Origin of the sequence: Blastomonas sp., assembly GCF_030373265.1 — a bacterium.
Classification (GTDB): domain Bacteria; phylum Pseudomonadota; class Alphaproteobacteria; order Sphingomonadales; family Sphingomonadaceae; genus Blastomonas.
Genome location: NZ_JAUCZC010000008.1, coordinates 1 through 113,361 on the forward strand (window position 1 = coordinate 1; position 113,361 = coordinate 113,361).

Genomic DNA, 113,361 nt, shown 5'->3' on the forward strand with positions numbered 1-113,361 from the left:
TAGTCAGGTTGCTCCCTGTTCAACGCAAATGTGACCAGGCCGACCCCATGAATGCTGCAAAGAGATTTGAGCCGGCTCATATCGTCGCTGCTCGTAGAATTTGGGATCACGATATAGCTCTTGTGCGAGAACAAACGGTAAGCAACTGCTTGGCCAAACGCCACAACCGGCTGGCTAGGAACCGCTTTGATCTCAGCGGTGACGATCTGCGGTTCAAACTTGAATATATCCTGCGCTCGGGGCTTCAGAACACCAATGACGTCCGGAGTACCCCATTTTCCGCCAAGGCTGCTGCCACCCAGCGCAGAAGCCACCGTGGCCTCATCGTTTTCCTCCAGCCACTCCGCAAAGCTCTGGTAGAAGTCCTGCTCCGTCAGCGTTTCAGCCGCTGGTGTGTCTGACCGGACGGGAGCAGAAATGACTTCAGCCTCGTGAACATTTGCAATCGCATTATCGGCCACCACATATTTTGCTAGCTGATATGTGCCGCGCGCGACCTTTACAATGTCGCTCGTTCGCGTTGTGAGCAAATTGTGAATGCCGCCATGCACACTGTTGTGGGGCGTATCAGGCGCCCGCGCTTCGACCGCGCGCAGCAGGTCAACCCATCGGATACCCTGGGGATGGTCAGCTAACACCTGTAATGCCTGCTCATGAATTTGCTGCCGGTTCAATTTCATTGACCGCCCCTCCAACCTTTCAAGTTTGAACGTCCGCGCTACATCGCTCTTGGCCGTAACAGCAGGTGAAGTCATAGGGTATCGAAGAATGCATAGGTGTCCCGAGACTGGTCCGTGCCTAGGCCGTGCCTAGGCCGTGCCGCCTAGCTGCAAGCTGCACATTCGCCCCATCTCGCTGATTTTTGTCCTCGCAGACTGGCTTTGATGTGGATCAAGCTATAGTCATTGTACCGAAGGACAAGATCCAATGATCAACAAGAAGCCTCTGAGCGAACGAGATATCTGCACAAAATTTATCACTCCAGCCCTTAAGAAGGCTGGCTGGGATGAAATGACGCAGATCAGGGAGGAGGTTAGCTTTACCAAGGGTCGCATCATAGTGCGCGGTAAGATGGTGCACCGTGGCAAGGCTAAGCGCGCTGACTATGTTCTTTACTACAAGCCCAACATTCCACTCGCGATCATCGAGGCGAAGGAAAATGGGCAGAGCATCGGGGCAGGCATTCAGCAAGCACTCGAGTACGCGGAAACCTTGGACATACCATTCGTCTTTGCCTCAAACGGCGATGGCTTCGTTTTCCATGATCGCACTGGCACGGGCGATGCTGTCGAAACCAACCTCAGCCTTGATGCCTTCCCGTCACCTGACGAACTATGGGGCAGATATGCTAAATGGAAGGGTCTGACACCCAGGGGCGAGGAGATCGTCCTCGAAGATTATTACGACGATGGTATTGGAAAACAGCCTCGTTATTATCAGGTCAACGCAGTCAATGCGGCCATGGAAGCCATAGCCAAGGGTCAAAACCGCGTACTGCTTGTCATGGCCACCGGCACTGGCAAGACCTACACGGCGTTCCAAATCATCTGGCGGTTGTGGAAGGGCGGGCACAAAAAACGTGTACTGTTCCTCGCTGATCGCAACATTCTGATCGATCAGACCATGGTCAACGATTTCCGCCCATTTGGCCCAGCCATGGCAAAACTGTCTGCCAACGCAAAAACCATTGAGCGGGCGGATGGTAGCAAGATCGACCTGACCCTCGCAATGGACAAAAAGCGGCGCGTCGATACCGCTTACGAGATTTATCTGGGGCTGTATCAGGCGATCACCGGCCCAGAAGAGCAAAAAAAACTGTTCAAGGAGTTCTCGCCCGGCTTTTTCGACCTGATCGTGATCGACGAATGCCACCGTGGCAGCGCCGCCGATGATAGCGCATGGCGCGAAATCCTTCAACATTTCACCGATGCAACGCAGATCGGGCTAACCGCCACGCCCAAGGAGACGACCTACGCCTCCAATATCGATTACTTCGGCAAGCCCGCTTACAGCTACACCCTGAAGCAAGGCATCCGCGATGGCTTCCTCGCGCCATACAAGGTCATCAAGGTTCACATCGACCGTGATGTTGAAGGGTATAGGCCTGAAAAGGGTCAGGTAGACCGCGACGGCATCGAGATTGAAGACCGTATCTACAATGCTAAGGATTTTGACCGGACCTTAGTGCTGGATGATCGAACCAGGCTCGTGGCCAAAAAGGTTACAGAATTCCTCAGGGCCAGCGGCGACCGATACCAGAAAACCATCGTGTTTTGCGTCGATCAGGAACACGCTGCTCGTATGCGGCAGGCGCTCATCAACGAGAATGCTGACCTGTTTGCCGAAAATTCCCGCTATGTCATGCGCATCACCGGCGATGATCCAGAAGGACAGGCGCAGCTTGGCAACTTCATTGATCCGGAAAGCCGCTACCCTGTGCTCGTCACCACTTCCCGGCTGCTATCGACCGGCGTTGACGCACAAACGTGTCGCCTGATCGTGCTCGACCGCGACGTAGGCTCGATGACTGAGTTCAAGCAGATTGTCGGGCGCGGCACACGGGTGCATGAGGACACTCGCAAGTATTTCTTCACGTTGATGGATTTTCGCGGGGCGACGAACCACTTTGCCGATCCCGATTTTGACGGCGAACCCGTCCAGATTTACGCACCTGGACCGGACGATCCAGTGATACCCCCCGATGGGGGGGACACTATCTCCGGCGCGGATGAAGATGACAATCAGACCAGCGAAAACGGTGAGGCCGGTGGAGATGCAGTTTTGATTGATGATGGCAACGACATCACCATCGCCGGGGACGCCGGTAAAAAAGGCAAAATCTATGTCGATGGAGTGCCAGTGGTCATCGTTGCCGAGCGGGTCGAATATCTGGACGAAAGCGGCAAACTTGTCACTGAAAGCCTGCGCGACTTTACCAAAAAGGCCTTACGCAAGCACTTCGCCAGCTTGGATGAATTCCTCAATCGTTGGAATTGTGCCGAACGCAAACAAGCCCTGATTGATGAATTGAGCGCCGAAGGGTTAGAACTGGCTGTGATTGCTGACGAGCTAGGCAAAGACCTAGACCCGTTCGACCTCATCTGCCACATCGCCTTTGACCGCAAGCCGCTGACCCGCCGCGAACGCGCGGACAATGTCCAAAAACGCGACGTTTTCGGCAAATATGGCGAGCAGGCCCGCGCCGTGCTCGATGCCCTGCTGACCAAGTATGCCGATGAAGGAATGCTCAATCTCGATGATACCAACGTGCTGCGTATTCCACCCTTGAATACGCTGGGCACCCCCGTACAGCTCATCATGGCCTTTGGCGGGAAGGCTGGCTTCGAAGATGCCGTCCATGCCTTGCAAAACGAACTATATCAGGAAGTTGCTTAATTCATGTCGGTCCGCACTCTCGTCAAATCCATTCAGGACATCATGCGCAAAGACAGCGGCGTCGATGGTGACGCCCAGCGCATTAGCCAGCTTTGCTGGCTGTTCTTCCTTAAAATCATAGACGATCAGGATCAGGAACTGGAACTGATGCGCGACGGCTATCAGTCGCCCGTGCCCGAGCAATTCCAGTGGCGTACATGGGCCGCCAACCCTGAAGGCCTGACCGGCGAGGCGCTGCTTGCCTTTGTCAATGAGGAGCTGTTCCCGGCGCTGAAAGACCTCAAGCCCACGGGCCTGCCCGGTGATCGCCGCCGCGTGGTGCGTGATGTCTTCGAGGATGCATACAGCTATATGAAATCCGGTCACCTGCTGCGGCAGGTGGTCAACAAGATCAACAACGTCGATTTCAATAACCTTTCCGAACGCCAGCACTTCGGCGACGTTTACGAGACGCTGCTCAACGACCTGCAATCCGCTGGCAACGCCGGGGAATACTATACTCCCCGTGCAGTCACCGCCTTCATGGTTGACCGTATCGACCCCAAGCCGGGCGAGATCATTTTTGATCCATCGTGCGGCACTGGCGGCTTCCTCACTTGCGCCATGAAGCATATGCGCGACCGCTATGTGAAGCGGCCCGAGGACGAGGTATTGATGCAGGCTTCATTCCGCGCCGTGGAGAAGAAGCCTCTCCCGCACATGCTCTGCGTCACCAACATGCTGCTGCATGGCGTGGAAGACCCCAGCTTCGTACGCCACGATAACACACTGGCCCGACCCTATATCTCTTGGGAGCAAAAGGACCGCGTTGATGTAATCCTCACTAATCCGCCGTTCGGCGGCAAGGAAGAGGACGGCATCGAAAGCAATTTCCCGCAGCATTTCCGCACCCGTGAAACGGCCGACCTGTTCCTGGCCCTGTTCATTCGCTTGCTTCGCAAGGGTGGTGTCGCGGCTATCGTGTTGCCGGATGGCAGCCTGTTTGGCGAAGGCGTGAAGACCCGACTGAAGGAGGCGCTGCTCGAGGAGTGCAACCTCCACACCATTGTTCGCCTGCCCAACTCCGTGTTCAAGCCCTACGCCTCCATCGGCACCAATCTGCTGTTTTTTGAAAAAGGCGAGCCGACCAAGGACATCTGGTTTTATGAACATCAGGTGCCGGACGGGCAAAAGGCCTATTCGATGACGAGACCCATCCGGCAGGAGCATTTCGCACCCTGCGTCCATTGGTGGGGCGGCGGCGAGCGCAAGGGGCGCGAGGAAGGGCCGCAGGCGTGGAAGGTCGGTATCGATCAGGTAAAGGCGCGCGGCTATAACCTCGACTTCAAGAACCCGCACAGCGTCGTTGCCGATCTTGGGGCGCCCTCCGAATTGCTGGCGGCGCTGGACATGGCGGAAGCAAAAACGGCGGACCTACGTGATAAACTGAAAGCCATTTTGGCCGAGGCGCTGGCGCGATGAACGCTGCGCTGTTGCTGGAACACTATGCGCGGATCGCGGATGCGCCCGATGCCATCGCCCGGATGCGGCGGTTCGTACTGGACCTCGCCGTGCGCGGAAAGTTGGTGGAACAGGATGCATCGGAAGAACCGGCATCGAAATTGCTCCAAGCATTTGAAAGCGAGCGGGCAATACGAGTTGCTCGTAAGGAAATGCGCAAACGTAAAGGGCTGGAACTCGGTAGTGAAATTCCGTTTGAGGTTCCTTCTAGTTGGCTGTGGTTGCCACTTGGTGAAACCGGTCACATTTTTTCTGGCAGCAGCATAAACGAAGTCACGCGCGAACGGTTTTCACGTGCAGAAGATGGCCGACCTTTTATCGCGACGAAGGATGTGGGCTATGGTTTCGACCAACTAGCTTACAGCAATGGGCTTCTCGTCCCCACGTCTGAGGAACGCTTTAAGACCGCGCGTCCAAATACGCCGCTAATCTGTGCTGAAGGTGGTAGCGCAGGTCGCAAAATTGGCCTGTGCGACAGGGAAATTTGCTTCGGCAATAAGCTGATCGCAAACGAGTTATGGGGCCAAATTGCACCTAGATACGTCTTGTGTGTCTACCTTAGCGGTTTCTTCTACGATCAATTCTGCTCTCGGATGACTGGAGTAATCGGCGGCATCTCCCTCAATCGGTTCCTTCAACTGCCTTTCCCTTTGCCACCGCACAACGAGCAACACCGCATTGTTACCAAAGTCGATGAGTTGATGGCGCTGTGCGATCAGCTTGAAGCGGCACGAGCTGCGCGCGAAGCGGCGCGTGACACGTTCACGCTGTCCACCCTTGCTCGGCTCAACACCCCCGACCCTGAAATGTTCGTGGCCGACGCTCGCTTCACGCTGGCCAACCTCGCCCCACTTACCACCCGCGCGGACCAGATTAAGCAACTTCGCCAAACCATCCTCAACCTTGCCGTTCTTGGCAAACTTGCCGAGCAAGATCCCGCTGACGAAATTGCAGATGTGCCACCACTTCGGCAGTTTTCCGCTGCCAGCAGTATTGACCCTGCCGTTTTCGAAAAGTTTAGCAAAACGATTTCGTTGCCGGGGGGATGGCAGGTCGCGCCGCTTGCACAGCTATCAGCATATATTGTCGATTGCCCCCACACGACGCCAAAATGGAAAGAACAGGGCGAAATCTGCATCCGGACGAACCAGCTTCGCCCCGGTGCTCTGGACTTGTCGGCTCCACGTTACGTCAGTCCGGAAGAGTATGTTGAACGCATCGAGAGGCTAGAACCACTCGTGGATGACATTCTCTATAGTCGGGAAGGAGGCATTCTGGGCATAGCGTGTCTTATACCGCCCGGGATCCGGCTGTGCCTCGGTCAACGCTTGATGCTTATTCGCGCGGGAGCTGAAACACGCCCGGACTTTCTCGAATTAGTCCTGAATTCACCCTTTATCACCTCAATAGCAAAAGCTTGCACAACGGGGGGTGCAGCTCCTCGGGTCAACATGTCGACAGTCCGCGCTTATCCGATCCCGCTGCCTCCGCTTGCTGAGCAGCACCGAATTGTCGTTAAAGTCTATGAATTGATGGCGGTGTGCGATGAGCTTGAAGCCGGCATCACAACTGGCGAACACACACGCTCTCGCTTGTTGGAAGCAATCTTGCGTCAATCGTTGAAAACTGACACGGACCGAGATGAAGGCCCATCGAATGCGTAAAGGAAGCACATTTTGAAGCACTCCGATTTCGTCGGCCGGGTAACCGTCGATATTGCCACTCGCATGGTGGGTGACCAAGAGGACATCTACATCGTGCAACCGGGGCGGCGGTACTGGCTATACGAACATTTCAGGCGGTCGAGGCATATTTTTCTTGAGTTTCCCGGCCTGGACCTCGAGTTTTCAAGCCCTGCGCCAGATGACCGAGTGCTTCGACAAATGGTTGTTCGCTCAGTGGCCATTTCAGACTGGCTCCAAGATGACAAGACCGGCCCTCAACCCGCTGATGATCTGAACGCCTACATAGGCAAGGACAAGCGCAAGCGTCTCGGTCGGTATGTGGGAGCGATCAAGCGGCTCTATTGGGATATGGAGCCCGGAACTATAATCGTTGTGCCGGGGCCAAACTACTATGACGAAGTGCTGATCGGCGAAATTGTCGGGAAGCCAAAAATGCTTCGAAACGAAGCTATTTATCCCGGCTATGCGACGCCTGCTCGAAAGATTGAATGGCTACGGTCCAAACCACGTGCCGCCTTTTCCCGAGACGTCCGAGAAAAGTTCGGCACCCCAAACCCCATCATGCAGCTTGACCGCAGTTTAAGGAAGGAAATCCTGCGAGCCGGATACGACCAGTACGCCTTTGAGAATGAGTTTACAGCTCGGCTGAATACCTCTGAAGATGAATTCTCAAGCCTCGATGATTACAACATCCAGACGTTTGTGAACTACGTTAGCGGTGTGTTGCTCGCGCTCGAGGGTGGCCAGACCACCGAGATAAGTTTCTTGGATGCGATCGATCGCCTACGCAGGGATCCGGACGCAGCGCCTGAGTTGAAGCTGAACATAAACTCAATCGGCTTTCAGCGGTTGATCGACCAAACCGTTAAACCTCTGGTCATTGCTGCATTGCTATCGGCAGCTTTATCTGCGAATGCGGGTGCGCAGCTGGCTCCTCCAACCATCGCCATCTCCAACACTGTGGCAGCAGGTGGGGACGAATGCACGATTATGGTGTCCGAGAAGGTCGAGGGTGCATTGAAGCTAATGAGACTTCAAGACTGGAAAATGGTATGCGAAGCTGCCCGAGACGCGCATAATGCGACCGGCCTTTCGACAACCATGCGTGCCGAGTAGGAGAGTTGATCGCTGTGTCTGCTACCGGTGCCAGTCCTGCAAGCCCCCGCCGCCACAGCATGAAGGCGAAGAATTGGTTTGCGCCAATAGTCTCAGCCGTGGGCGTGAGCGCCCTCGGTCTGATCGGGCAGTACTTCGTATTCTCTTATCAAACCCAGCAGACGCAGCGCTCCGCAATGGTGATGCAGTTCGTCGACGTGTCTCAACAATTCGATCGTAACGTTGCCGAATTCATGGGGCCATTTCTGGATGGAAAAGCCAGCGATGCGCAGCGGGAGGCGCTTCGAAAGAACATTCAGGATCAATTTTTGGCACTTGAACAATCAGAAGGCATTTTGCCAGCAGCCGAAGAAAGGCGCGCCAAGGCCTACAGGGACGCTCTGGTTGACGTAAATTTCCAGCTCGGTAGGAACGAACGAGCGCCCAAAGCTCGCGCGCTGGTGCAGGCAATCGCAAATGCACGTGAGGCAAATGTTTGCGTTACCTTTTTCATGAAGGACGAGGTTGGCTTGAGCGTGTCGGATGCCGATGCAGAGTATTGCAACAGTAGCCGTAAACCTCACCTCGAGCCGCTGTGATCAACACTAGCGGGGACATTAGATTAAGCTGCCAAGCAGGTCCGCTAGGCCGATTAACCTTATTGGCGAGCTAAATCGCCCACCTTCTGACCAAGTCAGCCAGTTTTGAGGTTACTGGCTAGCGCTCGAGGTAGAAAGGTACCTAGGCCGCACCTTTGCGATTTGACTGCCCTTATCTTGGCAATGGCGAAGAATTGCGGGGAGATGGTGGCCAAGGGTTGCAACGGCTGGCAACCAACGGCTCGGATGACGCAAAAGCTCAGCTTTATCCCAGGCTATTCGCTTCACCGTTGTCCCTCCCTCGATCAGAAATAGAACGTCGCCGACAATCCGGGGCCAAACTGATTTCGCTATTCCAGCTTGTGCGAGTAAGTGCTGCAATTCCTGATCCCCAGCAATGATGGCCCGGCTGATCTGGTTGCCCGTCCGCGTGAACTGGTCCAGCGCATAACCAGGGACGCCTTCAATGAGCTGGACGGCCACCATGGGGTCATCCTTCACGAGCTGTGTTCCGCCAGCTTGTGACCACGCTTGCCAGACCAACGGCAGCAGCAACGCCATCGGGTTTCTGGATACCCTCCATGCCTGCTTGCAGGTGGCGACCACATGGGAAAAGCTGCCCGCCTCAGCCATGACCTCGAAGACAGCTGCTGGGTCGGAATGCGGCTGGCCTTCTGCCAGCCCGCCCCCAACTGCCAAGGCGGCTATGCCGCGATCAACCAGTGGCAACGTGCTGTCCGCCATCGCCGCCGTCAGCGTGGACATGCTGGCGTCAAGTGCCCACTCCCGCACGGGCTCAAGCGCAGGGTCGTTGCTTGCTCGTAGCAGCAAATCACAGGCAGCCTGACAATGGTTGCTGTCGGCCATCTGCCGGACAAGCTCGGCCATCACCGACCAGTCCCCACCCATGCTGATACGCCATGACCTATCGCGCTGGGCTCCGACGATCTGCGCCAGCAAATCAACATTGGCAACGCCGACATCTTCAACGGCGATGATCACCAGATGACGCCAAATCGCCCGGGGGTCATGTCCATACAGATTGGCCAGGGCGCGTTGAGCAAGGGCCACTTCCCCGCGCCGGATGGCCTTTTGGAACGCACTTCGGGCAATCCACCGGTCACATGGGAGGGGGTCGGCTAGTGGGGTGGGATCACCTCTAATCCCGTCGGCAAGATCGAGCAGGAAATAGTCAAACAGGGCAGCATCGGGAAACATCATCGTGACCTCCATATCGGGAGGCCGCAGGACTTCTGCCCCGTCATTAACGATAGAGAGGTGGCACCCTCTGTGAAGTTAATTGCGCAACCTCAGCCGGTCTTTGTGCAATTAACTTCAGCATAGGTCAGTCAGTGGCCGTGACAAATCCAGTTCCATCCCATCTGGCCACCGCACGATCAGATGGCGGCTGGAGATCGTAATACAGGCTATCACCGATTTGCGGGTTCCAGCGATATTCTACACGGCGAAACCTGAGCCGGTTTACGACGGGAGCTAGCACCGTTTGGGTATCTTCGACATTAGCATTGCGAACGAACATACCACCAACGAGCTTTAATGTGGTCCCGCTAACAGTCACCCTGACATCTCGCCTGAACAGTTTTTCATCCAATGCCTCGGAATACCGCCGCCGCATTGCAGGAAGCAGACTGGCTTGCTTGCTGCCCAGCTCTTGCATCAGCTGGGATCGCAGCAGTTTCTGCTTCGGGCTCAGTTCTAGGTCTGCTCCATCCTCCACGTTTACAACCAACCCATCAATCTGGGTTAGAAGCTTTCCGAATGCTTCATCGTCGGCCGGCGGTGCATCTGGCAACGCGCCAACCTCGGGCAACCAATATGTCTCGATCCGCTCTGCATACGCTGACGCCGGATCTTGCATCACAGGCGGGGGCGGTGTCTTCGTGAGCGCCGCTGCCGCTTTGGATTGGTCGGGACTATTCGCCGGTGCCTTGCTCGCATCAATCGCTGTCAGCAGAGCATCGATCTCGCGATCTTTGTCGCGGCTAACACTAAATTTTGTCAGGGCCATCCGTGCAGCGGTCGCGTTACCTTTCGCCAAGTGAGCTTTGGCGTCCGTGATCGCAGCTTCTCGCAGCGCGGCTTGCTCGCTTGCCGACGGCTTGAAGGGCTCTGCTATCGCTAAAGATATCGGTATCAACAGCGCACCGAAGATCAGGGGCACGATGCTAGGACGAACAAGCGGATAGCGGACACGGAGCCGTCGCAAAACAGGAGGCAGAAGCAAAGCACCCCCGGCCATGTAAAGGGCTCCAGCTACCCGGTCGTTAAGCCAGCTTTGCGGGGATATTGCCCCAGCCAGCCCGAGCAAGATCACGCCCGCCGAGAAAATCCAGCAGAACAAAACCTTTAGATTGGCTCCCGTGGATTGGCCGTCTGATTGCCTGGGCGCGACACTCGTCGTCATACTTTTCTCCGCACTACACTTCATACTTCCGGCAAAAAGCGTAGCGGGATGACGGACTTCCGCAAGTAGAAGTCGGATGGAGACCGTTTTCGCAATTCTGGTTCGTGTTGTCGAGCGCCGCCCTCTCCTATGCCGGGTGCAGGAGCAGGTGATGGACCTTCGTAAGCGCGTCGGAATTTTGGTTGCCAGTCATCGGCGGACGCGTGGCCTTACCCAGCAGCGCCTTGCTGAGCTGACGGGCATGTCTCCCGACATGATCTCCCGCATCGAAACAGGCGGGACTGGATTACGCTTTCCCACAATCGAGAAGCTGGCAGAGGCACTGCAGGTGGATCCCGCGCAGCTGTTCATTGTCGATCCTGCCCCAGGCCGCGACATGCGGCGTCCGCTTGTCGAACTGACAGTGAGGCTTTCGGCTCTGTCGGACAGCGATCTGGCGTGGGTGGCCGATTTGCTGACGTCGGCGTTGAAGACGCGCCGATAGACGTGGCTGCGCCATCGCCGCCAGCTGCGCACCTACAAGCGGTCGGACCGCCTTTGCAGATAAGATGCAAGCTCGCTGCAGTTAACTTCACGGCTGGCTCAGCTCAGACGCGCGGCCAGCACAATCACACTGGCGTGAAGTTAACTGCACTTTTCGGGGATCGAGGCGCTGGCATTCGCTTCTTGTCGCCCTTCATAATTGTCCCCATTTTCGCTTCAAAACTGGCTTTTGCGTTTTGCGTCTAAGCAGCCACGCAAGATAGGCAGCATTAGACCTATTTTTTGGCAGATTTCCTAGCGTTTCAGGCAATCGCCATGATGAATTTAGACCATCATAGAGCATCGGTCGCCCCCTGGTTTTGTTTCATTGCTGCCGTTCGCAGGCCAAGGCGTTGAATTACCTTCTGCGCCGTCTGGGCTGTCCACTGCTGTCCCTCTCGGGTGCAGTAGTTTTTCATGTTCAGATGGGCTGCCACATCCTTCAAGGTTGCGTTGCCGCTGTCGATTGCCTCTTCGATGGTGCTGCGCATGCTTTCGGCAAAATTCTGTGCTTCCGCCCGGCGGCTGGCGGCCAGGACCTTCCCATTCTGGCCAAGAATGACCCCGCGCGCCTTTGCAGCGGCCAACGCTGCCTTGGTGCGGGCAGCTATCTGATCGCGTTCGTATTCCGCAAACACCGCGAGCATCTGGAGCATAACCTTCGTGGCAGCCGGATTGTCAGCAGCGACAAACTCAACGCCGCTGTCGATCAGCGACGACACGAAAGTGACGGATCGCGCCAGTCGATCCAGGCGAGCGATCAGCAGCACTGCCTTTTCTTTCCGGCACTGTGCAATTGATTGCAGCAAAATCGGTCTGGTGGCTGACCTGCCCGTCTCGACCTCCACGTGCTCTGCCAAGAGATAACCGCCGACATTTTCGACATATCGCCGCACCGCCTCCCGCTGGGCTTCGATCCCAAGGCCAAACGCGCCTTGGCGATCAGTGGATACTCGGAGGTACGAAACAAAGGATGTCATGGGCCGCTTCACGGATAAATGGTGGTTTGTCCGTGAAACGATATGACCTGACCGGCATCAACAAAGGGAAATCGGCTTTGCACTACCGAATTTACCCACCCCGTGCAGTTAACTGCATACTCGGCCAGCTGCAAACCGGCTATCCCTTGGCCCCCGCCAGTACTATCCAATCGCCTAGCCCGGTGTAGTTCAGGCCATCCTGCCATCGATCCCAACAATCCGGGTGGACAAGGTCGCCGGGGCAGGTGGAATAGGTTTTTCGAAAGTTGAGCCCGACGCCACCCGGCCATTTGTGCTGGGCTGTCCTCACGCCGCCGCCGAATGCCGCGAGGCAGAATGCAAGCCAGTCCTGCGGCTTCTGCTGGCTGGCAGCAAGACTTGCTGCGTAGGCCACATGTGTTCCGGCGAAAAGATTGCTTAGGTTCGCCAAGCTAGACAGCGCTGGCCTCTTCGATGGCGTCTTGTTGGTCCATTTTTTGGTCGTTTCCACACGGGTTACCGGACAACCGGCGTATGGTGGTTCGAGCAAAAGCTGCTTAAAATAGTCTCGGCGTTCATACAGTTTGAGGCGGAATGGGCCGGTCGTTTTTGTAGAGAGCGATTTGGGGGGCTCTTTCAGGAGCTTACGTTTTTCGTAAAGATACAAGCTTTCCGGCTCCCCGTGGTCTCCGACGTAGACCAATCGTTTGCCGGGCTTCTTGATACGGGAGATAACATCAATCGGTCGGATGCCGACAAGATCAATTGCGGCATCAACACGAGATACCCGAAAATCTGGCAGGACCTTCTCGAAAACAAGAGGTAGGGCTTCTTCGACTGCTGCAGTTAACTGCACGAGACCGTGCGGAGAGGCCTTACTCACCGAAAACTCCAACCGAACAGTCCATATCCCATAATCTTGGCCTGGCCTTCTCGTTAGGGTCAGATGGGCGCGATGCAGTGGCTCTACCGAATTGTACGCTATCCAAAAATCAGCCTTCGCGTGCTCCCCTGCGACAACATACGGCTTGGGGACAAGGAGCGTCTCCTTTTTGGTGACTTCGATGAATTCCTGCAGCTGTTTATCCACCCCCTTGTAGATCTTTTTTGCTCCTCCCCCCGTCGAAGATGGATTTGCCAGATGCTCATTTCTGACTTCTGCGATCAGAGCTATCGTGTCAGGAAACGGTACTGTCACCAGGATAGTACGGTCTCCGTACTCCATACTCTGGGCTATCAGATCACTCGGTGGGTATGGCTCAGGCTTCTCCGGGGGGCTTGTTAGAGAGTGAACTTTCGGCCCTGAGGAAATTGATACGGCCATAGACACCAGCTGGGGTTCTGCGTGGCTTGCCAGTCATCTGATCCGCCGCTTTCGAAACGGTGCACGGACAAGAGCTTCCATGTCAACCCCGACCGTTTGTCAGCTCGATCATTCGCACGGGATTGGCATCGTTACCAATGGACCTTTTTGTTCCATGGCCCTCCCAGCAGGTGGAGGAGATCGAACCCATAATCTAGCTTTTCAAGGGTTTTCAGTTTTCTGGTCAGCGGCTGATCACCGCCATACTGTCCAGTCATGGTATCGGGCGCGTGGCCAACCAGGGCACCGATGTCTTCGTTCGTCGCTCCGTTGGTCCGCAAACACGCCACGACGGTATGTCGCCACACATGGGTAGACCGGCCAGGCAGCCAAAGATCGAACTTCTTGGTGTAGTGCGACCAGAACTTCGTCATCCCGTCGCTGATCTTGCCACGCGTTCCAAGCCGGAACTCCCGGAAGAGGCGATCCTTGGGGTACCGGCTACCACGCAGAGTTACAAATTCTTGGAGCCCGAGCTGCAACAGGACTGGATGCAACGGCAAATCGCGAACCGATGCATTGTTCTTGGTTTGCTTGGTATCCTTACCGCTGCCGTCTTCCCGGCGCACCTTCAAGTGGGGCACCGGATGGTCAAACATGAAATCGGTCGGCAATAGCTGAGATAGCTCGCCAGCCCGAAGGCCAGTCAGCGGCATGATCACTCCTGCCCACCAACGCCCCTCGCGCCGGATGCAAGAGCCGGGTGTGGCCAGCCGGTGGTTGGAAAGATATCCCGCATACAGCGGCGTCTTGAACAGACGCTGCAACTCGTCCGGCGAATAAGGTTTAGGGGTGCTCGGTTGCTCTCCCTTTTTCGGTTTGAGAATGAGCCCTTCGGCCGGGTTGGTCTTAACCTCGTCGAACTCCGAGTGCGCCCAATTGAAGAAGGCGCTAACTGATCGCCAATACTTGGTTGATGTGGCCGATTTGATCTGTCGGTCAGTGATCGAAGTCAGCCTTTCGCTGAATGGCCTTCCTTGGCCCCGCAGCGCCCTATCCATCCGGCATATATCATCCCGAAACTTTCGGGCGTCCGCTCTGGTGACCGAGTTGATGTCTTGATCATGCCCCAGAACTTCCAGCATCCATTGGAGAACGCGCCCGACCTCATCAACGTGGGAGAGCCCAAGCTGCCGCTGGTGCATATGCCGCGTGTACTCTCTTACCAAATCAGCCAGTGATGGACCGGCGGTTTCAGATTGATTTTGAGGGCTGGCTGCAACCGATGATGTCGGCTGCTGGGATTGCGAGAATAACAGATCATCGCCGCTGAATGGGGCGGTCGGCTTAAGCAGAAGATGTTTTAGCAACTGCAGCTTTTCCCGCTCGGCACGTGCCGCCAGCTTGAGTGCATATCCCTTTAGCTCGGCTGGCAGCTCAGCGAATGTCGATCCAAGCTCCTCCGAAAGAAGGCCAGCTTCGTTGTGAACGAGTGGATCGAACTCATTGCTGACCAGCTGAAAATCTAGTTGCCTTATACGGTCATCGCTCATCTCGATGTTGTAGGCGACCTCTTGATCGACATAGTCCGGATCGAAGCCACGCGGCACGTCAACGGCTTTGGCGAGCTGACCAAAATATCGCCGGGCAGCATTTTCGAGATCGGCGCGGGTCGGGTTTGGCATCTTGCTCAATGTCTCGATCAGCGCCGCAAACCAGTACGTTGCGGCAAGGCACCTACGACGGGCTTCGGCAGGCTCGCGAGTGTGCAGCGACCGGCTCAACTCGGCAATAGCCAATGCTGAAGCCAGTTTCTCCGGCAGCCGACAGCGGAAATGGTAGGTTGCACCTCGCCGGATCAGGTGTCGTGGACGCCTACCTGACATGACGATGTGGTATAGTAATGTGGGAACAAAGATAGACGCGGCCCATCCTGGAAATCATAACATGTTGAAATGTTTTGATATTCTGGGAATTTTGGCGCGCCCTACAGGAGTCGAACCTGTGGCCTCAAGATTAGAAGTCTCGCGCTCTATCCAGCTGAGCTAAGGGCGCGCACCGATTGATATGGGGCGCAATAGCGGGCTTTGCATGGGCGTGTAAACCGCGATATGGCGATGCTCGATGCAGCCCGCCCGCCCCGCCTCCGCCGGTCCCGATCCCACAGGTTCAGCCCTGCCCTTAGGCAGCGGCTTCGACCCTGCCACGCACCGCTTCCGCTATTACGACTTCGTCATGGCGGCGTTCGTTACGGTGCTCTTGCTGTCCAACGTGATCGGCGCGGCCAAGCCGACGTTCATCACCATCGGCGGCGAGCAATGGATCTATGGCGCGGGCATCCTGTTTTTCCCGCTGGGCTATGTGATCGGCGACGTGCTGACCGAGATCTATGGCTATGCCCGGGCGCGCCGCGTGATCTGGGCCGGCTTTGGCGCGCTTTTGTTCATGGCGTTCATGAGCTGGGTGGTCGTCAGCCTGCCGCCCGCGCAAGGCTGGGACGGACAGGCGGCGTATGAATCGGTGTTCGGCCAGGTGCCGCGCATCGTGTTCGCCTCGATCATCGCCTTCTGGGCGGGCGAGTTCGTCAACAGCTATGTCATGGCGCGGATGAAGGTGTGGACCTCAGGGAAAATGCTGTGGACCCGGACGATCGGCTCGACGATCGTCGGCCAAGGCGTCGACAGCCTGATCTTCTATCCGCTCGCCTTCTGGGGCGTCTGGGAAACCGGGCAAGTCATCACCGTGATGATCACCAACTGGCTGCTGAAAGTCACCTGGGAGGCGGTGCTGACCCCGGTGACCTATCTGGCTGTCGGCTGGCTGAAGCGGCGCGAGGGCGTCGATGTGTTCGATACCGCCACCGATTTCACCCCGTTCAGCACGAAAGTCTGAACTGCGGGGCGGCTGCCGCCCCTCTCACCGGTCCGAGGCGACCAGGCCGATGATCAGATAGATCAGCACCGGTGCGCCGACCCCGAACAGGGCAGCCAGCACGAAGGCAATGCGGATCAGATTGCTATCCCAGTCGAAATAGTTGGCGATGCCCGAGCACACGCCCATCAGCTTGCCGTTGGACTTGTCGAGATGGAACGAGCGGTTGGTCATGATGGCTTTCCCTTAAAAGCGGATGGAAGGACTGAAAGGATGGATCAGGCGATGATCACCGCCATGGTGCCGATTTCTGCCGGACCTACGCTCAGGCCGATGAAAAGTGCCGAGGCCGCGAAAGCGCAGACGGCGGCGAGAAGGTTGCTGTTGAGGTTCGAAAGCGAGAACATGATGAAGGTCCTTTCTGGTGTTGGGGTCCCTCGGGAGTGTCCGTCGGGAGATGCCAGAAGCATTGCACGGGGCGTGCCAGTTTGAAGAAGCCCACCAAATCAGTAGCTTTTACGCGAAGTGACAAATCTTGCCCAAAGCTGAATGCGAAGTTTTGGGAATATTCACGATAAATTGGCGAGTGACCTCCCGGCCCATCGCAAACCGAAGCGATTTTGCGCGCGATCGCCCTGACTTGCGGCTATAGCCTAGCCCACATGGCGCTCTCCAACCTGTCCCTCAGCCAGTTTCGCAACCACGAAGCCAGCCGCATCGCGGCGGGCGCGCGGTTCAACGTCATCTGGGGCGACAACGGTGCGGGCAAGACCAACATCCTCGAAGCCATATCGCTGCTCGCCCCCGGGCGCGGGATGCGCCGCGCCAGCATCGACCAGATGGCGCGCCAGCAGGGACCCGGCGGCTTTGCGATCTCGGCGAGCCTTGCCGGCGAAGAGGTCAAGATCGGCACCGGCACCAACGCCGACGCGCCCTCACGGCGGCTGGTGCGGGTCAACGGCGCCGCGGCAGCGGCGACGGGACTGGCCGACTGGCTGGCGGTGGTGTGGCTCACCCCGGCAATGGACCGACTGTTCCTGGAAGGCGCGGGCGGCAGGCGGCGGTTCCTTGACCGGCTGGTGCTGGCGCTGCACCCCGCGCACGCGCGCCACGCCGCACGCTACGAGGCCGCGATGCGCGAGCGCAACCGGCTGCTGGGCGAAACCCGTGCGATCGATCCGGGCTGGATCGATGCGCTTGAGGCGCGGATGGCCGAGCACGGCGGCGCGATCGCCGAGGCGCGCGCCGATACGCTCGAAGCACTCGAGGTGCAGATCGATGCGCTCGCCGATGGTCCGTTCGCGCAGCCCACGCTGGCGCTCGAGCGCAAGGGCCCGGTCGAGGCGGATGCGCTCGCCGCTGCGCTGCGAGCAGGCCGTGCGCGCGATCGGGCCGCAGGGCGAGCGCTTGCGGGCCCCCACCGCGACGACCTCATCGTCACCATGCGGCAGAAAGCCCAGCCAGCGGCTTTGTGTTCGACCGGCGAGCAGAAGGCGATGCTGATCGCGATCATCCTCGCGCATGCCGATCTGGTCGCCACGCGCCGTGGCAGCCGCCTGATCCTGCTGCTCGACGAAATCGCCGCGCACCTCGACCCTGTGCGCAGAGCCGCGCTGTACGAACAGCTTGCCGATCGCTCCGGCCAGGTGTGGATGACCGGCACAGACGCATCGCTGTTCGAGGCGGTGCCACTGGCGGGACGGGCCGACTGGAGCGTCAGCGGCGGGGTGGTGAACGCGGTGGGCTGAGGGCGGTCCGTAACCCGCCCCGCTCTTTCGAGCTGGCCCCACACCCGCTCAGCCTGAGCGGAATAAGGCGTGGTCAGACTTTACCGAAACACGCCTGCCGTCCCGCCGTTTCCGTCATCCCGGGCTTGACCCGGGACCCAGCGTTTCCGGGCAAGCGGCAATCAAGGATGGCCCTGGGCCCCGGATCAAGTCCGGGGTGACGAGGAGGGGCTGCGGTGGGGAATTTCCTCAATTCCTCAATTCCTCACTCAACCCACCCCTCAGTGAATCGTGCCAATACTCTGGTCGATCGTCATGATCACCAGCAGCCGTTCGATCTGGCGCCAATGGCAGAAGTGGATGTGGTTGCCGCGCGCGCGGGCGGCTTCGGCGCGGTCGGAGGCTTCGAGGCCGGCGGTCTCGCCGAAGCGCGAGAGCAGCATGCAGGCGTCGTCATAGGCTTCGCGGGTTCCGATATAAGGCAGGTTCATGGCCGCTTGTGTGTTCCTGTGTACAACCGCCCCCCCTGCTGGTTGCGGTTCGAACAGGGATAACGCGCGGGCGTGCAAGAAGGCTCAACCGGCTTGGTAAATACAGCGTTAGTGTTTTGCGGTGGCGCTCCGCCTCACTTCGCGTTGGCAAATCGGAGCCAGCCGTGGCAAGGGCTGGGCCATGCAGAACGATACGCGCAAAACCCCTGCCCGCCCGGACGATCGCCCCCCCGTACGCGGTGGCGGCGTGTTCATGGCCTTGGGGACGTTGGTTGGAACCGTGGTCGGCGGACTGATGGGCCAGCCCTCGATCGGCTTTCTGGCAGGCCTGGGCGGCGGCTTCGCGCTGCACGGGGCATTGTGGTACATGGACAGCCGCAAACGCTGAGGGCTGGGTCCGCGCCGCCTACCCTCGTCATTCCCGCGCACGCGGGGGTGACGGTCAACGAACGATCACGCCAGCGAGATAAAGCTGTCGATCACCCGCTTGCGGCCCGCGCTTTCGAAATCGATCTCGAGCTTGTTGCCTTCCTTCTCCGCGACCAGCCCGTAACCGAATTTCTGGTGGAAGACGCGGGTGCCGATATCGACATCGCTGCGCCCGGCATTGCCCAGGCTGATCGCGCTGGTGCGCGCCTCGGCGACACGCTGCGGGGTGGTGTTGAACCCGCCAGGCGTCTGCGCCGCGCGCTGCCAGCCGGGGCCGCGCCGCGCCGCGCGTTCGGGATCGCGCGCCAGATGCGCGAACGGATCGTCGCGCTCTGACAGCCCCGCCCGCCACAGCGACGCGCCGCCGGTCAGCGAGCTTTCCTCATCGATATGCTCGGCCGGCAGCTCGCCGATGAAGCGCGAGGGGATCGAGCTGGTCCACTGACCATAGATGCGCCGGTTGGCCGCGTGCATGATCGTGCACGTGCTGCGCGCGCGCGTAATTGCCACGTACGCGAGGCGGCGTTCTTCCTCGAGGCTGGCGAGCCCGCCCTCGTCGAGCGAACGCTGCGAGGGAAAAACTCCCTCCTCCCATCCGGCGAGGAAGACATGCTCGAATTCGAGCCCCTTGGCGCCATGGATGGTCATCATCGTGACCTTGGCCTCGTCTGCCGAGGCCTCGTTGTCCATCACCAGGCTGACATGCTCGAGGAAATCGCCGAGGCTTTCATACTCTTCCATCGCGCGCGCGAGTTCGGAGAGGTTCTCGAGCCGTCCCGATGCCTCGACCGACTTTTCCGCCTGAAGCACCTGGGTATAGCCTGATTCGTCCATGATCTGGCGCACGAGGTCAGCAGGGTTCATCGTCGACAGCAGATCGCGCCAGCGGGCGATGCCGCGCATCAGGCTGGTGAGCGAGGTACGCGCACGCGCGGGCAGTTCGTCGCTGTCGAGGATCTGGAACGCTGCGGCGCTCAGCGGCAGCCCGGTGGCGCGCGCCAGCCGGTGCACCTTTTCCAGCGCCTTGTCGCCCAGGCCGCGCTTGGGGGTGTTGAAGATCCGCTCGAACGCCAGGTCATCTGCGGGCTGGTTGACGACGCGCAAGTAAGCCAGCGCATCGCGGATTTCGGCGCGCTCATAGAAGCGGAAACCCCCAACGATGCGATACGGCATGCCGATGGCGATGAACCGGTCCTCGAACTCGCGAGTCTGGAACGAGGCGCGCACCAGGATCGCGGTCTTGTCGAGGCTGGTGCCTTGCCGCGTGATCCGCTCGAGCTCCTCGCCGGTGCGCCGCGCCTCTTCGAGCCCGTCCCATACGCCGAGCACGCGCACCTTGTCGCCCGCATCGACCTCGGTCCACAAGGTCTTGCCCAGCCGGTCGCTGTTAGAGGCGATCAGGCCCGAAGCCGCGCCCAGGATATGCGGGGTCGAACGGTAGTTCTGCTCGAGCCGGATGGTCCGTGCGCCGGGAAAATCCTTTTCGAACCGCAGGATGTTCGCGACCTCGGCGCCGCGCCAGGAATAGATCGACTGGTCGTCATCGCCTACGCAGCAGATATTCTTGCGCGCCTGCGCGAGCAGCCGCAGCCACAGATACTGGCTAGAATTGGTGTCCTGATATTCGTCGACCAGGATGTACTTGAACCTTTGCTGGTATTGCTCGAGCACCGCGCGGTCGGTCTTGAGCAATGTCAGCATGTGCAGCAGCAGGTCGCCGAAGTCGCAGGCATTCAGTGCCTTCAGCCGGTCCTGATAGGCGGTGTAGAGCTCCTGCCCCCGCCCGTTGGCGTAGAGCTCGCTCTCGGCGGCATCGAGCTCGGGCGGATTGAGCCCCTTGTTCTTCCAGCGGTCGATGCAACCTGCGAGCTGGCGCGCGGGCCAGCGTTTGTCGTCGATGTCGGCGGCCTGGATCAATTGCTTGAGCAGACGCAACTGGTCGTCGGTGTCGATGATCGTGAAATTGCTCTGCAGCCCGACCAGTTCGGCGTGGCGGCGCAGCATCTTGGCGCCGATCGAGTGGAAGGTGCCCAGCCAGGGCATGCCCTCGACCGCATCGCCGATGATCCGCCCGACGCGCTCGCGCATCTCGCGCGCGGCCTTGTTGGTGAAGGTCACCGCGAGGATCTCGGACGGCCAGGCGCGGCGCGTCGCGATCAGGTGCGCCAGCCGCGCGGTCAGCGCGGCGGTCTTGCCCGTGCCCGCGCCCGCCAGCACCAGCACCGGCCCTTCGGACGACAGCACCGCCTCGCGCTGCAGCGTGTTGAGCCCCTGCAGATAGGCGGGGTCCTGCGGCGATGGCGGCGGAAATTCGGATGCGGGGGCGAGACTGTTCACCAACGAACGTTTAGGGAACGCAGGCGCCCGGGGCAAGGGGGGAGGTGGCGGGATCGCTCAGCCGAAAATCCTCCCCGAGCTCGCCTCGGGGAGGGGGACCGCCGCAGGCGGTGGAGGGGAAGCGATTTGGCACAGCGATCAATCGGAGCACTATCCCGCTTCCCCTCCACCCCCCGCTGCGCGGGCGGTCCCCCTCCCCCAGCAAGCTGGGGGAGGATTTGAGTCGCTAGCAAACGCCATCACTTGAGAACAAACCGCTCCAGCGTCTCGACATCCCCAGGCAGCGCCAGCCCGATCTTCGCGCGTTCGAACGCCTCGTGCGACATCGCCCGCGCCGCCGCACCGAAGTGCGCCGGATCATGCGCGGCGAGCGACTGCAGCGCCTTTTGCAGGCGGATCTGGACCTCGAGCTGGCCTGCGCCGTCGCGCGCGATCCAGCGGAAGGCATCGCCAACCAGCTCCTCGACGCGAACCGGCGGCACATGCAGCCGCGGGCAGGTCGCGCTGGCTACCGTCTTGCGTGCTTCGCTGCTCCATTGTGCCAGCACCCGAAGCGCTGTCCCCAGCACATCGATGGCGGTCCCGGGATCGTTGATCCCGGCGGACAGCGCCTTGGACGCGGTTTCGGACAGCACAATCAGGCAATAGCGCGGATCGGCCTCGAAGGTGCGTTCGCCGCCGATGACGAAGGCATTGCGCACCGAGCGAACGGTATCCTCGTCCAGCGCCTTGGATGTCTTGAGCAGGATGGTGGTCGAATCGACATAGGTGCCGGGGCGGACAGCGAGATAGATGTCCATGTCTTGCTCAGCGGTCAGCGCCGCAAACACCTGATCGTCGATCGCCTGAACGAAGCCAAACCGCGCCGCGCGCAACGGAACGCCCAGGTCCGGCATCGCTTCGAGCGCCACTCCGCCCAATAACGGCCTGTGCGCGAGTTCGGCAAACGCCTTGTCAGCCGCGCCTTCCAGCAGGTCGACCACTTCGGAGACGTCCCCGAGATTGCTCAGCCGTCCGATCCAGCGGAGCAGCGCATAGATCACCGAGACGATCACCAGGCAGGTCGTCATGAACAGGATGACGCGCGCGGGCGGGCCGTAATAGCTGGTAGACAGCCCCACGGTGCCCACGATCGAGAAGATGAACCCGCCGATGAACACCGAAATGGCGTTCTGCGCGGTGCGGTCCTGCATCATCAACGGACGCGCGCGCGGTGTCGCGGCAGAGGCCGCCGCCTGCAGCGAGGAGACCATGATGCCCAGCGAGAAGATCGCCACCGCCAGCAGCGTGTTGGCGAGCACGCCGAGCAGGTCATCGACGCCATCCAGCCCGATCAGCTCGTTGAATTCATCGGGCAGCAGCACCGCCGCTGCCGGCGCGAGCAGCAGAACCGCCACCGCCAGCACCGCATAGGCGGCGGGCGTGAACCACAAGGAGCGGACTATTCGCAGCGCGATCAGTCGGGCATGGGGCATGTTCATGGCCGTTGCTCCCCTGTGTGCGGACCATGGGCCTGCACCGCCGGGGCGGTGCGCCGACAAGGCATGCGCCTAGCCAAGCCGCGCGAGCGCCGCTGCCAGCCGCTCGGCTTCGGCGGATTTCTCCGCATGATCAGCGCGGGCCTTCTCGACCGCCTCGGGCTTGGCCTTTTCGACGAACGCCGGGTTGGAGAGCCGGCCGTCGAGCGACTTGGCTTCCTTGGTCACCGCTTCGAGCGCCTTGGCGAGGCGGGCCTTTTCGGCGGCGATGTCGATGATGCCTTCCAGCGGCAGCACGAAGGTCGCCTCATTCACCACGATCTGGATGGTCGCGCCCTCGGGGGCAGCGTCCTCGAGCGGCGCGAAGTCGATGCGAGCCAGGCGTTGCGCGCCGGCTTGGAAGCCGCTGATCCAGCCTTGGGTCTGGTCATTGGCATCCTGAACGAACGCCTTGAGCCGCGCGCCGGGCGCAATGCCGAGTTCGTTCTTGGCCGAGCGGATTTCGCGCACCAACGCGATGCGCCACTCGGTCTCGGCCTTGGCATCGGCATCGACGCTGGCGTCCGGCGCGGGCCATTGCGCGAGGATCAGGTCGTTCGACCGTGGGTGGGTGGGGCCAGACAAGGCGTGCCACAATTCTTCGGTGATGAAGGGCATGAACGGATGCAGCATCACCAGGATCTGGTCGAGCACCCAGCCTGCGACCGCGCGGGTTTCCGCAGCTTCGGTCGCGTTGCCCTCGGCCGACAGCACCGGCTTGATCAGCTCGAGATACCAGTCGCAGAACTGGTCCCAGACGAAGTGATAGATCGCATTGGCAGCCGCATCGAAGCGCAGGTCGGCGAGCGCCTTGTCCAATGCTGCGACGGTATCGACCACCTCGCCGATGATCCAGCGGTTGACCGCCAGCGTTGCCAGCGGAGCCGAGACCGACGCACTCGCGCCGATGCCGTTGGCCTCGCAGAAGCGCGCGGCGTTCCACAATTTGGTGGCGAAGTTGCGATAGCCCTCGACGCGGCGCTCATCCATCTTGATGTCGCGGCCCTGGCTTTCCATCGCCGCCATGAAGAAGCGCAGCGCATCGGCGCCATATTGGTCGATCAGACCCAGCGGATCGACGGTGTTGCCCTTGGACTTGGACATCTTCGCGCCATCCGCCGCGCGGACGAGCCCGTGCAGATACAGCTGCTTCCACGGCGCCGCGCCCATGAAATGCGTCCCCATCATCGCCATCCGCGCATCCCAGAAGAACAGGATGTCAAAGCCCGAGATAAGGAGATCGTTGGGATAGTGTTTGCGCACCAGATCCTCCCCGGAACGGGGAGGGGGACCATCCGAAGGATGGTGGAGGGGAAGCGAGTTTGTGCCCCCGTCGCTTGCAGCCGCTTCCCCTCCGTCAGCGCTGCGCGCTGCCACCTCCCCCGTTGGGGGAGGATTTGAAGAGTCCGGCCAACCCAGAGTCGCAAACGGCCAAAGCGCGGAGGAGAACCAGGTGTCGAGGACATCCGCATCGCGTTCCAGCGTGACGCCCTCGCCGGCCAGCGCCTGAGCCTCCGCTTCGGTCTCGGCGACATAGCATTTGCCGTCCGAACCATACCAAGCCGGAATCCGATGCCCCCACCAGAGCTGGCGGCTCACACACCAGGGCTGGATATTGTCCATCCAGTGGAAGAAGGTCTTCTCCCAGCTCTTGGGGACGATCTCGATGACGCCGGTCTTCACCGCCTCGATCGCGGGCTGCGCGAGGGTCTTGGCGTCGACATACCATTGATCGGTCAGCCAGGGTTCGATGACCACGCCGCCGCGGTCGCCATAAGGCGTCTGGATGGTGCGCGGTTCGGCGTCGTGTTCGGTGACCTCGCCGTCCTTGGCGGTCACGACGTGCGGCACGAGGCGACCCAGCGCCTTCATCTGTTCGACGACGAGCTTGCGCGCATCGAACCGGTCCACGCCGACGAACTCGGCGGGGATCAGGCCATCGGTGGTCTGCACCACCTTGGCCTCGGCATCGAACATGTTGAGCATGTCCGCCGCTGCAATCCCTGCGCGCCTGCCGACCTCGAAGTCGTTGAAATCATGCCCTGGCGTAATCTTCACCGCGCCCGAGCCCAATTCGGGATCGGCATGGTCGTCGGCGACGATGGGCACGCGCCGTCCGGTGATCGGCAGCTCGATAAACTTGCCGATCACGCTGGCATAGCGCGGGTCTTCGCCATTCACCGCCACCGCCATGTCGGCGAGCATCGTTTCGGGCCGAGTCGTCGCGACCACGATATGATCCCGCCCGTCTTCGAGCGTCACGCCATCGGCGAGCGGGTAACGGAAGTGCCAGAAGCTGCCCTTGATCTCGCGGGTTTCCACCTCGAGGTCGCTGATCGCTGTCTTGAGCTTGGGGTCCCAGTTGACCAGCCTTTTGTCGCGGTAGATCAGCCCCTGATTGTACAGATCGACGAACACCTTGAGCACCGCCGTGCTGAAATGCGGGTCCATGGTGAACTGCTCGCGAGACCAGTCCATCGAACAGCCCAGGCGGCGCAGCTGGCGGGTGATCTGGCCGCCGCTTTCTTCCTTCCACTCCCAGACCTTCTTGACGAAGTCCTCGCGGCTGTAGTTGGTGCGCTTGTCCTGCGCCGCTTCGAGCTGGCGCTCGACCACCATCTGCGTCGCGATGCCCGCATGGTCGGTGCCGACCACCCAGAGCGCATCCTTGCCGCGCAGCCGCTCGTAGCGGATCATGATGTCCTGCAGCGTGTTGTCGAGCGCATGGCCGATATGCAGGCTGCCGGTGACGTTCGGCGGCGGATTGACGATCGTGTAGGGCGCAGCATCGGGCCGCTCGGGGCGGAACGCGTTCGTCTCCTCCCAATGCGGATACCATTTCGCCTCGATCGCGGCAGGATCGAATGTCTTGGGCAGCTCTTGCTTGTCGGTGCTGGTCATCCCGCCGCTTTAACGCAGGACGCGGTATTTTCCAGCCGTTTTCAGGTGCCGCCCTTCAGATGCTTGGCCAGCCAGTCGAAGACATTGCGGTGCCATTGCACCGAGTTCTGCGCTTTCAGGATCCAGTGGTTCTCATCCGGGAAGATCAGCAGCTTCGATTCGATCCCCTGGCGCTGCAGCGCGGTGAAGGCGGCGAGCGATTGCGAATAGGGGATGCGGAAGTCCTTCTCGCCGTGGATCACCAAAGTCGGCGTCTTCCAGGCGGTGACGTAGTTGACCGGGTTCCACTTCTCGGCATCGGTCCGCTCCCACCACGGGCCGCCATGATCCCATTCGTCGAACCACAGTTCCTCGGTCTCGAACGCCATGGCGCGCAGGTCGAACACGCCCGCATGCGTCACCAGGCACTTGAAGCCATCGGGCCACTGGCCTGCGATCCAGTTCATCATATAGCCGCCATAGCTGCCGCCCAGCGCGCAGGCGTTGGCGGTATCGAGCGACGCGTCGATGCCCGGCAGCGCGGCCATACCGAGCTTGAGGTCTTCGAGCGGTTTGCCACCCCAGTCCTTGTTGATCGAGTCGGTGAAGGCCTGGCCATAGCCGGTCGATCCGTGGAAATCGATGCTGACTGCGGCATAGCCCTGCGAGGCCACCACCGCCGGGTTCCAGCGATACGACCAGCTGTTGTTGAACGTGCCCTGCGGCCCGCCATGGACCAGCAGTGCGACGGGCAGCTTGCCCTGCACGCCTTGAGGCTTAACGATCTGGCCATGGACGAGATCGCCATTGGCGCCCTTGAAACTGAACTTTTCGTAGGCCACCGGGTCAAGCCCGGCGAGCTTGTCGGCATTGACATTGGTCAGCCGGCGGGTCTGGCCGCTCTTGTCCATCAGCACCAGATCATCAGGCGCGGCGATCGAGTTGATCGTGTAGACGAAACCGCCATTCATCAGCGGAACGACATTGTTCACATTGCCGCGCTCGGTCAGCCGGATGACCTTGCCATTTGCCACATCGACGCGGAACACCGGGTGCTCGAGCGTATCCTGCGCGGTGACCAGCAGGCTTTTCGAATCCGCCGCCCAGGCAATCGAGCCTGCCGAGCGGTCCCAGCTTTCGGTGAGCCTGGTGACCTTGCCGGTCTTCATGTCGCGCAGGTGCACGACCATGCGATCGGCTTCGTAGCCCGGCCGCGCCATCGCCGCCCATGCGAGCCACCGGCCATCGGGCGAGGCGGCGGCCAGCGAATCCGTCGCCTGATTGGCCTCGGTGAGGTTCACCGCCGCCGCGCCGTCGGCCAGCGGCTGCCAGATGATATCGGTGTTGGTCGAGCGCGGCTCGTCGCCATCGGATTTGCGGATGGTGAAGGCGATCGCGCTGCTGTCTGCGGCCCAGGCAATCTCTTCGCCGCCGCCGAACGGCTTGGTCGGGGCGTCGCCCTCGATCGCGCCGCTGATGCTGCGCGCCGGCCCTGCGGCCTTGCCATCGGTCCCGAGCGCATAGGCATAGATCCGCGAATAGGTGCCAGGCTCGCGCCACGTATCCCAATGCCGCACGAACAATCGGTCGTATTCGCGGCCACTGCCCTGCGGCGCGGTTTCGGGGGCGGCACAACCGGCCAGATCGCAGCCCTGCTTCACATCGGCCCACACCGCGAGCTGCCCGCCGTCGGGCGACAGGCTGAACCCGCTGAGGTCGGTCGCGGCCTGCGTGACCTGCACCGGCTCGCCGGTGGGCAACGCGACGCGCCACACCTGGCTGCTGCCCGAACGGTTGGAAAGGTAATACAGATGCTGCCCATCACGCGCGAACACCGGCGCGCTTTCATTGTGGCCAGGCGAATCGGCGACCGCCATGGGTTGTGCGTTTCTGCTGGCGATATCGAGCAGATACAGCCCCGTGCTGCGCGTGTTCGCGGCCAGATCGGTGGTGGTGAGCTGGAAGGCGACCCATTTGCCGTCAGGCGAGGCGGCGGGCGCACCCAGCCGGTCGAGCCCGGCCAGATCGGTTTCGATCATCGGGCGGGCGGCGGCGGGTGTGCTGAGAACCAGAGGCGACAGGGCGCTGGCCAGCAGCGCTGCGAGGATAGGCTGTTTCATGGTTGCAGGCGATACCAGCATGCGCAGGCAGGTGCAAAGCCCCTGAACTGTCCTGGGCGGCCAGGACAGGAGTGAAAGCTAGCCCTTGCGTCCGGTGATCCGCCCGATTTCCTTGGCGACCAGACCCTCGACCATGCCCGGCAGGTTCTTGTCCAGCCAGTCGGCGAGCATCGGACGCAGCATCTCGCGCACCATGCCTTCGAGCGAGGTTTCGCCCGAACGGACAATCTGCGGGCTGACGCCAGGCTCGGTCAGCGTGGCCAGTGCCGCCAGCGATTCGCGCATCGACTGCTCGCCTGCGCGGCTCATCAGAGGCGGCTCATCGTCGATTGCATCGAGCGGCTCGACGCTGTCGGTGAGTTCGAGAACGTCATCGGTTGGCTTTTCCTGCCGCGCGGATGCGGGCCGCGAGGGCGCAGGACGGCGCGGTTTGCGGCCATCCTCGGCGATCACCTTCTTGATCGAGGCGAGGATTTCCTCAAGGCTTGGCTCGCCGATATCGCGCGTCATTGTTCCAGCCCCTGATTCGAAATCGCCCCTGAGCCCGGCCTATTGATCGGGCGGTCCCATCACTGCGGCATTTTGCGCGGGGCTGTCAACGGTGCGCGTCGATTGGGCAACCGGGTTCTTGTCCGAATCCCAGTCATTGATCTTGTCGCGGACGCGTTCGTAGTTGATCTCGGGATCGTACAGCACCCCGCCATCGAGACCCAGATCGCGCGCTTCGGCGCGGCCCATCGCGGCGAGCAGCGTAAAGCCTGCGACATAGGCGTTGCGGCGCGCGGTCACCAGCTGCACCTGCGCATTGAGCAGTTCACGCTCGGCATCGAGAATGTCGAGAATGGTGCGGTTGCCGACGCTGTTTTCGGCGCGCACGCCTTCCAGCGCCAGCGTGTTCGATTCAACCGCCTTTTGCGACGATTCGATCACCTGCATCGAAGCGTTGAAGCTGGCATAAGCGGCGCGAACCTGCGAAATAATGCTGCGCTCGACCGCGATTTCCTGCTCGATGGCCTGTCCCGATATTGCCTGCGCGCGGCGGATCTGGGCACCGGGGCGCCCGCCCTGATACACCGGTACGGTCAGCTGGACCCCGGCAGCGGCGCTCGACTGCTGCTGGACGAACGGCACATTGATCAGGGCACTGCCCAAAGTCCCAAGGAAGTTCTGGTAATTGCCCTGAGTGAACAGGCTGACCTGCGGCATCCGCGTCCCACGCGCGGCCTTGACGTCGAAATTGGCGGCCTCCACGCGCTCGCGTGCGGCTTCCAGATCCGGGTTGTTGTCGAGCGCGGTGAACACCGCGGTCTCGGGTGCATCGGGCAGGTTGGGAAGCGGCGGCGGTGGCTGCAGCTCGCCCGGCGCCATGCCGACCAGCTGAATATAGGTTTCCTTGCTGCGGATCAGATTGGCTTCGGCGGTCTGCAGATCGCTGCGGGCAATCGCCAGCCGTGCTTCGGATTGCGCGACATCGGTGCGGGTCAGGTCGCCGATCTCGAAGCGGTCGGACGACGCCTGCAAGGTGACATCGAGCACCGCAACGTTCTGCCGCTGCAGCCCGACAATCGCCTCATCGCGGATCACGTCCATATAGGCCGCGACGACATTGCTGAACACCGTCGCTTCGGTACCGCGCAGATCAGCCTGGCCCGCATCGACGCGGACCTTGGCGGCATTGATCGCGTTGCGCGCGCTGCCGCCCGAATAGATCGGAACGTTGAGGTTGATGGTACCGCTCACTGACCTTTCAGGCGCCGTGAAGGCGTTGGCCGGGTTGAGGAAGTTTTCCGAATACTGCGCCTGCACCTGCGAATTGGGTCGGCCATCGGCCAGCGCGATCGACACGCCTTCATCGGTCGCCCGCTGCTGCGCGCGCGCGGCGTTGAGCGTGGGGTTGGTCTGATACGCAGCGATCAGCGCATCGCGCAGCGTATCCGCCTGCAACGGCGCATTGCCCAGAATGAGTGCCGCACCACAACCGGCCAGCCAATGCGAAGTCTTCATCAATCCGGTTCTCATATCTTCCACCGCCTCTGCTGCCGGGCGGCGGTCATGCGTCAGAAGCTGTAGCTTTTTGGCCGGGCAAAGGCCGCAAGCGGGGCAATATCGGTGTCGGCGAACGGGATGAGGGCAAAGGCACCGCCCTGCCGCCGCCCTGTCGCCAGCCGCGAAACTCCATTCTCATCGACGCCGGCGAGCAAGCGGCCACCTTCGGCCAGTTGCGCCAAGATCGCTTCGGGCACCTGCTGCACCGCGCCATCGATGATGATCAGATCATAAGGCGCGTCTGCTGCATGGCCTTGCGCCAGCGGGGATTCGATGACCGAAACATTGGCCATGCCCGACAGCGCGGTGGTGGCATGTTCGACCAAGGCACGATCGTCTTCGACCGCCACCACATGGGCGACGATGCCAGCGAGCAGCGCTGCGACATAGCCTGTGCCGGCGCCGATCAGCAGCACCTTGTCGTTGCCGGACAGTTCGGCGCGCGTCAGCAACAGGCCGGTGGAAAGCGCGGGATTGATCACGCGACCGCCACCCAGCGGGACGGAGCGATCGATATAGGCCAGATGCTGCTGTCCGGCGGGGACGAAGTCCTCGCGCCGGGTCACCGCCATCGCGGCGATGACGACGGGGTCGCTGACGTCGCTGGGACGCAGTTGGCTTTCGATCATGTGCCTGCGGGCAGCGGCAAAATCTGGCGGAGCGAGTGTATGTGTGTCGGTCATGTCCAAGCGCCCTAGAATATGCAACCAGCGATGCAAGCCCAAACGGCCCGAAGAGAACCGCTTTGATAGACTTCCGGTTGCAAAATGCAATCGACATCGCGTTATCGGCGGTTATGGCACGGCTGTGTTATTATGGCAATACAGCTTTTGGGGATGCCGGTGCGTTTGATTGTGCTGCGAGGGAAGCCGGTCGGTCGCTTGAAGCTTGACTTTCAAGCCAAAGCCGCACAATGCCGCGTCCTTCCCCACCGGTGGCCCGATGGCGGAGTGGTTACGTAGAGGACTGCAAATCCTCGCACGCCGGTTCGATTCCGGCTCGGGCCTCCACCCCCTTTGTATTTGGGCAACGAAACCGGGGTGTTCCGGCTATTTGGTGTCTAACTTCGATTGAGGGTTAGACTTTTCCCAATCCACAAGCTGGTTGATGGCGCTTCGCGCCAGTCTTTCCTGATTGGCAGCCTCGGTGTAGCGGGCAATCTCATCATCCTTCGAGTGCCCACTGACCGATTTCATAGTTTTGTTGGGCATTTCGAGTTCAGCCATCCGCCTCATGGTTGCCTTGCGTAAGCCGTGCGCAGTGCATTTGGGTAGGCCTGCTGCGTCGCATTGCTCTCGAAACCAGCCACCAAATCCTTTGACGGAAAATGGGCGGCCCCATTCGGTCATCAAAAAGCACATGGCATCGGACTTGGGCATGGCTGCAATGGCATCGGCAAGTGGCGGCGCGATAGGAAGGGTTAGGAGTTTGCCGGTCTTGGTTTGCCGAAGCTCGAATTTTCCGTTGCGAATGTGCTGCCGCCCAAGGTGGATTGCATCAACTTTGCGCTGATCGGTCCACAGCATCAATTCCATTGCCAACCGCTGCTTTGACCCTAGCGGCCAGTGGGTGCGGTATTGTGTAATGTCATCTTCCGTCCAGGTGTAGAATCCCGTCGATCGCTCGCTGGGCGAGACCCGAATTTGTTGCGAGTCGTCCACTGGGTTCGTTGCAATCCAGCCCAGTTTGCGCGCAAATGCGAAAAAGCGTCTCAGCTCCTTGCGCAGCTTTCGGGCGGCTTCGACACCGCCCACAGTGCGCCCCTTGTGATCGAGAGTCTTGATGCGGGCCTTAGCAATAATCGCGTCGATATGTTCAAAGCGAATGCCTCTGACGGGTCGGTCCTCTCGACCCTCGGCAAAGCGCTCAAGAATATTCCTGACCTTAATCTGGGTGACCTCGCTGGGGCCAAGACGTTCAGGGATAGCGACGTAACGACGCAATAGGTCTCCAATGCTGCCGGGAGGGCAGCGTTCCGCAGCCAAACTTGCTGCCGCCTGCGCGACAATCTCGGCGCTATTGAAACGGTGATATTCTTCGCGGAATGCCTCTGTTCCCAGCGGTGCGGTGAAATATTGTGAGGGATAGCCTTTCCGCCTAAAACGCAGTCGCTCCTTGCCGTGCCTGTCTTTGAAGAGAGACACGTATTTGGGGAGGAAGCGGTTTGCTTTCGATCTGCGGCGGCTCATGCTGGCAACTCCGCGTCCCAAGGATTGTTGCCAGCATCTCCCGCAAGCGGGCTTTCGCTCAAGATAACCAGAATGGCCCCAGACGGTTCAATACGATAACCACTTGGGCGCAAGCCGGCTCGTTGTGCAGCGCGAAGCGCTCTCGTGGCATCCGCTTGCTTGAATTGCGCTCTCCGCGTTGTCCCGACGCTCATGAGCAGAATTCCGGCGTATAAACGGGAATGAGATTGCCGTTGCGAATAGGGCAGGCTCTGCTGGAAACATTCTGGCTAAAAGATGGATAAATCCGCATGGCCATATATACAGCCAAATGCGGATTTTATCCATCCTACCGACCTCTGAACATAAACTATTGGTCTATTTTCAAGCCGATTATAGGCTATCAAATGGTCGCCATAATTGCAGAAAACAGCTCTTCGGGCTTTTCATCCAACGCCCTTGCTATCTCGGCAAATTCGATGACGTCCAGTCTTCGCTGTCCCCGTTCAATATTGCTGATATAGGATTGATCGCGTCCTAGCCGTCTCGATAGCGTTTCTTGGGTCACACGCTTTTCACGCCGCACGTCACGAAGTGCAGCTATGAAACTCCTATGATCTTCCGTGAAAATTGTTTTCGCCATCGTGGCTGTCGAGCCCTTTGGCGATTGCAATATATGCGGTTAACGAATATGCATTTTTCTAATATTTTGGAGGTGTGAATGGGCAAGTTTACCGCATTGGTAGGCATGGCAACGGTAAGCACTCTGCTGTCAGGTTGCGTTTCGATGGGAACGAACTTTGATCCGGCAGCCGTCGGAATGGTACAGGCAGGCATGACGGAAAGTGAAGTTGTCGGGCTACTGGGTAAGCCTAATAGCCGCTCGCGGACCGCCGATGGCAAAGAGGTTTGGGTGTGGCTATATAGTCGCGGGACGGCGCTTGGGTCTGCAAGGTCGCGGCTCGCAAGCATCCTGTTCGATCAACATCACAGGGTAATCCGTGTGCAAAACATGACCGAAACTGAGTTGCGGTAATGAACCGCTTCGCGCCAATACTAGCGATAGCCCTCGCCTGTGGCGGGTGTGGAACAGACAACCAGATGGCCGCCGATAGGAAGCCAGATAAGTTACGGCTTGCAGATATTGCGGCTGTTGACGCGGTAAAGTCCAAGCTGCGCGATCCCGGCAGCGCGCAATTCAGGAATTTCCGTCGCGTCCCGATGTTTGCTGATTCCGAAGCGGATACTGCAATAGGAGAGTCCTATGTGTATTGCGGCGAAATAAATTCGAAAAATGCATTCGGTGGCTATGTAGGATTTACCCGACTTGCAGTATTGCCGTGGGCGAGCAAGAAGCCTGACGATCCGTATGGCGTACCGGGCGAGCAGTTGTCGGTGTATATCTTAAACGCGGACGATCTGTTTGGCCCAATAGCAGTTAACCCTTTCTGTGGCGAACCGGGTTCGGAGAAAACGGGAACACCCATAAAAGCGTAAGGGGGTTGGATCAAATCCAACCCCCTGTTGCAAAGTCCTGGGTTCTGTCCTGTATTGTAATCAATTCCTGAAATTGCATCTTCCTGAATCTCAGTTGCAATCTTCCATGTTCCTAAAATGATGCCGAAGGCAGTTGTGGTTTGCGAGATTTGTCTTGCTGCCGCTTACGATGCCCTGCCCGTGTCCACCTCGCTAAGACCGCACTTGAGCATGCGGCCCAATGGCCGCCCGACCTCTTTTAATGCTGTTTCATTCGCTCTCGGAATTCGTACCATTTGTACCATTTCCAAGAGGAAAGCGTCACAGATCAACCTCCTCGACGCGCTCTGGCTCAACCATACATGACCGGAGAAATTCATCCCATCTGGCTAAATCGCCTCGGCGTGCGACGAATTCCCGCTCGACGCTTTCTCGCATTCCTCTCATTGTTGCGCGGCTATGCCCCGCTGCGTCACGAAGGCAATTCCAATGACGCTGCTGAAACACCATTGGAGTTCGTTTGCCCCGCGCAACAAATAGGAAGCGTCCGCCATCATGCCCCATGGACTCTAGCAGTTGTTTGACTACCTCGCTGCGGCGGCCTGACGTATGATCGTCGCCTTCGGGCCATTCATGCCAAGCACGTTCACGGGTGAGTGAGAGAATTTCATCGATCGATCGCCCGCTGGCGATCATCAGGCGAAACGCGATCGCCCAATTGGCGGGGAGTACCGCACACGCTCGCCAAATAGCACCAATTTCAGCGCCGGTGGGCGAATACGAGTGCGCGCGAGGTCGCCAAGGCAACTTCACTCGCCCACGTAGTACGTTGTAGCGAACCAGACCCTTCGAATAGGCCCAGGTCAAAAACGCTGAAAGGATGTATGCAGGCGTTCCTTTGACATAGTAGCCTTCCAAGTGATCAAATAGTTCGGCTGCTTGATCACCAGTGAGTTTATTTATCTCGACATCACCAATTTTTGGCAAAATCAAGTCCCTGAAGGTTTTTTCAATTCTGCCTGACCACTGCGATTTTGGTTTTTCGCTTATGTAAATGTCGAAGCTTTGCGCGACGGTCTTTTTATTGGGACCCCCGATAAAAACTCGGGACATACGCCCTTCGTCTCGTTCAATTTTGATCCGTGATGCCGCTGCCCGTGCTGCCGCGATTGATTGGGACTCTGCATTCCCTAGTGTGACCGCCTGCTTGCTACGGATGCCGGGCTGCCGATAGCAATAGGTTTTTGCGCCTGATGGACGGATGCGCACGAAAAGGCCTCTCATAGAGGCATCGTGAATCGACCGTTCTCTGCGGATTGCAACCGCCTCGGCGACCATTTCGTCTGTTAGCTCGGCACGTTCCGAGGCTTTGCGACCTCGGCGTTCTATGTCCCACTCAGGGTCTTTGAAGGCCGATTTTCTGCGTCGAGACATAGGAGGAGATTCCTTTCCTCCCCTTATACAGTGGCGCGCGAGAAATCTCGGTAAGGGGCCTTACTGACCTCCCGCGCGCCAGTGCATCAGCGAGCGCCTTCGATGACCTGAGCGTCGAAAAGCTTGGCAAGCTGGCTAGTCTGCAAGCTGGTGTAAATGCTCGGTCCTGCTGCGGTATAAACGACCGCGCCGCCATTTGGGCCGTTCGGTCGTGAACCGACAACCTGCGCGCGCCGGATCAGCACACCATCGCCCGTCACGCTGGGAAGGAATACGAAGCCATTCTGTTCGTCGGTCTGTTCCATGTTCAACTCCATCTGGTTGGTTCATGGGGAGAAAAGCGGGTGGAATTAATTTCCTACGTCACCTTCTCCCCATTATCTAAAACCAGATTCCCATGGGGTGTCAAATATTCGGTCGTCGCCCAGCCTCCATCGGTCGTTTTCAAAGAGGTAGATTTCCTCCCTGAATCGCAACGCGGCAGGCGTTATGCGGTAAGGCTGGAGGCGAAAGGAGATTATATTTTTGCGAAACCAGCGCACCGAGGAGTGACCTTCGGCGAAGTTAGCACTAGAATGACCCTCAATGTGGCGTAGGAGCTTTGGTGCCGGGTCTCGTCGAACAACTTCAATCGGATGCTTTGGACAATAGTGTTTCCGTGGGCACCTTACTCGGTAGGGTAAAAATTTGCGCGGTACGGCTAGGACTTGAAGACGCGCTTGCGTGGGTTGAAGGTGAACTGAACGGCTATGATTGCGACGGCGATAAACTGCCACCATATCGGGTAACGCAAGGTATTACCAACGCCCAGGATAGGTTCGGACGCTGGACACCAATTCAGTTTGGTGATGCTGACCTTGCAGACAAGATTGCAAAGGTTTATTATAAAGAGCCGGTCTCTAGTTACGAAGAGCTGCTCCGCAGTGATGCAAACACTTTCATGATTCCGATTGATAATGGACTGGTCAACATCCTAGCCAAATCATACGGAGTAGAAATCATTGCGATGCGTAATATGGTTTCACGAGGTGCAATGCATGCAATAGTTCAGAAGGCGAGAAATCTTGTTCTTGACTGGTCTCTTGAGCTTTCGCGTGCGGGTATAAACGGAGATGGTATGAGTTTCAGCGCCGATGAGCGAGAGCGCGCCGACAGCGCGCATATTTCTATAGGCACATTCCATGGCACATTCAGCACGGGCGATGCTTCGGGTGAAGGTGCGAGGATTCAACAGTCTTATTCGGCTACAGCCACGGATTTGCCTGCAATTGTCGAGCTGATCGCTGCAGTGCGCGCCAATGTATCGGAGGCAACCGAACAGGAGGCGATCGTGGCTGCTGCGATGCAAATTGCCGACGCCAAGGACAAGCCGACGATGCTGCAAGGGTATGATAGGCTGATTGCTGCGGCTGCGAACCACATGACGGTAATCGCGCCATTCCTTCCAGCAATAGGCTCGATGCTAGCTAGCTAAATCCCGCGTGAGCATGCCGAGCATCTTGGCAGACTACCATTTTGGGGGCTGCGGTGTGTCCGATGAGGTAACCATATGATGACGTATGTGGGTACGAGGCTGCCAACAGATTACATTGAGGCGTTGGATAGTTGGCGTCTCGCACAAGATGATCCCCAGCTAACGCGAAGCGATGCCGTAGAATATTTTATCGCAAAGGGTTTGGAAATGGCAGCCCCCAGTTTTGCGGGGCGGCGACGGCGACCTTCGGAGTCAGATCGCGATGAAAGAGCTGAAAAATACTGCCAGCTTTACGCGGAGCTTGGGACTTACACTGCGGTTGCTAGGGAAGTAGGGTTCTCCGTCGACACCGTGAAGAGGGTGATCCATAGTTATGAACGGAGAGTTCGTTTTCCAAGGGCGCGACCTACGCCTGTCGGTGCGTGATCTGGTTAGCCAATGGAGTATAAACCATTGATATATCGTGGGCCGAAATTTGCCAGTTAGACAATCGAGGGCCGCACCAAACCTCAATTGTGGAACCCCGGCTCGGGCCTCCAACTCTCCTGATCTGACCGCTAATAGTCTGGCAGCGCCTGTTCGGCGAAGCCCCAGCCGCGCAAGCCAGGGTCCGCCGCGCGGTTGATCAGCGCCTGGGCATCCTCGATCGTCCATCTGTCCGCAGACTCGATATCGGCAAGCTCTTCCCATCCGATCGGCGCCGCCACCGGCGCCCTGGGCCGCGCCCGCGCGGAATAGGGCATCACTGCGGTGCTGCCGCGCTGGTTGCGCATCCAGTCGATGAAGATCTTGCCCTTGCGCTTGGCCTTGCTCATCGTTGCGACGAAGCGGTCGGGTTCGGCCAGGCTCAGGGCTTCGGCGAAATGCCGGGAAAAGGCCTTGTGCTCCTGCCAGCCATGTCCCGGGGTCAAGGGGACGACGACATGAACGCCCTTGCCGCCGGTGAGCATCGCAAAGCTCACAAGGCCGATGTCGGCGAGATGCCCGCGAATATCCAGCGCGGCCTTGCGGACGTCGGTGAAATCCAGAGCGTCATCCGGGTCGAGATCGAACACCAGCCTGTCAGGGCTTTCCACCGCGTCGCTATGGCTGGCCCAGCCATGAAACTCGATGGTCCCCATCTGCACGCAGGCGAGCAGCCCGTCGGCGTCCTCGACATACAGATAATCCTCATGCCCGCCGTGCTTTTCGCGAATCGCGACTTGATGGACGGCATCACCGAATGCCCCCGAATCGTGTTTCTGGAAGAAGCATGCCTTGGCGCGCCCCTGCGGGCAGCGGACAAGGCTGATCGGCCGACGCGCGGCGTGGAGCAACATCAGCGGCGCGACGGCAGCATAATAATCCGCAAGATCCCCCTTGGTCTTTTTCGCTTCGGGAAAGATGATTTGCTCGCGGCTGCTGATCTTCACGGCGGGGGCAGCATCGGGCGCCGGGCCCGCCACCTCGGGCGTGACCTCGCGCGCCGGCTTGTCGGCTCTCAGCCCCAGAAAGCTGGCGTGGCGCACCGATCCGCCGGCGGTGAACTGGGCGAACGCGATCTGGGCCACCAGTTCGGGCCGCAACCAGTGCGCATGGCGCGCGCTGGCGGCATCGGTCTTAAGCGGTGCGGTCTTGCGCGCCAGCCGCGCGAAGCTCCTGGCCAGATCCTGCATCGCATCGGCGGAAAAGCCGGTGCCGACATTGCCCTTGTAGACCAGCGCGTCGCCTTCATATTGCGCGAGCAGCAACGAGGCGAACGGGCGGCCCTTGGCCTTGGACGGGTTCCAGCCGACGATCACGAACTCCTGCGCCAGCGTGCATTTCACCTTGACCCAGTTGCTCGACCGCTTGCCCGAATAGCTGGCGCCGGCGCGCTTGGAGATGATCCCCTCCTGCCCGGCGTCGCACATCGCCTTGTACAGCCTCTCGCCCGCACCGATGACATGATCGGCGACCGCGACCGGCCCGCTGGCCTGATGGAGCAGCGCCTCGAGCCGCTCCTTGCGTTCCAGATTGGTGAGGTCGTCCAGCGTCTCGCCATCGCTTTCGAGCAGGTCGAAGGCGAAGAACGACAATGCGGTATCGTCGCCCTGCGCGCCGCTGCCGCGCTTGAGCACCGCCTGCAGCGCGGAAAAATCCGGGTTTCCGCTGCTATCGAAGGCGACGATCTCGCCATCGATCAGACAGGGCGGCAGATCGAGCGCGGCGATGTGGCGCGCGAGCGGCGCGAACTTGTCGCTCCAGTCAAGCCCGTTGCGCGTGTAGATGCGCACATTATCACCCGCGGCGGCGACCGCAGCGCGATAGCCGTCAAATTTGATCTCGTGGATCCAGTCATGCCCCGTCGGCACCGCGTCCACCAGCGTTGCCAGTTGCAGCGAACGGAAGCTGGGCGGCTTGCCCGCGCCCGATCGGCTCGCAGCGGGCGCCCTGGACTTTGCAGGTTTGGCGGACTTGGCGGGTTTTGCGGCAGACTCGGGGGCTGCGCCCTCCTCCCCCGATGCGATCTGCGCCATCGTCCGGCCGGTCGAAACGCTGGTCAGCGCGCGCCCGACCAGATCGTCGGTGCCGCCAGCCCAGTCGTCGTCGATCTTGCGCAGCAGCCAGTTCTCGCGCTTTTCGCCCGCGCGCGGCTTCATCCGCACCAGCAGCCATTCGCCCTGCATGCGCTCACCCTCGAGCGTAAAGTGCAGATGCCCTTCTTCGATATCGCTGGCGCTCTTGCCGGCGATCGGCGCCCAGGTTCCGCGATCCCACAGCATCACCGTGCCGCCGCCATAAGAGCCCTTGGGGATCACGCCTTCGAACGCGGCATAGGCCATCGGGTGGTCCTCGGTGCGCACCGCGAGACGCTTGTCGGAGGGGTTGGCGCTCGGCCCCTTGGTCACCGCCCAGCTCTTGAGCACGCCGCCGATCTCCAGACGCAGGTCGTAATGCAGCCTTGTGGCATCGTGCTTCTGGACGATGAATAGGTGTCGGTCGCCTTTGCGCCCCCGACCCGGCTTGCCCGCAGGTTCGGCGGTGACCGAAAAATCGCGCTTGGCATTGTACTGCGCGAGCGGATCGGGCGCCTTGGCCATATCAGGCGCGCTTGCGCGGAGCCGCCTTTTTGGGCGCGGCCTTGGCCGAGGACTTCGCCTTGGCGGCGGCGGGCTTCTTGGCCTGGGCGGGCTTCTTGCCATCGACCGAGGCCTTGAGCGCGGCCATCAGATCGATGACGTTCGATCCGCTTGCACCGGTATCGGCGGGCTCTTCGACATCCTCGAGCACGCGGGCGCCCTTGGCCTTGGCCTTTTTGGCGATCACGCGCTTGAGCGCATCGACATAGTGATTTTCGTAATCCGCCGCATCGAACTTGCCCGATTTCTTCTCGATCAGCGTCTCGGCCAGATCGAGCAGATCGGCATCGGGCTTGTCATCGCCCACCTCGCGGAAATAGTCCGCCGCCTTGTTGACCTCGTCGGCATAGCGCAGCACTTCCAGGATGAGACCGCGACCACACGGGCGCAGCGCCACGAGCTGTTCCTGGCCGCGCAGCGACAGCTGACCCAACCCGACCTTCTTGGTCCGCTTGAGCGCCTCGCGCAGCACGATATACGCCTCTTCGGCGAGCTCGTCGGCCGGCGCGACATAATAAGGCTTGGTGTAATAGAGCAGGTCGATCGAGTCGATGTCGACAAACTGGACCAGTTCGAGCGTACGCTTGCTCTCGAGCTTGACCGCCTCGATCTCCTCATCATCGAGCAGCACATAGTTGCCCTTCGACAGCTCGAAGCCTTTGACGATATCGTCGTGGTCGATCGCGCCGATCCCCGGCACCACCTTTTCATACTTCACCGGCTTGCCGCTGGGTTCGTGGATCTGGCGAAAGCTGACCGACGCGCCCGATTTGGTCGCCGAGTAGATCTCAACAGTGATCGACACCAGCGCCAGGCGGATGTGTCCCTTCCAATATGCGCGTGCTGCCATCTTGACCCCCGAAGGTTGTTCCACCTGCAGATATGCCTCAGACCACGACAGGTTCCAAACGTTCCGCGCACAACGCGTCGCCTGTCGGTCCGTCGAGGATCGCGGTGGGTCTAGCGCGAAGGGCCTTCAGGCTAGCTCGCCCAATAGAGATGGCATGGCGGAATGTTGCGCCACACAAAGGATTTGCGCACCTTGCCGAAGCGCGGTTCCAGATAGCCTTCGACCGCGGTGCGCATCTGATAGGCCAGCACCTGCCCATGAGGCGACAGCACCTGCGCGCTGGCGTCCATGATCTGGTCCGCCAGTTGCGCGGACATCGTCGAAAACGGGATCCCGGTGACGATCAGATCGGCCGAACCGAGGCCGTGGCGTTCGAGGATTTCGGCAACCGAAGACGCCGACGCGGTGACGGCGAGCAGACGCGGATCGTCGATCGAGCGCTGAAGATGCCGGGTAAAATGCGGGCTGACGTCGAGCGTGACCAGCCGGCTGTCGTGCGGCATCCGCTGCAGCATGGCGCGCGTGAGCGGGCCCGAGCCCGGGCCGTATTCGACCACGACGCGGGCGCTGCTCCAGTCCACCGGATCGAGCAGCCGGTCCACCAGAACCTGCGAGGCCGGGAACGCCGAACCGACGAGCTGCGGGCTGCGCAGGAACTCGCGCGCAGACACGCCCAGCGCGGACGTCTTGCGCGCAAGATCGCTCGAGGTCTTGTCGGGGGATTGGAACCGGGTTGCCATGCCTGTCTCCTGGGTCTGCATGTTGGGCTATCAACGTGGCGACGCAGCACCGGGTTCCGCGTCTGCTGCAGTCGACTGGGGCACCAGGATCAGTTCCCGGCCCTCGACCCGCCACGATTGCAGTTGCGACAGGAAGTTCATGCCCAGCACATCGACGTTCCCAAGCGCAGGCGACACCACCACCTTGAGGTTGCGCGCCTCGATATTGCCGAGGCCGAGCTGCTCGACCGTGCCGGTCTGCGCCTGGACATTGCCATTGGCGGTCCGCAACACCACCGGCAGCAACCCTGCCGAGTAGCTCACCGATGCAGCATCGGCGGTTGCCTGCGACAAGGCGGTCACGGTAGCGCCGCTGTCGATCAGCATCCGCCGCTCAACGCCGTTCAGCGATACCTGTGCCCAGAAATGGCCGTCGCTGGACATCCTCAGCCTGACCTCGTCGCCCTCAACCGATTGGGTGTCGAGACCCAGCCTCTCGGTGATCCGAGACAAATTGGGATCGAACGGCGCCTGCTGGAACAGCACGAACAGGCACAAAGCGAGCAATGCGATCGAAAACAGCGAGCGGAAGATGCGCCCGACAAAAGGGATATTGAACAGGATGAACAGCACCAATGCGCCGCCCGCAGCGTAAAGCGCAAGCTGCTGCCATTCGGGGTTTGTGGTGATTTCCATGCTGTCTCCGGTTGTGCCCGCCGCCCCTGTCCGGGCTTATACGATGTAGCGATCCCAGCTGCCGTAGCGTTCGTGGACCGAACCCCTGCGGACGCTGAGCGCGATCAATGCCAGACCGATGACGATGTTCGCACCGGTATGGAGGGGGCTCGCTTCGAGCACGAATGGCGTCACCATCGCTGCGACGCCCAGGGGCACAAGGCCATAGCGGACCGCGCGCGCGACTTCGGCAGCCGCCAGCGAGATCACGGTCAGCGCCAGCAGCCCGATGACATGATCGGCATGGGCCATGGTGCCCTCTGCGCCAAAGGTCAGCCGCGTGAACGGCAACGTGGCGGCCAATATGCCGGCCAAAGCGAGGTTCCATGGCAGGTTGACCCCGCCGATCCACATGTCCTTGAGCACCACGCCTGCACCGCGGTCGAACTCGTCGGCGCGCGCGTCGCGCGGTCCCTCATCGGTGTCGCCGAACAGGAAGACCCGCAACCACGACCGCCCCGCCTTCGCCCGCCGCCGGACGAATTGCAGCGTCGCGAGCAATTCATCGAGCGAATAGGGAATCTGGATCAGCATCGCCGCCGCGCCGATAAGCGTCAGCGTCGCCCAGGTGCCGATGACGATCGGCTGGATGATCACGAACAGGATCGAGACCACGCCAAGCGGCGCGATCATCAGCCCGAACAGGAACACCAGCCAGGGCATGGTCCGCCAGCGCGCGCGCGATCCGATGATGCCGGTGACGATCTCGAGCGCATAAGTATAGCCGCCGAGCGCGGCATCGGGGATCGGGAAAGCTTCGGAGACCGATGAGGTGATCACCGCCTCGGTGCCGTTCTTGGAGGGGTCGTCGGGAAGGCCCGGGAAGAACGGATCCCAGACGCCATCGATCTGGCCGAGCTGATAGGCGGTGAGATAGCGCGCCACCAGCAGCCCGACCAGCGCCAGCAGGATGATCGGCACCCTCTGGGTCCAGTTGGACGGGTTGTAGCTCCATCCGGGCGGCACATCCGGCCCGGTCATCGCCGCGACCATCGATGTCCCGGGCTCGGGCCGTGTGCCCACCGCAAGTCCGAAGGCGAACGCGCCGACCAACGTATCGGACAGGAAGGCGGCGGGATTGGTCGTCCAGAACAGGAACGGCACCGCCATGATGCCCGCAGCGACCGCAGCGCTGGCCCAGCGCGCCCAGGCCATGCGCCACGACAGCGAGAGCGTGGCGAAAATCATCAGCGCGGATCCCAGCCCGATCTCGGACCAGAACAGCGCCGGTTCTGCGACCTGGACGATAACCGGCTGCACCAGGATCCATAAGCCCAGCGCGATGTTGACGAAATGCGCCCAGCGGGTTTCGCGATGCGCCGCGCGCCGCCATGTCTCGTGGCGCGCACGCAGCGCTTCGGGGTCTTCGCCCACCTCCTCGGCCTCGGTCACAAAGGGCGGAACGGGGATCTTGTTGGCCTCGTACCATGCCGCCGGATCGTCCTTGAGCGTCTCCACGATGGCGGGCAGCTCGTCCGCCAGCCGATGCTTCGGCTGCCAATCCAGCAGTTCGCGGGCGCGGCTGGTGTCGATCGCATAATGATCGCTGGCCATCTCGATCATGAACGGCTGAATGAACGGCCGTTCGCCCTGATCGATCGCATCGGGGATCAGGGGCTCGGCCTTGTCCTGCACCCAGGCCCCCAATTTGGCCGGGGTCGATGGCACGCGCAGCGTTTCCCAATCATCCTCGCCATGGATCAGACACCCCAGCCGGTCCTGCAGATCGTCATAGCCGATCGCGTCGCTCTCGCCGATCAGAATGACGGTTTCGCCTGCAAAGCTGGCACGGCGGTCGATGGTGCGGACAAAGGCGTCGATCATGTCGTCGCGGTGGACCATCGCCTGCCCGGCATCGGTATCGCCCGAATACAGATGGCTCTGGAAATCGCGCTCGTAGATCCGCGCGATCTGGTTGGCGAAGGTCGGCACCGATGTGTTCGTGTCGTACAGCCCGGCCAGGTGCAGATAGACCACCGGAATGTCGCCGCGTTCCTCGCCGATCGCCTGCTCGGCCTTGGCCTTGGACTTGGGATAGGCCCAGCCCGGTTCGATCGGGCGGTCCTCGTCGATGCGCTCGCCGGGGCGGCCCGGCTTGTGGACCAGCATGGTGCCCGAATAGACGAACTGCTCGACGTGGAAGTCCTGCAGGGCGCGGACGAGATGGCGGCTGCCATCGACATTGACCGCCTGATATTGCGGCTTGTCCTCGCCGCTGAAGTCGAAAAACGCGGCCAGATGGACGACGCTGGCGATATCGCGGCCGTGTTCGGAGCCGATCTTGTCCAGCGCCTTTCGCACGCTGCTCTCGTCGGTCAGGTCGACTTCGAAGACCGGATAGTCGGTGTCGCCGGTCACCATATCGAGCCCGACGACCGAATAATCGCGCTGCAAAGCCTGCGCCAGCGACTTGCCGATGTTGCCGGCTGCACCGGTAATCAGAACGATTGGCTTGTTCGCCATCAATTTCCCCCGAAAGACTGGTCTGTTCGCCCGGCGATCAGGCAGGCGTGATCGGCCGAGCCGCGCTGCGCCGGTGTTCAGGGCATTTACTGTTAACGCCGCGGTTCGTTGCCGAGCCCGCCAATTTCCTGCACGAACGAGCGGAAACATGCGCCGCGGGCTGGCATTGCCGCGCCGCATCGCCCATCAGGGCACCCAAGCCTCAGCCGCCCAAGGAACGATGCCTTATGCCCATTCTGGTCGATGCCGACGCCTGCCCGGTCAAGGACGAGATCTACCGCGTCGCTTTACGCCACGGCGTTTCGGTCATGATCGTCAGCAACAGCCCGATCCGGGTGCCCGACCACCCGCTGATCGGGCGCACGGTGGTGGGCGACGCATTCGACGCCGCCGACGACTGGATCGCCGAGCGCGCCGATGCAAAGACCGTGGTGATCACCGCAGACATCCTGCTCGCCGACCGCTGCATCAAGCAGGGGTCGGTGGTGCTGTCTCCCACCGGCAAGCCGTTCACCGCCAACTCGATCGGCAGCGCGATCGCGACCCGCGCGATCATGGCGGATCTGCGCGCAGGCGGCGACATCATCGGAGGCCCCGCACCCTTCAGCAAGGCCGACCGGTCGCGGTTCCTGCAGGCGCTGGACGAGACGCTGGTCCGGCTCAAGCGGCTCTGATGATCGCGAGCTTGTTCCGCAGTCTCAGTTGCCCCCGTCGCCGATCGGCATTCCCGGCGGAACCGGAACGCGCGCCTTCTCACTGGCCAGCGCCACGCCCAGCGCCTCGCGGTCGCTGAGCAGCCGCGCGGTCGAAAGCGCCCAGGCACGGTCGGCCGGATCGGCAAAACGGCGTGCGCCCTGCGCCTGTGCCCAGTCCTGCAGCGCCTGATCGATCCGGCTCGATGCCTCGGTCCCCGTGGCAGGATCGCGTGCAGCCCTGGCGAGCGACAGCACGATCCGCGTGCCCAGCGCGCGCCTTACGGCAGCCAGATGCGCATCACCTGCCGGGGCATCGGCCAGCGCCAGCAGTCGCTGCACGATCCCATGCGCCCCAGGGCTCGCAGGATCGGCGCGGTGCTGCTGCGTCATCCGTGCCAGCCTTTCAGGGGCAAGCAGCGCGTTCAGCGTGACCTGCGCCGCGACCTCGGATGCGGAGAGCGGATCGAAGGCCGCAGCGCCCGCCATCGGCATGATCTCGATCTCGGTCTGGCGATCGCTATCCCCCGAGAACCCGGCGGACAGCTGCAACACCAGCGGAGCGGGAATGTCGAGCACGGCGGGCTGCAACGTCGCCATCAGTGCATCGAGCGCGCGCAGCTGTTCGGCTGGAGCCACCGCCGCGGTCGCGCCATCGCCCTGCCCCGCCACCGTATATTCCGAATACATCCCGCCGAGCAGCTTGGCCGCCGCCTCGACCTGATAGCGGTGCACCAGCCAGATCGGCACGAACTTGCGGCGCAGATTGGCCACCGGCTCGCCCGCAGCCAGCGCCGCCGGTCCGAACCGCGCAACCGCCGCGGCGCGCACCTGCATCATCCGGTCGAGCTCGGCCACCGGGTCGGCACCGTCGTCCCACAGGCTGCCCCAGGGCTGGCTGGCCGAGGCCGTGCGGGCGTTCTCGTCCGCGACAAAGCGCTGGCCCTGACGCGCTGCCTCGCTCGCTTTCGTCATCGCCGCAGCATCGGGATCGCCGCTCACCGGATCGCCATACAGCCAGTCGATCGCATACGCGTCCCAGCGGCCTAGCCCCACGCCATAGGCATCGGACAGATCGGGCACGCCATCCTTCAGCCCGATGCGCGGCGCGGGATAATCCATCACCGAAGCCCGGTCCTGCGTGCTGCCGGCGAAATTGTGCAGCAGCCCCAAAGCATGACCGATCTCGTGCGCGGACAGCTGGCGGATGCGCGCCAGCGCCACCTCCGCGGGATCGTTGGGACCGCCGGTGCCGGTCTTGTCCGCGCCGACCAGCCCTTCATAGATCAGCATGTCCTGCCGCACGCGCAGCGAGCCGAGCAGCACCGCGCCCTTCAAGATCTCGCCGGTGCGCGGATCGGTCACCGCATAGCCATAAGACCAGCCGCGTGTCGCGCGGTTGACCCAGTTGACGACGTTGTAGCGCATGTCGAGCGGATCGGCGCCTTCGGGCAGGATCTCGACCTGATAGGCATCGATATAGCCCGCCGCCTCGAACGCGGTCTTCCACCACAAGGCGCCTTCGAGCAAAGCGGTGCGGATCGGCTCGGGCGCGGCATTGTCGATATAGAACTTGATCGGCTTGCGCACCCGCGAGCGCGGCGCGGTGGGATCGGTCCGCTCGAGCCGGAAGCGGTTGGCGAGATTCTGGACGATCTGGCCGCCCAAGGGCGCGGAAAAATCGAGGATCTGGGTGGCAAAACTGCCACCGCGCGGATCGAACGCGCGCGGCACATAGCCGGCCTGCGGCAAGGCGATGAGGCTGTGGCGTACAACCAGCGTCACCTGCCGCGAATCGGGCGCGATGTTGCGCACCTCCGGCCCCGGGGTTTCGCTGGCATAGGTCTGCCGCGCCTCGAACTCGAGGTTCATCGGGAACGCGCGCACGGCGGCGGGATCCGCGGCGCTCAATGCATCGACAAGCTTCCATCCCTTTTCGCCGCTCGAGTTGAGCTGGCCGATGACGTTGCGGGTATCGCGCGCCAGGAACGGCGCGACATCGACCAGCAGCCGGCCGTCGGGCGCATCGATCGCATCACCCAGCCACAGCATCGAGGTCGCAAAGGCGTTGGCGGCGGCGGCCTGTTCGGATGGCGAACCGGCGCTGGCGCGGAAGCGCGGATTCTCGAGCTCGAACGACACCTTCTTGCCCATCCGCCGGATCAGCAGGATCTGCGCCGGTCCCGGCTGTGCACGATCAAGCCCGATTGGCGCCGAGCCCAGGCCGGTACGCAGCGCGGTGGTGTAGAGCATCCGCGCGACCACGCCGTCGGCGCCTGCAGCGGGAATCGAGAGCAGGATACGCCCGGACGTCTGGTCGACATGCACCGGATACAGCCCGTCGCGCTTTTCGGTCCCGGCATAGGGGTTCGACGCAGCGGCAGCAGGCGGCGCGGCGAAGGCCTGCGGCGTGGAAAGGACAGCCGCAAGGCCCAGCGTAAGTGCAAGTGTTCGGTTCATTGGACCCCCAGTCTTTGGGTAAGACTAGGGGCCAATGATGCTGGCGGGCAAGCGGCTTTTGCCACGGGCCTGAAGCCAGACAGGCAGACCTTACTGGCCAACCGGCGCAGCGGCCACGGGCGGATCGGTTGCAACCGCTGTCGCAGCGGCTGCGGCTGCGGCTGCGCCGACGACCATCGGTGCAGGTTCGGCCGATTTGGCAAAGGACAGCGGCACATCCTCCTGGACGAAGCCCGTGACCGAGCTGCCTGCAGGGATGACCGCGCTGGTGCCGGTCAGGAAAAACCCTGCCACCGGCAGCAGCACCACGGCTCCGACGACGCCGGCGGTGCCGGTCACGCCCTTGTCGTCACTTGCACCCGACAGCCGGATCTGGCGGCCGTTGACGGTGGTGTAGAGCATCCGCACCTCGATTGCCCCCGATTTGCCCCACATGCCCTTGTTGCGCACGCTGGTGATTTCACCCGTCGCCGGGCTGCCCACCGGAATCACCGTCACACCGTTGACCATGACGGGCTCGGCCACTTCGAGGTTGAAGCGGTCGCCCACCCGCAGCTTCTTGCCCTTGGTGGTCAGTTCGGTCAGCGTCTTGAGCGGAACCGACGTGCCAGCGCGCAGCGTCGGGCGTTCCTCCGCCCCGATCGTCATCGCCTCCTGAGCGAACACCGGCGCCGAAACGGTCGCGGCCAGAAGCGCTAATGACACACTATATGCTAAATTTTTCATTAATTTTCCCCTGCCTTTTCAATTGGCTAGCTGGAGATGCCGATAGTCGCAGGATCTGTCAAACGCCTTCTAAGCCAAATCGGGGCGACTTGGTTTTCACGGCGGGCAGACGAGGGGCGATCGGCCAGATCATCGGCCCCGTGCCCGCCTGCGCCGTCGGTCGAGCACCAGCCCGATGCCGGCCATGAAACCCAGCAGCAACAGCACGAACACGCCCACCACAACGTTCAGCCCGACCCGGCCGATCGGGAACAGGAAGTTCCATTTGTGGACGAAACTGAAGATGTACCGCTCGGGCTTTTGCCAGTCCTCGGTGCGATCGGCGAGGACGCCGGTGGTGGTGTCGACGAACAAGGTCGCGTTGACCGGCGCGCTATAATCGATCCGCCACACCGGGAGGCGCTTGTTGCGGAAATCATAATCCGGGCCAAAGCGGGTGACGACCTCCATGCTCTTGATCGCGCTGTCGGGTGCGCCGCTGAACCTGCGCCCCAAAGCGGTCGCCAACGCCTTGTCGCCCTGCGCCCAGGGCTTGCCGGTGGCGGCATCGATATAGAGCGCAGGGCCGGTGGGGCTGACCCCGTCGAACCGCGCATTGCGGATCGCGGTGTCGCCCATCGGCATCGTGTGCCCTGCATGCGCGCTGTGGTCGTGCTCGCCCTTGGGCATCGCGCCCTTGGGCTGGGCGAGACCCAGCCGGTAGAGCGGGCGGCCATCGGGGGCTTCGACCAGCGAGAGCGCATTGACGTCCAACCCGGCGGCGATCTCGGCCCAGTCACGCTCGATCGGATAGCGCGCGTTCGCCACATCGACCGGCGGCGACATCCGCATCTGGCTGGTCGGCACCTCGATGGCGGATTGCACGAGATGGATGATCCCGCTGATCGAGAACATCAGCAAAGGCAGCGCAAGCACATAGCCCATCGCCCGGTGCCAGCCCTTCGATCCCGCCAGACGTTTGCCGCGCCGGATCGCGATGAGCAACAATATGCCGGTCACCGCCAGCGCGGCGAGACTGCCGACCATCGCGGTGATCACGATCACCCGCAGCCAGTCGAGCCCCGGCGGCACCCATTCCCAGCTGTGCAGCCAGCGAAACACCTTCTGCATCCGCGTCTTGGTGAGGTTGTTGACCGCAGCGAGGCTACTCGTTTCGGTATGCACATAGGCGGTCAGCCGGTCATCCCCTGCAAACCGCACCCGCCACACCGGCAGCAGCCGGTTGACCCACGGGTAGTCCGCATCGAACTTTGTCTGGTGGACGATCTCGGCGACCGGGCGCTGGTCCTTGAGGTAGTGCCGCGCGATGAACTCGGCCTGGCGGGAGTCGTATCCTGCCTGCTCTGCCCCACTATCGAGCGCAAAATAGCGACGCGGCGCTGCAGGCGCCTCGGTCACCTGCAGCAGGTTGGCTTGCCTGCCGACCACCACCTTGACCGCAGTGGCCTTGGCGATGCCTGCCTTAGCCAGCACGGCTTCCACCGGCTGCGCGGCGGACATATCGACGCTGCGCATCGGCGGCATGAACTCGGCCTGTTGCGGGCCGAACAGCACCATGACGATATGCGCGAGCCCCGAGAGCCCCCAGATGAAAAGGCTGATGCCGCCGATCAGCGCCAGCCATTGATGCTTGCTCATCGACCATCGGCCAAGCTTGGGACGGTTTGCCATGATGCTGTTCTCCTTGTCCGTTGCTCAGAATTGCGCGGTGAGGCCGCCATAGATCGCGCGTCCGACCCCGGGCGTGTAGATCGCGGCGCGCTCGAGCGACTGGTTGGCGTTGGTGGCGACGTTGGAGATGAACACGGTGTCGAACAGATTTTCGACCGATCCGAACAGCTTCACGCCGGGCAGCACATCGACGCCGGCGGTCAGCCCGACCAGCTCGTATCCCGGCGCGCGTTCGGTGTTGCTGAAATCCGCCCAGGGGCCGTCGAACACCCAGCGCAGATTGGCCGAGACGTACCATCTGTCCTTCTGCTCGAACCGCGCTTCGGACACGAACACATGGCGCGGGACGCCCGCAAGCTGGTTGTCGCCATAGGTCGCGTCATCATCGAAGCGGAAGTCGTTGAAGGTGTACGCGCCGCGCAGTGTGAGCGCCTGTCCCCGCGCCGCCAGCACATCGCGCGCGACATAGACGTCGAGCCCCAGCTCCACGCCCTGGTGGATGGTCCTGTCGGCATTGGCGGTGAACGAGACGAAGCCGTTGGCACCCGGCACGCCGAAGTCGAGGAACTCGTTCTCCACCTCGCTGCGATACAGCGACACGTCCCAAGCGACGAAGTCCGCCTGGCCGCGGCTGCCGATCTCAAAGGTGGTCGCACGCTGTTCCTTGAGCGGCGCGAACGGCAGCGCGCCGCCCGAGGTCAGGTCGGCCAGCGTGGGCGGTTCGAAGCTGCGGTTGATGTTGCCGTAAAGCTGGGCGGTGTCGGAAAGCTGATAGAGCAGCCCGAAGCGCGGGCTGAACTGTTCGTATTCGCCGCGGCCCGAGACATCGCCCAGCGCGGCATCCACATCGCGCACCACCTTGACGAATTGCCCGCCGGCGATCGCGGTCAGACGGCTGGTGAGGCCGAGCTCGAACTGGCCGAACGCGGTGAGGTTGGTCGAATCCTGATCGGATTGGCTGACCAGCCCAGCACGCTCCCCGTTCAGGTTGCGGTGCCGCCGCGCGAGCGTGTCGCCCTGCGCGTAGCTGCCGCCCAGCGTCCAGCGGCTGGTGGCATCGCCAAGCAGCGTGACCTCGCCGAGCGCGCGCAGCGACACGCCGAACTCGTTCTCCTTCTGGTCGATGATCCCGGCAAAGCGGGTGATCGCATGGTCGAGCTTGCGCCGCGCATACCAGCTGCCGATCTCCAGCGTGCTGCTGCCCAAAGTGATCGCGGTGAGGTTGGAGAGCCGTAGCACATCGAGATTGCGGTCCCAGTCGTCGGCGACCGGCCCCGGATCGAGCACCGTCACCGGACCGCCGGGGCGGAACGGCCCCACGGTGACCGGACGCCCCGCCGCGCGCGGATTGGCCAGCGCATCGGCCAGACGCAGCGAGCCGTTCAACTCGAAATTGTCGCTGAGCGCGGTGACGTAGAACCGCGTTTCGACCGTGTCGCTGAGCTTGAAGCCGATATTGCCATGGCCATAGAGGCTGCGGACATCCGAGTGCTCGCGAAAGCCGTTATCGCGAAGACCGGTGAGCCCGATGTAATAATCGGTGCTGCCCGAGACCCCCGAGGCGCTGACATTGCCGCGCAGCGTGTTGAAGCTACCGCCCTCGATGCGCCCTGCAAAGTTCGAGCGCGCGGTGCGCCCGGTGGGCGAGACGATGTTGACCGCGCCGCCCAGTGACGCTGCACCAAACTGCAGGCCATTGGCGCCCTTGAACACCTCGAGATAGCGGATGGTGAGCGGGTCGATTTCCTGGAACTCGGTCGATCCGCTCGCGCGGCTGATCGGAACGCCATCGCGCAGCACGGTGAGGCCGCGCCGCTCGAAGCCCGAATTGAGGCCGGAACCGCGGATCGAGATTCGCGATTCGCGCTGGGCGCTGGTGTCGGCGAAAACGCCGGGCGTGAAGATCAGCACATCGCCGATGCTCTGGGCGAAATCTTCAGCGAACACGGTGTCCTCGACCAGACCGACGCCGCCGGGGACGCGCTCCAGCCGTTGTCGCGCTTCCTCGACGGTGGGCGACGTCGCCGTGCCGGGCGCGCTGGCGGTGACGACGATGACGGGTTCGGTGCGCTGGCCGACGCCCTGGGCCAAGGCGGGAGACACGATCACGAGCGAGGCGCCGCCCAGCAGGGCGGCGCGCAGAATTGCGTGGATTTTCATGGGTATATACGTCCCTGAACGGGGAATGGAATGGCAGCAGCCGGTGCTACGCGCCGGATGGTCCGGCACGCAGGATCAGCGCTGCAGCGTCAATGGGTTCAGGCGAGCGAAGGGGGCCCAGTCGCAGGCGGCGTTGCGGCGCGATGGCGCGCGCGCAGCAGGCTGTGGTGAAGCGCGGGGGGGACATCCAGCGCGACCAGCATCGGCGGCAGGACGACAGGTTCGGTCGGAACCGCCAGCATCGCCAGCCCGGCAAAGGCGCAGGGCGGCAACGGATTGTCGCTATCGTCGCCCTGATCGTGAACCGGCTCGCCGGTGCTCGCTGCGGCCAGCACCAGATAATCCTGATACCGCGGATCGTCGCGCGCGATTGTCGCCGCCTTGTTGCCGACACCCGAGCACAATTCGATGGTCAGGCCATCGGGCCCGAAGCGCGGCATGAACCCCTGGGGCGCAAGCGCACCGAACAGCATGGCCAGCAGCAAAGCCGGCAGAATGCGGGTCGTCCATGTGCGCATGCTATCCATGATCCGGCGCGTTAGAACCGGACGGCGCAGGTTTCAAGCAGGAAGCATATTGATCAGGCCAGGATGGCCCTGCCAGATCAGGACACCCAGCGGCGCGGCGCGCGGCGATCGATCGATCTTGAAGGGATCAGCGCCGCTCTGACGCGTGACCAGACGGTCGGCCTGGCTGCTTCGGGCAGGGTCTGGCCGGTCACCTTCAACAGATACCGCGCCAGCAGCAACGCCTGATTGTGGGTCATGACGATGTCCTGCTGTTCGATCATGTCGTTGTCCAGCGCGATCCGCGACCGGGCAAATTCCATCCGCAGGTCAATGCCATTGGGCATGTCCAGATGTGTCCACCCCACCAGAGCCAGCGGCGGCTGAAGAACGGATTTCCGTTCGGTCACAACCGGTTGCAGTTCGTCATTCATAGCCCCACTCCTGCGCTATCTAGCTTCTATTTGTCCGCTGCTGTCAAGCGTCCGAATGATGGCGCGTGGTTGTTGGCGAAGATGCAAGATCGGCAAGGAACCCGGGATGAAACGGCGCGTAGGAACTGTGTAAGGCCTTGCCATCGTGTGGGGCCATCCCTTTCGCATTCAAAACAGGAGACCATGACATGGCAACTGACGCCAAAAGCTCATCCAAAGCCACCACCAAGTCCGAAAACGTCGACATCGGCATCGAAGCCAAGGATCGCAAGGAAGTCGCCAAGGCGCTCCAGCACGGTCTGGCCGACACCTATTCGCTGTACCTCAAGACGCTCGGCGTTCACTGGAACATCGTTGGCCCGTCGTTCTACAGCGTGCACAAGCTGACCGAAGAACAGTATGAAGACCTCCATGCTGCTGCCGATGTGATCGCAGAGCGCGTCCGCGCGCTGGGAGAAATCGCACCGGCATCGTTCGGCGACTACACCAAGCTGTCGGTGGTCGATTCGAGCAAGACCCCGCATGAGGCCGACGCCATGATCAAGGGTCTGATCGGCGACAACGAAGCCATCGCCAAGCGGATGCGGGAATTTGTCGAAGTCGCTGAAGAGGCGGACGATGTGTTCACCGCCGACCTGCTGACCGCACGCATCGGCAAGCACGAAGAAAATGCCTGGATGCTGCGCGCATTGATCAGCTAAGCGCCGATCGAAGGCTAATCCAAAAAGGGCTGCGATCCATAGCGGATCGCAGCCCCTTTTCTTGCTGCTTGCTTGTATCGCGACATGGGCAACCGTTCGCACCGGCAAGACCAAAAGAACCGCCCGCACCCGCAAGGGTGGGACGGTTCGGTAACTTGTGCTGCAAAAAACTGTCAGACCGCTAAAAGGTCTTCTGGTTTTAAAGAGGCGTGCCGTCAGCGCGAAGCGGCCGTAGCGCCGATCTTGTCGAGTTCATCGAGCAGGGATTCGAACTGGTCGGGAAGCGGGGTATCGGTGACGCCGTTATAGACCTGACGCAGGCTGCGCCCGATATGCGCCTGACGCATCACGATCGGATCAAAAGCTGACGTCTGCATGGCGGTCTCCTCCAGGGTGTCTAGGGAACTGGCGCCGCGCACTGTCTTCACTTCCCGATCCGGCCAACATGGCCGCTTTCTATGTAAAGGACGCATAAAGCTGGTCCTGGTTGCACATGGTCGCGACGGGTCGAGCCGCGATGTCCGGCAAAGCGCCGGACGGAGATTGTCACGCGGCGAGCGCCGTAACGCCCTCGCTCAGTCGATCGAGCGTTCCCAGAATATCGCTCATGGCTTCGTCAGCCGAATGGCGCTGACGCTTGGTGCCGATCGGCGAATCGCCGTCCAGCATCGCCACCAAAGCTGCCCGTGCGCGCGAAACGCGGCTCTTCATCGTGCCGACCGCACATTCGCAGATCTCGGCAGCTTCCTCGTAGGAAAAGCCGCCCGCGCCGACCAGAATGATCGCCTCGCGCTGGTCTGCGCCAAGCTGCATCAAGGCCATGCGGACATCTTCCAGATGCAAGGGTGCCTGCTGGTCGGAATTGGAGGTCAGCGTGCGCTCGGCCACGCCCTCATCATAGGGGGCGGTGAACTTGTTGCGGCGCATCTGCGAGATATAGCAGTTGCGCAGAATGACGAACGTCCAGGCGCGCATCGAGGTGTCCGGACGGAAACGTGCGCGCGCTGCCCATGCCTTCAGCATGGTGTCCTGTACCAGATCGTCGGCCAAATCCATCTTGCCGCACAGGCTGTAGCCGAATGCGCGCAGATGCGGGATCGTCGAGGCCAGCCGCTGCTTGAAGGTGGCATCGTCCAGGGGCACGATAGCGTTCTGGGTGCCTGCCTCGACGGAATCGGTTTGCGTGGTCTGGTCCGGTTTGGTCGTCATTGTTTGCGCCTCTCGATAGCTGCCCCCAAGCAGCATGATTCGTCCTGATGGGGCATGTCCTTTGGCGCCTGATCTTCAGGCACCAGCCCGCATCCCACTCTCCAACAACCCGCCGCCTGCGCGATGGTTCCGTTATAAATCAAGGCAACCATTGCTGCAGCCTTGCGTAGGTGGGCGGGCCATGCCGCCCTGAAACGGCATCAGGTTATTGAAAACGAAGGATTACCAACATGAAGCGTACCCAGTCTTTTCGCATCATCGTAGCCGCCGGCCTCGTCGCGACGCTGCTGTCCGCCTGCAACACCGTCAAGGGTGCCGGCCGCGACGTCGAATCCGTGGGCCGCGCTGGCGAACGCGTCATCGATTAATCGCTTTCAGCCCCGGCTGATAGAAAAAAGGCCCGGATCGCTCCGGGCCTTTTTTTTGGTCATCGTGCGACCGGCTTTACGCTCGGCCTCGCACCAGATGCATGATCAGGCTGATGACGAGGAACGCCAGGAACAGGAAGAAAAGGATCTGGGCAATGCCGGCAGACGCGCCGGCAATTCCACCAAAACCCAGAACGCCCGCCACGATGGCGACGATCAGAAAGATAAGGGCATATTGCAACATTGTTCATCTCCGGTTGGGATGAACGGTTTACGCAGTCCGTCCGGTCGAGGTTCCGCAGGGCTTGCAACCTTTTTGCCCCGCTATGACGACAATTACCGCCGCATGGCCCTGTTCAGCGGCTCGCTGGTGACCGGATAGCCCAGTGCGTCGGGGATACACAGGTGCTGCTGACCATCGCGCTCCTCGATAAACGGGATGATCATCTGCGGCGGAAATTGGCCGATATGCTCGATCGCATCCTCGAAACTGCCGAACTGGGCCAACCGCTCCAGATTGCGGCGTGTCGGAAAGATCAGCTTGACCTTGCCTTGCGCTGCCATGCCCAGCACGTCGTCGGCGGTTGCCCAGAACAGATGGCGGTTCTCGGTCGCATCCACCTCGACGATATGATCATGGCCATCGCACCGGGCGACGTAGAACCGCGTATCGAAGACCCGCTGCTCGTTGAACGGCGGCCGCCAGCGCGTGAAGGCGCTCAGCGCATCCAGATCGAATTGCCAGCCTTCGCTGCGCACCAGATCGGAGAACACCGATCCCTCGTGCAATGCCGCCCGCGCCCGGGCCAGCGCTTCACGCTGCGGGGCCTCAACAAAGCCGATGCCAAGACCGGTTTCCTCGATCGTCTCGCGGATCGCGGTGATCCGCGCGGCCGCATCGAGCGGGTCGAGGTCGTGCTCGATCGCCTCAGCCAGTGCATGATCATCCGGATCGACTCGGCCACCGGGAAACACCACGGCGCCACCGGCAAACACCATCTGCGAGGATCTCTCGACCATCAACAGCTCGGGTGCGCCCTTGGTCGGCGACGTCCGGCATACGATGATCGTCGCTGCAGGAGTGGCAGTGGCCATCGGCTCGCCGGTGCGCGGATCGACGGCGGTGGTTTGATCAGACGGGGGAGCAGCGGTAGGATCGGCCATGCCCTATGTCATCGCCGATCAGGCGGATGCTGCCAAGCGCGAAAACGATAGCCAGCCCGAACCTTCCGGTGTCAGTGCCGCAGCAGCCGCTCGGCGATGCGCTCTGGCTCGATCCGGTAATGGCCCTGTGCGGCGGCACGGGCGAGCGAGTAATAGCGATCGGGCAGCAATGTCGCATCATCGACCAGGCCTGCCTCACGGTCGCATTCGTCGACCAGCATGTCGAGCAGCCCGATCAGCCGGTCACGATCCGGCGAAGGCTGCGGCGCGCTGTTGCGGCTGAACAGGCCGAGACCCTTTTGCGCCAGAATACCGATCATCGCTGCTGCTCCCTTGTTCATTGGTTCGGACCAGACATTAAACGGCAGCGCATCGCCCTGGTTTAGGGTTTTGCTAACCATAACGATGCCGTCGGGAAATTTTACAGTCATCCATGGCTGGAAGCATTTGTTAACCAAGCAAGTGCATGACTGTGTTTGCAAAGCGCGGACTGGCACAAGGACTGCATCGGTTCGCGCACAGTCGTCTTATACTTCCGGCAGGGCGGTCGCTTCACAGGTCTCGCACCGCCCTGCCCCTCCCCCCGCACCGCCAGCATCATCCGCCGCCGAGCGCGCGCAGCACCTGCATGGTGTGCGAATCGGCCGGGAAGAACGTCTCCAGCGCCAGTTCGGACAGGGTGATATCGCGCGGCGTGCCGAAGATCGTCACCGTCGTCATGAACGACAGCCTGCCCGCCACGGTATCGATCACCAGGGGCAGCGCGATCGGTGCGCGACCGGCCGGGGCGTTGTCGTTGGCCGAGCCTGGATAGCCGGCCAGTTCGTCGCGCAGCGCCGCCAGCCCCGAATCCGCGGTCAGATCGATGTCGCGGTCAAGCCGGTGCAGGATATAGCTGCGCCATTGTTCATAGTTCACGATCTGCGGTGCCAGACCATCGGGATGCAGCGCCAGCCGCAGCACATTGACCGGGGGCTCGAGCAGATGCGGCGCGATCTGTTCGGTCAGCAACGCCAGCGCGCCATTGGCGGCGACCATGTTCCAGTGCCGGTCGACCGCCAGCGCAGGAAACGGCTCGTGCGCCTTGAGCAGATGCTCGACCGCGGCCAGCGCGTCGGCCATCTCCGGCGCGGACAGGCCGGTTTCCTCGAACTCGGGGGCAAGGCCCGCCGCGAGCAGGATCTGGTTGCTTGCGCGCAGCGGGATATCGAGATAATCGGCCAGCCGGATGATCAGGTCGCGGCTGGGCTGCGCGCGCCCGGTTTCGACGAAGCTGAGGTGCCGGGTGGACATCTCCACCTCCAGCGCGAGCTGCAACTGGCTGAGGCGGCGGCGCTCGCGCCATTGGCGCAATTGCTGCCCGGCGGGTTCGGGGGTGCGGCTGTCCTGCTTCATGCACGCGATGCTAGCGCGGCCGGGTAGGCAACGCCATTACCTGCCGGGTAACGCCTTCACCCCGCCAGCCCGACCGTGGCGAACGCCAGAAAGGCGAGCAGGCCGGCGGTGCGGTTGCTGCGGAACCGGTTGAGCGGATCGAGCGGGTCGGAGGGCTTGAGACCTGCCACCTGCCAGGCAAGGTGCCCGGCCACCGGGAGCAGCGCCGCCAGCGCAAGCATGTCCGGGCGCACTGCCCAGATCGCCGCCGCCCACAGGCCGAGCGCGAGCGCATAGAACACAGCGACCCCGGGCTTGACCGCGCCGCCCATCGCGCGTGCGCTTGACCGGATGCCGACCAGCGCGTCGTCCTCGACATCCTGCAGCGCGTAGATGGTGTCATAGCCGATCACCCAGGCGATACAGCCGCCATAAAGCAGCAGCGCAGGCAACGGCAGCGCATCGGCGACCGCCGCCCATGCGACCAAGGCGCCCCAGCTGAACACCAGCCCCAGCCAGACCTGCGGCCACCAGGTGATGCGCTTCATGAACGGGTAGGCCGCGACCAGCGCCAGCGAACCGATCGCGATCAGCGCCGCGATCCAGGTGAGCTGGACGAGCACGACCAGCCCGATCAGGCACAAGACCAGCAACCACGCCCAGGCCGCCTTGAGGCTGACCGCGCCGCTCGCCAGCGGACGCCCACGGGTCCGCGCCACACGCGCGTCGAGATCGCGATCGACGATGTCGTTGTAGACGCAGCCCGCGCCGCGCATCGCGATCGCGCCCAGCAGCATCCAGGCGAGCAGCGGCCAGTGCGGGATCAGCCCGCCCGACAGCGCCAGCGCAAAGGCGCACGGCCAATACAGTAGCCACCAGCCGATCGGCCGGTCGAACCGCGCGAGCAACGCATAGGGTCGCGCCGCTGCCGGCAGCAGCGCGAGCAGGCCGCGGGTCTCGGTATCGGGGAGCGGTGTGGTGGTCATGGCATAGCCCTAATGCGGTTTGCGGCGTCAGGGAACCCGCTGTCCCGCCAAGTTACACACGCGCCTTGCTGCTTCGTCATACCCGCGTTCGCGAAAATGACGACGGATGAGACCACAAAGGCTGGGCTAAAGCCGCGTGCGCAGCGACCACAATTCCGGAAACGCCCGCTTGTTCAGCGTGGTGTGCAGATACGCCGCGCCTGCGGTGCCGCCGGTGCCGCGCTTCATGCCGATGATGCGTTCGACGGTGAGCACATGCTTGTGCCGCCAGGCGGCCATGGCATCATCGAGGTCGACCAGTTTTTCGGCCAGCTGGTAGAGGTCCCAATAGGTATCGGGATCGCGATACACCTCAAGAAACGCATCCTCGACCGCAGGATGCGGCGCGTGCGGCAGGCTGAAGTCGCGCTCGAGCAGCTCGGGCGGAATGGCAAAGCCTGCGCGGTGCAGCGCCGCGACCGCATTGTCCCACAGGCTGGGGCCGTTCAGCGCCTGTTCCATCGCCGCCTGGGCTTCGGGCCGGTCGTCCTGATATTTGAGGAAGGCCTTGTCCTTCAGCCCGAGCAGATATTCGACGGTGCGGAACTGGTCCGACTGAAAGCCCGAGCTGGGGCCGAGCACGTCGCGAAAGCGGGTGTAATCGCTGGGCGTCATCGTCGAGAGGATGTCCCAGCTCAAGGTCATCACCGCCTGGATCCGGCTGACGCGTGCCAGCCCCTTATAGGCCGGGATCAGCGCGCCGCCTGCGACCTGGGCATTGGCCAGCCGCAGCTCGCGGATGATCTGCTTGAGCCACAATTCCTTGGTCTGGTGGATGATGATGAACAGCATCTCGTCGTCTTCGGACGAGACCGGGTGCTGGCAGTCCAGCAGCGGGTCGAGCGCAAGATAGCGCGCATAGGTCATCGGAAGGGATGGTTCTGTCATGCCCGGCGTCATAGCGCCCGGGCGAGGATGACGAAACCTGCTATTGCGCGGCTGCTATTGCGCGGTCGTATCGGTGGCCGCGTCCGACTGCGCGGAAGCGCCGGCAGGATCGGCATTGCGCTCATCGAGCATTTCGGCGGCTTCGTCGAGCGCGCGGGCCTCGCCCACGGTGACGCCGCCAGGGCCCGGATCATTGTCCGCTGCCCCACAAGAAACGGCCGCCAGCGCGGTTGCGCTGACGGCCAGAATCTTCAGCATGCTTCCGAAGAAGCGTTGCATGGCTTATTCAGCAGCCTTCTTGGCAGCGTCGCCAGCGGCAGCAGCAGCAGCCTTGGCATCGCCAGCAGCAGCAGCGGCTTCGTCAGCAGCGCCTTCAGCAGCGTTCACGGCGCCTTCGGCAGCAGCTTCGGTTGCGTCACCAGCAGCGTCGGTTGCTTCAGCAGCGGCATCGCCAGCAGCTTCAGCAGCTTCCATGCCGGCTTCAGCAGCTTCTTCAGCGGTTGCTTCGGTGGTGGCAGCTTCTTCGGTGTTTTCTGCGCCGCAAGCAGCCAGGGCCAGCGAGAGAGCGGCAACCGATGCGATCGAAAAAATGGTCTTCATCTTGAACTTCCGTCCTTATCTAATTGGCTGATCACCAGCCCAAAAGGAGTTAAACACTGCACATTCGTGCCGACAAGCTTCAGCCAAGCCCCCACTGTCGGACCGGCGCATCTAGCGCCAGTTATTGTCCTTTGCAACCACTTTGGTTGGGATAGCGGCACGCCGGGGATTCCCCATGGCATCGACACCTTGCCCAGCGCGATGCGGCGACCCGAGAACCCGAGGCCATATGCCGCATTGACCACATATAAAGATTTCTTTATATGACTGTTCATGGATATGACGCAGCTCTTCAAGGCCTTGGCCGACGACAGCCGTTTGCGCATCATGCTGCTGCTGCAGGTGATGGAGCTTTCGGTAGGCGAGCTGGCGGCCGTGCTCGACCAGAGCCAGCCGCGGGTATCGCGCCATGTCCGCATCCTGGCCGAAGCCGGGCTTGCCGAACGGCACAAAGAGGGAAGCTGGGTGTTCCTGCGCCCCGCCCTGCCGCGGATGGACCACCCCGCGGCCAGTCTGCTCGACCGTTTCCTGCGCCAGGACGACGCCGTCGGCTCCGCGCTCGCGGCTCAGCACGCCGCCGATCGCACCCAGCTCGATGCGATTCGCGCGATCCGCGAACAGCGCGCCGCCGATTTCTTTGCCCAGCATGCCGGCCAGTGGGATGCGATCCGGTCGCTGCACCTGCCGGAGGCCGACGTCGAATCGGCGCTGGCCGACCTGATCGGCGACAGGCCGCTGGGCCGGCTGCTCGATATCGGCACCGGCACCGGGCGGATGATCGAGCTGTTCGCCGCATCCGCCGATCACAGCACCGCGCTTGATCGCAGCCCGGAAATGCTTCGGCTGGCGCGGGCCAAATTGCAGCATCATGCCGCAGGCCAGGTCGATCTGGTGCAGGCCGATTTCTATTCCTTGCCGCTGGCCGATCAGGGTTTCGACACGATCCTGCTGCACCAGGTGCTGCATTACGCGCAGAACCCGCAAGGTGTGCTCGACGAGGCCGGCCGGGTCGCGGCGCCGGGTGCGCGGATCGCGATTGTCGATTTCGCGTCGCACGCGCTGGAAGAACTGCGCGAGCGCGACGCGCATGCCAGGCTCGGTTTTGCCGACGATCAGATCGCCGCGATGTTCGAATCGGCCGGTTTCGATCTCACCCGCACGCGCGGCCTTTCGGGCGGCACGCTGACCGTCAAGATCTGGCTGGGGCGCCGCCATGGCGATGCATCCCCCACCCTGCTTCATCCACAAGAACAAGAAACGCCCAGAAAGGCTGCCGCATGACCCTGTCACTCAAACAACTGGCTGAAGCGCGCGAAGCGCTCGGCACCCCCTTGTTCGCAGGGCTTGCAGGCGACGTCGAGGTCAGCTTCGAATTCTTCCCGCCCAAGAGCGAAAAGATGGAAGAGACATTGTGGGATACGCTGACCACGCTGGCGCCGCTGCAACCTAAGTTCGTCTCGGTGACCTATGGCGCGGGCGGATCGACCCGCGAGCGCACCCACGCGACCGTCGCGCGGATCGCGGCGGAAACCGCCATTCCCGCCGCAGCGCACCTGACCTGCGTCGATGCCACCCGCGACGAGATCGACGAGATCGCGCAAGCCTATTGGAACGCAGGTGTGCGCCACATCGTCGCTTTGCGGGGTGATCCGCCGCGCGCGGGCGAGACATTCGCGCCGCATCCGGGCGGCTATGCCAATGCCGCCGAGCTTGTCACCGGGCTGAAAAAGGTTGCGCCGTTCGAGATTTCGGTCGCGGCCTATCCCGAAACCCATCCCGATGCCGATTGCCCCGAGAGCGACATCGACAATCTGAAACGCAAGATCGATGCGGGCGCGGACCAGGCGATCACCCAGTTCTTCTTCTCGCCCGAAGCGTTTTTCCGCTTCCGCGACGCGTATGCCAAGGCGGGGATCACCAAGCCGATCCTGCCGGGGATCCTGCCGGTCAGCAATGTCGCCACCACCCGCAAGATCGCCGGGCTGTGCGGCACGGAAATTCCGCAGTGGATGAACGACCTGTTCGAGGGGCTCGACGATCACCCGACCACCCGCCAGCTGGTCGCGGCCACTGTGGCCGCCGAGATGTGCCGCCGCCTTTATTCGGGCGGGGTGCGCCACTTCCATTTCTATACCCTCAACCGCGCCGAGCTGAGCTTTGCGATCTGCCACCTGCTGGGCATGCGCGCACCGCAAGCCGCAGCGGCCGCACCGGTGCTACAGGAGAATGCAGCGTGACCCCCGCCGAGAAACTCAAGTCGATCGCCGCCACACGCATCATGATGCTCGATGGCGGCTATGGCACCGCGATCCAGGCGGCCAAGCTCAACGAAGCGGATTTCCGTGGGAGCCTCGAGTTCACGCATGACCAGAAGGGCAACAACGACATTCTGGCGCTGACGTGCCCCAGCGTGATCGCCGGCATCCACCGCGCCTATCTCGATGCGGGATCGGACATCATCGAGACCAACACCTTCAGCGCCAACCGCATCAGCCAGGCCGACTATGGCGCCGAGCATCTGGTGCGCGAGATCAACCTCGAATCCGCCCGCGTCGCGCGCGAGGAAGCCAACGCCGCAGAAGCGCGCGACGGCAAGCCCCGCTTCGTCGCGGGCGCGATCGGCCCGACCAACAAGACATTGTCGCTGTCGCCCGATGTCAACGATCCGGGCTATCGCGAGGTCGATTTCGACACGATGCGCGATGTCTATCGCGAGCAGTGCGATGCGCTGGTCGAAGGCGGCGTGGATTTCATCCTGATCGAGACGATCTTCGACACGCTGAACGCCAAGTCCGCCGCGATGGCGGCGCGCGATGCGGCAGAGGCGGCAGGCCGCGACGTGCCGATCATGATCTCGATGACGATCACCGACATGGCCGGGCGCAACCTGTCTGGCCACACCGTCGAGGCGTTCTGGCACGCGGTGCGGCACATCAAGCCGCTGACCATCGGGCTCAACTGCTCGTTCGGCGCCGACCTGTTGCGCCCGCATCTGGCGGCGCTCGCGCGGCAGGCCGATACTTTGGTGATGGCCTATCCCAATGCGGGCCTGCCCAACGACCTTGGCCAGTATGACGAGCTGCCCGAGCACACCGCCGAGCTGATCAAGGTGTGGCTCAAGGACGGGCTGATCAACATCGTCGGCGGCTGCTGCGGTACCACCCCGGCGCACATCGGCGCGATTTCGCGTGCGGTCGCCGATGCCCAGCCGCGCGCCATCCCGACCCCGCCGGTGCAGACCCGCCTTGCCGGGCTGGAGCCGTTCACGATGGCGGCTTGAATCAATCCTCCCCTGCAAGGGGAGGTGGATCGCCGCAGGCGAGACGGAGGGGTATCGCCCCCTCGATAGCGTGACACCCCTCCACCATGCTTCGCATGGTCCCCCTCCCCCGCAGGGGGAGGAATTTGAGAGAAAAAATGACCCAGTCCTCCACTCCTTCGACGGCCCAGTTCGTCAACATCGGCGAGCGCACCAACGTCACCGGATCGGCCAAGTTCAAGAAGCTGATCATGGAAGACCGCTATGAAGAGGCGGTCGATGTCGCGCGCCAGCAGGTCGAAAGCGGCGCGCAGATCGTCGATATCAACATGGACGAAGGCCTGCTCGACGCGCACGCCGCGATGACCCGCTTTCTCAAGCTGATCGCCGCCGAGCCCGATATCGCGCGCGTGCCGTTCATGATCGATTCGTCGAAATGGTCGGTGATCGAGGCAGGTCTGAAGTGCGTTTCGGGCAAGCCGATCGTCAATTCGATCAGCATGAAGGAAGGCGAGGCCGAGTTCCTGCGTCACGCACGGATCTGCATGGATTATGGCGCTGCCGTGGTCGTCATGGCGTTCGACGAGGTCGGCCAGGCCGATACCAAGGAACGCAAGGTCGAGATCTGCGAGCGCGCCTACAAATTGCTCACCGCCAACGGCTTCCCGCCCGAGGACATCATCTTCGATCCCAACATTTTCGCGGTCGCCACCGGCATCGACGAGCACCGCCGCTATGCGATCGACTTCATCGAAGCGTGCACCGAGATCAAGCAGCGCTGCCCGCACGTCCATATCTCGGGCGGGGTCTCCAACCTGTCGTTCAGCTTCCGCGGCAACGAGCCGGTGCGCCGCGCGATGCACAGCGTGTTCCTCTATCACGCGATCAAGGCGGGGATGGACATGGGCATCGTCAACGCCGGCCAACTCGACATCTATGACGACATCAACCCCGAATTGCGCGAAGCGTGCGAGGACGTCATCTGGGACCGCCGCGAGGATTCGACCGAGCGGCTGATCACATTGGCGGAATCCTTCCGCGGCAAGGACGAGCGCGCCGAAAAGCAGGCCGCCGAATGGCGCGGCTGGCCGGTGACCAAGCGGCTCGAATATGCTCTGGTCAAGGGCATCGACGCACATATCGTCGAGGATACCGAGGAAGCCCGGCTCGAAGCCACGCGCCCGATCGAGGTCATCGAAGGCCCGCTGATGGACGGCATGAACGTGGTCGGCGACCTGTTCGGCGAGGGCAAGATGTTCCTGCCGCAGGTGGTCAAATCCGCGCGCGTCATGAAAAAGGCGGTCGCCCACCTGTTCCCCTATATCGAGGCCGAGAAGGACCCCAACGCCAAAGGCAAGGGCCGGATCATCATGGCGACGGTCAAGGGCGACGTGCACGACATCGGCAAGAACATCGTCGGCGTGGTGCTGCAGTGCAACGGCTATGAGGTCGTTGACCTTGGCGTGATGGTCGCCTGGCACGATATCCTGAAGGCCGCGAACGACAACAATGCCGACATCATCGGTCTGTCGGGGCTGATCACCCCCTCATTGGACGAGATGGTGACCGTGGCCGAGGAAATGCAGAAGGCGGGCATGACGATGCCGCTGATGATCGGCGGGGCGACCACATCGAAGGTCCACACCGCGCTCAGGATCGCACCGGCCTATGAAGGCCCGGTGATCCATGTGCTCGATGCCAGCCGCGCGGTCGGCGTCGCCTCGAACCTGGTCAGCCAGACCAACCGGGATCCGTTCGTGCTCAAGGTCGCCGAAGAGTACGAGGCGGTGCGTATCGCCCGCGCCAACAAGGGCCAGAACGAGCTGTCGCCGCTCGAGGTCGCGCGCGCCAACGGCTTCGTCGCCGACATGAGCCAGAAGCCGCCCGCGCCCGCGCAGCCGGGTCTCCACGTGTTCGAAGACTGGGACCTTGCGGACCTGCGCGATTGCATCGACTGGACACCGTTCTTCCGCGCGTGGGAGCTTGCGGGCAATTACCCCGCAATCCTCACCGACGAGATCGTCGGCGAAAGCGCGACATCGCTGTTTGCTGATGCCAATGCGATGCTCGACCAGATCATCGCCGAGAAATGGCTGACCGCCAAGGGCGTGGTGGGCTTATGGCCGTGCCAGCGCGATGGCGATGATGTGTTCATCCATGCCGGCGGCGAAGAAGTCCGCATGTCGTTCCTGCGCCAGCAGATCGCCAAGCGCGAGGGCCGGGCGAACATGTGCCTTTCCGATTTCATCGATCCCGCCGGCGACTGGATCGGCGGCTTTGCGGTGACCGCAGGGCATGGCATCGACGAGCACCTGGCGCGCTTCAAGGCCAACCACGACGATTACAACGACATCCTGCTCAAAGCGCTCGCCGACCGTCTCGCCGAAGCCTTTGCCGAGCGGCTGCACCAGCACGTCCGCACCACCTTGTGGGGCTATGCGGCGGGAGAGCAGCTCACCAACGAGGCGCTGATCAAGGAGCAGTATCGCGGCATCCGCCCGGCACCGGGCTATCCCGCCTGCCCCGATCACAGCGCCAAGCCGGCCTTGTTCGAGATGCTCAAGGCCACCGATGCCACCGGAATCACGCTGACCGAAAGCTTTGCCATGCTGCCGACCGCAGCGGTGAGCGGGTTCTACTTCGGTCATCCCGATGCCGCCTATTTCGGCGTCGCGCGGATCGGCGAGGACCAGCTCAACGATTACGCACGGCGGCGCGGGGTCGATATGGACACCGCCCGGCGCTGGCTGCGTCCCAATCTGGACTGATCGCCAGCGATTGACGCGGATACATTGACTCTGCGCCTTTAAGCCGCAACATCCCGCCCGGATTGGCGCTGCGCCGGTCGGGGGCCCCAAGCGCGTGACACCATCGGAACTCAGCGCGTATTTTTTCGTGCAGGTGGCGCTGATCATCGCCACCTGCCGCATCGTCGGCTATGCCGCGCGCCGGTGGCTGGGCCAGCCGCAGGTGGTGGGCGAGATGATCGCGGGCGTGGTGCTGGGGCCATCGCTGTTCGGCTATGTTCTGCCCGATGTCCAGGCTGCGCTGTTTCCCGCAGACACCAAGAATGTGCTGTTCGTCTGCGCGCAGATGGGCGTGGGGCTTTACATGTTCCTGGTCGGGCTGGGATTCCGGTCGGACCATTTCCGATCGCAGATGGGCAGCGCGGCTGCGGTATCCTTCGCCGGCATGGCGGCGCCGTTTCTGGTCGCGGTGGTGCTGGCGCCGATACTGCAGCAGGTGCCCGGCCTGTTCGCAAGCGACGTCAGCCAGTTTCAGGCAACGCTGTTCCTCGGCGCGTGCATCGCGATCACCGCCTTTCCGATGCTGGCGCGCATCATCCACGAACGCGGCCTCACCGATACCAGGCTGGGCAGCCTGACCTTGTCCGCCGGTGCGATCGACGATGCCGCAGCGTGGACGGTGCTGGCGATCGTGCTGGCAAGCTTCGGCGACGGGCCGCTGGTGGCCATCAAGGCGATCGTCGGCGGGGCAAGCTTTGCCGCGTTCATGCTGCTCTTCGGGCGCCGGTTGCTCGCGCCGCTGGGCCGGATCGCCGAGCGCGACGGCAAGGTGACGCACTCGATGCTCGCGGTGGTGCTGGTGCTGTTCATGCTCGCTGCGTTCGCGATGGATTATATCGGCATCCATGCGGTGTTTGGCGGCTTCGTGCTGGGCATCTGCATGCCGCGCGGGGTGCTGGCCAGCGATACCCAGCGCCAGCTGGAACCGGTGATCATGGTGCTGCTGATCCCGATGTTCTTCGCTTATTCGGGCCTCAACACCCAGCTGACCGTGGTCAACAACGCCGAACTGCTGATGATTGCGCTGGGGATCCTGGCTGCCTCGATCCTCGCCAAGGGGGTCGCCTGCTATGCCGCAGCGCGGCTCACCGGGCAGGACAACGCCACAGCCATGGCCATCGGCGCATTGATGAACGCGCGCGGCCTGATGGAACTGATCATCATCAACATCGGGCTGCAGCGCGGGATCATCGGCCCGGCGCTGTTCTCGATGCTGGTGATCATGGCGATCGCCACGACCTTCATGGCATCGCCCCTGTTCGATCTGGTCTATGGCCGCAGGCGCATGTCGACTTCGGTAACGGATGCGTCCGGCCCTGTCCCCTGACGGGACGGCCGGCGTGTTAACCCTCTAAATCCGGGCATCATCGTGCCGCCGTGCTATGGTCGGCGGCATGATTATCCTTCGCATCGCCCTTCTTGCCGCGCTGGTCGCCAGCATCGCGGTTCCGCTCTCCGCGCAGAACCGGCCCCTGCCCTATCGGATCGCAGAAACCGGCAGGGAATATCGCTCGCTCGCCGACGCGGTATCGCGGATCGGCAACGGCAACGGCACGATCGAGGTCCAGCCGGGCACCTGGCGCGACTGCGTGGTGCAGGAAGCCGGCAACATCACCTACCGCGCGATCACACCGGGCAGCGCGATCTTCGATGGCGGCGTGTGCGAGGGCAAGGCGACCTTGGTGCTGCGCGGACGCAGCGCGCGGGTCGAGGGGCTGATCTTCCAGAACATCGCGGTGCCCGACGAGAATGGTGCGGGCATCCGGCTGGAACGCGGCGACCTCAATGTGGTCAACAGCCTGTTCCGCGACAGCCAGCAGGGCATCCTTTCCGCCATCGACAGGAACAGCCGCATCGTCATCGACAAGAGCACGTTCTCCGGGCTGGGCCTGTGCGCATCGGATTGCGCGCACTCGCTCTATATCGGCGACTACGGCTCGCTCACCGTCACCCGTTCGCGCTTCGAAAGAGGCCAGGGCGGGCACTACGTCAAAAGCCGCGCCGCGCAGGTCAGCATCACCGATTCAAGCTTCGACGACAGCAACGGCAACGGCAGCAACTACATGATCGACCTGCCCGGCGGCGCGAGCGGCGAGATCACCCGCAACATCTTCGTGCAGGGCCAGGCCAAGGAAAACTGGTCGGCGTTCATCGCCATCGCCGCCGAGGGCCGCAGCTATTCGTCCGCGGGCCTGCAGATCTTCGACAACAGCGCGAGCCTCGCCCCCGGCGTAGTGCGCGACACCTGGTTTGTCGCCAACTGGAGCCGCGATGCCATTGCGCTGGGCGACAACCGCCTTGGCAAAGGCCTTAGCCCCTACGATCAGCGCTGACGGCTCACGCCGCCGGCTGATCGATACCGATCCGCTTGGCCCGGGCCTTCCACATGTCGCGGGCATAGGCCTGCATGTCGGGGATCTTGTCGACCTCGTCGATGATCTCGAGGCCGAAGATGGTCTCGACCACGTCCTCGAGCGTGACGATGCCCTGCGCCGAGCCATATTCATCGACCACCAGCATGATGTGATGGTTCTCCTCGATGAACCGCTGAAACAGCCGGTCCACAGGTACCGTGCCCAGCGTGCTCGACATCGGCCGGATCAGGGTATCGAGCGTTCCGGCAGACTGCGCGCCGTTTTCGATGATGTGCATCAGCACCTCACCCTTGATCACGAAGCCGATGACATCGGCAGGATCGCTGTCGGAGATCGGGATCCGGGTAAACGGCTTGTCGCGAACCTTGCCGACGAAATCGCCCAGCGATGTGGTCCTGGGCAGGCCGAACACCACCGTGCGCGGGGTCATGATATCCCAGGTCTTGACCTCGGACAGCTGCAGCAGATTGTGCAGCACTTCGCTTTCCTGGCGGTGGAGCTGGCCCGAATCCTTGCCCATCCGGGCGACCGCCATCAGCTCCTCGCGATGCTTGGGCGCGTGCGCGGCCTGTCCGAAGGTGATCAGGCGGGTCAGTTGCTGCGAGAACCACACCAGAGGCGCGAGCAGGCGGATCAGCACCGGCAGCACCCGCCCGACGAACGGAGCGAGTTGCAAAGCATAGCGCGCGCCGATGGTCTTGGGGATGATCTCGGTGAGGATCAGCACCGCGACGGTCAGCGCGGCAGCAAAGATCGCCTGAGTCGCATTGCCGAACAGCCGCGCATATTCCGCGCCCGCCCCTGCCGCACCCATCGTGTGGGCTACGGTGTTGAGCGTCAGGATCGCGGCCAGCGGGCGATCGACGTCGCGCTTGAGCACTTCCATGCCCTTGGCCCACCGGGCACCGTTGGTCTTGCCGGTCTGGATCGCCGATGGCGTAATCGTGAGCAGCGAGGCTTCGAGCAGCGAGCACAGGAACGAAATCCCGAGCGCGCTGCCGACATAGATAAACAATAGGGTCATGATGCTGCCAGATGGTTGGGGAATGCTTCGACTTAGGCGGTGTCACCTGCATCCGCAAGGTCGCAGCGGCGGACCGGGCATGCCTGTGAGCCATTGGCGGATGTGGCAAAAGCGACTACATCCCCGGCCGATGACGATGCGTGTCCTGACATATCTGCTGGCAGCGATGCTGACCCTGGTGCCGCTTGCCACGTCGACCGGACTGTCCGCGCAACCGCTGCAGCGCGGCCCCAGCAACATCACCGCAGAGTTGGTCGCCGAAAGCCCCTCGCCTGCACCGGGCAGCACGATCGATCTGGCCTTTGCGATGCGCCCTGCCCCCGGCTGGCACGGATACTGGCAGAACCCCGGCGATGCGGGGCTGGGCATGAGCCTGAGCTGGAGCCTGCCGTCCGGCGTCAGCGCAGCGGAACTGCGCTACCCGGTGCCCGAGACGCTGATCATCGCCGGACTGATGAACTATGTCTATGAAGGGGCCTATGCGCCTTTGGTGACCTTGACCCTCGATCGTGGCCTCGCCCCTGGCACACGCCTGCCGATATCGGTCAAGGCCGACTGGCTGGCGTGCACCGACGAGATCTGCGTTCCCGAAAGCGCGACGCTGACCACCAGCCTGACGGTCGGCGAGGGCGCGGTGAGCAAGGCCGACCGCACCCGGTTCGACGGCTGGCGCCAGCGCCTGCCCGCGCCATTGGGGTCGCAGGCGCGCTATCAGATCGACGGCAAGGCGATCCGCATCGCCATCCCCTATCCTGCCGCTGGCGCGGTCGATGACCCGTATTTCTTCCCGAGCACCGACCTCGGCGTCAGCTATCGCGCGCCCCAGGCGTTCTTCCGCGATGGCGACCGGCTGATCGTCGAGACCGAAGCGAGCGGGTCTCTGTCGGGACCGCTGGAAGGCGTGCTGCGCATCGGCGAGCATCTGGGGCTTGAACTGGTGGCCGAGCCGGGCGGCGTGCCTCCCGGTGGCACACGGATCGATGCCACGCCCGCCGCAGCACCTTCGGGCGACATGCTCGCTCTGCTGGCCGCTGCCCTGGGCGGCGCGCTGCTCGGCGGGCTGCTGCTCAACATCATGCCCTGCGTCTTCCCGATCCTCAGCCTCAAGGCGATCAGCCTCGCCAAGGCGGGCGGCGACGAGCGCGCGGCGCGGCGCGATGCACTGGCGTATACCGCGGGCATCGTCTTGGTGTGCGTAACCCTTGGCGGACTGCTGCTGGCGCTGCGCGCGGGCGGCGAGCAGATCGGCTGGGCGTTCCAGCTGCAGGATCCGCGGATCATCGTCGCGCTGTTGCTGCTGGTCACCGCGATCGCCTTCAACCTGGCGGGCCTGTTCGAATTCTCCAGCCTGTCGGCAGGATCGGGCCTGGCTGCCAGAGGCGGTGCATCGGGGTCGTTCTGGACCGGCGCGCTCGCAGCATTCGTCGCGACGCCGTGCACCGCGCCGTTCATGGCGGCCGCGATGGGCAGCGCGCTAATCCTGCCGGTGCCCGCCGCGCTGCTGGTGTTTGCCGGGCTGGGACTGGGCCTGGCGCTGCCGTTCCTGGCGATCGGCTTCATCCCCGCGCTGCGCCGCCGCCTGCCTAGGCCGGGCGCGTGGATGGCGACCTTCCGCAGGATCATGGCGGTGCCGATGTTCCTGACCGCGCTGGCGCTCGTCTGGCTGCTCGGCCAGCAGACCGGCAATACCGGCGTGCTGTGGGGCTTGGCCGCCGCGATGGGGCTGGCGCTGCTGTTGTGGTGGCTGGGCGCGCGGCAGGCGGGCGGGCGCAGCGGATGGCTGGCGATGGTGCCCGCGCTCGCCAGCGTCATCGCCGCGATCGCGCTGCTGCCCACCGATGGCGCGCTCTCCGCCCGGGAAAGCTCTGCCGACGCCACCTTGCCCACCCAGCCGTTCAGCGAGGCGAAGCTCACCGAGCTGCGTGCGGCAGGCACCCCGGTCTTCGCCTATTTCACCGCCGACTGGTGCATCACCTGCAAGGCCAACGAGGCCGCGGCAATCCAGCGCAACGCCACCGCAGCCGCCTTCAAGCAGGCGGGCGTGGTGGTACTGGAGGGCGACTGGACCCGGCGCGACGCCGAGATCAGCCGCTATCTCGAGGCGCAGGGCCGCTCGGGCGTACCGCTGTATGTGTGGTACAAGCCCGGCAGCGACCCCGTCATTCTGCCACAGGTGCTGACCGTCGACACGCTGACCGATCTGGTCGGCTGACCGTCCGACCGGCTGACCGGCGCGGTTGCTCTCAGGCGGTGACCGCGCGCAGGCCGTCGATGAAGTGCGGGATGTTGGCGTCGGTGAAGCCGGCGATGTTGATCCGGCCCGATCCCGCCATGTACACCCCATAATCGGCGCGCAGCGCGGCGATCTGTTCGGGGCTGAGCTGCAGCACCGAGAACAGACCGTTCTGCTGGCCGACGGCGGCAAGGTTGACCGATCCGATTTCCCGGTGCGCCGCCAGTGCATCGCGCACGCTGCGCATCCGGTCGCGCATCGATTCCAGCTCGTTCAGCCAGATCTTGGTCAGGCCCTCGTCCTCAAGCACGATCCGCACCGATGCTGCGCCGTGATCGGGCGGCATCGACCAGTTGGCGCGCGCCAGCGAAGCAAGGTTGGATTGCACCGCCGCCTGTTGCGCCGGGCTTTCGGTCATCACGTACAGCGCGCCGACGCGCTCGCGATACAGGCCGAAATTCTTGTCGCAGCTATAGGCGATCAGCGCCTCGGGCACCTTGGAGAGCACCGCGCGCAGGCCATAGCCGTCGGCCTCGAACCCATGGCCCAGGCCATGATAGGCCAGGTCGATCAGCGGGAACAGCCGCTTGGCCGCGATCGTTTCGGCGATCTCGTCCCACTGGGTTTCGCTATAGTCCGCGCCGGTCGGGTTGTGGCAGCAGCCGTGCAGCAGCACCGCATCGCCCGCCTCGGCCTTGTCGAGCGCGGCTTCGAGCGCGTTGAAATCGAGCCGCTGGGTCGCGACGTCGAGATGACGGAAGGTCTCGCAGGCCAGGCCCACCGCATTGAGGATCTGCACATGGTTGGGCCAGCTCGGCGTACCCATCCAGATCCGCTTGACCCCTGCCTTGAGCAGTAGATCCGCCGCAAGCCGCACCGCACCGGTGCCGCCCGGGGTCTGCAGCCCGTCGATGCGCCCGGCGGGATCGAAACCGCCCAGCATCCACGGCATGATCGCGCGCACGAAGCCCATATCGCCTTCGGGGCCGAGATAGCTCTTGGAGTCCTGCGAATCGAGCAGCCGCGCCTCGGCTGCCTTGATCGCGGCGAACACCGGGGTCGCGCCATCGGCGGTGCGATAGACGCCCACGCCCAGGTCGATCTTTTCGGGCCGGCTGTCGGCGGCGTAAAGCTTGATCAGCGCGAGCAGCGCATCGGCCGGCTGCGCCTTGAGTTGTTCGAGCACGATGGTATCCCCCAAAGGTTCACAAGATTGTTGCCGAAATGCCAGCGTCCGGCATCAGGAAAATGCGCGTGTCTCCATGCCGCCAGCGGCGCGTCGGGGCAAGGCAAAAAGGCCGGTTGCCGCTTTGTCGCGACAACCGGCCTTTCGACGCCCTTAGCGGCGGTGCGACCCTGCGGGCTAAGACACGGTGATGACGGTCTGCGCCGTCATCAGAAGGGAACAAAATTGCGCTTGCGGGTGAACTTCATATAGCCCGCGTTGATGCCCAGCCTGAGGCCCAGCCCCAGACGCACCGGGATCAGCACCACATCGCCGCGCCTGAGATAGCTGGTGTGGAATCCGCCGACCAGATAGGCCGCGCCCTCGCCGGCGCCAAAGCGCTTGTAGAGGTCCTCGCTGTCATACAGATTGTAGACCAGCACGAAGGTGTTGCCGGCATTGGCGCCGGCATCGAAGCCGATCGAGGGCCCCGTCCAGTAGACCGGCCGCTCGCCCTCGACCTTATGGTGCAGCGTGCCCGAGCCATAGCGCAGGCCGACCACGAACGCGCCCGACGCTTCGCGTCCGACGATATAGCCATTGGGCTCGCCCTGCTTGCGCAGGATATCCTCGATCAGGCCAGCCAACCCTTCGGCGCCCTTGCCGAACACGCCTTCTGCCGCGCCGATCAGGTCGTCCCGCTGATAGCCATTGGCGGCCGTGCCCGAGGGTTCTTCGAAGGCCGACGGCGCATTGAACCCCGGCTGAGGCGGGGTCGCGGGCGGCGGCGCGGCGGCAGGAGCGTTATACGCTCCCGCATCCGGGGTGCCATAGTCATAGCCCCCGTCGAGCGGCAGGTCGGTGGCGTGAGCATCGGGCGAGGGGCGCGCTGGCGCCAGGTCCGAATCGATCGCGTCATTGGGGTCGATGGTGGTGAGTTGCGCCAGGGCCGGTCCTGCGACAGGTCCCCCCAACGCCATGGTCAACACCCCGGCGGCCGCCAGAATATGCTTGAATAGCCCCGATCGCATACTTTGCCTCCCGCTGATGCACGTGGTTAACGAATCCCGCATTTGTGGGCCGGGCACAATGAACCGGCGATGACCCGAGTCGAGGACACGGTGACTCGAGTCCTGCACGCGTCGGAATGCCGAAAATCGGCCATTTCAGGCGGTTGCGCCGGCCGTTTGGCGATCTTGCGAAACCGCGCAACTATCCAGTTGATCCCCGGCCCACCCCCCGCTATAGCGCGCTCTGGCCAATCGACCGGCCCCCAGGCAGGGGCTTGCTCGCATCAAGGTGCGTGCCATGCGGAGACGTGGGTGAGTGGCTGAAACCAACGGTTTGCTAAACCGTCGTGGGGGGATTACTCCCACCGAGGGTTCGAATCCCTCCGTCTCCGCCACTTGCTGCTAATCCAAGGCACCGGCACCGAGCCTTTGCATCCGGCGCTTTGCAGCCTTTTGGGCCAAGGCCCACCCGGTACGATCATCAGATTAAAACACGCCGGCTATCGGAGCGGCGGCGCTGCCTTCGGCTGAGGCTCGGACGAACACCTGCTGATGAGGCTACATTTCGGATTTAGGCCGCTTGCGGATGGGCGTGCGCCGTTTGGTCGCAGCAAGGCTTGCGAGCAAACGGCGCCAGCGCGCAGCGCAAAGGGGTACAGGTTACTTGGCGGGCTGTGCCTGCCTGGCCGCATCGATGTGCTGCTGCGCTGCAGCCTGGATCCGCTGTTGCAGTTGCGGATCGCCCTGGCTGGCATCGGCGATCTGGTTGAACCTTTGCGGCTGCATGCCGATCTTCTGCATCGCGCCGGCCATGGCGAGCTGCTGCTGATCCTTGGCTATGGTTTCATCGGCTGCGATCTGCTCGATGACCAGCGCGGCAAGCGCGAAACGGGACACTTCATTGTCGGGAATTTCGGCGCTCGGAGCCTGCTGCTCGACCGGCGGGGTTTCCTGCGCGTGCGCGGTGCCCACCATCATCAACGGCGCGGATAAAGCTAGAAATAGGGTTTTCACGGTGACTCCTGCGTTTCGGGGAAAGTGGGAGAAAGGGTATGAAGGATGACAGGCGATGGTAACCGTCAGCGCGGCAGTCCGTGGCGCTGCCCGGACGACGGGTGGCCTGCACCCGCGTTGCGCTCCGATTGCCGCTGCAGCGACGGCGGGGGCGAGCCCGGCGCCCGGCTGGCGGAGTTTCCCGGGAACGCTCGTTGCCAGCGACCGTTGAGAGATCAAACGAAAGGCGAATTTATGTTGAAATTTCTGGGCAGCGCAGTGGGCATCATCTTCCTGGTCGGACTTCTGGTCATCATCGGGATTTTGTCCCTGATCTTCTAGATATGGCTGATCGTGCCGCGGACGTGTCGGAGCCTTGCGGGGCTTGCCGAACGCCCGGCTGGATGCGGCTTTCTGGGCAGATCTGCAACCAGCGGCCTAGTTCGGACGGTTCTCGCGGACCTGCTGCCCGTCAGCGCTCGCGATCCCGGCACGTTGTCGCTGCCACGATGGCAGCACGATATGTCCGCGCCGCGCCGCCATGATCAGCAGGACGATACCGGTGGTGGTGCACAGCAGGAACGCGATCAGCGATGCCTCGAGGCCAAAGCTGCCGCCGGTAAGCGCATCGGGACCCTCGATGGTCGGCCGGATGAGGCCCGGGTCGCTGACACCCCCCGACACGATCCCGGAGAATATCGCCGACTGGGTGTAGTTCCATGCCATGTGGAAGCCCATGCTCATCCACAGCCGGCGGGTCAGCATATAGGCGGCCGCCAGCAGCAGCCCGGCCTCGACGCTGATGAAGATCGCGCCGGTCAGTGTCGCGTCGGGATTGGCCAAGTGGACCATTCCGAACACGACCGACGACGCGATCAACGAGACCCAGCTTCCCAGCCATTCCTCGACGATCCGGAACAGCACCCCGCGAAACAGCAGCTCCTCGAAAATCCCCGAGCTCAATGCCATCGCCACCGCAGGCAGCATGAAGGCCAACGGATTGAACCCGTCGATGCGGTAGATGCCCATCACCATGAGGATCAGCACGCATCCGGTGTAGAGCCCCGCGCCGATCGCAAGGCCGATGCCAAGCTCGCGCGTCATGCCGGCAAGTCCCAGCTCGGTCACCGGCCTTCGTTCGACATAGCGGACATAGCCGCAATACACCGCGAAGCCGAGCGCAGCCCAGGCGATTACGATCGCGATCTGGAGCAGCGGTTGGCCCTTGGCCTGCACCATGAACGTGTTGCTCTGCATGAGCATCATCAGCATGACGAAGCCGATCATCGCCAGCCGCACCGGCGGCCACTGCAGACCCTGCAGCCACATGGGCGGTCTGGAGGGAAGGTTTTCCATATCAGCGTTCCCAGATTATGTCGGACGGGTTGAAATCGGCGCAAAGTCCGCCGTCGATCATGAGCGATCGCAAGGCCCTGTCCGCGCGGACGACAAGCGACGGACTAGGTCGCATCACTCTCCTCGCCGCCGATGGCCTCGACACCTTCACCCGGCATCAGCACGATTTTCCAGATCAGCGCGCCGATGGCGGCGCCGATCAGCGGCGCCAGCCAGAACAGCCACAGTTGGGACAGCGCGCCGGTCTGCGCGAACAGTGCCGCCCCGGTCGAACGCGCCGGGTTGACCGAGGTGTTGGTCACCGGGATCGAGATCAGGTGGATGAGCGTCAGCGCCAGCCCGATGGCGATGGGCGCGAAGCCCGCGGGCGCGGCCTTCGAGGTCGACCCCAGGATCACGATCAGGAACCCTGCGGTACAGATCACCTCGATCAGCAGCGCCGCCTGGATGGCGTAGCCACCGGGCGACAGATCGCCAAAACCGTTGGAGGCAAAGCCGCCGGGTTCGAAGCCCGGCTTGCCAGAGGCGATGGCATACAGCGCCCCGCCCGCAACGACCGCGCCTGCAACCTGCGCGATCCAGTAGGGCACCAGATCTTTCCAGGCAAAACGATCGGCCAGCGCCAGACCCAGCGAGACCGCGGGGTTGAAGTGTCCGCCCGATATGCCGCCGACCGCATAGGCCATGGTCAGCACGGTCAGGCCGAAGGCGAGCGACACGCCTGCAAAGCCGATGCCCAGATCAGGAAAAGCCGCTGCCAGGATGGCCGAACCACAGCCCCCGAAAACCAGCCAGAATGTGCCAAAGAACTCGGCCGAAAGCTCCCTCATATCGCCCCCCAGTCGTCGAAAACCCCCTTGCCCGGCCCTGATCGTGCGCGGATTATGGCCTTCAGCCAGTCTTGCGCGGTTCCAGGATCAGATGCTTGGCATCGCCTGCATTGCGCTCGACATCGGCATGCTCGCAAAACGCCTGTTCATCGCTGGCGGCGATTGCCAGTTGCGCGCCGAACATCATGCCGAAGCCCATCATCACCTGCCGCTCGCGCAGGTGCAGCGCCTCGGAGTCGACCTCGAGCATCTTGCCCTTGTCGTCGTAATAGATGATGTTCATTTCGTCTTCGAAGCGCGCCTTGTTGACGGTAAAGCCCGCGCAGATGACCGCGACCGCCTGCTGGTGCGCCATCGCCTGGACGACATTGCGCTGCCCTTCGTCGAGCCCCGCCTTTTCCATGGCGGCGCCATAGGCTTTGGACACCGTCAGATCCATATGGGCGAGGTCATCGGGACCGGTTGCCGCGGCCTCCGCCTTGGGTGCGGGGCCTTCGGAACATCCGCCGATCAGCACAAGGACTGCCGGTGCGAGCAGTCCGCCGAGAATCGTGTGGGTCTTCATGGCTCAATACCCCCGATTGTAGGGATCATAGCCGAACTCGCGGCTGGTCCATTCGGCCGAATAATAGCCCTTGCGATAGCATTGCCGCTGGCTGCGATAGCACAGGACGTTCTTGGCGGCGTTGTAGGTATCGCCCCAGCCGCCACGATAATCATCGCGATCGTAATAGCTGCGATTGTCTTGCCGGTTGCGGCGGTTGGCGGAGGCCGCAGCCGCGATGCCGACAATCGCAAGCCCGATCGCGGCGCCTGTGGCCCTGTCGCGGTCACGGTGGCGGTGATGATCGCGCGCCGTCGCCGCTGCCGGTAGTGCCAGGCTTGCCGCGAGCGCCCCTGCCAGAGCCCATTTTGCCATGGTCATGTGGTTCCCCCTTCTCAATCACGCCCCGCCGACCGGTGTGTCGCTCCGCTCAATCGCGGCAGGTGCGCGCCGACACGCTTTCGAGCGACACGACATAGCCGTTGCGCGAATTCAAGATCAGGCACTGCCGCGAAGCGGCGCGCCAATAGGTCATGTAGCGGCCGGTATCGGTGCGCTTGTTGTCCAGCTGTGCAAAGCCGCGGCTCGAAAGCTGCCCGGTGGCAAAGTCGCGCTCCCGCCCCTGCAGGTCGTTGAACTCGACATAGGCGCTGTAGCCACCGCCATAGCTGTTTCCGCCGCGATAGCTGGTCTGGTTGGCGCGTTCGCGCACCCCGGAGTCATAGCCGCTCGAGTACGCGTCGCTGCGCGAATAATTGTGATAGGGCTGGTTGTAGAGCCCATCGCGATGGCCACGCTCGAAATCCGCGGTGCCGCGCTCGTCATAGTCCCGGTCGCCGCGATGGTGCGACTTGCTGGCGAGCGCTGCAATCCCGAGCAGCGCGACCGCACCGACAGCAATGGCCGCGGCCTTGTCGCCATTGCCGCCCTTCTGGTTGCAATCGGCATTGGTCGTCTTGTCCAGCGACTGGAAGCGGCCATCATAGGTGACCGCCTTGACGCACTCCTTGGTGTTGCCGTTCCACCAGTAATTGATCTTGCTGTCGTCTTCGGTGTGCCCGGAAATGCGATGAAAGCCGCGATACTCGAGCTGATCTTCGCCACCGGCGGCGCGTGCGCCCACCAGATCGCGCACCGATCCGGGGGCCTGCGCTCCAGCGGCCACGGGGCTCAGCACCATCGCTGCTGACAGCACGGCGGCGGTCAGGGCTTTTGCCTGCTTGATCATCATTCCCTCTCCTCACCCTCTCACGACAGTCGGCATTGCCCGGCAAGTTTGCCACATCGGATCGCCGCCGCCATTGGACATTTGTTGCCACCGGCTGGGCATTTTGCGCCACGCCGATGCCCCCCTTCCCGGTCACGCCTCAGCCTGTGGCGCCGATGGTGATCGTGAAGGTGGCGCTTTCGTTCCGCCGTGCGGCATTGCGCATCAGGAAGAGGTCGATCTTGTAGTCGCCCGACGAAGGCACGACGTCCTGCATCGCGTTGCCCGATATCGACCCGATGAACATCGCCTGCTGCGCACCGGGTGCGGTGACTTTGAAGTTTGCCGACGCATTGCTGGAGACCAGCTTGACCGAGATTGTCTGGCCAGCGCGCAGATTGACCACGAAGCTGCGCGACTGGTCGCCCTTGATCGTGCCCTTGATCGCCTTGGACGACGTGCCTTTGGCGAACTGCACCCGTTCGGGCTTGGGCATCGGTGCCTGGGCGATAACTGCCATCGGCACCGCGACCGCCGACAGTGCCAGCGCGGCTGCGGGTAGGTTACGCCAAAACGTCATCGCATCTCTCCTTGTTTGGGATGGGTTGGATCGTAGCTGTCGTCGCGCCATCCGGCGCGCACCTGCTCGTTGCGGACCAGCCACAGGCCGTAGAGAAACAGCGGGCCGGTGAGCATCAGGCCGAACATGAGCTGGCTCATCCAGGCATCGGGCGGGGCAGGTGCAGGGTCTGCTCCGCTGCCGGTCAGGAAAACGACGAAGTCCCAGGTGGCGTGGATGATCATGATCGGAATGATCGACCGCGTGCGGATGCGGATCGCGAGATAGGCACAGCCGCTCATGAACGCGTTGAGCGCCTGAACCCCGGCTCCGCTGAGCTCTCCGGTGATCAGGGCGTTGAAGATGTGCACCGATCCGAACGCGGCGGACACCAGCAGGAAGCCTGGCCAGAACGACAGCGCCTTGCGCGCCGCGCCCCACAGCACGCCGCGAAAGGCGAGCTCCTCGCTGAACCCGACCAGCGCGGTGTTGATCGCGACCATAATGATCGCGCTCATGCCCAGCCGGCCGGCCAGCGCGCCAGTGGCACCCAGCGCCAGCAGGTACAGCACAGGCAGCCACAGCAGCCTGAGCGAGGACATCGGCCGGGGCTTGCGGAAACCCAGGTCGCGCCAGCCGGCAAGCCAGGTGGCGGCGACGAGGAACAGCGCCGCGGCCGCGACCCCCCAGGCCAGGCCCCGGGTGATCAGCTCCTGCAGCGAGATGGTCGACGACTGCACCAGCATCGTCGATCCCAGCGTGATCGCCGCCCAGATGGCGACCACCAGCAGCGCGAGCGCAAGGCGGGCGAAGGGGGCTGTCATGCGATCATTGCGATTGGCCTGCCAGCAGCACCACGACCGCAGCGACGACGATCAGGACCTGGGCCACGAACGCTGCAACCAGCGCATTGCCGAAACCTCGGGCGAGGCTGGTCTGGAGCTTGGTGCGGAACCACAAGGTCTGCTGCGCCAGATACCAGCCGATCAACAGGACGAAGAGAACCGATGCGAGCGTTGTCGCACCGTCGAAGCTGGCATGGCTGACCGACCGGGATATCCCGAAGCTCATCGCGATGGGGGCGGTGACGAAGCACTGGCTGTAGAAGATCGGCTTGAGCGTATCGCGGTCGAGACCGATCCTGAGCTTCTGGAGCAGGCGCAGGGCCATGATCAGCGGAAACAGGCTGAAGATGAACACGCGGAAGATCAGCAGGTTCTGCGTGTCGTTGAGGAAGTCCGGCAAAAGACTGGTCGCCTGCGCGGGTTCTGCCCGCTCGAACAGATGGCTGATCAGCAGGCACATCATCAGGAACAGCGGCGGGCTCAGCGTATCCTTGTACTGTTCGGACTGGACATCGCCCAATTCGGTGTCGGCATAGTCCATCATGCGCTGGGGATAGCGAACGGTGAGCCACAAGGTGCGCGGGAAGAACACCAGCATCACCATGACCTCGTAGAGCAGCTCTTCGAGCGATTTGAACAGCCTCATGAAATCCATGGTGTGACCCCCGCATCACCGGCCAGGACCATCGATCAGTCGCCCCTGATGAACACATCGGGCACCTCGTAGCGCTCGGGTCCGATGGTCACGACGGTGGTGTCGCCCTCGCGCTTGCCAAGCACCTCGAATTTCGACGAGCCGTCGGCCTCGTTGGTGTTGGCGGTGAGGATCTTGCCGGCCCTGTCGAAGATCAGCATGCGGCTGTTCACGCCATCGGGCCAGTCGATGAAGACCAAAGTCTGGCCATCCTCCTGATTGCGCTTGACCCCGGCGTCGCACATCGTCGCCTTCATGCCGCGATAGCCGGCGCAGCGAAGCTGGGCGGTGGCGTCATAATCGGTGCCAGCGACCTTGGCATCGCCCTGCCCGTCTCCGTCCCCCGGGATCGGCTGCGGGGAATTGGGAACCGACACCAGGACGACGCCGTCGACCGTCTTGAGGATCGTGCCGCCCAGCCGCGCCGCTTCGTCTGCGCTCGGACAGCCGACAAGCGAGGCGCTGTCGTCGAGAAAATTCACCGTCTCGGGGGACTCGCCGATCCGCCGGCATGCTGCGCCCGCAGCCGGGAAGCCATCGCCGAAGACCGGGAGGCTGGCCGGCCAGGCGAATGCCGGTTGCTGATTTGCGCCGGGGTCCTGCGGGGCCGGGTCCGACGACGGTGCACCACATCCCGCCAGCGCAAGACCGGCCGCCACTAGCCCGATCAGCGCGGCGGTCGGGTAGCCCGGTATCTGCCATATTGCCATTGCAAGCCTCTCCTGTCGCGCTTCGGGCCGGGACTATGACTGCGCGGCGAGTCCGGCCCTGGGGGGGTCATCTTGCGGCACGCAGCAAGCATCTGCCATGGTCAATCATCGCCAACTTGTGGACAAATGACGCCAATGCAGAGTCAAAGCCAGCCCCGCGCAAGAAGCAGCATTTTGTTTTTATTGGGGTTCCATTTGAGGTAGAACGATGTCGTCGGACTGCGACGCCCGACACGGGGGGCGCCACCATATGTCTGTTGAATTCGATCGGCGACAACTCAACTCCACGGTCCGGGCAACAGCAGGTACCGCAGCTTCGGGCCGCGAAGATGCCCAGATCGCCATCAGCCTGCTCGGGACAAAGGCCGGTCTGGAGATCCCCACTGCGACCACCCTGCATTTCGGCCAGTGGCTCGGCTGGCCCGATTGGATGCGGGACGGCACCAGCCTCGAAGGGTCAGGTCCCCTGCCGCGAACGGTGACGCTCGCAGACGACCTGATCATCATCGGCAACATCATCGACAACGCCGATGGCTATGCGCTGGCCCAAAGGATCTTGGCCGCACCCAGACCGATCATGGGCACCACGGGCGTTCTATCGTTGTTGCACGCGCCCGATCTGGGCAGCGCCTTGCGCACGATTGTCAGAGCGATCGCCGCGCAGAACCTCTTTTTGACCATCGAGCTTGAGGAGACGGACAGCCACATCACGATCAGCATGTCACCGCCATGGCCGATGGGACCGCTGTTCCAGTTCTCCTCGATGACCGGGCTGGCGTTGATCTATCGTGCGATCGAAGCCCTGGCCTGTTCCGACGCTGGCGAGATGGTGCTTGAAACGCGGCTTTGCGAATTGCCCGAAGCGCAAGCGGTGCTGGCCGGGTTCCAATGCCAGATCAGGCCCTCGGACGGCGCCGAGCGCCTGAGCTTTCCCGCCGGCTGGCAAGCCACCGCAAACCCCGATTATGACCCCCAGCTTTGGGCCGTCGCGCAAACCAAGACGGCGGCGCTGCAAACGCTCATGGGCGAACCGGACGACGTGGCCAAGGTGCGGATCGCGATCGCGGACATGCTGGCGCGCGAGCACCGCGTGCCCAGGCTCAAGCAGATATCGCTCGCGCTCGACATATCCAGCCGGACGATGGTGCGCCTGCTGGCGCGGCATGGCACCAGCTTTCATGGTCTGGTGGAGCAGGAACGAAGGGCCAAAGCGTTGCTGCTGATCGCGGATTGCTCGATTTCGCTGGCCGAAACCGCGCGGTTGCTGGGCTTTACCGACATGTCGAGCTTTGGCCGCTCCTTCCGCAACTGGTTCGGCGAGACGCCGGGCAATGTTCGCAAATCGTGGCAAAGCGGTTCTGCGGCCCGGGCATGACCATCCGCCGATGATCCAGCGTGCTGCCGTGCCCCCGGGCCTTGTCAGCCTGTGTGCCAGCGTGGGTTTCGAGCGGATCGCCTATTACGGGCTGCAAAGCCTGCTGGCGCTGTATCTCGCGGCCACCCTCTCGCAAGGACGCGGCGGCGCCGATATCTGGTTGCTCGCCGATCTGAGCCACCTGACCGGAGCGCAGGGTGTGGCCCTTGCCTCTGTCGTCACGGGGCTTTTCGTTTCACTCGCCGCGATCGCTCCGGTCATCGGCGCCCTCGCCGCCGATCGCGTGATCGGCCAGCACCGGGCGGTGCTGGCCGGGGGCATGATGATGGCGGCGGGCCATGGCTTGCTGATCATCGAGGCGGCATTGCTGCCTGCGCTGGTCGCGATCGCCTTGGGTTCGGGCTTCTTCAAGGGCCCGGTGGCAGCCCGGCTGAGCGGCCTGTACCGGCCCGGCGACAGCGCCAGGGTGGAGGGCTTCAGGCTCTTCTATATCGCGATAAACCTTGCCGGATTGGTGGCGCCGCTGATCATCGGAACCACGGGCGAGCGCATCCACTGGCATGCAGGCTTTGGCCTGGCGTGTGCGGCGATGCTTGTCGGGCTGATCATCTACTGGCGCAACTTCGCCGAAGACCAGCGCCAGGATGCGATGACCGCGGGGCCGCAAGAGACGCTGGCAGCACGAGCACCCGGCCATGTCTGGACCCTTGCCATTCTTGGCGCCAGCATCGCCCTGCTCTGCGTCACCAACTTCCAGATCACCAACGCCTATCTGCTCTGGGCCGACACCGGTTTTATCCTGTCGCTGGGCGATTGGCGCTTTCCGGCAAGCTGGATGATCGCCGCAGATGGCCTGCTCAGCCTGTTCGCGCTTGGCATTTCGGGGGTTTTCTGGGCCCGCACCGAGCGCCAGCATGGCCGCGTCGATGCCGCTGCCAAGGCCGTCACAGGTGCCGTGCTGGTTGTCGCCGGCGTCGCCTGCCTTGTGCTGGCCGCAGCGGTACACGGCCGGGCGGGGGTGCCGGTGGTGTGGGGGCTGGGCTTTCAGTTGCTCAACAGCCTTGGACTGGCCAATGTCCTGCCGGCGGTCATGGCGATGTTCGGGCAATCGAGCGCCAGACAGTTCAAAGCCACAGCGATGGCGGGTTTCTATCTGTCGCTGTTTTTCGGCGGGCTTGTCAGCACCGCCCTCGCCAGCCAGTTCAGTTCGCTTCCCACCTTCGCGTTCTGGACGATCCACGCGCTGTGCGCGCTGTTCGGAGCAGCGGGTCTTGTTCTCGTCTGGGCTCGCTCAAAGCCCTCGCGCGCGGGGATCGCAGACGGCTGAGCCTGTCGCGCCCTGGCGTGAAGAGACCCTGAATGGCGCAAGGTTGACACCGGGGTGATGACACGGCGCCTCAAGGCTCGTCGGGGGGTGGGGTGGCAAGGCACCGTGTCGGCATCCGGTGTAGGGCCGGCAACAGGCCCCGATGATTACATAGGTTGGCTTTGCGCGGATTTAGGTGGGCCACGGGCGATATCAGCTGGTGCGGTCCTGCACGCGGGCCAGCGGGATCCTGACCTCGAACGCCAGGCCCGTCGGCCCGAGCTCGCTGCTGGTTTCGGCGTCGAGCTCATAGCGCAATGCCGAATGCAGCAGGTCGTGTGCCAGGCTGTCGAGCCTGGCGCCCGTCTCGGCCAGACCGCTGGCTCGAGCCACCCAGGTGAACCGTAGCACAGGGGCGTTCGATGTCTGGCCAGAGCCGTTTTCGATACCCCAGCTGACCGCCAGCGAAAATGGCCCATCTTCGGTGCGGCCGTTTGCGACCAGATGGCTGGCCAGTTCGTGGACCGCCAGTCCCAGCAGGTTGGAACCCTTGATCCCCAGCATCACATCGGGCCCGTCGACCCTGACCTGGCTTTCATCCTGCAAATGATGCAGCATCAACTCGTCGAACACGATCTCGCGCAGGTTGACCAGACCGGTGGGCGAATGGGTCGAGAGCGCCTGGGTGCGCGCAAAGGCGTTGATGCGCCCCTCGAACTTGAGCAGAAATCCGTCCATCGTATCGCTGTGGTCCGCCGTCCGACGCGCCAGCGCGCGCACCACGCCCAGCATGTTGCGCACGCGGTGCTGCAGTTCAGCCAGCAGGCTGTGCTCCTGTTCGCGCAGCCGCTTGAGATCGTCGATATCGGTCGAGGTCCCCAGCCATTCGAGGATCGTGCCGGATTCGTCGATCACCGGTCCGGCGCGGGTCTTGTGCCAATAATACCGCTGCTCGCGGCTGTTGAGCACGCGAAATTCGACCTCGAAGGTCTGACGATCCGCAGCGGAGCGCCAGGCGGTCTGCGCCGCTTGCCGGTCATCGGGGTGGACAGCCTGCAGCCAGCCATCCCCCAGATAGTCCGCTTCCGCCTGGCCGGTGAAATCCTGCCATTGCGGACTGGCCCACAGCCATGCGCCGTCGCGCCGTGCGCGCCAGACCAGAAGCGGCAAGGTTTCGATCACCTGATGAAGCGACTGCAGCGGCCCTGACCAGCTAGAAGGCATAATCACTTTCCTTTTCAGCTGATGCGCCGCCGTCGTCGTCGCAAATCTTGAGATAGCCGCTGTCGAACAGGGCAACGCGCTTCAGCTGAGCCAGATCGAAGATCGTCAGCATCTTGTGCTCGAGCTGGACAAGCCCCTCGCGGCGCAAGTCCTGCAGCGTCCGGTTGACATAGACCGGGGTCATGCCCAGCGCTTCGGCGAGTTCGATCTGGGTCAGGGGAAAGGGACAACGGCCGCCGTCGGCGAGCTCTACCTGACGTTGGCGGATGTACAGTTCGCACAGCAGATGGGCCATGCGCTCGCGGGCGGTGCGCTGCCCCAGAGAGGTCGACCACTCCCGCTGGATCGCGGCAGTCACATGGATATCGCACCACAGCGCCTTTTCGAGGGCGGCATGTTCGCGGCGTGCGGTGTCGAGAAAATCATTGTCGAGCCTGGCCAGCGTCACCCCGGTGAGGGCGGCGATACTGTGGTCCATCGAGCTGGCCATGAAACCGTTGATGTCGAAAAGGTCGCCGGGAAGCAGCACCGAAAGGATCTGGCGCCGCCCATCCTCGAGCGTCTTGTAGCGAATGGCCCAGCCCTCGATCAGGATGTGCATCGGGCCGGTGCAGTCGCCCTGGCGCAAAAGGTCCACCTTGGGCCTCACGTCGCGCAGATTGCGGCTGGCGACCTCTGCCAGCCATTGCTCAGCGGGCTCTTCCAACTCTTCAAACCCGCGCAATTTGTGGGTTATGTGCGGTACCAACGCAAAGACTCCCTTTCGGCGCAATGGGGAACCAACGCACATGCCGCGAGTATGTTGCCCATGGGGCAACGCATAGCTGCGCGGCCCTGTGTGTTCGTTCAATTTTCGGAGCAGTCGATGTTGAACCGACCCCTGCACGGGCGCCGCGTTTTTCTGGTGGAAGACGATTATCTGATCGCCGACGATTTCGTGCGCCGGCTGAGCACCGCCGGCGCGCAGGTGGTCGGCCCTGCCGCGACCCTGGAAAGCGCGCTGGCGCTGTATGAATCCGCTCCGCCGATGGATTTTGTCATTCTCGATATCAATCTGCGCGGAACGATGGTGTTTCCGCTCGCCGAACGGTTGCGCGACGATGGTGTCCCGTTTCTGTTCTGCACCGGCTATGGCGACGAGGGCATCGACAGCAGCTTCCGCGAGGTGGAGCGCTTCGAAAAGCCGATATCGCAAGCTGACTTTGCCCGGATGGTCGATCTGGTGGCGTGCCAGCAGGTCGCACGCGAACAACCCGCGCCGCAGGTCGACCGGCGGTCGGCGCAATGGCAATGACCGCAGGCATGCCGGCCAACTCACGCGTGCGGCCCCTTCAGGCTGATCGCCGGGCCAGATCCGCGAGCCAAGGCGCGTAAGACCGGTTCGGCAGACCGTCGAGGCCCAGGTTGCGCACCCGTGCATTCAGCGCGTCAGCATCGGGGCCTTCGAGCGCGATCGTCCAGCGGATGGCTTGTTCGACCCGCGCCAGAGTGGCCTCCAGCTTGATGTCGTGGATCGTTGATTGCCGCCGGGCCTTGTGCATTGCGATGATCCGCAGCTCACCTGCCTGTTCGAGGCGCTGCATAAACGCGGCCGCGCTGTCGGGGGCGATAGCGTCTGGCGGGATGTCCAGCAGCAGGCTGGCCTTATTCCGGGCATCATCGCCGAGCGGGAAGCATGAATCGAGGGCCATATCCCAGCATTCGACACGCAGCGTGCGCGATAGCAGGGTCTTGATCTGCAGGCGTTCGCCGCCGCGCAGCTTGCACAGCACGTCGGTCCGCCCTGGAACCACGCAATACACATCGGTCCGCCTATCCGGCACCGTAAGGCCGAGCGGCGTCTGCAGCGGTGGCGCGCGGCTGGTCGCATCGGGCCAGCAGCGAAACTCGTACCGGGATGATGGGCTCAGGGTCATATTGTCGTGAAACGATCGAAACCGTCCTTTCAGTTTTTGCCGCGCTGCAGGATCAGGTGTCGGTCTTGTTGGCATCCCGGTCCGACTCTTTGGCCAGGTCGTCCCTGTCTGCCTTCTTGGCAGCGTTCGCGGCGGCGTGGCGCGGCCCGAAATAGCGGTTGTCGCTCTGGCCACCTTCGACAAACCCGCGCTTTTCTCCGCGTGCCTCCTTGCCGGTGTGTGGATTGGGATAGGCGCCTCCCCCGGATTCGCCCGCGCCGCCTTTGCCGGTCAATGCCTCCATGTCGTCGCGTGGCTGCTTGCCTGGCGAGGCGTCGGGCGAGGGGCGAGGTGTGTTATCGGGCATGGCAAACTCCAAGGGGCCGCCGCTCGGACCGAACGGACGGCGCGCGACTGTGGAACACCTTGGACCCTATCGCAGCGCGTCGGCGCGCGATCTTACATAAGTGAGCCGCTGGCCCGCTTTTAAAACTGCCGTGGATTGACCCATGTTATGGGGCGCGCCGCCCACTCCCTCCAGCCTTGGCCTGTCCGGTGCGGATGCCCCGCTCCGGCCCCCGAATGGAGTACTGCATATGACCTCGATTTTCGGAATGGCGCTGTTGCCGCTCTGGATCATGGGTGTGCCCGTGATCGGTGCGCTGATCAGCCTGGCGCTGCCTGCACCGCGCACCAATACCATGCCGCGCGCACGGCGCCGCAACACCGACGTCATCGCTCCAACGGCGTATCCGCGCGCCTGATCGCGTAGCCGGCAACCTGCGGCGGGCCTGAAGGTAGCATGGGTGGCAGGCCCGCCGATGCCGCCTGCCGCGCCACGCGCGCCCCACCGCCGAATACAAGGATGGCCCGATGACCGAGACGATATCGAAACTTCAAGAAGGCCAGCTGCCCGGGCTGGAAGCAGAGCTGGACCCCAAGCCCGAATGGCAGCCGCGCTATCCCGGATCCGGCCGGCTCAAGAACAAGGTCGCGATCATCACCGGCGGTGACAGCGGCATTGGCCGTGCGGTCGCGGTGCTGTTCGCGCGCGAAGGGGCCAACGTCGTCATCTCGCACCTTGAAGAGGATGAGGACGCGCAGGACACCGCGCGCATGGTCGAGTCCGAAGGCGCCAGGGCCGTCACCATCGCAGGCGATATCGGCGACCGCGAGCATTGCCGCAAGATCGTCGATCTGGCCCAGCGCAGCTTCGGGCGGCTCGACATCCTGGTCAACAATGCGGGCGAGCAGCACCCCGACAAGGAGGTCAACGACATCTCCGACAAGCAGCTCCAGCGCACTTTCCAGACCAATGTCTATGGCATGTTCTATATGGTGCAGGAGGCGATGCCGCATCTCAAGGCCGGCGCCGCGATCATCAACTGCACCTCGGTGACGATGTACAAGGGCGCAGACGAACTGCTCGATTATTCCTCCACCAAGGGCGCGATCACCGCGTTCACCCGCAGCCTGAGCCAGAATCTGGCAGACAAGGGCATCCGCGTGAACGGCGTGGCTCCGGGACCGATCTGGACCCCGCTCAACCCGTGCGGCGGCGCCAGCGAAGAAAAGCTGGAACACTTCGGCGAATCCACGCCGCTGGGTCGGCCCGGTCAGCCCAACGAGGTTGCGCCGTGCTTCCTGTTCCTGGCGTGCGACGATTCCAGCTATATGACCGGGCAGGTGCTGCATCCCAATGGCGGGGTGGTCGTGGGAAGCTGATCGCTGCCACAGCCAGGCGACGCAAGGGACCCGAGCGCCGCCGCCAAGACACAGTGATGGTCAGGCAAAGCACCGAGTCGTTCCGATGCAGTCTGGCGGTGGTGCGGAAAGACATGGCACCGTCAAAAGTTGACATATGTAAAGTCAATCGGGTCAGAACGCTCCTGGGGGGAGCGATTTGCTCCCCTTTTTTCATCGATCCATCGCTCAGACCGTCTGAGGTTAAACCAGTATAACGAAGCCGGATGAACAAAATGAAAGTTTCTAGCAGGAGGGATCGTTAGCGAAAGTCGAGTCCATGACCTTATCTGTGCATACGCCTGCTCCCCTTCCGGCCTATAATCGCCACTGTCAGACATCGGTGCACCCGCGATGCGATTTCATCCAGCAGGGCGACACCATCTTGCGGCCCAGGTTGCTGCTGGAAGGCTGGTGCGCCGGTTACCGGATTACGGTCGATGGTCGCAGGCAGTTGACCAATCTGTATCTGCCCGGCGAGATCATCGGGGTTTGGCGCCAGAGCCAGCCCAGCTTCTATCATTCGGTGATGTCGGTGACCCGGGCGTCGTTCATCGAGTTCACCACCTCAGCCGACAGCGAGGTCGCGCAGAGCGAGTCCGCGCTGTTCGAGCAGCAGCTTGAGAACAGCATCTTCCGGCTGGGCTGCCTGAACGCCTATGAGCGCATGGCGCACCTGTTCCTGGAACTCGGCGAGCGCCTCGCGATCCGCGGCATGGGTGCGCGCAACGCCTATCGCATGCCGCTGACCCAGGAGCTGCTCGCCGACCTCGTCGGCATTTCCTCGGTTCACGTCAACCGCACGCTGCAGCAGATGCGGGCGGACAGCGTGATCCGTCTGGTCAACAGCCAGCTGACACTGACCGATCCCGACGACCTCGCCGAGCAGGTTCATTATCAGCCGCTGCTCTGAGCGCTGCGCATCGACGTCGCTGACGAGCCGCCGGGGCGCATGAAACCTCGCGCCGAGCCGGACGTTGGGTGTGACAATGGAATATTCCGAAATCTGGACGATCGCCCGCACGCCGGTGGTGGTGGCGGCTTTGGTGCTGGCCGCGCTGCTGCTGCACTGGCTGCTGGTGTTCGTCATCGCCCGGATCGCGCGGCGCACGCGCACCGGGCAGGACGAGGCGCTGCTCGCCTCGGTGCGCCGTCCGCTGCGCTGGATCATGGTCGCGCTGGCGCTGCTGTCGGCCGATCGGCTGGTGGCAGACTTTCGCGATGAAGCCGCATTCGTCACCGGTGTCGTCCGGATCGTCATGCCACTGCTGTGGGGCTGGCTGGTCATCGCGATCATCCGCTTCATCCATGGCTATATCAGTGCGCGCTCCGATCTGTCTGCCACCGACAACCTGACCGCGCGGCGCAGACGCACCCGCGCCGACATTCTCGCCCGGATCGCGACCGTGGTGGTGATCCTGATCAGCCTGGGCCTGTTGCTGCTCAAGATCCCCGAGGTCCGCGAGATCGGCGTCGCGCTGGTCGCGTCCGCAGGCATCGCCGGGCTTGCCTTCGGTATCGCCGCGCAGCCGCTGCTGAAGAATCTTGTCGCAGGGATCCAGCTTGCATTCACCGAACCGGTGCGCATCGACGATGTCGTGGTTTATCAGGGCGAATGGGGCCGGGTCGAGGAGATCACGCTGACCTATGTCGTGCTCAAGATCTGGGATGATCGCCGCCTGGTGATTCCTGTCTCCAAGCTGCTGGACGACACCATCGAAAACTGGACGCGCGAGACCAGTCACCTGCTCGGAACCGTGATGCTGTATCTCGACCATGCCGCCGATATCGACGGCATCCGCAGCTTTGCCGTCGAGCAGGTTCGCAAACACCCCTTGTGGGACAAGCGGGTGGCGATGCTGCAGGTTACCGACATGAACCGCGACGTGGTGGAACTGCGCGTGCTGATGAGCGGCCGCAACGGATCGGAGCTGTTCGACATGCGCTGCGATGTTCGCGAAGCGGTGCTGCGGCACGTCGCCACAACGTCGCCGGGGTCGCTCAATCGCAACCGCGTTCAGTTCGAAGCGGCCGAAACCGCTTAGCGCGCTCGGGCGAAACGCAGATTCCCCCGCCGAAGTACCGGGGAGCACGGGAATGGATTTTTCAGGCGTGACAGGACCGCAATGAGCACAGATGACCGAACCGAGCTGGCGCAGGACCGGACCGATTATGCCGAGGACCGCACCATATTGGCGCATGAACGCAGCTTTGCCGGCTGGGTCCGCACCGGCATGGCTGCGGTGGGCATCGCGCTGGGCTTTCATGCGCTGTTTCGCACGCTGAACCCGGACTGGATTCCCAAATCGATTGCCAGCGCGTTCCTGCTGGTGGCGATCTATATCTTCCTCTCGGCCGAGCGCCGGGCGCGCCGGATCGTGGACCGGCTCGACGCGCATCAGGTGAGCGCGCTCAAGCCGATGCGGATCCGGCTGCTTGCGTGGCTGCTGACTTTGACCACGATCGCGCTGATGGTGGCGATGTGGGCGCTGATGGGCGAATGACGGCAGCGTGATCGCAAGATGAGCGCTGCGGTCATCCGGGGTGGTCGCCGTGCGTGATAACGACCACCCCGGATGCGCTGCAGACCTGGGCGCGACGGCCAGCGGACCGACCGTCGCAGCGCCAGGTTACAGACCAATGTTAAGCGTCAGAAGCCCACCCGCAGCGAGACGCGGGCGTTGAGCGCGAGCCGGTCGTATTGCTCTTCGCCGCCCAGTTCGCCGGCGAGCGAAAACCCGCCTTGGCCACCGACCAGGCGCAGCCCGCCGATCCAGCCGTCGCTGCGCGCATCGGGGATAAGCGTGAACGTTTCGCCGCCCTTGAACCGCGCGGTCGTTTCGCCCAGCGATCCGCCGATGATCTGACGGCGGCCGCCCTCGACTTCGACGCGCAGCCACACCTCGTCGGCGGCCAGGCTGCCCAGATCATAGCCCGCCACCAAAGTGCCGTTGACCGCGATCTCGTCGCTGCTGCGCTTGTCGACCGTCAGGTTGAACGCATCGCCGCCGCCGGTTTCGGCATAGCCGTCCTCGTCGAGCCGGTAATAATCGATCGATGCCGAAGGGCGCAGCGCAAACCGCCCGATCTTCGCTTCATACGCCAACCCCGCCGACGCGCTGTAGAGTTGCCCGGACCATTCGCCGTCGCTGACCCGCTCGACCACATCGGTCCCGTTGGCGAAGGCGAAACGGCGCGTGCCGTCAAAGTCGATCTGCGCGAACGAGCCCCGCGCAAAGGCGCGCACCGGCCCCCAGTCGCCGCGCCAGTGAGCAGCGAGCTCATACTGGTTCGACCGCATCTCGTTGGCCAGATTGTTGTCCTCGTTCTTGCCGTTGAGATACGCCAGCGAGACGCCGAACCTGCCGACATCGCCGGCCTTGATTTCAACGCCACCGGTGGCGCCCCAGTCGCTGGTGTCGAACGATGCGGTCTCTTGCCGATCCTTGGCGCTGCCCCAGACCGTCTGCTGCAGCCAGAAGCCCCAGCCGCCCTGATCGCTATAGGGCGCCGACGTGTCGGTGAGGAACCGCGCGGTCGCGCGCGAACCCTGGGTCACCGTGGCAAAGGTGCCTCCGGCATGGTCGGGAAGCATCTGCTGCAGCGCCTCTCCGGCCTGCTCGGCATTGCTGATGGCAAGGAAGCTGCCGGCCACCGCAGCGTCGCTGTCCAGCGCCTTGAACACCGCATCATAAGCGCGCGCCTGCGACCCCGAGAGGCTGAGCTCGGTTGCCGTCTTGCGCTTGATGTCGACCGATACGGTGCCTGCAGCATCGCTGCCCGCCACGGTGGACTTGAACAGGAACGGCAAGTCGATGCCGGCTGCCACGATGTTGGCGCTGCCGGTCAGCGATCCGGCGGAGAGGACCTGATAGGTGCCTTCCGACTTGCTGACATTGACCAGCGTCACCCCGAGCCGCGAGCCTTCGGCAAAGCTGGCGGCTCCCGCGACGTCGATCTTGGTGAAAGTTCCCGCCTGGCCATCGATGGTGACACCGATCAGGCCCTTGTCGGCCACGGCGAGCGACCCGAGAGCCACGGTGCCGGGGCTGGCGATGCTGAGCGATCCGCCCGACACCGTCACCGCCGTCTGGCCGGCGCCTGCGAGCGTTCCGCGGAACCGCGCGGTCCCCGATATCGCCAGAGTGTCATTGCCGCCGCCCATATCGAGCTTGCCGACCAGCGCCGACTTGCCCGCAAGCTGCACCGTATCGGCGCCCGAGCCGAACGTCGCATCGCCGGTGAGCGCAGCTTCGCCGCTCGCCGTCAGCCGATTGCTGCCAGCGCCGAACAGCATCGCGCCGGTGACCGTGCCGGCATTCACCTCGAGCAGGTCATCGCCCGATCCCAGCCGGATATCGCCGGTGATCGAGGGGCGCCCGGTCGGAGTCGCGGCGCTCTGCCGGATGGTGGTGCCGGTGGTGTTGGCGGCCAGATCGATCGCGGTCGCCCGGCCTGCGGCGGGCTTGGCAGCGACAGCGCTGATCGCACCGGTATTTTCGACGCTGCGCAGCGATCCTGAAAGATCGACGATCGCGGCTGCCGACCCGTCGCCTGCTGCCGTCGCTGCGATCTTGCCGGTGTTGGTCACGCTGGTCAGCGTTCCTGCAGCATCGATGACGAGCGCGCGGACCTGGTTGCCCGCGACACTGCCGCCTGCCGCCTCGATCGCACCGGTGTTGCGCAGCGCAGGCACGCTGGCCAGATTGCCGATGCGGATCGCGGTGGCATTTCCACCGTTCGACTGGGCGCCAATCGCACCTGTATTGAGCACGCCGCCGGTGATGGTGGTCGCGTGGCCCAGGCCGCCGATCACCAGGCCGTTGCCCGCGACATCCTTGTAGACGCCGCTGCCCACGACACGGCCCTTGAGCACCAGACCGTTGCCCGCCGCTGCGGTTCCGGCGACCGCACCGATGGTGATGTCCTCGCTCGTGGATCCGATCTGGACCGCCGCGGCAGACCCGAACGCGGTGACCGTGGCGGTGCCTTCCTTGTCGTCGTCGATGCCGTCCTTGTCTTCGTCCTTGTCGTCCGGATTGGTGTTGGGCGGCGGCGCATCGAACAGGATGCCGCCTGCGACCGAGCCTGCGATCTGCAGCGCAGGGCCACCCTGCAACAGGTCGTCGGCATCAAGCTTGCTGGGATCGGCAGGCGGGGTGGTGGTGCGATAGCCGGTGGCGGTCACGGTGCCCTGCACGGTCAGTGCGCCGCCGATCGGTCCGGTGAGCGAGACCGCCATCGAATTGGCCCCGGTTGCGGCAATCGTCCCGGTGAGCGCGACGTTGCCGCTGACCGCACCGGCGCGCATGCCGGCCGAATTGTCGCCCAGCATCGATATCGTGCCACTGCTGACCAGCGATCCGGTGAGCGGTCCTTCCAGGCTGATCCCGGCGCTGGTGTTGCCTTCGATGGTGATCGATCCGCTGTGGATCACCGAACCGGTCAGCGCCCCCAGCGTGCGAATGCCGAACCGGTTCTGTCCCTGCGCATAGGGTCCGTCGATATCGCCGTCATTGTCGGTGTCGGTCGGGGTGTAGTTTTCATCGAGGACGATGACACCCGAGTTGGTGATCGTGCCGCTGGTCCCGGCCACCGCGAGAATTCCGGCGGAATTGCTGGCGTCGGTGGTCTGGATGGTGCCTTCGTTGGTGACGTTGTGGTTGCTGTCGATGGTCACCGCCACGCCGGATGCCGGCTTGACCGAACCGGTCGAGGTGATCCTGATGCTGTCGGCGGCGCCATTGTTTGCGCTGGAGGTCGCGATCGGCGTGGTGCGCGCGGTGGTCACGCTGGTCTGGGCAAGCGCCGCAGCGTGCGGCAGCATCAGCGAAATCGGGGTCAGACAGGTACAGGCCAGCAAGAGGCGCATGATCTTCCTTTCGGGACTTGGGGAGGAGAGTGGTTTCACTCACCAAGACGCTGCAAAGGAATCAGACCCGCACGACAAAGCCCGTGGGGCGGACGGATTTTCCGCCAACCTTCTCAAAAACAAAGATAAGTTATCTCAGAAGCTGAAGTCGGCGCCGATCCGCACGGTGCGCGGACGCAGCGGCGTGATCTGCTCGCCAAAGGGCAGCGTGAACGGCGAGCCCAGGGCGAAGCGGTTGCCACGCGCATCGAGCAGATTGGTCGCCTGGATCCAGAAGGTGCTGCGATCGCGCGCCAGGCTGACCGACAGGCTGGTATCGAGAACGTCGCCCTGCTCCACCCCCAGCACCGGCCCGATGCCAAGCCGCGAGCGTCCGGTATAGCGCAACGACCCGCTGACGGTGAGGTCGCCTGTATCGCCCAGCGTGGCCCGGTAGCTGCTGCCCAGTCGTCCGGACAGCCGCGCGACATTGGGCAGATCGTTGCTGTCGGCTATCACCGCACCTTCGGGGATGCTGGCGAAATCGAACCCCACGCGGTTGGCGGGCAGCACGAATATGCCGGCCGAGGGCGACACCAGACGGCTGTCGGCCCAGACCGCCGAGGCTTCGATCGATACCGCGCGCACCGGCTGCCAGGCCAATGTGGCATCGAGCGTGACGATGCGGCCGTTGCCGATATTCTCGGTCGCCGGCAGCCCGCTGATATCGATCAGGTCAGCCTGGATGTTGCGCCAGCGGGTATAAGCGAGCGTCACATCGCCGCTGAAGGTGCTGGCGGAAAAGGCGAGCCCTGCCTCCACCGCCGACACGGTGTCGGGCCGGTAGCGCCGCACCATCAGGTCGCGCACGCCGATGCCGCCGGGACGGAAGCCTTCCTGATAGCGCGCATGGGCGGACAGGCCATCCGACAGCCGATAGCGCAGCCCCGCCGACGGCAGAAATGCGGTCTGGGTGCGTCTTGCATTGCTGCGCGCCTGCGCGGCAAGGGACAATAAAGGGGTATCGAGCGCTTCGCCCGACAGCCGCATATGGCTGAGCCGCGCACCGATATCGAGAAACAGCCGGTCGGCTGCCGGGATCGCGAGATCGGCATAAGCGGTGGCCTCATCGACCCGGTTTTCGACCCCCGTGATCGCCCTCGCCCGCACGATATCGCCGCGGGTGCGGCGGATGCGGTAGCGGTTGCTCAGCAGGCTGGTGCCGACCAGCCAGCCGACACCGCCCGCCGCCTCGCCCGACAGCCGGGTCTCGTTGGTCACCAGCCGGGTTTCGCCGCGCTGGCGAAACAGGCTGGGCTCCAGCCCGGGGATGGTGGCATCGAAGGTCTCGCTGAGGTCAAGCCCGGTCACGGTGGTCGTCGACAGCAGCTCGAATGCGTCCCACTGCTTGCCCACCGCCAGCTGGCCGAGCAGAAACTGGCTGCGAAAGGGCTGTGCAAAGGGGCTCGCGCGGTCGAGCCTGTCGCCCGCACGGTCGGCGAACTGGCTGTCGCGTCCGTCGATGTCCTGCGCCGCGCCCATCATGTCGATGGTCCAGTCCGCGCCCGGCTCGATCCGCAGCAACACGCGCCCGCCGATGGTATCGACGCGGTTGATGTCATCGCGCTGGCGCAGCCGGTCGTCGATATAGCCGCCGTCGCGCGCGCCGTAGACCACGCCGCGCAGGCCCACCACGCCCTCGACGAGGGGAACGTTGACCATCGCGCTGCCATCGAACGACGGCGCGCCATGCTGGGTTGCGGCGACAGACAGCGATTGCGCCGCCTGCCAGTCGTTCGAATCGGGCAGGTTGGGCAGCAGCCGGATCACGCCGCCCAATGTGCCCGCGCCATAGAGCGTGCCCTGCGGCCCCTGCCGCACCTCGACCGCGTTGAGATCGACCAGCCTGAGGTCGGGATCGGGCGCGTTGTAGTTGAGCCGTGCCGAGCCGAGATACTGGCCCACCACCGCCTGGGTCGGTCCGTTGAAGCTTGAATCCGATATCGCGCGCAGGAACAACCGGTTGCGCCCCGGCCCCAACTGGGTCGAACCCAAAGCCGGCAGCCGGTCGACCAGTGCGTCCGAGCCCCGGCCCTGCCCGCCCAGCGCAAAATCGCCCTCGAGCCTGATCTGGCTGTAGGCGCTCCGCGTCAGGTCCTCCGGCGGCGCGCGCCGCGCGGTCACCACGATGTCCTCGACAGGGGCCGGCAGCCTGGGCGCCGTCGCCATCGCCAGCCGGATCGGCGCGCCGCTGCGCCGCGCAGAGGCCGGCGCGCGCATGATCCGCCAGTGATCGGGCGCCAGACGCACTGCGCGGGCATCGCTCGCCTGCAGCAGCCGGTCGAGCGCCTCTCGGGTGGTCATCGTGCCGCGCAGCCGCCGGACGCGCTGGGCACCGATCTGCCGGTCGGTGATGCCGATGCTGATTCCCGCCTGCCGACCCAGCGCGATGATGGCGGCGTCGAGCCTGCCTGCCGCGATATCGATCCGCACCGGGACCTCGGCGAGCGCAGGGGACGCAACAGCGGCGAACGGCAGGGCGAGTGCCAGGCTAAGGCTGCGCATTATCGCCCACCAGCTCCCAGCCATCGCCGCGCTTCACCGCGCGGGTGCCCAGCACCGGCGCGATCGATGCGACCGCGGCTGAATCGCGACCGGCGATCTGGACTACGCCGCTGAACGGCCGCGCCGCAATCGACGGATCGACCGCGATGCGCGCGCCGAGCCCGCGTTCCAGCGCCGCGGCGACGTGGGCGAGGCTGGTGCCGGAAAAGCTCAGCCTGCCCGATCTCCAGCCTGCGACCTGATCGACCGGGACATCCGACACGATGATGGCGGCATGGACGCCTGTAATCGAGGCGCGACGTCCTGCGGGCAGGCGGACATTTTCGGCCTTCGGGTTGACGATCACCACCCCTTCGGACACCGCCACATCCAGCGACCCGTCAACCCGCGCCACGTTGAACGCGGTGCCGGCATCGACCAGCTGCACATCGCCGGTTTCGACGACGAACGGGTCGGCGGCATTGTGGCGCACCTCGAACAGCGCCTCGCCGGTCTCCAGCCGCGCATAGCGAGGATAGCGCCGGTCGAGCGCCAGCGTGGTGCCGCCGTTCATCACGATGCGGCTGCCATCGGGCAGATCGACAGTCTCGCGCTCGCCCATCGCGGTGGTCACCGAATAAGGCTGCGGGCGCATCTGCCATGCGGGAATGGCAATGACCGCGAGCAAGGATGCCGCGAGCGCGCCGCCCAGCCATCGCCGCCGCACGATCGAGCGATGCGCGATGCGATCCTCGTCATTGGCGGCTTGCGGCCTGGCGGGCCGGACTTCGGCCGAAAGCTCGGCCACCTGCGCGCCCGCGGCCAGCGCCTGATCATAGGCCGTAGTATGGCGCGGATCGGCCTCGAGCCAGCGGGCAAAGCCGTCCCAATCGGAAAAATCCGGGTCATGGGTCGCGATGGCCCAATCGATCGCCTGGAGGCGGGTCTGTTCGCCAGTGTCTGTCATCATGTCTGTCCTGACCCAAAGACGCCGCCAAAGCACTCAATCCGCATCGAGCGTCTCCCGCCAGCGCATCAGCGCACGATAGGCTTTCTGCAAATCCTTCTCCACCGCGCTCAGGCTCACCCCCAGATCCTGCGCGATCTGGCGCTGGCCGACGCCTTCGATGCGGAACAGCCGGAAGACCTGCAGCACCCTGGCGCCCTCGGCCTCCAGCACCGCTTCGGCCTGTGCGAGCGTGGCGCGGGCGATCAGCTCGCGGTCGGGCTGCGGCGCATCGGATGCCTCTCCCGACAGCCCCTGCGCCTCGATCCAGTCGGCATCGCGCTGACGGCTGCGCTGCGCCGAGCGATAGCGGTCGTGCATCACGTTGTTGGCGGCGCGGAACAGATAGCTGCGCGGATCGGCGACCGGGCCGGTGTCCAGATTGACCAGCCGCAGCCACAGTTCCTGCAGGATGTCCTCGGCGCCATCGCCTGCGCCGCGCGCGCGCAGAAACCGCAACAGCGGCTCGCGCTGCGCGATCAATACGGCTTCAAGGCCCTGGCGCGACATCGGACTTGGCAATCACTTCAAAGGCAGGAGGAATGCGGGCAAGGCCCATGCACCCAGACGCCACCGCGCGCAAGAACCCGCAGCGCCAGCGGCACGCGCGTCCTTTTTTTGATCGGTGGCATGCGGGTTCGGCAAGGCTGCAACGTCCTATCTGCAAAGCCAGCCTCACCCCAGGCTGGCTTGGACCGGTCATGGTGCCCCCCGTGATCCGGTAGCACCTTGAGGGCAAGGTTGCGACCAGCCTTTTGCCCTCAAGGTGCCCCCATGCCCGGGCTTGGCGGCAGGAGATACGCATGCATTGTCTGCAAAGCTGGTTTGCGGCCGCCGCCTTGATGCTCGCCCTGACCGCGGCTGCTGAAGCTGCCGAACCGGTGGGGAAGGACCTGTGGTTCGTACCCCCGGTCTCCGACGAGGCCGGATCCGAGATCGATATCGACACCGGAATGGACTGTATCGCGTTGCACCGGATCCGGTCGACACGGATCCTGGCGGGCCAGGGCATCGTCTATCAGATGAACGGACAGAGACAGCTGATCAACCGGGTCAGGCACGGCGCGGGGCTGCTCAACCCCAACCAGGTGCTGATCACCCGCACGACAGGCGCGATGCTGTGCGCAGGTGACATCGTCCAGCTTGCCTATAGCAGCCCGGGAATCTCGGCGGGATCGGTCGCGCTGGGACGCTTCGAGCGGTATCATCCGGCCGCCAGGCCCTGAAGCCAGCGGCCTGGCCACGGCCAGCACGGTTCGCCTGCCCCGCCGCTGTTCCGGACAGATTGGCAAAACCACGCCAATAGCGCTTTGCAGGCGCAACCATTACAGTTATGTGACCGTTTTGTTGCGCGTTACGTGCCGGTGTGGTGCGTGCCTGTGTGGTGCGTGCCGGTGTGGTGCCTGTCTGTGCGGGCCTGATCGACACCGCCCAGAGCCGCGCTTGCGCGGGTCCGGCCGGGCGCACGCCATTCACGATCGCCCAGAGGAAATCCCCATCCGCCAGATTGCTGCCCTGCCCTATCGCACCAACCGCGAGGACGCGACCGCGCCGGTCAGCATCCTGCTGGTCACCTCGCGCGAGAGCCGCCGCTGGGTGCTACCCAAGGGCAACATGATCGATGGTCTGCAGCCGCACGCCGCCGCCGCGCACGAGGCGGAGGAAGAGGCCGGCGTCCAGGGCGCCGCCTGTCCGACGCCGCTGGGCAGCTATCGCTATCGCAAGAAGCGCAAGAACGGCGCGTCGCTCAATGTCGATGTCGATGTGTTTCCGTTCTCGGTCACCGACCTGCTCGACGAATGGGAAGAGCAGGACCAGCGCCAGCGCCAGTGGTTTTCGCTCGAGGAGGCCGCGCAACTGGTCGACGAGCCCGAGCTTGCCGAGCTGATCCGGCGGTTTCGCGCCAGCGATTCCGACCGGCGCATCGCCAAAAGCGGGTTCGGCCTCGGCCTGCAAAAATCGTCGCCGAAATTTGCGGTGTTCCAGTGGGTCCAGGCGCTGCTGCCCAAGCAGGGCAATTTCTTCGAGCTGTTCGAGGCGCATGCGCTGACGTTGCTGTCGGGATCCAACGCGCTGGCGCGGCTGCTCGGCGGCGGACCCGGCATGCGCGATCACATCCAGGAGCTGACCGAGCGCGAGCACGAGGCCGATCTGATCACCCGCGAGGTGCTGCAGACCGTCCGCCGCACCTTCCTCACTCCGTTCGACCGCAGCGCGATCACCAGCCTGATCGGATCGATGGACGATGCGATCGACGAGATGCAGAAGACCGCAGGCGCCATCGATTTGTACGAGCTCACCGAGTTCAAGCAGGAAATGAAGGACATGGCCGCGATCATCGTCGATTGCGCGCGGATCACGGTCGAGGCGCTGCCGCTGCTGCGCCACGTCAACCGCAACGCCGGACGGCTGCACGAGCTGACCGAGCGGCTGGTGATCATGGAAGGCCATGCCGACGAGATACATGCGCGCGGTCTGAAGGCGGTCTACAAGGAGCACGGCGAGACCAGCCCGCTGCGCTTCATCGTCGAGCGCGAGCTGTTCACGCATCTCGAGCGCGTGGTCGACCGGTTCGAGGATGTCGCCAACGAGATCGACGGCCTCGTCATCGATCACGCCTGAGCTTCCACGCACCCTCATGGAAACCACCATCATCGCCATGCCGCTGCTGATCGCGCTGATCGCGCTCGCACTGGCCTTCGACTTCCTCAACGGGCTGCACGATGCCGCCAACTCGATCGCCACCGTGGTCTCGACCCGGCTGCTCAAGCCGGTGCACGCAGTGCTGTTCGCCGCCTTCTTCAACTTCGCGGCCTATTGGGTGTTCGGGCTCAAGGTCGCCGAAACCGTCGGCAAGGGCATCATCGATGTCGACATCGTCAACCCGCAGGTGATCTTCGGTGCGCTGGTCGGTGCGATGGTGTGGAATGTCGTCACCTGGTGGAAGGGCATTCCCTCGTCCTCCAGCCATGCGCTGGTCGGCGGGCTGATCGGCGCGGGCGTGACGCGTGCCGGGCTCGACGGCATCGTCTGGTCGGGGGTGATCAAGACCGCGTCGGCGATCATCCTGTCGCCCACCATGGGGATGATCCTGTCGATCCTGCTGGTGGTGATGACGTCCTGGATCTTCCTGCGCGCCACCGCCAAGCGCGCCGAAGGCATGTTCAAGAAACTGCACCTGCTGTCGTCCGCCGCCTATTCGCTGGGGCATGGCGCCAACGACGCGCAGAAGACGATGGGGATCATCACGGTCCTGCTCTATTCGCAGGGCATGCTCGATGGCGAGTTCGCGGTGCCCGGATGGGTGGTGCTGAGCTGCTATGTCGCGATTGCGCTGGGCACGCTGTCGGGCGGATGGAAGATCATCGAGACGATGGGCACGCGGATCACCAAGCTGTCGCACCAGCAGGGCTTCTGCGCCTCGTCGGGCGGATCGGTGATGCTGTTTGCCGCCACCGCCTTCGGCATTCCGGTCTCGACCACGCACACCATCACCGGCTGCGTCGTCGGCGTGGGCGCCGCGCGGCGCGCCTCGGCGGTGCGCTGGGGCGTGGCGGGCCGGGTGGTCATCGCCTGGCTGATCACCATCCCCGCCTCGGCCGCCGTCGGCGCGCTGTTCTATTGGATCACGACTTTCTGGTAAGCGGGATGGCGCGCCCGCTCAGGGCTTGAGCGTCAGGCTCAGCCCCGACACGACAAGCTCGGCGCGATCGGCGATTGCGGCGACCTGCTGGTTGAGCCGCCCGGCCATGTCGCGAAACTGCCGCGCCAGCGCATTGTCGGGCACGATCCCCATGCCGACCTCGTTGCTGACCAGGATCACCGGTGAATTTGCGCTGGCCAAGGCGCCGAGCAACTGCTGCGAGGCGGCGGCGAAATCATGCTCGCCCAGCAGCAGATTGCTGGTCCACAAGGTCAGGCAATCGACCAGCAGCACGCGGCCTTCGCCCGCTTCGCGCGCAATTGTCTCGGGCAGGTCGATGGGGCACTCGACCGTGCGCCAGCGCGCATCCCGGTCCGCCTGATGCCGCGCGATCCGGTCGGTCATCTCGTCATCGAACGCCTGCGCGGTGGCCAGATAGACGAGGTCGCCCTCCTGACTTTCCGCCAGCATCTGGGCGCGCATGCTCTTTCCCGACCGCGCGCCGCCGGTGATGAAGGTCAGCACCACATCGATCCATTTTCCTTGCAAAACGTAAAGGCGCGCCATAATGCGGCGGCGCGACAGGTTCCCAGAGATGGGATTAATAGGGAACGCGGAAGCAGGTATCCACCCTGTAATCCGCGGCTGTCCCCGCAACTGTGACCGGCGAGCGGTCGCCCCTATCATGCCACTGGATGCGTCTGCATCCGGGAAGGCGGGGCGGACGTGTTGACCCGGGAGCCAGGAGACCTGCCTGTTGCAGTCGGTCCTTTGCGCGGACGGGGTGTTCAGCGTGATCGAGGTTAATCCTCGCGTGACGACATCGATCGGGGTGGCGCGCGCGGGTGTAAGGCCGGCGATTGCTCAGCTGTACCATTGGTGCGTGCAACCCCTTGTTGTTATACAGGGGATACCAATGCCAACTACATTTCTGAAAGTTACCGCTTCCACACTGGCGTTTGCCGCCAGCCTCTCCGGCGCTGCGATCGCGCAGGACACGCTTGCCGCCACAGACCCGCGCGAGCCTATCGTCGTCGTCACCGCCAACCGCACCGCGCAGCCGGTCGAGCGCGTCGGCCAGTCGATCACAGTGGTCGATTCCGAAGAGATCGAGCGCCGCCAGACCCAGAGCGTTGCAGACATCCTGCGCACCCTTCCCGGGGTCAGCATCAGCCGCAACGGCCCGATCGGTTCGACCACCTCGGTGTTCATTCGCGGCGCCGAAAGCGACCAGACCGTGGCACTGATCGACGGGATCAAGCTTAACGATCCGTCGACCCCCGGCGGCGGCTTCAACTTCGGCAACCTGCTCACCGGCAATATCGAGCGGATCGAGGTGCTGCGCGGGCCGTCTTCGGTGCTGTGGGGCAGCCAGGCGATCGGCGGGGTGATCAACATGATCACCCGGCAGCCGACCGAGGATCTCGCGGTCAACCTGCGCGGCGAATATGGCTATCGCGACACCGGCCAGTTGGTCGGCAACATCTCGGGCAAGGCGGGTCCGCTGTCGGCGAGCGCGGGCGCGGGCTATTTCCGCACCGACGGCATTTCTGCATTCAGCGAGGCGCGCGGCGGCACCGAGAAGGACGGCTATGAGAACTTCGGCGCCAACGGCAATGTCAACCTGGCCCTCAACGATGCGATCTCGATCGACGCGCGCGGCTGGTATTCCGAAGGCCGGGTCAACATCGACGGCTTCCCTGCCCCCAGCTTCGCGTTCGGCGATGTGAACGAGGAATCGCGCACCCGCGAGCTTGTCGGCTACACCGGGATCAACGCGGCGCTGTTCGACGGACGGTTTCGCAACCGGCTGGGCTATGCCTATACCGACACCCGCCGCCGCTCGATCGCGTTCGACGGACCTCCGACCGAAACCTTTGCGAGCCACGGCCGCAACGAGCGGATCGAGTATCAGGGGATCTTCGATATCACGGACGGCTGGCAATTGACCGGAGGGCTGGAACGCGAGACCTCGCGCTTTTCCAGCAGCAGCTATGGCGCGCCACCGACCCTTGGCCGGGCGCGGATCGACAGCATCTATGGCCAGATCGTCGCAAGCCCGGTCACCGGCCTGACGCTGACCGGCGGGGTGCGGCATGACGACCACAACCGCTTCGGCGGTGCGACCACCTTTGGCGCGAGCGGCGCTTATGCGATCGACCAGACCGGTACGATCCTGCGCGCCAGCTATGCCGAAGGGTTCAAGGCGCCGTCGCTGTTCCAGCTGCAGAGCGATTTCGGCAACCAGCAGCTCCAGCCCGAGCGGTCCAAGGGCTGGGACGCAGGCGTCACGCAGAATCTGGTCGAGGGCCGGCTGCAGGCCAGCGCCACCTATTTCCGGCGCAACTCCGATGATCTGATCATCTTCGTCTCGTGCACCGCTCCGCTCACCGGAATCTGCGCCAACCGGCCCTCGGGCACCTACGACAACGTCTCCAAAGCACGCGCCGAAGGGGTCGAGATCGGGCTGGCAATGGTGCCGGTCGATGCGCTGCGGCTGCAAGCGAACTACACTTTTACCGATGCCACCAACCGCTCGCCCGGCAACGTCAATTTCGGCCGCCAGCTGGTCCGCCGTCCGCAGCACAGCGTCTCGGCGCTGGTCGACTTTACCTGGGGCTTCGGGCTCGAAACCGGGGTGACGCTGACCCATGTCGGCGCCAATTTCGACAACGCCAACAACAGCCGCAAGGTCGAAGGCTATGTGCTCGCGGACCTGCGCGCCTCGTTCCCGGTAACCGAGCGGGTCGATATCTATGCCCGCGTCGAAAACCTGTTCGACGAGCGCTACGAGACGGTGTTCCGCTATGGCTCGCCTGGCCGCGCGGGCTATGCCGGCGTGCGGTTGCGCTACTGATGGGGGATGCGCGCGCCCTGGTCGATACCTTCGCCCGGCACGGTGGGCGGATCGACATGGCGCGCGCCGCCTTCCCGCAGGTTGCGCTCTGGACCGACCTGTCGACGGGCATCGCGCCCTGGGCCTATCCGATGGCGCACAGCGCCGAAGCAGCGGAACGGTTGCCCGATCCGGCCGACCTTGCGGCGCTGGAGGCCGCTGCTGCCGCATTCTTCGGCGTCGAACCGCGCCGCGTGGTGGCGGTGCCGGGGAGCGACCTCGCGCTGCGGCTGCTCGGGCATATCCTGGCGGTCGATCAGCCCGCCAGCCGCGCGGCGGTGGTGCGACCGGGCTATTCGGGCCATGAATCGATGTGGGGGGCAGATGCCGTCACCCGGTGCAGCGCCGACGCCCTTGTCGCGATGGCGCAGACGCACGATGTGCTGGTGCTCGCCCGGCCCAACAACCCCGATGCCGCGATCACCGACCGCACGCAACTGCACGTCGCCGCCTCGCTGCTGGCGGCGCGCGGCGGCCATCTGATCGTCGATGAAGCGTTCGCCGATGCCAGCGGGCACGACAGCCTGGCGGGGTGCGACTGGCCGGGGCTGATCGTGCTGCGCTCGTTCGGCAAGTTCTTCGGCCTCGCCGGGTTGCGGCTGGGCTTCGTCATCGCGCCCCCCGCAATCGGCGATCGGCTGCGCGCGCTGATCGGCGACTGGCCGATCTCCGGCCCGGCGCTCGCCACGGGGCTTGCCGCCTATCGCGACGCCGCCTGGCACCGCGCTCAGCGCGCGCGGCTGGCGCAGGCATCGCAGCGGCTGGCGGATCTATTCACCGGCCATGGCATCGAGATTGTCGGGCGCACCGCGTTTTTCGTGTTGATCAATGTGGCCGGGCGTGATGGCCTGTTTGCGCATCTGGCGCATTCCGGCGTACTGACCCGCCCGTTCGGCTATGCGCCCGGCTGGCTGCGGCTGGGCCTGCCGCGCGACGAGAGTGACTGGACAAGGCTGGGCGATGCGCTGGCCGGATGGAGGATAGGATGACCGAGACGCCCGAGGATTTCGCCCGCCACAACGCCCGGATGAAGAAGGTGCAGGCCGCGCGCGAGCGAATGCAGGCCAAGCGCACGCTCGAACGCGGGCTGCTGATCGTCCACACCGGCAACGGCAAGGGCAAGTCGTCCTCCGCCTTCGGCATGGCGATCCGCTCGCTGGGCTGGGGGATGAAGGTCGGCATCGTGCAATATGTCAAAGGCGCATGGGAGACCGGCGAAAAGAATTTCTTCCAGGCCAACCCCGATCTCGTCACCTTCGAAGTGATGGGCGAAGGTTTCACCTGGGACACCCAGGACCGCGCGCGCGATATCGAGGCGGCGCGCGCCGCCTGGGAGCGCTCGAAGGAGCTGATCCTCGATCCCGCATACGATTTCATCATCCTTGACGAGCTCAATATCGTGCTGCGGCAAGACACGCTGCCGATCGACGAGATCGTCGCGTTTCTCAACGATCGCCCGCTGACCAAGCACATCTGCATCACCGGGCGCAACGCCAAGCCCGAGCTGATCGATATCGCCGATCTGGTCACCGAGTTCGAGGAGGTCAAGCACCCGTTCAAGGCCGGGTTCAAGGCGCAAAAGGGGGTCGAGTATTGATCCGCGCTTTCGCCCTGGTTCTTGGTCTGACGCTCGCGGGCTGCTCGTCGCAAGCCGCTGACCGCGTCGCGCAGCGTCCGCTGCCCGAGCGCGCAAAGCTGCCGCGCGTGGTTTCGATCAACCCGTGCGTCGATGCGGTGTTGATGCAGATCGCCGCGCCCGCGCAGATCGCGGCGATCAGCCATTATTCTAAGGACGAACGCGCCAGCTCGATCCCGCTCGATCAGGCACGGCGCTTTGCGATCACCTCGGGCACCGCCGAAGAGGTGGTCGCACTGGCCCCCGATATCGTGATAGCGGGCAGCCATGTCGCGCCCTCGACCATCTCCGCGCTGCACCGGATGAACATTCCGCTGATCCAGATCGGCGTCCCCGAGAGCATCGCCGAGAGCAACGCGCAGGTCCGCACGATCGCCGCCGCCATCCGCCAGCCCGCACGCGGCGAGAGATTGGTCGCGCGGATCGATGATGCGGTGCGCACGGCGTCTGCACAAGGTGGCACGGCCCCCGGTGCGCTCATCTGGCAGGGCGGAGGGCTGGTCCCGGGCGATGGCACGCTCGCCAGCGAACTGCTGCGGGTCACCGGCTTTCGCAACCTGAGCGCGGACTATGGCCTCAAGCAGTGGGACGTGCTGCCGCTCGAGCATATGGTCGCGCGGCCGCCGCAGGTGCTGCTGTCGGTCGGCGCGAAGGATCGTAGCGACCGGATGCTCGGCCACCCGGTGCTCGCCGGGCTGAAGCGGCAGATCGCGGTGCGGCGGTATCCCGAAAAGCTGCTCCATTGCGGCGGCCCGACAATCATCGAGGCGGTCGGCCATCTCGCCGAGATCAGGCGATCGCTGTGAACCGCTCGCTCGCCCTCAATCTCGCGCTGCTCGCGGGCATCGCCGTCACCGTGCTGCTGTCGCTGATGGCGGGCAAGGTATGGATCCCGCTCGACGCCTGGGTGGCGGACGATCCGCGCTGGCCGATCATCGCCGAGCTGCGAATGCCGCGGATCGTGCTCGCGGTGCTGGTGGGCGCGGCTTTGGGCCTGTCGGGCGCAGCGATGCAAGGATATCTGCGCAATCCGCTCGCCGACCCCGGGCTGTTCGGCGTGTCCTCGGGCGCGGCTTTGGGCGCGGTGATCTCGCTGTATTTCGGCTATGCCGCCTCGCCTTTGCTGCTGCCCGCCTTTGCACTCACCGGCGCAGGGATCACGATGGCGATCCTCGCTCTGCTGGTCGGCCGATCCGGCAGCATCATCGTGTTCACGCTGGCGGGCGTGATCCTGTCGAGCGTCGCGGGATCGATGACCGCGCTGGCGATCAGCCTGGCCCCTACCCCATTTGCGACCTCGCAGATCGTCACCTGGCTGATGGGCGCGCTCACCGACCGCAGCTGGGACGACGTCACGCTCGCGCTGCCGCTGCTGGCGCTGGGCTGCATCCTGCTCGCGTTCACCGGGCGCACGCTCGATGCGCTGACGCTGGGCGAATCCGCTGCTCGCTCGATGGGGGTCGATCCGCTGCGGTTGCAGCTGCTGATCGTCGTCGGGGTCGCCCTGTGCGTCGGTGCTTCGGTCGCGACCGCGGGGATCATCGGCTTTGTCGGGCTGATCGTGCCGCATCTGGTGCGGCCGTTCGTCGGCAACCGGCCCTCGGCGGTGCTGCTGCCCTCGGCGCTCGCCGGAGCGCTGCTGCTCTTGGTCGCCGACAGCGTGGTTCGCGCGCTGCCGACGGTAAGCGAATTGCGGCTGGGGATCGCGATGTCGATGCTCGGCGGGCCGTTCTTCCTGATCCTGCTGCTGCGCATGCGCCGGACGCTGGCATGAGCGTGCTCGCCGCAGAGAGCCTGTCGCTCAAGCTCGGCGGACGCCGCGTGCTCGATGCGGTCAGCGCCAGCTTCGTGCCCGGACGGGTGACCGCGGTGCTCGGCCCCAATGGCGCGGGCAAGTCGACGTTGCTCTCATGCCTCGCCGGGCTGCACACCCCCGAAGCCGGTCAGGTGCTGGTCGGCGGGCAGCCCCGCGCTTCGTGGACGATGCGTGACCTTGCGCGGCAGATCGGCCTGTTGCCGCAGGGCGCCGATGTCCATTGGGATGTCGATGTCGCGACTTTGGTGGCCTTGGGCCGCTATCCGCACCGCACCCGCTGGGGCGAGACCGATGCCGACCGCGCCGCCGTCGCGCGCGCGATGGCCGCGACCGATGTCACCCAGTTCGCCGCGCGTCCGATGACCGCGCTTTCGGGCGGCGAGCGCGCGCGCGTCCTGCTCGCGCGGGTGCTGGCGGGCGAGCCGCACTGGCTGCTGGCGGACGAGCCGCTCGCCAATCTCGACCCCGCGCACCAGCTCGATACGCTCGAATGCCTGCGCGATGTCGCGCGCTCGGGCGCGGGGGTGATCGTCGTGCTGCACGACCTCAACCACGCGATGCGGGTGGCGGACGAGGTGCTGCTGCTGTGCGACGGCCGCATCGTCGCGCAAGGTCCGCCCGCCGAGGTGCTGACGCCCGAGCGGATTGCTGCGACCTATGGCGTGTCGTCGCATATCGGCACCACGCCGGACGGGGTGCGGTTTGTCGTGACCACCCCGATGGCGCAGCGCTGATGCTCATGCGGCCCGAACAGCTGCTGCTGGCGCTGATCGGCGAGGCCGCGATCGGCTATCCCGCCTGGTTGCTGGCGGCGATCGGTCATCCGGTGATCTGGATCGGTGCGGCGATTGCCGCGCTCGAGCGGCGCTGGAACGCTGGGGATGCGACCCGCCGCCGGGCGATGGGGCTGGCGCTGCTGGCGCTGGTCGCAGGCGGTGTCGGCGCGATCGGCTGGCTGATCGAGGCATGGGCGGGCGACGGCGTCGCGGTCGGCGTGGTGATCGTGCTCGCAACCACCGGTCTTGCGCAGCTCAGCTTGGATGATCACGTCCGCGCCGTGGCCAGCCCGCTGCTGCGCGGCGATGTTGCTGCAGCGCGCGCAGCGGTCGGACGCATCGTCGGCCGCGACACCGCAGCGCTCGATGAGAGCGGCATCGCGGTCGCCGCGACCGAGAGCCTCGCCGAAAGCTTCTGCGATGGCGTTGTCGCGCCGGCGTTCTGGTTTCTGGTCGCGGGGCTACCGGGGCTGCTGATCTGCAAGGTGGTCAACACGGCGGATTCGATGATCGGCCATCGCGACGCCCGCTATCTGCATTTTGGCTGGGCGGCGGCCCGGACCGATGATGTGGTGAACTTCATCCCCGCGCGGATTTCAGGCGTGCTTGTCTGCCTCGCCGGAATGGGCGGATGGCGCACCATGCTGCGCGATGCGCGCCACCACGCCTCACCCAATGGCGGCTGGCCCGAGGCGGCGATGGCAGGCGTATTGGAGCGCAGGCTGGGCGGTCCGGTCCGCTATGACGGCGAGACCGCGCACCGCGCCTGGCTGGGCGATGGCCCCGCGCCCGATGCCAAGGATCTGCAACGCGCGCTGTGGGTCTATCGCCGCGCGTGTATGCTGATGTGGTCGATCATAGGGGTTCTCGCATGGCTGCTGTGATGCTGCAGGGGACCGGATCGGATGTCGGCAAGTCGGTGCTGGTCGCAGGATTGTGCCGGTTGCTCGCCAATCGCGGGCTGATCGTGCGCCCGTTCAAGCCGCAGAACATGTCGAACAACGCTGCGGTGGCAGTCGGCGGCGAGATCGGCCGCGCGCAGGCGCTGCAGGCGCTCGCGTGCCGCGTGCCGCCCAGCATCGACATGAACCCGGTGCTGATCAAGCCGCAGTCGGACACCGGCGCGCAGGTGGTGGTCCACGGCAAGGTTGTCGGGATGCTCGGCGCAGCCGATTATCAGCATCGCAAAGGCGAGCTGCTGCATGCGGTGCTGCAATCCTGGAGCCGGTTGAAGGCCGACGCCGATATCGTCATCGTCGAGGGCGCAGGTTCCCCGGCGGAGATCAACCTGCGCGCGGGCGACATCGCCAATATGGGCTTTGCCCGCGCCACCGGCGTGCCGGTGGTGCTCATAGGCGATATCGACCGCGGCGGGGTGATCGCGTCGATCGTCGGCACCAAGGCCGTGATCGACGCAGACGACGCCGCGATGATCCACGGCTTCCTGATCAACAAGTTCCGCGGCGATGTCCGGCTGTTCGACAATGGATATGCCGAGATCGAACGCCGCACCGGCTGGCCCGGCCTCGGCGTCATCCCCTGGCTTGCCGCCGCGCGTCAGCTGCCCGCCGAGGACGCGGTGGTGCTCGATTCCGCAGCGGCCAGCGAGGGCGCGATCACCATCGCGGTGCCGATGCTCTCGCGGATCGCCAATTTCGACGACTTCGATGCCCTGGCGCACGAGCCGGGCGTGAAGCTGGTGATGGTGCCGCCGGGCCAGCCGCTCCCCGGCGATGCGGCACTGATCATCCTGCCCGGCACCAAGGCGACCATCGCGGACCTCGCATTCCTTCGCGCGCAGGGCTGGGATATCGATATCGCGGCGCACGTCCGGCGCGGCGGCGGCCTGCTCGGCATCTGCGGCGGCTATCAGATGCTCGGGCAGATCATCGAGGACCCCGATGGCGTCGAGGGCGCGCCCGAGACCGTCGCCGGATTGGGCTATCTGCCCGTCGCCACCCGGCTGACCGGCGACAAGCGCGTGGTCGATGTCACCGGCACCAGCCTGCGCGATGGCGCGGCGTTTGCGGGCTATGAAATTCATGTCGGCCAGACTCGCGCGCTTGGGCCCTTGCAACCGCTGCTGCGGCTGGCCGATGGCGCGGAAGACGGCGTCGTCAGCGCCGATGGCCAAATCGCGGGCTGCTATATCCACCGCCTGTTCGATCATCCCGCCCAGCGCGGGGCATGGCTGGCGCGGCTGGGCGCGCAGTCCGATGGCGTCGCGCAGGGCCACCGCGTCGACCAGGCGCTCGATGCGCTGGCCGCCTCGCTCGAGGACTATGTCGATATCGACCGGCTGCTGGCCATTGCGGGGCATAGGCCATGACCGAACCGGTGTTCGACGCCGCCTTTCGCGAGCAACTCGCCCAGTTGCTGGCCTGGCGGCGCGATGTCCGGCATTTCGAGACGCGCGCGCTTCCCGATGGCCTGCTCGACACCTTGCTCGACGCCGCTTGCCACGGCCCGTCGGTGGGCAACGCCCAGCCCTGGCGGTTCGTCCGCATCGTCTCGCCCGAGCGCCGCAAGGCACTGGCCGACACCGTCGATGCGCAGAAGCACGCGGCGGGCGAGAGCTACTCGGGCGAGCGCAAGGCGCTGTACGATGGCCTCAAACTCCACGGCCTGCGCGAGGCGCCCGAGATTGTCGCGGTGTTCTGCGACGAACAGGGCGAGGCCGGAGACGGCCTTGGCCGCGCGACGATGCCCGAAACTTTGTGCTGGTCGGTGGTAACCGCCGTGCACACTGTGTGGCTGGCCGCGCGCGCGAACGGCGTTGGCCTCGGCTGGGTGTCGATCATCGATCCCAATGGCATGAACGCCCTGCTCGAGGTGCCCGCACATTGGCGGTTTATCGCATTGCTGTGCCTGGGCTATCCCGAGCGCGCGAGCGAGACGCCCGAGCTTGTCCGGCATGGCTGGCAGGACCGGCTTCCGTCCGACATCACAAGGCTGGAGCGCTGATGATCACCCGCGACGATGTTCAGGCCAGGCTCGATGCCCTCGCCAAGCCGGTCGGCAGCCTGGGACGGCTCGAGACGCTGGCGATCGAGCTGGCACTGGCAGGGCAATCGCTCACCCCGCTCACCCGCCCGCGCCGCATCGTGCTGTTCGCCGCCGATCATGGCGTGGTCGCGCAGGGCGTGACGCCCTGGCCCTCGGCGGTGACCACCGCGATGGTCGAGACGATCCTGAGCGGCAAGGCGAGCAGCACCGCGCTGGCGCAAGCACACGGCGTCGATGTGCGGGTGGTGAACGCCGGAATGGTCCAGCCGCCGCGCGAACCCTGGCCGCAGCATTTCAATCCGCAGCCCGTCGCGCCGGGCACCGCCGATCTCAGCCAGGGTCCGGCGATGTCTGTCGAACAGTTCGACACCGCCTGGGCGCTGGGCGAGGTCGAAGCGCAAGCTGCGATCCAATCCGGCCATCGGCTGCTGATCGCGGGCGAGATGGGCATCGGCAACACCACCGCCGCCGCCTGCCTCACCCATGCGCTCGCGGGGATCGACGCCGACACCGCCACCGGAAGCGGCGCGGGCGCGGATGCGGCGATGCGGATCCTCAAGCGCGATATCGTCGCCGCTGCCGTCGCACGGCTGGATGGCCGCACCGAAAAGGCCGCGCTGGCGGCGATCGCAGGCTTCGAGATCGTCGCGATGGCGGGTTTCTATGCCGAGGCCGCGCGGCAGGGCGTGCCGGTGTTGCTCGACGGCTATGTCACCACCGCCGCCGCGTTGAT

At 63.6% G+C, this 113,361-nt stretch carries 106 protein-coding genes, 3 tRNA genes and 1 riboswitch (1 of these 110 only partly in view); of the genes, 45 read left to right on the forward strand and 64 right to left on the reverse strand.

All coding sequences use genetic code 11. From position 1 onward, the window contains the following. A partial coding sequence (locus QUV11_RS06360) for a hypothetical protein (protein ID WP_300881132.1) occupies positions 1-680 on the reverse strand: 680 nt, incomplete at its 3' end. Between the two features lie 247 nt (positions 681-927). Between QUV11_RS06360 and hsdR the strand changes: the two genes are divergently transcribed. The 5 genes from hsdR to QUV11_RS06385 are packed head-to-tail and all read left to right on the forward strand — an operon-like array spanning position 928 to position 8,275. Beyond that, positions 928-3,396, forward strand: a complete 2,469-nt coding sequence (gene hsdR / locus QUV11_RS06365) for an EcoAI/FtnUII family type I restriction enzme subunit R (protein WP_300881133.1) — start codon at positions 928-930, stop codon at positions 3,394-3,396. 3 nt (positions 3,397-3,399) lie between these two features. Continuing rightward, complete coding sequence (locus QUV11_RS06370; RefSeq protein WP_300881134.1) at positions 3,400-4,857, forward strand: class I SAM-dependent DNA methyltransferase; 1,458 nt, start codon at positions 3,400-3,402, stop codon at positions 4,855-4,857. Beyond that, complete coding sequence (locus tag QUV11_RS06375; RefSeq protein ID WP_300881135.1) at positions 4,854-6,560, forward strand: restriction endonuclease subunit S; 1,707 nt, start codon at positions 4,854-4,856, stop codon at positions 6,558-6,560. The genes QUV11_RS06370 and QUV11_RS06375 overlap by 4 nt, the downstream gene beginning before the upstream one ends. 12 nt (positions 6,561-6,572) lie before the next feature. Further along, a complete protein-coding gene (locus QUV11_RS06380; RefSeq protein ID WP_300881136.1) occupies positions 6,573-7,697 on the forward strand; it encodes a hypothetical protein in 1,125 nt (374 codons plus the stop codon). Between the two features lie 59 nt (positions 7,698-7,756). Beyond that, entirely contained in the window at positions 7,757-8,275 is a 519-nt protein-coding gene (locus QUV11_RS06385; protein ID WP_300881137.1) for a hypothetical protein, read from the forward strand. 111 nt (positions 8,276-8,386) lie between these two features. Here the strand turns inward: QUV11_RS06385 and QUV11_RS06390 are convergent, their stop codons facing one another. Both QUV11_RS06390 and QUV11_RS06395 read right to left on the reverse strand, forming a co-directional pair. Then, on the reverse strand, positions 8,387-9,496 hold the full coding sequence (locus tag QUV11_RS06390) for a hypothetical protein (RefSeq protein ID WP_300881138.1): 1,110 nt from the start codon (positions 9,494-9,496) through the stop codon (positions 8,387-8,389). 124 nt (positions 9,497-9,620) lie between these two features. Then, the gene (locus QUV11_RS06395; RefSeq protein ID WP_300881139.1) at positions 9,621-10,700 is read right to left on the reverse strand and encodes a hypothetical protein; all 1,080 of its coding nucleotides are present in this window, start codon (positions 10,698-10,700) and stop codon (positions 9,621-9,623) included. A gap of 76 nt (positions 10,701-10,776) precedes the next feature. Between QUV11_RS06395 and QUV11_RS06400 the strand changes: the two genes are divergently transcribed. After that, complete coding sequence (locus QUV11_RS06400; protein ID WP_300881140.1) at positions 10,777-11,184, forward strand: helix-turn-helix transcriptional regulator; 408 nt, start codon at positions 10,777-10,779, stop codon at positions 11,182-11,184. 331 nt (positions 11,185-11,515) lie between these two features. Here QUV11_RS06400 and QUV11_RS06405 read toward each other — a convergent pair whose 3' ends face one another. The 4 genes from QUV11_RS06405 to QUV11_RS06420 form a co-directional block, all read right to left on the reverse strand. Beyond that, positions 11,516-12,202 (reverse strand): recombinase family protein, encoded by a 687-nt coding sequence (locus QUV11_RS06405; RefSeq protein ID WP_300881141.1) that lies wholly within the window; start codon positions 12,200-12,202, stop codon positions 11,516-11,518. A gap of 139 nt (positions 12,203-12,341) precedes the next feature. Further along, positions 12,342-13,406: a hypothetical protein gene (locus QUV11_RS06410; RefSeq protein WP_300881142.1), complete on the reverse strand. Its 1,065-nt coding sequence runs from the start codon at positions 13,404-13,406 to the stop codon at positions 12,342-12,344. A 230-nt stretch (positions 13,407-13,636) separates the two neighbouring features. Continuing rightward, on the reverse strand, positions 13,637-15,370 hold the full coding sequence (locus QUV11_RS06415; RefSeq protein WP_367279845.1) for a DUF6538 domain-containing protein: 1,734 nt from the start codon (positions 15,368-15,370) through the stop codon (positions 13,637-13,639). A gap of 92 nt (positions 15,371-15,462) precedes the next feature. Beyond that, positions 15,463-15,539: transfer RNA gene (locus QUV11_RS06420), tRNA-Arg, on the reverse strand. A gap of 69 nt (positions 15,540-15,608) precedes the next feature. On the opposite strand from QUV11_RS06420, the gene QUV11_RS06425 reads away from it, so the two are divergent. Beyond that, a complete protein-coding gene (locus QUV11_RS06425) occupies positions 15,609-16,376 on the forward strand; it encodes a queuosine precursor transporter (protein ID WP_300881144.1) in 768 nt (255 codons plus the stop codon). Between the two features lie 24 nt (positions 16,377-16,400). On the opposite strand, the gene QUV11_RS06430 is transcribed toward QUV11_RS06425, so the two are convergent. After that, positions 16,401-16,589 (reverse strand): PspC domain-containing protein, encoded by a 189-nt coding sequence (locus tag QUV11_RS06430; protein ID WP_300881145.1) that lies wholly within the window; start codon positions 16,587-16,589, stop codon positions 16,401-16,403. Positions 16,590-16,633: 44 nt separating this feature from the next. Next, positions 16,634-16,762, reverse strand: coding sequence for a hypothetical protein (locus QUV11_RS06435; RefSeq protein ID WP_300881146.1), 129 nt, complete (start codon positions 16,760-16,762; stop codon positions 16,634-16,636). A 255-nt stretch (positions 16,763-17,017) separates the two neighbouring features. On the opposite strand from QUV11_RS06435, the gene recF reads away from it, so the two are divergent. Continuing rightward, complete coding sequence (gene recF, locus QUV11_RS06440) at positions 17,018-18,103, forward strand: DNA replication/repair protein RecF (protein ID WP_300881147.1); 1,086 nt, start codon at positions 17,018-17,020, stop codon at positions 18,101-18,103. Between the two features lie 260 nt (positions 18,104-18,363). On the opposite strand, the gene QUV11_RS06445 is transcribed toward recF, so the two are convergent. Next, positions 18,364-18,573, reverse strand: coding sequence for a hypothetical protein (locus QUV11_RS06445; RefSeq protein ID WP_082382143.1), 210 nt, complete (start codon positions 18,571-18,573; stop codon positions 18,364-18,366). A 181-nt stretch (positions 18,574-18,754) separates the two neighbouring features. Between QUV11_RS06445 and QUV11_RS06450 the strand changes: the two genes are divergently transcribed. Next, positions 18,755-18,961 (forward strand): hypothetical protein, encoded by a 207-nt coding sequence (locus QUV11_RS06450; RefSeq protein WP_300881149.1) that lies wholly within the window; start codon positions 18,755-18,757, stop codon positions 18,959-18,961. A 65-nt stretch (positions 18,962-19,026) separates the two neighbouring features. On the opposite strand, the gene QUV11_RS06455 is transcribed toward QUV11_RS06450, so the two are convergent. The 7 genes from QUV11_RS06455 to QUV11_RS06485 all read right to left on the reverse strand — a co-directional run bounded on the left by QUV11_RS06455 (position 19,027) and on the right by QUV11_RS06485 (position 30,585). After that, the gene (locus QUV11_RS06455) at positions 19,027-21,339 is read right to left on the reverse strand and encodes an ATP-dependent helicase (protein ID WP_300881150.1); all 2,313 of its coding nucleotides are present in this window, start codon (positions 21,337-21,339) and stop codon (positions 19,027-19,029) included. 239 nt (positions 21,340-21,578) lie between these two features. Further along, positions 21,579-22,820 (reverse strand): DUF2254 domain-containing protein, encoded by a 1,242-nt coding sequence (locus QUV11_RS06460; protein ID WP_300881151.1) that lies wholly within the window; start codon positions 22,818-22,820, stop codon positions 21,579-21,581. Positions 22,821-22,889: 69 nt separating this feature from the next. Further along, positions 22,890-25,757 carry a valine--tRNA ligase gene (locus QUV11_RS06465; protein WP_300881152.1) on the reverse strand — a complete coding sequence of 956 codons (2,868 nt, stop codon included), beginning with the start codon at positions 25,755-25,757 and terminating at the stop codon, positions 22,890-22,892. A 41-nt stretch (positions 25,758-25,798) separates the two neighbouring features. Beyond that, positions 25,799-27,856 (reverse strand): S9 family peptidase, encoded by a 2,058-nt coding sequence (locus tag QUV11_RS06470; RefSeq protein WP_300881153.1) that lies wholly within the window; start codon positions 27,854-27,856, stop codon positions 25,799-25,801. 78 nt (positions 27,857-27,934) lie between these two features. Next, the gene (locus tag QUV11_RS06475) at positions 27,935-28,366 is read right to left on the reverse strand and encodes a DUF2497 domain-containing protein (RefSeq protein ID WP_300881154.1); all 432 of its coding nucleotides are present in this window, start codon (positions 28,364-28,366) and stop codon (positions 27,935-27,937) included. A gap of 39 nt (positions 28,367-28,405) precedes the next feature. Further along, a complete protein-coding gene (locus QUV11_RS06480) occupies positions 28,406-29,860 on the reverse strand; it encodes a TolC family outer membrane protein (protein WP_300881155.1) in 1,455 nt (484 codons plus the stop codon). A gap of 53 nt (positions 29,861-29,913) precedes the next feature. Next, positions 29,914-30,585 (reverse strand): protein-L-isoaspartate O-methyltransferase, encoded by a 672-nt coding sequence (locus tag QUV11_RS06485; protein WP_300881156.1) that lies wholly within the window; start codon positions 30,583-30,585, stop codon positions 29,914-29,916. 253 nt (positions 30,586-30,838) lie between these two features. On the opposite strand from QUV11_RS06485, the gene QUV11_RS06490 reads away from it, so the two are divergent. Then, positions 30,839-30,912: transfer RNA gene (locus QUV11_RS06490), tRNA-Cys, on the forward strand. Positions 30,913-30,951: 39 nt separating this feature from the next. On the opposite strand, the gene QUV11_RS06495 is transcribed toward QUV11_RS06490, so the two are convergent. Together QUV11_RS06495 and QUV11_RS06500 are read right to left on the reverse strand one after the other, a co-directional pair. Next, positions 30,952-32,091, reverse strand: a complete 1,140-nt coding sequence (locus tag QUV11_RS06495; protein ID WP_300881157.1) for a tyrosine-type recombinase/integrase — start codon at positions 32,089-32,091, stop codon at positions 30,952-30,954. A 382-nt stretch (positions 32,092-32,473) separates the two neighbouring features. Continuing rightward, a complete protein-coding gene (locus QUV11_RS06500) occupies positions 32,474-32,713 on the reverse strand; it encodes a helix-turn-helix transcriptional regulator (protein WP_300881158.1) in 240 nt (79 codons plus the stop codon). A 78-nt stretch (positions 32,714-32,791) separates the two neighbouring features. Between QUV11_RS06500 and bamE the strand changes: the two genes are divergently transcribed. Continuing rightward, positions 32,792-33,106: an outer membrane protein assembly factor BamE gene (bamE, locus tag QUV11_RS06505; protein WP_300881159.1), complete on the forward strand. Its 315-nt coding sequence runs from the start codon at positions 32,792-32,794 to the stop codon at positions 33,104-33,106. 65 nt (positions 33,107-33,171) lie between these two features. Beyond that, positions 33,172-33,567 (forward strand): hypothetical protein, encoded by a 396-nt coding sequence (locus QUV11_RS06510; RefSeq protein ID WP_300881160.1) that lies wholly within the window; start codon positions 33,172-33,174, stop codon positions 33,565-33,567. Positions 33,568-33,867: 300 nt separating this feature from the next. Here the strand turns inward: QUV11_RS06510 and QUV11_RS06515 are convergent, their stop codons facing one another. Together QUV11_RS06515 and QUV11_RS06520 are read right to left on the reverse strand one after the other, a co-directional pair. Then, positions 33,868-34,980: an integrase arm-type DNA-binding domain-containing protein gene (locus tag QUV11_RS06515; protein WP_300881161.1), complete on the reverse strand. Its 1,113-nt coding sequence runs from the start codon at positions 34,978-34,980 to the stop codon at positions 33,868-33,870. Positions 34,981-35,066: 86 nt separating this feature from the next. Next, complete coding sequence (locus tag QUV11_RS06520; RefSeq protein ID WP_300881162.1) at positions 35,067-35,285, reverse strand: hypothetical protein; 219 nt, start codon at positions 35,283-35,285, stop codon at positions 35,067-35,069. Positions 35,286-35,584: 299 nt separating this feature from the next. Here QUV11_RS06520 and QUV11_RS06525 point away from each other — a divergent pair, with 299 nt between their 5' ends. After that, positions 35,585-36,454: a hypothetical protein gene (locus QUV11_RS06525; protein WP_300881163.1), complete on the forward strand. Its 870-nt coding sequence runs from the start codon at positions 35,585-35,587 to the stop codon at positions 36,452-36,454. Positions 36,455-37,011: 557 nt separating this feature from the next. On the opposite strand, the gene ligD is transcribed toward QUV11_RS06525, so the two are convergent. The 5 genes from ligD to QUV11_RS06550 all read right to left on the reverse strand — a co-directional run bounded on the left by ligD (position 37,012) and on the right by QUV11_RS06550 (position 44,322). Beyond that, a complete protein-coding gene (ligD, locus tag QUV11_RS06530) occupies positions 37,012-39,516 on the reverse strand; it encodes a DNA ligase D (protein WP_300881164.1) in 2,505 nt (834 codons plus the stop codon). Position 39,517: 1 nt separating this feature from the next. Continuing rightward, positions 39,518-40,405, reverse strand: coding sequence for a Ku protein (locus QUV11_RS06535; protein ID WP_300881165.1), 888 nt, complete (start codon positions 40,403-40,405; stop codon positions 39,518-39,520). A gap of 131 nt (positions 40,406-40,536) precedes the next feature. Continuing rightward, a complete protein-coding gene (locus QUV11_RS06540) occupies positions 40,537-41,145 on the reverse strand; it encodes a methyltransferase (RefSeq protein ID WP_300881166.1) in 609 nt (202 codons plus the stop codon). Positions 41,146-41,175: 30 nt separating this feature from the next. Further along, positions 41,176-41,820, reverse strand: a complete 645-nt coding sequence (locus QUV11_RS06545; RefSeq protein ID WP_300881167.1) for a TIGR02281 family clan AA aspartic protease — start codon at positions 41,818-41,820, stop codon at positions 41,176-41,178. A gap of 36 nt (positions 41,821-41,856) precedes the next feature. Further along, complete coding sequence (locus QUV11_RS06550; protein WP_300881168.1) at positions 41,857-44,322, reverse strand: vitamin K epoxide reductase family protein; 2,466 nt, start codon at positions 44,320-44,322, stop codon at positions 41,857-41,859. 227 nt (positions 44,323-44,549) lie between these two features. On the opposite strand from QUV11_RS06550, the gene QUV11_RS06555 reads away from it, so the two are divergent. Further along, positions 44,550-44,996: a YaiI/YqxD family protein gene (locus QUV11_RS06555; RefSeq protein ID WP_300881169.1), complete on the forward strand. Its 447-nt coding sequence runs from the start codon at positions 44,550-44,552 to the stop codon at positions 44,994-44,996. 24 nt (positions 44,997-45,020) lie between these two features. Here the strand turns inward: QUV11_RS06555 and QUV11_RS06560 are convergent, their stop codons facing one another. The 6 genes from QUV11_RS06560 to QUV11_RS06585 all read right to left on the reverse strand — a co-directional run bounded on the left by QUV11_RS06560 (position 45,021) and on the right by QUV11_RS06585 (position 52,971). Beyond that, positions 45,021-47,474 (reverse strand): zinc-dependent metalloprotease, encoded by a 2,454-nt coding sequence (locus QUV11_RS06560; protein WP_300881170.1) that lies wholly within the window; start codon positions 47,472-47,474, stop codon positions 45,021-45,023. Between the two features lie 90 nt (positions 47,475-47,564). Further along, entirely contained in the window at positions 47,565-48,200 is a 636-nt protein-coding gene (locus QUV11_RS06565; RefSeq protein ID WP_300881171.1) for a hypothetical protein, read from the reverse strand. Between the two features lie 129 nt (positions 48,201-48,329). Further along, a complete protein-coding gene (locus QUV11_RS06570; RefSeq protein WP_300881172.1) occupies positions 48,330-49,871 on the reverse strand; it encodes a PepSY domain-containing protein in 1,542 nt (513 codons plus the stop codon). Positions 49,872-49,895: 24 nt separating this feature from the next. Next, positions 49,896-52,031, reverse strand: a complete 2,136-nt coding sequence (locus QUV11_RS06575; RefSeq protein ID WP_300881173.1) for a TonB-dependent receptor — start codon at positions 52,029-52,031, stop codon at positions 49,896-49,898. A gap of 98 nt (positions 52,032-52,129) precedes the next feature. Continuing rightward, complete coding sequence (locus tag QUV11_RS06580) at positions 52,130-52,549, reverse strand: DUF2946 family protein (protein WP_300881174.1); 420 nt, start codon at positions 52,547-52,549, stop codon at positions 52,130-52,132. Positions 52,550-52,635: 86 nt separating this feature from the next. Beyond that, positions 52,636-52,971 (reverse strand): hypothetical protein, encoded by a 336-nt coding sequence (locus QUV11_RS06585; protein ID WP_300881175.1) that lies wholly within the window; start codon positions 52,969-52,971, stop codon positions 52,636-52,638. A gap of 188 nt (positions 52,972-53,159) precedes the next feature. Between QUV11_RS06585 and QUV11_RS06590 the strand changes: the two genes are divergently transcribed. Further along, positions 53,160-53,672, forward strand: coding sequence for a DNA starvation/stationary phase protection protein (locus tag QUV11_RS06590; protein ID WP_300881176.1), 513 nt, complete (start codon positions 53,160-53,162; stop codon positions 53,670-53,672). A 215-nt stretch (positions 53,673-53,887) separates the two neighbouring features. On the opposite strand, the gene QUV11_RS06595 is transcribed toward QUV11_RS06590, so the two are convergent. Together QUV11_RS06595 and QUV11_RS06600 are read right to left on the reverse strand one after the other, a co-directional pair. Then, complete coding sequence (locus QUV11_RS06595) at positions 53,888-54,049, reverse strand: NepR family anti-sigma factor (RefSeq protein WP_300881177.1); 162 nt, start codon at positions 54,047-54,049, stop codon at positions 53,888-53,890. A gap of 169 nt (positions 54,050-54,218) precedes the next feature. Continuing rightward, positions 54,219-54,881 carry a sigma-70 family RNA polymerase sigma factor gene (locus QUV11_RS06600; protein ID WP_300881178.1) on the reverse strand — a complete coding sequence of 221 codons (663 nt, stop codon included), beginning with the start codon at positions 54,879-54,881 and terminating at the stop codon, positions 54,219-54,221. A 230-nt stretch (positions 54,882-55,111) separates the two neighbouring features. Here QUV11_RS06600 and QUV11_RS06605 point away from each other — a divergent pair, with 230 nt between their 5' ends. Then, on the forward strand, positions 55,112-55,249 hold the full coding sequence (locus tag QUV11_RS06605) for an entericidin A/B family lipoprotein (protein WP_300881179.1): 138 nt from the start codon (positions 55,112-55,114) through the stop codon (positions 55,247-55,249). A 76-nt stretch (positions 55,250-55,325) separates the two neighbouring features. Here QUV11_RS06605 and QUV11_RS06610 read toward each other — a convergent pair whose 3' ends face one another. From QUV11_RS06610 to QUV11_RS06645, 8 genes are all read right to left on the reverse strand, one after another. Continuing rightward, entirely contained in the window at positions 55,326-55,493 is a 168-nt protein-coding gene (locus QUV11_RS06610) for a DUF1328 domain-containing protein (protein ID WP_300881180.1), read from the reverse strand. A 92-nt stretch (positions 55,494-55,585) separates the two neighbouring features. Further along, positions 55,586-56,413 carry an NUDIX domain-containing protein gene (locus QUV11_RS06615; RefSeq protein ID WP_300881181.1) on the reverse strand — a complete coding sequence of 276 codons (828 nt, stop codon included), beginning with the start codon at positions 56,411-56,413 and terminating at the stop codon, positions 55,586-55,588. A 71-nt stretch (positions 56,414-56,484) separates the two neighbouring features. Then, the gene (locus tag QUV11_RS06620; RefSeq protein ID WP_300881182.1) at positions 56,485-56,754 is read right to left on the reverse strand and encodes a hypothetical protein; all 270 of its coding nucleotides are present in this window, start codon (positions 56,752-56,754) and stop codon (positions 56,485-56,487) included. Positions 56,755-57,010: 256 nt separating this feature from the next. Continuing rightward, complete coding sequence (locus tag QUV11_RS06625; protein WP_300881184.1) at positions 57,011-57,808, reverse strand: helix-turn-helix transcriptional regulator; 798 nt, start codon at positions 57,806-57,808, stop codon at positions 57,011-57,013. Between the two features lie 56 nt (positions 57,809-57,864). Continuing rightward, positions 57,865-58,773 (reverse strand): 4-hydroxybenzoate octaprenyltransferase, encoded by a 909-nt coding sequence (gene ubiA, locus QUV11_RS06630; RefSeq protein WP_300881185.1) that lies wholly within the window; start codon positions 58,771-58,773, stop codon positions 57,865-57,867. A 126-nt stretch (positions 58,774-58,899) separates the two neighbouring features. Further along, positions 58,900-59,700 carry a tryptophan 2,3-dioxygenase gene (locus tag QUV11_RS06635; protein WP_300881186.1) on the reverse strand — a complete coding sequence of 267 codons (801 nt, stop codon included), beginning with the start codon at positions 59,698-59,700 and terminating at the stop codon, positions 58,900-58,902. A 54-nt stretch (positions 59,701-59,754) separates the two neighbouring features. Then, positions 59,755-59,979 carry a hypothetical protein gene (locus QUV11_RS06640; RefSeq protein WP_300881187.1) on the reverse strand — a complete coding sequence of 75 codons (225 nt, stop codon included), beginning with the start codon at positions 59,977-59,979 and terminating at the stop codon, positions 59,755-59,757. Positions 59,980-59,982: 3 nt separating this feature from the next. Further along, the gene (locus QUV11_RS06645; RefSeq protein ID WP_300881188.1) at positions 59,983-60,300 is read right to left on the reverse strand and encodes a hypothetical protein; all 318 of its coding nucleotides are present in this window, start codon (positions 60,298-60,300) and stop codon (positions 59,983-59,985) included. Between the two features lie 273 nt (positions 60,301-60,573). On the opposite strand from QUV11_RS06645, the gene QUV11_RS06650 reads away from it, so the two are divergent. The 6 genes from QUV11_RS06650 to QUV11_RS06675 all read left to right on the forward strand — a co-directional run bounded on the left by QUV11_RS06650 (position 60,574) and on the right by QUV11_RS06675 (position 68,699). Continuing rightward, on the forward strand, positions 60,574-61,581 hold the full coding sequence (locus QUV11_RS06650) for a metalloregulator ArsR/SmtB family transcription factor (protein ID WP_300881189.1): 1,008 nt from the start codon (positions 60,574-60,576) through the stop codon (positions 61,579-61,581). Beyond that, a complete protein-coding gene (gene metF / locus QUV11_RS06655; protein ID WP_300881190.1) occupies positions 61,578-62,537 on the forward strand; it encodes a methylenetetrahydrofolate reductase [NAD(P)H] in 960 nt (319 codons plus the stop codon). Before QUV11_RS06650 ends, metF begins: the two co-directional genes overlap by 4 nt. After that, positions 62,534-63,580, forward strand: a complete 1,047-nt coding sequence (locus QUV11_RS06660; RefSeq protein WP_300881191.1) for a homocysteine S-methyltransferase family protein — start codon at positions 62,534-62,536, stop codon at positions 63,578-63,580. Before metF ends, QUV11_RS06660 begins: the two co-directional genes overlap by 4 nt. Positions 63,581-63,717: 137 nt before the next feature. Next, positions 63,718-66,327: a methionine synthase gene (gene metH / locus QUV11_RS06665; RefSeq protein ID WP_300881192.1), complete on the forward strand. Its 2,610-nt coding sequence runs from the start codon at positions 63,718-63,720 to the stop codon at positions 66,325-66,327. A gap of 94 nt (positions 66,328-66,421) precedes the next feature. Continuing rightward, complete coding sequence (locus QUV11_RS06670) at positions 66,422-67,693, forward strand: cation:proton antiporter (protein ID WP_300881193.1); 1,272 nt, start codon at positions 66,422-66,424, stop codon at positions 67,691-67,693. 67 nt (positions 67,694-67,760) lie between these two features. Further along, entirely contained in the window at positions 67,761-68,699 is a 939-nt protein-coding gene (locus QUV11_RS06675) for a right-handed parallel beta-helix repeat-containing protein (protein WP_300881194.1), read from the forward strand. Between the two features lie 4 nt (positions 68,700-68,703). Here QUV11_RS06675 and QUV11_RS06680 read toward each other — a convergent pair whose 3' ends face one another. Continuing rightward, complete coding sequence (locus QUV11_RS06680; protein ID WP_300881195.1) at positions 68,704-69,765, reverse strand: CNNM domain-containing protein; 1,062 nt, start codon at positions 69,763-69,765, stop codon at positions 68,704-68,706. 136 nt (positions 69,766-69,901) lie between these two features. Between QUV11_RS06680 and QUV11_RS06685 the strand changes: the two genes are divergently transcribed. After that, positions 69,902-71,977, forward strand: coding sequence for a protein-disulfide reductase DsbD (locus QUV11_RS06685; protein WP_300881196.1), 2,076 nt, complete (start codon positions 69,902-69,904; stop codon positions 71,975-71,977). Between the two features lie 31 nt (positions 71,978-72,008). Here the strand turns inward: QUV11_RS06685 and QUV11_RS06690 are convergent, their stop codons facing one another. Both QUV11_RS06690 and QUV11_RS06695 read right to left on the reverse strand, forming a co-directional pair. Further along, positions 72,009-73,184: an amino acid aminotransferase gene (locus QUV11_RS06690; RefSeq protein WP_300881197.1), complete on the reverse strand. Its 1,176-nt coding sequence runs from the start codon at positions 73,182-73,184 to the stop codon at positions 72,009-72,011. 209 nt (positions 73,185-73,393) lie between these two features. After that, positions 73,394-74,194 (reverse strand): DUF1134 domain-containing protein, encoded by an 801-nt coding sequence (locus tag QUV11_RS06695; protein ID WP_300881198.1) that lies wholly within the window; start codon positions 74,192-74,194, stop codon positions 73,394-73,396. A 281-nt stretch (positions 74,195-74,475) separates the two neighbouring features. Between QUV11_RS06695 and QUV11_RS06700 the strand changes: the two genes are divergently transcribed. Beyond that, positions 74,476-74,568, forward strand: a tRNA-Ser gene (locus QUV11_RS06700). Positions 74,569-74,833: 265 nt separating this feature from the next. Here QUV11_RS06700 and QUV11_RS06705 read toward each other — a convergent pair. The 10 genes from QUV11_RS06705 to QUV11_RS06750 form a co-directional block, all read right to left on the reverse strand. After that, positions 74,834-75,187 carry a DUF4168 domain-containing protein gene (locus QUV11_RS06705; RefSeq protein ID WP_300881199.1) on the reverse strand — a complete coding sequence of 118 codons (354 nt, stop codon included), beginning with the start codon at positions 75,185-75,187 and terminating at the stop codon, positions 74,834-74,836. Between the two features lie 417 nt (positions 75,188-75,604). Continuing rightward, entirely contained in the window at positions 75,605-76,522 is a 918-nt protein-coding gene (locus QUV11_RS06710) for a CPBP family intramembrane glutamic endopeptidase (protein ID WP_300881200.1), read from the reverse strand. A 104-nt stretch (positions 76,523-76,626) separates the two neighbouring features. After that, entirely contained in the window at positions 76,627-77,352 is a 726-nt protein-coding gene (gene aqpZ / locus QUV11_RS06715; protein ID WP_300881201.1) for an aquaporin Z, read from the reverse strand. A 61-nt stretch (positions 77,353-77,413) separates the two neighbouring features. Next, positions 77,414-77,917 (reverse strand): hypothetical protein, encoded by a 504-nt coding sequence (locus QUV11_RS06720; RefSeq protein WP_300881202.1) that lies wholly within the window; start codon positions 77,915-77,917, stop codon positions 77,414-77,416. Between the two features lie 3 nt (positions 77,918-77,920). Then, positions 77,921-78,277 carry a hypothetical protein gene (locus QUV11_RS06725; protein ID WP_300881203.1) on the reverse strand — a complete coding sequence of 119 codons (357 nt, stop codon included), beginning with the start codon at positions 78,275-78,277 and terminating at the stop codon, positions 77,921-77,923. Between the two features lie 49 nt (positions 78,278-78,326). Further along, positions 78,327-79,124, reverse strand: a complete 798-nt coding sequence (locus QUV11_RS06730) for a hypothetical protein (protein WP_300881204.1) — start codon at positions 79,122-79,124, stop codon at positions 78,327-78,329. 139 nt (positions 79,125-79,263) lie between these two features. Then, positions 79,264-79,683 (reverse strand): hypothetical protein, encoded by a 420-nt coding sequence (locus tag QUV11_RS06735; RefSeq protein WP_300881205.1) that lies wholly within the window; start codon positions 79,681-79,683, stop codon positions 79,264-79,266. Beyond that, on the reverse strand, positions 79,680-80,486 hold the full coding sequence (locus tag QUV11_RS06740; protein ID WP_300881206.1) for a CPBP family intramembrane glutamic endopeptidase: 807 nt from the start codon (positions 80,484-80,486) through the stop codon (positions 79,680-79,682). The genes QUV11_RS06735 and QUV11_RS06740 overlap by 4 nt, the downstream gene beginning before the upstream one ends. Positions 80,487-80,490: 4 nt before the next feature. Beyond that, positions 80,491-81,162 (reverse strand): hypothetical protein, encoded by a 672-nt coding sequence (locus QUV11_RS06745; protein ID WP_300881207.1) that lies wholly within the window; start codon positions 81,160-81,162, stop codon positions 80,491-80,493. Positions 81,163-81,197: 35 nt separating this feature from the next. Beyond that, complete coding sequence (locus QUV11_RS06750) at positions 81,198-81,911, reverse strand: hypothetical protein (RefSeq protein ID WP_300881208.1); 714 nt, start codon at positions 81,909-81,911, stop codon at positions 81,198-81,200. Positions 81,912-82,161: 250 nt separating this feature from the next. Between QUV11_RS06750 and QUV11_RS06755 the strand changes: the two genes are divergently transcribed. Next, positions 82,162-83,286, forward strand: coding sequence for a helix-turn-helix transcriptional regulator (locus QUV11_RS06755; protein ID WP_300881209.1), 1,125 nt, complete (start codon positions 82,162-82,164; stop codon positions 83,284-83,286). Between the two features lie 10 nt (positions 83,287-83,296). Then, complete coding sequence (locus tag QUV11_RS06760; RefSeq protein WP_300881210.1) at positions 83,297-84,613, forward strand: MFS transporter; 1,317 nt, start codon at positions 83,297-83,299, stop codon at positions 84,611-84,613. A gap of 192 nt (positions 84,614-84,805) precedes the next feature. Here the strand turns inward: QUV11_RS06760 and QUV11_RS06765 are convergent, their stop codons facing one another. Both QUV11_RS06765 and QUV11_RS06770 read right to left on the reverse strand, forming a co-directional pair. Beyond that, entirely contained in the window at positions 84,806-85,816 is a 1,011-nt protein-coding gene (locus QUV11_RS06765) for an HWE histidine kinase domain-containing protein (RefSeq protein WP_300881211.1), read from the reverse strand. Beyond that, complete coding sequence (locus QUV11_RS06770) at positions 85,806-86,564, reverse strand: Crp/Fnr family transcriptional regulator (protein WP_300881212.1); 759 nt, start codon at positions 86,562-86,564, stop codon at positions 85,806-85,808. Before QUV11_RS06770 ends, QUV11_RS06765 begins: the two co-directional genes overlap by 11 nt. 117 nt (positions 86,565-86,681) lie before the next feature. Here QUV11_RS06770 and QUV11_RS06775 point away from each other — a divergent pair, with 117 nt between their 5' ends. Beyond that, positions 86,682-87,110, forward strand: a complete 429-nt coding sequence (locus QUV11_RS06775) for a response regulator (protein ID WP_300881213.1) — start codon at positions 86,682-86,684, stop codon at positions 87,108-87,110. A 37-nt stretch (positions 87,111-87,147) separates the two neighbouring features. Here the strand turns inward: QUV11_RS06775 and QUV11_RS06780 are convergent, their stop codons facing one another. Together QUV11_RS06780 and QUV11_RS06785 are read right to left on the reverse strand one after the other, a co-directional pair. Next, positions 87,148-87,732 (reverse strand): hypothetical protein, encoded by a 585-nt coding sequence (locus QUV11_RS06780; protein ID WP_300881214.1) that lies wholly within the window; start codon positions 87,730-87,732, stop codon positions 87,148-87,150. Between the two features lie 52 nt (positions 87,733-87,784). Next, a complete protein-coding gene (locus QUV11_RS06785; protein WP_300881215.1) occupies positions 87,785-88,078 on the reverse strand; it encodes a hypothetical protein in 294 nt (97 codons plus the stop codon). 229 nt (positions 88,079-88,307) lie between these two features. On the opposite strand from QUV11_RS06785, the gene QUV11_RS06790 reads away from it, so the two are divergent. The 5 genes from QUV11_RS06790 to QUV11_RS06810 all read left to right on the forward strand — a co-directional run bounded on the left by QUV11_RS06790 (position 88,308) and on the right by QUV11_RS06810 (position 91,958). Beyond that, positions 88,308-88,475, forward strand: coding sequence for a hypothetical protein (locus QUV11_RS06790; RefSeq protein WP_300881216.1), 168 nt, complete (start codon positions 88,308-88,310; stop codon positions 88,473-88,475). A gap of 109 nt (positions 88,476-88,584) precedes the next feature. Continuing rightward, complete coding sequence (locus QUV11_RS06795; protein WP_300881217.1) at positions 88,585-89,436, forward strand: glucose 1-dehydrogenase; 852 nt, start codon at positions 88,585-88,587, stop codon at positions 89,434-89,436. Positions 89,437-89,734: 298 nt separating this feature from the next. Continuing rightward, positions 89,735-90,367 (forward strand): Crp/Fnr family transcriptional regulator, encoded by a 633-nt coding sequence (locus QUV11_RS06800; RefSeq protein ID WP_300881218.1) that lies wholly within the window; start codon positions 89,735-89,737, stop codon positions 90,365-90,367. A 76-nt stretch (positions 90,368-90,443) separates the two neighbouring features. Next, positions 90,444-91,499 (forward strand): mechanosensitive ion channel domain-containing protein, encoded by a 1,056-nt coding sequence (locus tag QUV11_RS06805; protein ID WP_300881219.1) that lies wholly within the window; start codon positions 90,444-90,446, stop codon positions 91,497-91,499. 81 nt (positions 91,500-91,580) lie between these two features. Further along, positions 91,581-91,958 carry a DUF202 domain-containing protein gene (locus tag QUV11_RS06810; RefSeq protein ID WP_300881220.1) on the forward strand — a complete coding sequence of 126 codons (378 nt, stop codon included), beginning with the start codon at positions 91,581-91,583 and terminating at the stop codon, positions 91,956-91,958. A 146-nt stretch (positions 91,959-92,104) separates the two neighbouring features. On the opposite strand, the gene QUV11_RS06815 is transcribed toward QUV11_RS06810, so the two are convergent. The 4 genes from QUV11_RS06815 to QUV11_RS06830 form a co-directional block, all read right to left on the reverse strand. Beyond that, positions 92,105-95,326: an autotransporter domain-containing protein gene (locus tag QUV11_RS06815; protein ID WP_300881221.1), complete on the reverse strand. Its 3,222-nt coding sequence runs from the start codon at positions 95,324-95,326 to the stop codon at positions 92,105-92,107. Between the two features lie 135 nt (positions 95,327-95,461). Beyond that, complete coding sequence (locus QUV11_RS06820) at positions 95,462-97,870, reverse strand: TonB-dependent receptor (RefSeq protein ID WP_300881222.1); 2,409 nt, start codon at positions 97,868-97,870, stop codon at positions 95,462-95,464. Beyond that, the gene (locus tag QUV11_RS06825; RefSeq protein WP_300881223.1) at positions 97,857-98,816 is read right to left on the reverse strand and encodes a FecR domain-containing protein; all 960 of its coding nucleotides are present in this window, start codon (positions 98,814-98,816) and stop codon (positions 97,857-97,859) included. The genes QUV11_RS06820 and QUV11_RS06825 overlap by 14 nt, the downstream gene beginning before the upstream one ends. A 36-nt stretch (positions 98,817-98,852) precedes the next feature. After that, entirely contained in the window at positions 98,853-99,365 is a 513-nt protein-coding gene (locus QUV11_RS06830) for an RNA polymerase sigma factor (protein WP_300881224.1), read from the reverse strand. Between the two features lie 293 nt (positions 99,366-99,658). Here QUV11_RS06830 and QUV11_RS06835 point away from each other — a divergent pair, with 293 nt between their 5' ends. From QUV11_RS06835 to QUV11_RS06845, 3 genes are all read left to right on the forward strand, one after another. Beyond that, entirely contained in the window at positions 99,659-100,081 is a 423-nt protein-coding gene (locus QUV11_RS06835; protein WP_300881225.1) for a hypothetical protein, read from the forward strand. A gap of 217 nt (positions 100,082-100,298) precedes the next feature. Further along, complete coding sequence (locus tag QUV11_RS06840) at positions 100,299-101,477, forward strand: DUF47 family protein (protein WP_300881226.1); 1,179 nt, start codon at positions 100,299-100,301, stop codon at positions 101,475-101,477. Positions 101,478-101,493: 16 nt separating this feature from the next. Further along, positions 101,494-102,498 carry an inorganic phosphate transporter gene (locus QUV11_RS06845; RefSeq protein ID WP_300881227.1) on the forward strand — a complete coding sequence of 335 codons (1,005 nt, stop codon included), beginning with the start codon at positions 101,494-101,496 and terminating at the stop codon, positions 102,496-102,498. A gap of 18 nt (positions 102,499-102,516) precedes the next feature. On the opposite strand, the gene cobU is transcribed toward QUV11_RS06845, so the two are convergent. Continuing rightward, on the reverse strand, positions 102,517-103,065 hold the full coding sequence (cobU, locus tag QUV11_RS06850; protein WP_300881228.1) for a bifunctional adenosylcobinamide kinase/adenosylcobinamide-phosphate guanylyltransferase: 549 nt from the start codon (positions 103,063-103,065) through the stop codon (positions 102,517-102,519). Further along, a riboswitch (cobalamin riboswitch) is annotated at positions 103,065-103,271 on the forward strand. (Overlaps the previous gene by 1 nt.) A 143-nt stretch (positions 103,272-103,414) precedes the next feature. On the opposite strand from cobU, the gene QUV11_RS06855 reads away from it, so the two are divergent. The 10 genes in view from QUV11_RS06855 to cobT are tightly spaced (each overlapping or abutting the next) and all read left to right on the forward strand, a layout consistent with a single transcriptional unit that may run on beyond the window. Beyond that, on the forward strand, positions 103,415-105,355 hold the full coding sequence (locus QUV11_RS06855; protein ID WP_300881229.1) for a TonB-dependent siderophore receptor: 1,941 nt from the start codon (positions 103,415-103,417) through the stop codon (positions 105,353-105,355). Next, the gene (locus QUV11_RS06860) at positions 105,355-106,383 is read left to right on the forward strand and encodes an aminotransferase class I/II-fold pyridoxal phosphate-dependent enzyme (RefSeq protein ID WP_300881230.1); all 1,029 of its coding nucleotides are present in this window, start codon (positions 105,355-105,357) and stop codon (positions 106,381-106,383) included. Before QUV11_RS06855 ends, QUV11_RS06860 begins: the two co-directional genes overlap by 1 nt. Continuing rightward, entirely contained in the window at positions 106,380-106,991 is a 612-nt protein-coding gene (gene cobO, locus QUV11_RS06865) for a cob(I)yrinic acid a,c-diamide adenosyltransferase (protein WP_300881231.1), read from the forward strand. The genes QUV11_RS06860 and cobO overlap by 4 nt, the downstream gene beginning before the upstream one ends. Next, entirely contained in the window at positions 106,988-107,836 is an 849-nt protein-coding gene (locus QUV11_RS06870; RefSeq protein WP_300881232.1) for an ABC transporter substrate-binding protein, read from the forward strand. The genes cobO and QUV11_RS06870 overlap by 4 nt, the downstream gene beginning before the upstream one ends. Continuing rightward, positions 107,833-108,804 (forward strand): iron ABC transporter permease, encoded by a 972-nt coding sequence (locus tag QUV11_RS06875; protein ID WP_300881233.1) that lies wholly within the window; start codon positions 107,833-107,835, stop codon positions 108,802-108,804. Before QUV11_RS06870 ends, QUV11_RS06875 begins: the two co-directional genes overlap by 4 nt. Then, positions 108,801-109,580, forward strand: coding sequence for an ABC transporter ATP-binding protein (locus QUV11_RS06880; protein ID WP_289618525.1), 780 nt, complete (start codon positions 108,801-108,803; stop codon positions 109,578-109,580). The genes QUV11_RS06875 and QUV11_RS06880 overlap by 4 nt, the downstream gene beginning before the upstream one ends. Beyond that, positions 109,580-110,506, forward strand: coding sequence for an adenosylcobinamide-phosphate synthase CbiB (cbiB, locus tag QUV11_RS06885; protein ID WP_300881234.1), 927 nt, complete (start codon positions 109,580-109,582; stop codon positions 110,504-110,506). The genes QUV11_RS06880 and cbiB overlap by 1 nt, the downstream gene beginning before the upstream one ends. Beyond that, on the forward strand, positions 110,494-111,951 hold the full coding sequence (locus tag QUV11_RS06890; RefSeq protein ID WP_300881235.1) for a cobyric acid synthase: 1,458 nt from the start codon (positions 110,494-110,496) through the stop codon (positions 111,949-111,951). The genes cbiB and QUV11_RS06890 overlap by 13 nt, the downstream gene beginning before the upstream one ends. After that, a complete protein-coding gene (gene bluB / locus QUV11_RS06895; protein ID WP_300881236.1) occupies positions 111,948-112,586 on the forward strand; it encodes a 5,6-dimethylbenzimidazole synthase in 639 nt (212 codons plus the stop codon). Before QUV11_RS06890 ends, bluB begins: the two co-directional genes overlap by 4 nt. Continuing rightward, positions 112,586-113,361 carry the 5' portion of a nicotinate-nucleotide--dimethylbenzimidazole phosphoribosyltransferase gene (cobT, locus tag QUV11_RS06900; protein ID WP_300881237.1) on the forward strand. It continues 223 nt past the right edge of the window, so 776 of the gene's 999 nt are visible here — the first part of the coding sequence; it begins with the start codon at positions 112,586-112,588; its stop codon lies off the right edge, out of view. Before bluB ends, cobT begins: the two co-directional genes overlap by 1 nt.

Bases quoted from the DNA above. Each gene is read 5' to 3' on its own strand.
- QUV11_RS06625 (WP_300881184.1), bottom strand. From the start codon at position 57,808: ATGAAGCAGGACAGCCGCACCCCCGAACCCGCCGGGCAGCAATTGCGC.
- QUV11_RS06695 (WP_300881198.1), bottom strand. From the start codon at position 74,194: ATGCGATCGGGGCTATTCAAGCATATTCTGGCGGCCGCCGGGGTGTTG.
- QUV11_RS06795 (WP_300881217.1), top strand. From the start codon at position 88,585: ATGACCGAGACGATATCGAAACTTCAAGAAGGCCAGCTGCCCGGGCTG.
- hsdR (WP_300881133.1), top strand. From the start codon at position 928: ATGATCAACAAGAAGCCTCTGAGCGAACGAGATATCTGCACAAAATTT.
- QUV11_RS06815 (WP_300881221.1), bottom strand. From the start codon at position 95,326: ATGCGCCTCTTGCTGGCCTGTACCTGTCTGACCCCGATTTCGCTGATG.
- QUV11_RS06615 (WP_300881181.1), bottom strand. From the start codon at position 56,413: ATGGCCGATCCTACCGCTGCTCCCCCGTCTGATCAAACCACCGCCGTC.
- bamE (WP_300881159.1), top strand. From the start codon at position 32,792: ATGGGCAAGTTTACCGCATTGGTAGGCATGGCAACGGTAAGCACTCTG.
- QUV11_RS06565 (WP_300881171.1), bottom strand. From the start codon at position 48,200: ATGAAAAATTTAGCATATAGTGTGTCATTAGCGCTTCTGGCCGCGACC.
- QUV11_RS06390 (WP_300881138.1), bottom strand. From the start codon at position 9,496: ATGATGTTTCCCGATGCTGCCCTGTTTGACTATTTCCTGCTCGATCTT.
- QUV11_RS06855 (WP_300881229.1), top strand. From the start codon at position 103,415: ATGCCAACTACATTTCTGAAAGTTACCGCTTCCACACTGGCGTTTGCC.
- QUV11_RS06450 (WP_300881149.1), top strand. From the start codon at position 18,755: ATGCAGAACGATACGCGCAAAACCCCTGCCCGCCCGGACGATCGCCCC.
- QUV11_RS06835 (WP_300881225.1), top strand. From the start codon at position 99,659: ATGCATTGTCTGCAAAGCTGGTTTGCGGCCGCCGCCTTGATGCTCGCC.
- QUV11_RS06730 (WP_300881204.1), bottom strand. From the start codon at position 79,124: ATGATCAAGCAGGCAAAAGCCCTGACCGCCGCCGTGCTGTCAGCAGCG.
- QUV11_RS06535 (WP_300881165.1), bottom strand. From the start codon at position 40,405: ATGGCAGCACGCGCATATTGGAAGGGACACATCCGCCTGGCGCTGGTG.
- QUV11_RS06550 (WP_300881168.1), bottom strand. From the start codon at position 44,322: ATGGCGAACAAGCCAATCGTTCTGATTACCGGTGCAGCCGGCAACATC.
- QUV11_RS06560 (WP_300881170.1), bottom strand. From the start codon at position 47,474: ATGAACCGAACACTTGCACTTACGCTGGGCCTTGCGGCTGTCCTTTCC.
- QUV11_RS06510 (WP_300881160.1), top strand. From the start codon at position 33,172: ATGGCCGCCGATAGGAAGCCAGATAAGTTACGGCTTGCAGATATTGCG.
- QUV11_RS06545 (WP_300881167.1), bottom strand. From the start codon at position 41,820: ATGGAAATCACCACAAACCCCGAATGGCAGCAGCTTGCGCTTTACGCT.
- QUV11_RS06790 (WP_300881216.1), top strand. From the start codon at position 88,308: ATGACCTCGATTTTCGGAATGGCGCTGTTGCCGCTCTGGATCATGGGT.
- QUV11_RS06540 (WP_300881166.1), bottom strand. From the start codon at position 41,145: ATGGCAACCCGGTTCCAATCCCCCGACAAGACCTCGAGCGATCTTGCG.
- cobU (WP_300881228.1), bottom strand. From the start codon at position 103,065: ATGGCGCGCCTTTACGTTTTGCAAGGAAAATGGATCGATGTGGTGCTG.
- QUV11_RS06620 (WP_300881182.1), bottom strand. From the start codon at position 56,754: ATGAACAAGGGAGCAGCAGCGATGATCGGTATTCTGGCGCAAAAGGGT.
- QUV11_RS06470 (WP_300881153.1), bottom strand. From the start codon at position 27,856: ATGAAACAGCCTATCCTCGCAGCGCTGCTGGCCAGCGCCCTGTCGCCT.
- QUV11_RS06555 (WP_300881169.1), top strand. From the start codon at position 44,550: ATGCCCATTCTGGTCGATGCCGACGCCTGCCCGGTCAAGGACGAGATC.
- aqpZ (WP_300881201.1), bottom strand. From the start codon at position 77,352: ATGAGGGAGCTTTCGGCCGAGTTCTTTGGCACATTCTGGCTGGTTTTC.
- QUV11_RS06775 (WP_300881213.1), top strand. From the start codon at position 86,682: ATGTTGAACCGACCCCTGCACGGGCGCCGCGTTTTTCTGGTGGAAGAC.
- QUV11_RS06595 (WP_300881177.1), bottom strand. From the start codon at position 54,049: ATGCAGACGTCAGCTTTTGATCCGATCGTGATGCGTCAGGCGCATATC.
- QUV11_RS06755 (WP_300881209.1), top strand. From the start codon at position 82,162: ATGTCTGTTGAATTCGATCGGCGACAACTCAACTCCACGGTCCGGGCA.
- QUV11_RS06430 (WP_300881145.1), bottom strand. From the start codon at position 16,589: ATGACCAACCGCTCGTTCCATCTCGACAAGTCCAACGGCAAGCTGATG.
- QUV11_RS06860 (WP_300881230.1), top strand. From the start codon at position 105,355: ATGGGGGATGCGCGCGCCCTGGTCGATACCTTCGCCCGGCACGGTGGG.
- QUV11_RS06740 (WP_300881206.1), bottom strand. From the start codon at position 80,486: ATGACAGCCCCCTTCGCCCGCCTTGCGCTCGCGCTGCTGGTGGTCGCC.
- cobO (WP_300881231.1), top strand. From the start codon at position 106,380: ATGACCGAGACGCCCGAGGATTTCGCCCGCCACAACGCCCGGATGAAG.
- QUV11_RS06890 (WP_300881235.1), top strand. From the start codon at position 110,494: ATGGCTGCTGTGATGCTGCAGGGGACCGGATCGGATGTCGGCAAGTCG.
- QUV11_RS06415 (WP_367279845.1), bottom strand. From the start codon at position 15,370: ATGTCAGGTAGGCGTCCACGACACCTGATCCGGCGAGGTGCAACCTAC.
- QUV11_RS06605 (WP_300881179.1), top strand. From the start codon at position 55,112: ATGAAGCGTACCCAGTCTTTTCGCATCATCGTAGCCGCCGGCCTCGTC.
- QUV11_RS06805 (WP_300881219.1), top strand. From the start codon at position 90,444: ATGGAATATTCCGAAATCTGGACGATCGCCCGCACGCCGGTGGTGGTG.
- QUV11_RS06570 (WP_300881172.1), bottom strand. From the start codon at position 49,871: ATGGCAAACCGTCCCAAGCTTGGCCGATGGTCGATGAGCAAGCATCAA.
- QUV11_RS06580 (WP_300881174.1), bottom strand. From the start codon at position 52,549: ATGCGCACATGGACGACCCGCATTCTGCCGGCTTTGCTGCTGGCCATG.
- recF (WP_300881147.1), top strand. From the start codon at position 17,018: ATGGCGCTCTCCAACCTGTCCCTCAGCCAGTTTCGCAACCACGAAGCC.
- QUV11_RS06880 (WP_289618525.1), top strand. From the start codon at position 108,801: ATGAGCGTGCTCGCCGCAGAGAGCCTGTCGCTCAAGCTCGGCGGACGC.
- QUV11_RS06395 (WP_300881139.1), bottom strand. From the start codon at position 10,700: ATGACGACGAGTGTCGCGCCCAGGCAATCAGACGGCCAATCCACGGGA.
- QUV11_RS06635 (WP_300881186.1), bottom strand. From the start codon at position 59,700: ATGACAGAACCATCCCTTCCGATGACCTATGCGCGCTATCTTGCGCTC.
- QUV11_RS06585 (WP_300881175.1), bottom strand. From the start codon at position 52,971: ATGAATGACGAACTGCAACCGGTTGTGACCGAACGGAAATCCGTTCTT.
- QUV11_RS06385 (WP_300881137.1), top strand. From the start codon at position 7,757: ATGAAGGCGAAGAATTGGTTTGCGCCAATAGTCTCAGCCGTGGGCGTG.
- QUV11_RS06845 (WP_300881227.1), top strand. From the start codon at position 101,494: ATGGAAACCACCATCATCGCCATGCCGCTGCTGATCGCGCTGATCGCG.
- metF (WP_300881190.1), top strand. From the start codon at position 61,578: ATGACCCTGTCACTCAAACAACTGGCTGAAGCGCGCGAAGCGCTCGGC.
- QUV11_RS06425 (WP_300881144.1), top strand. From the start codon at position 15,609: ATGCAGCCCGCCCGCCCCGCCTCCGCCGGTCCCGATCCCACAGGTTCA.
- QUV11_RS06520 (WP_300881162.1), bottom strand. From the start codon at position 35,285: ATGGAACAGACCGACGAACAGAATGGCTTCGTATTCCTTCCCAGCGTG.
- QUV11_RS06610 (WP_300881180.1), bottom strand. From the start codon at position 55,493: ATGTTGCAATATGCCCTTATCTTTCTGATCGTCGCCATCGTGGCGGGC.
- QUV11_RS06745 (WP_300881207.1), bottom strand. From the start codon at position 81,162: ATGGATTTCATGAGGCTGTTCAAATCGCTCGAAGAGCTGCTCTACGAG.
- QUV11_RS06800 (WP_300881218.1), top strand. From the start codon at position 89,735: ATGACCTTATCTGTGCATACGCCTGCTCCCCTTCCGGCCTATAATCGC.
- QUV11_RS06830 (WP_300881224.1), bottom strand. From the start codon at position 99,365: ATGTCGCGCCAGGGCCTTGAAGCCGTATTGATCGCGCAGCGCGAGCCG.
- QUV11_RS06820 (WP_300881222.1), bottom strand. From the start codon at position 97,870: ATGCGCAGCCTTAGCCTGGCACTCGCCCTGCCGTTCGCCGCTGTTGCG.
- QUV11_RS06675 (WP_300881194.1), top strand. From the start codon at position 67,761: ATGATTATCCTTCGCATCGCCCTTCTTGCCGCGCTGGTCGCCAGCATC.
- QUV11_RS06575 (WP_300881173.1), bottom strand. From the start codon at position 52,031: ATGAAAATCCACGCAATTCTGCGCGCCGCCCTGCTGGGCGGCGCCTCG.
- QUV11_RS06500 (WP_300881158.1), bottom strand. From the start codon at position 32,713: ATGGCGAAAACAATTTTCACGGAAGATCATAGGAGTTTCATAGCTGCA.
- QUV11_RS06460 (WP_300881151.1), bottom strand. From the start codon at position 22,820: ATGAACATGCCCCATGCCCGACTGATCGCGCTGCGAATAGTCCGCTCC.
- QUV11_RS06590 (WP_300881176.1), top strand. From the start codon at position 53,160: ATGGCAACTGACGCCAAAAGCTCATCCAAAGCCACCACCAAGTCCGAA.
- metH (WP_300881192.1), top strand. From the start codon at position 63,718: ATGACCCAGTCCTCCACTCCTTCGACGGCCCAGTTCGTCAACATCGGC.
- ligD (WP_300881164.1), bottom strand. From the start codon at position 39,516: ATGGCCAAGGCGCCCGATCCGCTCGCGCAGTACAATGCCAAGCGCGAT.
- QUV11_RS06780 (WP_300881214.1), bottom strand. From the start codon at position 87,732: ATGACCCTGAGCCCATCATCCCGGTACGAGTTTCGCTGCTGGCCCGAT.
- QUV11_RS06825 (WP_300881223.1), bottom strand. From the start codon at position 98,816: ATGACAGACACTGGCGAACAGACCCGCCTCCAGGCGATCGATTGGGCC.
- QUV11_RS06445 (WP_082382143.1), bottom strand. From the start codon at position 18,573: ATGAACCTGCCTTATATCGGAACCCGCGAAGCCTATGACGACGCCTGC.
- QUV11_RS06650 (WP_300881189.1), top strand. From the start codon at position 60,574: ATGGATATGACGCAGCTCTTCAAGGCCTTGGCCGACGACAGCCGTTTG.
- QUV11_RS06485 (WP_300881156.1), bottom strand. From the start codon at position 30,585: ATGACCGACACACATACACTCGCTCCGCCAGATTTTGCCGCTGCCCGC.
- QUV11_RS06785 (WP_300881215.1), bottom strand. From the start codon at position 88,078: ATGCCCGATAACACACCTCGCCCCTCGCCCGACGCCTCGCCAGGCAAG.
- QUV11_RS06495 (WP_300881157.1), bottom strand. From the start codon at position 32,091: ATGAGCCGCCGCAGATCGAAAGCAAACCGCTTCCTCCCCAAATACGTG.
- QUV11_RS06735 (WP_300881205.1), bottom strand. From the start codon at position 79,683: ATGACGTTTTGGCGTAACCTACCCGCAGCCGCGCTGGCACTGTCGGCG.
- QUV11_RS06435 (WP_300881146.1), bottom strand. From the start codon at position 16,762: ATGTTCTCGCTTTCGAACCTCAACAGCAACCTTCTCGCCGCCGTCTGC.
- QUV11_RS06810 (WP_300881220.1), top strand. From the start codon at position 91,581: ATGAGCACAGATGACCGAACCGAGCTGGCGCAGGACCGGACCGATTAT.
- QUV11_RS06515 (WP_300881161.1), bottom strand. From the start codon at position 34,980: ATGTCTCGACGCAGAAAATCGGCCTTCAAAGACCCTGAGTGGGACATA.
- QUV11_RS06600 (WP_300881178.1), bottom strand. From the start codon at position 54,881: ATGACGACCAAACCGGACCAGACCACGCAAACCGATTCCGTCGAGGCA.
- QUV11_RS06465 (WP_300881152.1), bottom strand. From the start codon at position 25,757: ATGACCAGCACCGACAAGCAAGAGCTGCCCAAGACATTCGATCCTGCC.
- bluB (WP_300881236.1), top strand. From the start codon at position 111,948: ATGACCGAACCGGTGTTCGACGCCGCCTTTCGCGAGCAACTCGCCCAG.
- QUV11_RS06750 (WP_300881208.1), bottom strand. From the start codon at position 81,911: ATGGCAATATGGCAGATACCGGGCTACCCGACCGCCGCGCTGATCGGG.
- QUV11_RS06765 (WP_300881211.1), bottom strand. From the start codon at position 85,816: ATGCCTTCTAGCTGGTCAGGGCCGCTGCAGTCGCTTCATCAGGTGATC.
- cbiB (WP_300881234.1), top strand. From the start codon at position 109,580: ATGCTCATGCGGCCCGAACAGCTGCTGCTGGCGCTGATCGGCGAGGCC.
- QUV11_RS06640 (WP_300881187.1), bottom strand. From the start codon at position 59,979: ATGCAACGCTTCTTCGGAAGCATGCTGAAGATTCTGGCCGTCAGCGCA.
- QUV11_RS06375 (WP_300881135.1), top strand. From the start codon at position 4,854: ATGAACGCTGCGCTGTTGCTGGAACACTATGCGCGGATCGCGGATGCG.
- ubiA (WP_300881185.1), bottom strand. From the start codon at position 58,773: ATGACCACCACACCGCTCCCCGATACCGAGACCCGCGGCCTGCTCGCG.
- QUV11_RS06680 (WP_300881195.1), bottom strand. From the start codon at position 69,765: ATGACCCTATTGTTTATCTATGTCGGCAGCGCGCTCGGGATTTCGTTC.
- QUV11_RS06370 (WP_300881134.1), top strand. From the start codon at position 3,400: ATGTCGGTCCGCACTCTCGTCAAATCCATTCAGGACATCATGCGCAAA.
- QUV11_RS06475 (WP_300881154.1), bottom strand. From the start codon at position 28,366: ATGACGCGCGATATCGGCGAGCCAAGCCTTGAGGAAATCCTCGCCTCG.
- QUV11_RS06685 (WP_300881196.1), top strand. From the start codon at position 69,902: ATGCGTGTCCTGACATATCTGCTGGCAGCGATGCTGACCCTGGTGCCG.
- QUV11_RS06725 (WP_300881203.1), bottom strand. From the start codon at position 78,277: ATGACCATGGCAAAATGGGCTCTGGCAGGGGCGCTCGCGGCAAGCCTG.
- QUV11_RS06410 (WP_300881142.1), bottom strand. From the start codon at position 13,406: ATGGAGTACGGAGACCGTACTATCCTGGTGACAGTACCGTTTCCTGAC.
- QUV11_RS06645 (WP_300881188.1), bottom strand. From the start codon at position 60,300: ATGAAGACCATTTTTTCGATCGCATCGGTTGCCGCTCTCTCGCTGGCC.
- QUV11_RS06400 (WP_300881140.1), top strand. From the start codon at position 10,777: ATGGAGACCGTTTTCGCAATTCTGGTTCGTGTTGTCGAGCGCCGCCCT.
- QUV11_RS06720 (WP_300881202.1), bottom strand. From the start codon at position 77,917: ATGAAGACCCACACGATTCTCGGCGGACTGCTCGCACCGGCAGTCCTT.
- QUV11_RS06710 (WP_300881200.1), bottom strand. From the start codon at position 76,522: ATGGAAAACCTTCCCTCCAGACCGCCCATGTGGCTGCAGGGTCTGCAG.
- QUV11_RS06760 (WP_300881210.1), top strand. From the start codon at position 83,297: ATGATCCAGCGTGCTGCCGTGCCCCCGGGCCTTGTCAGCCTGTGTGCC.
- QUV11_RS06480 (WP_300881155.1), bottom strand. From the start codon at position 29,860: ATGAAGACTTCGCATTGGCTGGCCGGTTGTGGTGCGGCACTCATTCTG.
- QUV11_RS06405 (WP_300881141.1), bottom strand. From the start codon at position 12,202: ATGACATCCTTTGTTTCGTACCTCCGAGTATCCACTGATCGCCAAGGC.